The 111,788-nt window shown below is 63.3% G+C and carries 113 protein-coding genes (2 of these 113 running past the window's edge); 72 read left to right on the forward strand and 41 right to left on the reverse strand.

Annotated features, from left to right (window positions below; translation table 11 throughout):
- The 6 genes from B0G81_RS26830 to argS form a co-directional block, all read right to left on the reverse strand.
- Nucleotides 1-592, reverse strand: the 5' end (the start) of a protein-coding gene (locus B0G81_RS26830; protein WP_134139315.1) for an ABC transporter substrate-binding protein. The gene continues 995 nt to the left of window position 1, outside the view; 592 of the gene's 1,587 nt are visible here — the first part of the coding sequence; it begins with the start codon at nt 590-592; its stop codon lies off the left edge, out of view.
- 267 nt (nt 593-859) lie between these two features.
- Nucleotides 860-1,678, reverse strand: coding sequence for a cobalamin-binding protein (locus B0G81_RS26835; protein WP_134139317.1), 819 nt, complete (start codon nt 1,676-1,678; stop codon nt 860-862).
- 3 nt (nt 1,679-1,681) lie between these two features.
- The gene (locus B0G81_RS26840; RefSeq protein WP_134139320.1) at nt 1,682-2,461 is read right to left on the reverse strand and encodes an SDR family oxidoreductase; all 780 of its coding nucleotides are present in this window, start codon (nt 2,459-2,461) and stop codon (nt 1,682-1,684) included.
- A gap of 15 nt (nt 2,462-2,476) precedes the next feature.
- Nucleotides 2,477-3,115, reverse strand: a complete 639-nt coding sequence (locus B0G81_RS26845; RefSeq protein ID WP_134139323.1) for a thiol:disulfide interchange protein DsbA/DsbL — start codon at nt 3,113-3,115, stop codon at nt 2,477-2,479.
- Between the two features lie 169 nt (nt 3,116-3,284).
- Nucleotides 3,285-4,106: an SPOR domain-containing protein gene (locus B0G81_RS26850; protein WP_134139328.1), complete on the reverse strand. Its 822-nt coding sequence runs from the start codon at nt 4,104-4,106 to the stop codon at nt 3,285-3,287.
- A gap of 61 nt (nt 4,107-4,167) precedes the next feature.
- Nucleotides 4,168-5,958 carry an arginine--tRNA ligase gene (gene argS, locus B0G81_RS26855; protein WP_134139332.1) on the reverse strand — a complete coding sequence of 597 codons (1,791 nt, stop codon included), beginning with the start codon at nt 5,956-5,958 and terminating at the stop codon, nt 4,168-4,170.
- A gap of 443 nt (nt 5,959-6,401) precedes the next feature.
- On the opposite strand from argS, the gene B0G81_RS26860 reads away from it, so the two are divergent.
- Nucleotides 6,402-6,728, forward strand: coding sequence for a DUF1840 domain-containing protein (locus B0G81_RS26860; RefSeq protein ID WP_106282286.1), 327 nt, complete (start codon nt 6,402-6,404; stop codon nt 6,726-6,728).
- 143 nt (nt 6,729-6,871) lie between these two features.
- Here the strand turns inward: B0G81_RS26860 and B0G81_RS26865 are convergent, their stop codons facing one another.
- From B0G81_RS26865 to B0G81_RS26895, 7 genes are all read right to left on the reverse strand, one after another.
- Nucleotides 6,872-7,081, reverse strand: a complete 210-nt coding sequence (locus B0G81_RS26865) for a hypothetical protein (RefSeq protein ID WP_012431543.1) — start codon at nt 7,079-7,081, stop codon at nt 6,872-6,874.
- Between the two features lie 159 nt (nt 7,082-7,240).
- Nucleotides 7,241-9,958 carry a methionine synthase gene (gene metH, locus B0G81_RS26870; protein WP_166679063.1) on the reverse strand — a complete coding sequence of 906 codons (2,718 nt, stop codon included), beginning with the start codon at nt 9,956-9,958 and terminating at the stop codon, nt 7,241-7,243.
- A gap of 82 nt (nt 9,959-10,040) precedes the next feature.
- Nucleotides 10,041-11,111 carry a homocysteine S-methyltransferase family protein gene (locus B0G81_RS26875; RefSeq protein WP_116118762.1) on the reverse strand — a complete coding sequence of 357 codons (1,071 nt, stop codon included), beginning with the start codon at nt 11,109-11,111 and terminating at the stop codon, nt 10,041-10,043.
- A gap of 305 nt (nt 11,112-11,416) precedes the next feature.
- Nucleotides 11,417-11,674, reverse strand: a complete 258-nt coding sequence (locus B0G81_RS26880; RefSeq protein ID WP_007179533.1) for a DUF3567 domain-containing protein — start codon at nt 11,672-11,674, stop codon at nt 11,417-11,419.
- A 117-nt stretch (nt 11,675-11,791) separates the two neighbouring features.
- Nucleotides 11,792-12,580, reverse strand: coding sequence for an alpha/beta fold hydrolase (locus B0G81_RS26885; protein ID WP_134139336.1), 789 nt, complete (start codon nt 12,578-12,580; stop codon nt 11,792-11,794).
- A gap of 185 nt (nt 12,581-12,765) precedes the next feature.
- Complete coding sequence (locus B0G81_RS26890) at nt 12,766-14,064, reverse strand: DUF3108 domain-containing protein (RefSeq protein WP_134139342.1); 1,299 nt, start codon at nt 14,062-14,064, stop codon at nt 12,766-12,768.
- A gap of 279 nt (nt 14,065-14,343) precedes the next feature.
- Nucleotides 14,344-15,237, reverse strand: coding sequence for an IclR family transcriptional regulator (locus B0G81_RS26895; RefSeq protein ID WP_134139344.1), 894 nt, complete (start codon nt 15,235-15,237; stop codon nt 14,344-14,346).
- A 128-nt stretch (nt 15,238-15,365) separates the two neighbouring features.
- Here B0G81_RS26895 and B0G81_RS26900 point away from each other — a divergent pair, with 128 nt between their 5' ends.
- The 6 genes from B0G81_RS26900 to rfaE2 all read left to right on the forward strand — a co-directional run bounded on the left by B0G81_RS26900 (nt 15,366) and on the right by rfaE2 (nt 21,759).
- Nucleotides 15,366-16,349 (forward strand): fumarylacetoacetate hydrolase family protein, encoded by a 984-nt coding sequence (locus B0G81_RS26900; protein WP_106282281.1) that lies wholly within the window; start codon nt 15,366-15,368, stop codon nt 16,347-16,349.
- 256 nt (nt 16,350-16,605) lie between these two features.
- A complete protein-coding gene (locus B0G81_RS26905; protein ID WP_134139346.1) occupies nt 16,606-17,841 on the forward strand; it encodes an ABC transporter substrate-binding protein in 1,236 nt (411 codons plus the stop codon).
- Nucleotides 17,842-17,889: 48 nt separating this feature from the next.
- Nucleotides 17,890-18,777: an enoyl-CoA hydratase/isomerase family protein gene (locus tag B0G81_RS26910; RefSeq protein WP_134139348.1), complete on the forward strand. Its 888-nt coding sequence runs from the start codon at nt 17,890-17,892 to the stop codon at nt 18,775-18,777.
- A 96-nt stretch (nt 18,778-18,873) separates the two neighbouring features.
- Nucleotides 18,874-19,689: a PhaM family polyhydroxyalkanoate granule multifunctional regulatory protein gene (locus tag B0G81_RS26915; RefSeq protein ID WP_116119719.1), complete on the forward strand. Its 816-nt coding sequence runs from the start codon at nt 18,874-18,876 to the stop codon at nt 19,687-19,689.
- A gap of 561 nt (nt 19,690-20,250) precedes the next feature.
- Complete coding sequence (locus B0G81_RS26920) at nt 20,251-21,123, forward strand: ferritin (RefSeq protein ID WP_106282278.1); 873 nt, start codon at nt 20,251-20,253, stop codon at nt 21,121-21,123.
- A gap of 153 nt (nt 21,124-21,276) precedes the next feature.
- Nucleotides 21,277-21,759, forward strand: coding sequence for a D-glycero-beta-D-manno-heptose 1-phosphate adenylyltransferase (rfaE2, locus tag B0G81_RS26925; protein WP_106282277.1), 483 nt, complete (start codon nt 21,277-21,279; stop codon nt 21,757-21,759).
- Nucleotides 21,760-21,850: 91 nt separating this feature from the next.
- Here rfaE2 and B0G81_RS26930 read toward each other — a convergent pair whose 3' ends face one another.
- Genes B0G81_RS26930 through B0G81_RS26940 form a run of 3 tightly spaced genes read right to left on the reverse strand, consistent with a single transcriptional unit; the run spans nt 21,851 to nt 23,846 of the window.
- Nucleotides 21,851-22,090, reverse strand: a complete 240-nt coding sequence (locus B0G81_RS26930) for a hypothetical protein (RefSeq protein WP_106282276.1) — start codon at nt 22,088-22,090, stop codon at nt 21,851-21,853.
- Between the two features lie 53 nt (nt 22,091-22,143).
- Complete coding sequence (locus tag B0G81_RS26935) at nt 22,144-22,956, reverse strand: type III pantothenate kinase (RefSeq protein WP_134139354.1); 813 nt, start codon at nt 22,954-22,956, stop codon at nt 22,144-22,146.
- Nucleotides 22,953-23,846 (reverse strand): biotin--[acetyl-CoA-carboxylase] ligase, encoded by an 894-nt coding sequence (locus tag B0G81_RS26940; RefSeq protein ID WP_134139358.1) that lies wholly within the window; start codon nt 23,844-23,846, stop codon nt 22,953-22,955. Before B0G81_RS26940 ends, B0G81_RS26935 begins: the two co-directional genes overlap by 4 nt.
- A 105-nt stretch (nt 23,847-23,951) precedes the next feature.
- On the opposite strand from B0G81_RS26940, the gene B0G81_RS26945 reads away from it, so the two are divergent.
- The 10 genes from B0G81_RS26945 to B0G81_RS26990 all read left to right on the forward strand — a co-directional run bounded on the left by B0G81_RS26945 (nt 23,952) and on the right by B0G81_RS26990 (nt 32,692).
- Nucleotides 23,952-25,085 (forward strand): ABC transporter permease, encoded by a 1,134-nt coding sequence (locus tag B0G81_RS26945; RefSeq protein ID WP_134139363.1) that lies wholly within the window; start codon nt 23,952-23,954, stop codon nt 25,083-25,085.
- A complete protein-coding gene (locus tag B0G81_RS26950; protein WP_106282272.1) occupies nt 25,082-25,960 on the forward strand; it encodes an ATP-binding cassette domain-containing protein in 879 nt (292 codons plus the stop codon). Before B0G81_RS26945 ends, B0G81_RS26950 begins: the two co-directional genes overlap by 4 nt.
- A gap of 16 nt (nt 25,961-25,976) precedes the next feature.
- A complete protein-coding gene (locus B0G81_RS26955) occupies nt 25,977-26,939 on the forward strand; it encodes an MlaD family protein (RefSeq protein ID WP_134139367.1) in 963 nt (320 codons plus the stop codon).
- 58 nt (nt 26,940-26,997) lie between these two features.
- Nucleotides 26,998-27,624, forward strand: coding sequence for an ABC-type transport auxiliary lipoprotein family protein (locus B0G81_RS26960; protein WP_106282270.1), 627 nt, complete (start codon nt 26,998-27,000; stop codon nt 27,622-27,624).
- 31 nt (nt 27,625-27,655) lie between these two features.
- Nucleotides 27,656-28,813 carry a VanZ family protein gene (locus B0G81_RS26965; RefSeq protein ID WP_134139373.1) on the forward strand — a complete coding sequence of 386 codons (1,158 nt, stop codon included), beginning with the start codon at nt 27,656-27,658 and terminating at the stop codon, nt 28,811-28,813.
- Nucleotides 28,814-28,948: 135 nt separating this feature from the next.
- Nucleotides 28,949-29,272 carry a ferredoxin gene (locus tag B0G81_RS26970; protein ID WP_106282268.1) on the forward strand — a complete coding sequence of 108 codons (324 nt, stop codon included), beginning with the start codon at nt 28,949-28,951 and terminating at the stop codon, nt 29,270-29,272.
- A gap of 8 nt (nt 29,273-29,280) precedes the next feature.
- A complete protein-coding gene (locus B0G81_RS26975; RefSeq protein ID WP_134139376.1) occupies nt 29,281-29,925 on the forward strand; it encodes an alpha/beta hydrolase in 645 nt (214 codons plus the stop codon).
- A gap of 317 nt (nt 29,926-30,242) precedes the next feature.
- Nucleotides 30,243-31,472: a D-alanyl-D-alanine carboxypeptidase family protein gene (locus tag B0G81_RS26980; RefSeq protein WP_134139380.1), complete on the forward strand. Its 1,230-nt coding sequence runs from the start codon at nt 30,243-30,245 to the stop codon at nt 31,470-31,472.
- A 13-nt stretch (nt 31,473-31,485) separates the two neighbouring features.
- Entirely contained in the window at nt 31,486-32,451 is a 966-nt protein-coding gene (locus B0G81_RS26985; RefSeq protein WP_134139385.1) for a D-amino acid aminotransferase, read from the forward strand.
- Nucleotides 32,423-32,692: a DUF493 family protein gene (locus B0G81_RS26990; RefSeq protein ID WP_106282264.1), complete on the forward strand. Its 270-nt coding sequence runs from the start codon at nt 32,423-32,425 to the stop codon at nt 32,690-32,692. Before B0G81_RS26985 ends, B0G81_RS26990 begins: the two co-directional genes overlap by 29 nt.
- A 26-nt stretch (nt 32,693-32,718) precedes the next feature.
- Here the strand turns inward: B0G81_RS26990 and B0G81_RS26995 are convergent, their stop codons facing one another.
- Nucleotides 32,719-33,687, reverse strand: coding sequence for a transcriptional regulator GcvA (locus B0G81_RS26995; RefSeq protein ID WP_134139389.1), 969 nt, complete (start codon nt 33,685-33,687; stop codon nt 32,719-32,721).
- Nucleotides 33,688-33,785: 98 nt separating this feature from the next.
- On the opposite strand from B0G81_RS26995, the gene B0G81_RS27000 reads away from it, so the two are divergent.
- The 3 genes from B0G81_RS27000 (at nt 33,786) to lipA (ending at nt 36,065) form a co-directional block, all read left to right on the forward strand.
- Nucleotides 33,786-34,112 carry a DUF2917 domain-containing protein gene (locus B0G81_RS27000; RefSeq protein WP_121306755.1) on the forward strand — a complete coding sequence of 109 codons (327 nt, stop codon included), beginning with the start codon at nt 33,786-33,788 and terminating at the stop codon, nt 34,110-34,112.
- A 206-nt stretch (nt 34,113-34,318) separates the two neighbouring features.
- Nucleotides 34,319-35,044 (forward strand): lipoyl(octanoyl) transferase LipB, encoded by a 726-nt coding sequence (gene lipB, locus B0G81_RS27005; RefSeq protein ID WP_134139392.1) that lies wholly within the window; start codon nt 34,319-34,321, stop codon nt 35,042-35,044.
- Between the two features lie 13 nt (nt 35,045-35,057).
- Complete coding sequence (lipA, locus tag B0G81_RS27010) at nt 35,058-36,065, forward strand: lipoyl synthase (RefSeq protein WP_106282260.1); 1,008 nt, start codon at nt 35,058-35,060, stop codon at nt 36,063-36,065.
- Between the two features lie 119 nt (nt 36,066-36,184).
- Here the strand turns inward: lipA and B0G81_RS45425 are convergent, their stop codons facing one another.
- Together B0G81_RS45425 and B0G81_RS27015 are read right to left on the reverse strand one after the other, a co-directional pair.
- Nucleotides 36,185-36,319 carry a hypothetical protein gene (locus B0G81_RS45425; RefSeq protein WP_258193327.1) on the reverse strand — a complete coding sequence of 45 codons (135 nt, stop codon included), beginning with the start codon at nt 36,317-36,319 and terminating at the stop codon, nt 36,185-36,187.
- A gap of 56 nt (nt 36,320-36,375) precedes the next feature.
- A complete protein-coding gene (locus tag B0G81_RS27015; protein ID WP_106282259.1) occupies nt 36,376-36,822 on the reverse strand; it encodes a hypothetical protein in 447 nt (148 codons plus the stop codon).
- A 275-nt stretch (nt 36,823-37,097) separates the two neighbouring features.
- Between B0G81_RS27015 and tauA the strand changes: the two genes are divergently transcribed.
- From tauA to B0G81_RS27030, 3 genes are read left to right on the forward strand one after another with little or no spacing between them, the layout of a single operon-like run.
- Complete coding sequence (gene tauA / locus B0G81_RS27020) at nt 37,098-38,120, forward strand: taurine ABC transporter substrate-binding protein (protein WP_134139396.1); 1,023 nt, start codon at nt 37,098-37,100, stop codon at nt 38,118-38,120.
- A gap of 41 nt (nt 38,121-38,161) precedes the next feature.
- On the forward strand, nt 38,162-38,959 hold the full coding sequence (locus tag B0G81_RS27025; RefSeq protein ID WP_134139400.1) for an ABC transporter ATP-binding protein: 798 nt from the start codon (nt 38,162-38,164) through the stop codon (nt 38,957-38,959).
- Nucleotides 38,956-39,825, forward strand: a complete 870-nt coding sequence (locus tag B0G81_RS27030; protein WP_134139403.1) for an ABC transporter permease subunit — start codon at nt 38,956-38,958, stop codon at nt 39,823-39,825. The genes B0G81_RS27025 and B0G81_RS27030 overlap by 4 nt, the downstream gene beginning before the upstream one ends.
- 25 nt (nt 39,826-39,850) lie before the next feature.
- Here the strand turns inward: B0G81_RS27030 and B0G81_RS27035 are convergent, their stop codons facing one another.
- On the reverse strand, nt 39,851-40,540 hold the full coding sequence (locus tag B0G81_RS27035; RefSeq protein ID WP_134139407.1) for an HAD family hydrolase: 690 nt from the start codon (nt 40,538-40,540) through the stop codon (nt 39,851-39,853).
- A 218-nt stretch (nt 40,541-40,758) separates the two neighbouring features.
- On the opposite strand from B0G81_RS27035, the gene B0G81_RS27040 reads away from it, so the two are divergent.
- On the forward strand, nt 40,759-42,426 hold the full coding sequence (locus B0G81_RS27040; protein WP_134139412.1) for a Na/Pi cotransporter family protein: 1,668 nt from the start codon (nt 40,759-40,761) through the stop codon (nt 42,424-42,426).
- 24 nt (nt 42,427-42,450) lie between these two features.
- Here B0G81_RS27040 and B0G81_RS27045 read toward each other — a convergent pair whose 3' ends face one another.
- A complete protein-coding gene (locus tag B0G81_RS27045; RefSeq protein ID WP_012431579.1) occupies nt 42,451-43,221 on the reverse strand; it encodes a DeoR/GlpR family DNA-binding transcription regulator in 771 nt (256 codons plus the stop codon).
- Nucleotides 43,222-43,532: 311 nt separating this feature from the next.
- On the opposite strand from B0G81_RS27045, the gene ugpQ reads away from it, so the two are divergent.
- The 8 genes from ugpQ (at nt 43,533) to B0G81_RS27085 (ending at nt 53,625) form a co-directional block, all read left to right on the forward strand.
- Nucleotides 43,533-44,321, forward strand: coding sequence for a glycerophosphodiester phosphodiesterase (gene ugpQ / locus B0G81_RS27050; RefSeq protein WP_134139419.1), 789 nt, complete (start codon nt 43,533-43,535; stop codon nt 44,319-44,321).
- A 108-nt stretch (nt 44,322-44,429) separates the two neighbouring features.
- Nucleotides 44,430-45,545 (forward strand): ABC transporter substrate-binding protein, encoded by a 1,116-nt coding sequence (locus B0G81_RS27055; RefSeq protein ID WP_134139421.1) that lies wholly within the window; start codon nt 44,430-44,432, stop codon nt 45,543-45,545.
- Nucleotides 45,546-45,681: 136 nt separating this feature from the next.
- Complete coding sequence (locus B0G81_RS27060; RefSeq protein WP_116143109.1) at nt 45,682-46,620, forward strand: ABC transporter permease subunit; 939 nt, start codon at nt 45,682-45,684, stop codon at nt 46,618-46,620.
- On the forward strand, nt 46,617-47,408 hold the full coding sequence (locus B0G81_RS27065; protein WP_106282249.1) for an ABC transporter permease: 792 nt from the start codon (nt 46,617-46,619) through the stop codon (nt 47,406-47,408). The genes B0G81_RS27060 and B0G81_RS27065 overlap by 4 nt, the downstream gene beginning before the upstream one ends.
- Nucleotides 47,409-47,441: 33 nt before the next feature.
- Nucleotides 47,442-48,512 carry an ABC transporter ATP-binding protein gene (locus tag B0G81_RS27070; protein ID WP_121306749.1) on the forward strand — a complete coding sequence of 357 codons (1,071 nt, stop codon included), beginning with the start codon at nt 47,442-47,444 and terminating at the stop codon, nt 48,510-48,512.
- A 404-nt stretch (nt 48,513-48,916) separates the two neighbouring features.
- Complete coding sequence (locus B0G81_RS27075) at nt 48,917-50,197, forward strand: dicarboxylate/amino acid:cation symporter (protein ID WP_106282311.1); 1,281 nt, start codon at nt 48,917-48,919, stop codon at nt 50,195-50,197.
- Between the two features lie 57 nt (nt 50,198-50,254).
- Nucleotides 50,255-52,255, forward strand: a complete 2,001-nt coding sequence (locus B0G81_RS27080; protein ID WP_116118785.1) for an ATP-binding protein — start codon at nt 50,255-50,257, stop codon at nt 52,253-52,255.
- A 17-nt stretch (nt 52,256-52,272) separates the two neighbouring features.
- Nucleotides 52,273-53,625, forward strand: coding sequence for a sigma-54 dependent transcriptional regulator (locus B0G81_RS27085; protein ID WP_208328557.1), 1,353 nt, complete (start codon nt 52,273-52,275; stop codon nt 53,623-53,625).
- Between the two features lie 78 nt (nt 53,626-53,703).
- On the opposite strand, the gene B0G81_RS27090 is transcribed toward B0G81_RS27085, so the two are convergent.
- Complete coding sequence (locus B0G81_RS27090; protein WP_106282243.1) at nt 53,704-54,234, reverse strand: TlpA disulfide reductase family protein; 531 nt, start codon at nt 54,232-54,234, stop codon at nt 53,704-53,706.
- Nucleotides 54,235-54,535: 301 nt separating this feature from the next.
- Here B0G81_RS27090 and B0G81_RS27095 point away from each other — a divergent pair, with 301 nt between their 5' ends.
- Nucleotides 54,536-55,102, forward strand: a complete 567-nt coding sequence (locus B0G81_RS27095; protein ID WP_243856592.1) for a hypothetical protein — start codon at nt 54,536-54,538, stop codon at nt 55,100-55,102.
- Between the two features lie 342 nt (nt 55,103-55,444).
- On the opposite strand, the gene B0G81_RS27100 is transcribed toward B0G81_RS27095, so the two are convergent.
- Together B0G81_RS27100 and B0G81_RS27105 are read right to left on the reverse strand one after the other, a co-directional pair.
- Entirely contained in the window at nt 55,445-57,046 is a 1,602-nt protein-coding gene (locus B0G81_RS27100) for a YifB family Mg chelatase-like AAA ATPase (RefSeq protein WP_134139426.1), read from the reverse strand.
- 121 nt (nt 57,047-57,167) lie between these two features.
- The gene (locus tag B0G81_RS27105; protein ID WP_012431591.1) at nt 57,168-57,422 is read right to left on the reverse strand and encodes an accessory factor UbiK family protein; all 255 of its coding nucleotides are present in this window, start codon (nt 57,420-57,422) and stop codon (nt 57,168-57,170) included.
- A gap of 413 nt (nt 57,423-57,835) precedes the next feature.
- On the opposite strand from B0G81_RS27105, the gene B0G81_RS27110 reads away from it, so the two are divergent.
- From B0G81_RS27110 to ptsP (B0G81_RS27140), 7 genes are all read left to right on the forward strand, one after another.
- Nucleotides 57,836-58,174, forward strand: coding sequence for a P-II family nitrogen regulator (locus tag B0G81_RS27110; RefSeq protein WP_006048089.1), 339 nt, complete (start codon nt 57,836-57,838; stop codon nt 58,172-58,174).
- A 44-nt stretch (nt 58,175-58,218) separates the two neighbouring features.
- Entirely contained in the window at nt 58,219-59,727 is a 1,509-nt protein-coding gene (locus B0G81_RS27115) for an ammonium transporter (RefSeq protein WP_106282216.1), read from the forward strand.
- A 237-nt stretch (nt 59,728-59,964) separates the two neighbouring features.
- Entirely contained in the window at nt 59,965-61,254 is a 1,290-nt protein-coding gene (gshA, locus tag B0G81_RS27120; RefSeq protein WP_012431593.1) for a glutamate--cysteine ligase, read from the forward strand.
- 102 nt (nt 61,255-61,356) lie between these two features.
- Nucleotides 61,357-62,313 (forward strand): glutathione synthase, encoded by a 957-nt coding sequence (gene gshB / locus B0G81_RS27125; protein ID WP_134139430.1) that lies wholly within the window; start codon nt 61,357-61,359, stop codon nt 62,311-62,313.
- A 336-nt stretch (nt 62,314-62,649) separates the two neighbouring features.
- The gene (locus tag B0G81_RS27130) at nt 62,650-63,177 is read left to right on the forward strand and encodes a PTS mannose transporter subunit IIA (RefSeq protein WP_116118877.1); all 528 of its coding nucleotides are present in this window, start codon (nt 62,650-62,652) and stop codon (nt 63,175-63,177) included.
- A gap of 96 nt (nt 63,178-63,273) precedes the next feature.
- Complete coding sequence (locus tag B0G81_RS27135) at nt 63,274-63,543, forward strand: HPr family phosphocarrier protein (RefSeq protein WP_012431596.1); 270 nt, start codon at nt 63,274-63,276, stop codon at nt 63,541-63,543.
- 311 nt (nt 63,544-63,854) lie between these two features.
- On the forward strand, nt 63,855-65,603 hold the full coding sequence (gene ptsP / locus B0G81_RS27140) for a phosphoenolpyruvate--protein phosphotransferase (protein ID WP_106282210.1): 1,749 nt from the start codon (nt 63,855-63,857) through the stop codon (nt 65,601-65,603).
- An 89-nt stretch (nt 65,604-65,692) separates the two neighbouring features.
- Here the strand turns inward: ptsP (B0G81_RS27140) and moeB are convergent, their stop codons facing one another.
- The 3 genes from moeB to gpmA all read right to left on the reverse strand — a co-directional run bounded on the left by moeB (nt 65,693) and on the right by gpmA (nt 69,231).
- Nucleotides 65,693-66,451 carry a molybdopterin-synthase adenylyltransferase MoeB gene (gene moeB / locus B0G81_RS27145; RefSeq protein ID WP_134139433.1) on the reverse strand — a complete coding sequence of 253 codons (759 nt, stop codon included), beginning with the start codon at nt 66,449-66,451 and terminating at the stop codon, nt 65,693-65,695.
- A gap of 166 nt (nt 66,452-66,617) precedes the next feature.
- Nucleotides 66,618-68,192, reverse strand: coding sequence for a S41 family peptidase (locus B0G81_RS27150; protein WP_106282207.1), 1,575 nt, complete (start codon nt 68,190-68,192; stop codon nt 66,618-66,620).
- A gap of 292 nt (nt 68,193-68,484) precedes the next feature.
- Complete coding sequence (gene gpmA, locus B0G81_RS27155) at nt 68,485-69,231, reverse strand: 2,3-diphosphoglycerate-dependent phosphoglycerate mutase (RefSeq protein WP_106282205.1); 747 nt, start codon at nt 69,229-69,231, stop codon at nt 68,485-68,487.
- A 138-nt stretch (nt 69,232-69,369) separates the two neighbouring features.
- On the opposite strand from gpmA, the gene B0G81_RS27160 reads away from it, so the two are divergent.
- From B0G81_RS27160 to B0G81_RS27180, 5 genes are all read left to right on the forward strand, one after another.
- Entirely contained in the window at nt 69,370-69,795 is a 426-nt protein-coding gene (locus B0G81_RS27160; protein ID WP_012431601.1) for a rhodanese-like domain-containing protein, read from the forward strand.
- Complete coding sequence (grxC, locus tag B0G81_RS27165; protein ID WP_007179466.1) at nt 69,792-70,055, forward strand: glutaredoxin 3; 264 nt, start codon at nt 69,792-69,794, stop codon at nt 70,053-70,055. Before B0G81_RS27160 ends, grxC begins: the two co-directional genes overlap by 4 nt.
- 151 nt (nt 70,056-70,206) lie before the next feature.
- On the forward strand, nt 70,207-70,677 hold the full coding sequence (secB, locus tag B0G81_RS27170; protein WP_106282308.1) for a protein-export chaperone SecB: 471 nt from the start codon (nt 70,207-70,209) through the stop codon (nt 70,675-70,677).
- A 22-nt stretch (nt 70,678-70,699) separates the two neighbouring features.
- Nucleotides 70,700-71,698: an NAD(P)H-dependent glycerol-3-phosphate dehydrogenase gene (locus B0G81_RS27175; RefSeq protein ID WP_134139435.1), complete on the forward strand. Its 999-nt coding sequence runs from the start codon at nt 70,700-70,702 to the stop codon at nt 71,696-71,698.
- A gap of 96 nt (nt 71,699-71,794) precedes the next feature.
- A complete protein-coding gene (locus tag B0G81_RS27180) occupies nt 71,795-72,343 on the forward strand; it encodes an O-acetyl-ADP-ribose deacetylase (protein ID WP_106282201.1) in 549 nt (182 codons plus the stop codon).
- On the opposite strand, the gene trmL is transcribed toward B0G81_RS27180, so the two are convergent.
- Entirely contained in the window at nt 72,316-72,786 is a 471-nt protein-coding gene (trmL, locus tag B0G81_RS27185) for a tRNA (uridine(34)/cytosine(34)/5-carboxymethylaminomethyluridine(34)-2'-O)-methyltransferase TrmL (protein ID WP_106282199.1), read from the reverse strand. The genes B0G81_RS27180 and trmL overlap by 28 nt on opposite strands.
- An 18-nt stretch (nt 72,787-72,804) precedes the next feature.
- Nucleotides 72,805-73,590, reverse strand: a complete 786-nt coding sequence (locus B0G81_RS27190; RefSeq protein WP_243856593.1) for a ComF family protein — start codon at nt 73,588-73,590, stop codon at nt 72,805-72,807.
- A gap of 84 nt (nt 73,591-73,674) precedes the next feature.
- On the opposite strand from B0G81_RS27190, the gene B0G81_RS27195 reads away from it, so the two are divergent.
- The 8 genes from B0G81_RS27195 (at nt 73,675) to B0G81_RS27225 (ending at nt 80,966) form a co-directional block, all read left to right on the forward strand.
- Nucleotides 73,675-74,640: a methyltransferase domain-containing protein gene (locus B0G81_RS27195; protein WP_134139439.1), complete on the forward strand. Its 966-nt coding sequence runs from the start codon at nt 73,675-73,677 to the stop codon at nt 74,638-74,640.
- A gap of 312 nt (nt 74,641-74,952) precedes the next feature.
- Entirely contained in the window at nt 74,953-75,426 is a 474-nt protein-coding gene (locus B0G81_RS27200; RefSeq protein WP_116143081.1) for a DUF2244 domain-containing protein, read from the forward strand.
- A 65-nt stretch (nt 75,427-75,491) separates the two neighbouring features.
- The gene (gene coxB / locus B0G81_RS27205; protein WP_134139441.1) at nt 75,492-77,144 is read left to right on the forward strand and encodes a cytochrome c oxidase subunit II; all 1,653 of its coding nucleotides are present in this window, start codon (nt 75,492-75,494) and stop codon (nt 77,142-77,144) included.
- Nucleotides 77,145-77,188: 44 nt separating this feature from the next.
- Nucleotides 77,189-78,802, forward strand: coding sequence for a cytochrome c oxidase subunit I (gene ctaD / locus B0G81_RS27210; protein WP_116118885.1), 1,614 nt, complete (start codon nt 77,189-77,191; stop codon nt 78,800-78,802).
- A gap of 114 nt (nt 78,803-78,916) precedes the next feature.
- Nucleotides 78,917-79,051, forward strand: coding sequence for a cytochrome oxidase small assembly protein (locus B0G81_RS44805; RefSeq protein WP_097391202.1), 135 nt, complete (start codon nt 78,917-78,919; stop codon nt 79,049-79,051).
- Nucleotides 79,052-79,093: 42 nt separating this feature from the next.
- The gene (locus B0G81_RS27215) at nt 79,094-79,732 is read left to right on the forward strand and encodes a cytochrome c oxidase assembly protein (RefSeq protein WP_134139443.1); all 639 of its coding nucleotides are present in this window, start codon (nt 79,094-79,096) and stop codon (nt 79,730-79,732) included.
- 35 nt (nt 79,733-79,767) lie between these two features.
- On the forward strand, nt 79,768-79,977 hold the full coding sequence (locus B0G81_RS27220) for a DUF2970 domain-containing protein (RefSeq protein WP_091796857.1): 210 nt from the start codon (nt 79,768-79,770) through the stop codon (nt 79,975-79,977).
- A 131-nt stretch (nt 79,978-80,108) separates the two neighbouring features.
- On the forward strand, nt 80,109-80,966 hold the full coding sequence (locus tag B0G81_RS27225) for a cytochrome c oxidase subunit 3 (RefSeq protein ID WP_106282185.1): 858 nt from the start codon (nt 80,109-80,111) through the stop codon (nt 80,964-80,966).
- Nucleotides 80,967-81,148: 182 nt separating this feature from the next.
- Here B0G81_RS27225 and B0G81_RS27230 read toward each other — a convergent pair whose 3' ends face one another.
- Complete coding sequence (locus B0G81_RS27230; RefSeq protein WP_007179452.1) at nt 81,149-81,358, reverse strand: twin transmembrane helix small protein; 210 nt, start codon at nt 81,356-81,358, stop codon at nt 81,149-81,151.
- Nucleotides 81,359-81,469: 111 nt separating this feature from the next.
- Between B0G81_RS27230 and B0G81_RS27235 the strand changes: the two genes are divergently transcribed.
- The 5 genes from B0G81_RS27235 (at nt 81,470) to B0G81_RS27255 (ending at nt 85,582) form a co-directional block, all read left to right on the forward strand.
- Entirely contained in the window at nt 81,470-82,186 is a 717-nt protein-coding gene (locus B0G81_RS27235) for an SURF1 family protein (protein WP_116118887.1), read from the forward strand.
- A gap of 67 nt (nt 82,187-82,253) precedes the next feature.
- Nucleotides 82,254-82,916, forward strand: a complete 663-nt coding sequence (locus B0G81_RS27240; RefSeq protein WP_134139445.1) for a cytochrome C oxidase subunit I — start codon at nt 82,254-82,256, stop codon at nt 82,914-82,916.
- Nucleotides 82,917-82,938: 22 nt separating this feature from the next.
- Entirely contained in the window at nt 82,939-84,048 is a 1,110-nt protein-coding gene (locus tag B0G81_RS27245) for a COX15/CtaA family protein (RefSeq protein ID WP_134139447.1), read from the forward strand.
- Nucleotides 84,049-84,054: 6 nt separating this feature from the next.
- A complete protein-coding gene (cyoE, locus tag B0G81_RS27250; protein WP_007179448.1) occupies nt 84,055-84,960 on the forward strand; it encodes a heme o synthase in 906 nt (301 codons plus the stop codon).
- Between the two features lie 4 nt (nt 84,961-84,964).
- Nucleotides 84,965-85,582 (forward strand): SCO family protein, encoded by a 618-nt coding sequence (locus tag B0G81_RS27255; RefSeq protein ID WP_116118890.1) that lies wholly within the window; start codon nt 84,965-84,967, stop codon nt 85,580-85,582.
- A 67-nt stretch (nt 85,583-85,649) separates the two neighbouring features.
- On the opposite strand, the gene B0G81_RS27260 is transcribed toward B0G81_RS27255, so the two are convergent.
- The gene (locus B0G81_RS27260) at nt 85,650-85,940 is read right to left on the reverse strand and encodes a YciI family protein (protein ID WP_134139449.1); all 291 of its coding nucleotides are present in this window, start codon (nt 85,938-85,940) and stop codon (nt 85,650-85,652) included.
- Nucleotides 85,941-86,206: 266 nt separating this feature from the next.
- Between B0G81_RS27260 and B0G81_RS27265 the strand changes: the two genes are divergently transcribed.
- Together B0G81_RS27265 and B0G81_RS27270 are read left to right on the forward strand one after the other, a co-directional pair.
- Nucleotides 86,207-88,138, forward strand: coding sequence for a methyl-accepting chemotaxis protein (locus B0G81_RS27265; RefSeq protein ID WP_243856595.1), 1,932 nt, complete (start codon nt 86,207-86,209; stop codon nt 88,136-88,138).
- A gap of 249 nt (nt 88,139-88,387) precedes the next feature.
- Nucleotides 88,388-89,200: a MetQ/NlpA family ABC transporter substrate-binding protein gene (locus B0G81_RS27270; protein ID WP_134139453.1), complete on the forward strand. Its 813-nt coding sequence runs from the start codon at nt 88,388-88,390 to the stop codon at nt 89,198-89,200.
- Nucleotides 89,201-89,213: 13 nt separating this feature from the next.
- Here the strand turns inward: B0G81_RS27270 and B0G81_RS27275 are convergent, their stop codons facing one another.
- Nucleotides 89,214-90,140 (reverse strand): helix-turn-helix domain-containing GNAT family N-acetyltransferase, encoded by a 927-nt coding sequence (locus tag B0G81_RS27275; RefSeq protein ID WP_134139457.1) that lies wholly within the window; start codon nt 90,138-90,140, stop codon nt 89,214-89,216.
- 373 nt (nt 90,141-90,513) lie between these two features.
- Here B0G81_RS27275 and B0G81_RS27280 point away from each other — a divergent pair, with 373 nt between their 5' ends.
- The 5 genes from B0G81_RS27280 to nagE all read left to right on the forward strand — a co-directional run bounded on the left by B0G81_RS27280 (nt 90,514) and on the right by nagE (nt 97,935).
- Nucleotides 90,514-91,248, forward strand: coding sequence for a GntR family transcriptional regulator (locus B0G81_RS27280; protein WP_134139459.1), 735 nt, complete (start codon nt 90,514-90,516; stop codon nt 91,246-91,248).
- Between the two features lie 101 nt (nt 91,249-91,349).
- Nucleotides 91,350-92,453 (forward strand): N-acetylglucosamine-6-phosphate deacetylase, encoded by a 1,104-nt coding sequence (nagA, locus tag B0G81_RS27285; RefSeq protein WP_134139461.1) that lies wholly within the window; start codon nt 91,350-91,352, stop codon nt 92,451-92,453.
- On the forward strand, nt 92,446-93,453 hold the full coding sequence (locus B0G81_RS27290) for an SIS domain-containing protein (RefSeq protein ID WP_134143219.1): 1,008 nt from the start codon (nt 92,446-92,448) through the stop codon (nt 93,451-93,453). The genes nagA and B0G81_RS27290 overlap by 8 nt, the downstream gene beginning before the upstream one ends.
- Before the next feature lie 38 nt (nt 93,454-93,491).
- Nucleotides 93,492-96,056, forward strand: a complete 2,565-nt coding sequence (gene ptsP / locus B0G81_RS27295) for a phosphoenolpyruvate--protein phosphotransferase (RefSeq protein WP_208328558.1) — start codon at nt 93,492-93,494, stop codon at nt 96,054-96,056.
- 109 nt (nt 96,057-96,165) lie between these two features.
- Nucleotides 96,166-97,935, forward strand: a complete 1,770-nt coding sequence (gene nagE / locus B0G81_RS27300) for an N-acetylglucosamine-specific PTS transporter subunit IIBC (RefSeq protein WP_134139469.1) — start codon at nt 96,166-96,168, stop codon at nt 97,933-97,935.
- Nucleotides 97,936-98,067: 132 nt separating this feature from the next.
- Here nagE and cydX read toward each other — a convergent pair whose 3' ends face one another.
- The 5 genes from cydX to rpoH form a co-directional block, all read right to left on the reverse strand.
- Nucleotides 98,068-98,184 carry a cytochrome bd-I oxidase subunit CydX gene (cydX, locus tag B0G81_RS27305; RefSeq protein ID WP_116143053.1) on the reverse strand — a complete coding sequence of 39 codons (117 nt, stop codon included), beginning with the start codon at nt 98,182-98,184 and terminating at the stop codon, nt 98,068-98,070.
- A gap of 28 nt (nt 98,185-98,212) precedes the next feature.
- The gene (gene cydB / locus B0G81_RS27310) at nt 98,213-99,349 is read right to left on the reverse strand and encodes a cytochrome d ubiquinol oxidase subunit II (protein WP_106282155.1); all 1,137 of its coding nucleotides are present in this window, start codon (nt 99,347-99,349) and stop codon (nt 98,213-98,215) included.
- Nucleotides 99,350-99,384: 35 nt separating this feature from the next.
- A complete protein-coding gene (locus tag B0G81_RS27315) occupies nt 99,385-100,977 on the reverse strand; it encodes a cytochrome ubiquinol oxidase subunit I (protein ID WP_116118899.1) in 1,593 nt (530 codons plus the stop codon).
- Entirely contained in the window at nt 100,967-101,227 is a 261-nt protein-coding gene (gene cydP, locus B0G81_RS27320; RefSeq protein ID WP_106282151.1) for a cytochrome oxidase putative small subunit CydP, read from the reverse strand. The genes B0G81_RS27315 and cydP overlap by 11 nt, the downstream gene beginning before the upstream one ends.
- A gap of 341 nt (nt 101,228-101,568) precedes the next feature.
- Nucleotides 101,569-102,504, reverse strand: coding sequence for an RNA polymerase sigma factor RpoH (gene rpoH, locus B0G81_RS27325; protein WP_106282149.1), 936 nt, complete (start codon nt 102,502-102,504; stop codon nt 101,569-101,571).
- 363 nt (nt 102,505-102,867) lie between these two features.
- Here rpoH and B0G81_RS27330 point away from each other — a divergent pair, with 363 nt between their 5' ends.
- Nucleotides 102,868-103,431 carry an acyloxyacyl hydrolase gene (locus B0G81_RS27330; RefSeq protein ID WP_134139473.1) on the forward strand — a complete coding sequence of 188 codons (564 nt, stop codon included), beginning with the start codon at nt 102,868-102,870 and terminating at the stop codon, nt 103,429-103,431.
- A gap of 42 nt (nt 103,432-103,473) precedes the next feature.
- Nucleotides 103,474-103,857: a nuclear transport factor 2 family protein gene (locus B0G81_RS27335; RefSeq protein WP_106282145.1), complete on the forward strand. Its 384-nt coding sequence runs from the start codon at nt 103,474-103,476 to the stop codon at nt 103,855-103,857.
- Nucleotides 103,858-103,983: 126 nt separating this feature from the next.
- Here the strand turns inward: B0G81_RS27335 and B0G81_RS27340 are convergent, their stop codons facing one another.
- Both B0G81_RS27340 and ybiB read right to left on the reverse strand, forming a co-directional pair.
- Nucleotides 103,984-105,093 (reverse strand): 2-isopropylmalate synthase, encoded by a 1,110-nt coding sequence (locus tag B0G81_RS27340; protein ID WP_134139477.1) that lies wholly within the window; start codon nt 105,091-105,093, stop codon nt 103,984-103,986.
- 500 nt (nt 105,094-105,593) lie between these two features.
- On the reverse strand, nt 105,594-106,565 hold the full coding sequence (gene ybiB, locus B0G81_RS27345) for a DNA-binding protein YbiB (protein WP_134139481.1): 972 nt from the start codon (nt 106,563-106,565) through the stop codon (nt 105,594-105,596).
- Nucleotides 106,566-106,792: 227 nt separating this feature from the next.
- On the opposite strand from ybiB, the gene B0G81_RS27350 reads away from it, so the two are divergent.
- Both B0G81_RS27350 and maiA read left to right on the forward strand, forming a co-directional pair.
- Nucleotides 106,793-107,491 (forward strand): fumarylacetoacetate hydrolase family protein, encoded by a 699-nt coding sequence (locus tag B0G81_RS27350; RefSeq protein WP_106282139.1) that lies wholly within the window; start codon nt 106,793-106,795, stop codon nt 107,489-107,491.
- A gap of 25 nt (nt 107,492-107,516) precedes the next feature.
- Entirely contained in the window at nt 107,517-108,161 is a 645-nt protein-coding gene (maiA, locus tag B0G81_RS27355; RefSeq protein WP_116143044.1) for a maleylacetoacetate isomerase, read from the forward strand.
- 92 nt (nt 108,162-108,253) lie between these two features.
- Here the strand turns inward: maiA and ftsY are convergent, their stop codons facing one another.
- Nucleotides 108,254-109,417 (reverse strand): signal recognition particle-docking protein FtsY, encoded by a 1,164-nt coding sequence (gene ftsY, locus B0G81_RS27360; protein WP_106282135.1) that lies wholly within the window; start codon nt 109,415-109,417, stop codon nt 108,254-108,256.
- A gap of 241 nt (nt 109,418-109,658) precedes the next feature.
- Here ftsY and rsmD point away from each other — a divergent pair, with 241 nt between their 5' ends.
- The 3 genes from rsmD (at nt 109,659) to B0G81_RS27375 (ending at nt 111,222) form a co-directional block, all read left to right on the forward strand.
- Nucleotides 109,659-110,273 (forward strand): 16S rRNA (guanine(966)-N(2))-methyltransferase RsmD, encoded by a 615-nt coding sequence (gene rsmD / locus B0G81_RS27365; RefSeq protein ID WP_116118906.1) that lies wholly within the window; start codon nt 109,659-109,661, stop codon nt 110,271-110,273.
- Between the two features lie 112 nt (nt 110,274-110,385).
- Nucleotides 110,386-110,901 carry a pantetheine-phosphate adenylyltransferase gene (gene coaD, locus B0G81_RS27370; protein ID WP_134139486.1) on the forward strand — a complete coding sequence of 172 codons (516 nt, stop codon included), beginning with the start codon at nt 110,386-110,388 and terminating at the stop codon, nt 110,899-110,901.
- Nucleotides 110,902-110,964: 63 nt separating this feature from the next.
- Nucleotides 110,965-111,222: a YfhL family 4Fe-4S dicluster ferredoxin gene (locus B0G81_RS27375; RefSeq protein WP_106282131.1), complete on the forward strand. Its 258-nt coding sequence runs from the start codon at nt 110,965-110,967 to the stop codon at nt 111,220-111,222.
- Between the two features lie 77 nt (nt 111,223-111,299).
- Here B0G81_RS27375 and hisC read toward each other — a convergent pair whose 3' ends face one another.
- A protein-coding gene (gene hisC, locus B0G81_RS27380) for a histidinol-phosphate transaminase (protein WP_134139489.1) crosses the window boundary here: on the reverse strand, nt 111,300-111,788 show its final stretch. 591 nt of this gene lie beyond the right edge of the window; only the last 489 of its 1,080 coding nucleotides appear in the window; the start codon falls outside the window, past its right edge — the gene reads right to left on this strand; the stop codon is at nt 111,300-111,302.

Here is a 111,788-nt window from a genome sequence, read left to right on the forward strand (position 1 = left end):
AATTCAGATCGACCTGCTTGCCGGCCTTGAGCAACTGATCGGCGTATTCAGCCGAATAGATCGAGGCGAAACCCATGGTCAGGATCGAGACGAAGGTCGCGTCGGGCGCGTTCAGTTCGAACTTGACGGTGTTGTCGTCGACCTTGCTGATCGACTTGATGAGCTTCGGCAGACCCATCGACTGCGCATGCGGGAAGCCGCTCGCGCCCGCCACCTTGTGCCACGGATTGCTATCGTTGAGCATGCGGTCGAACGTGAAGACGACGTCGTCTGCATTCAGCGCGCGCGTGGGCTTGAAGTAATCAGTGGTCTGGAATTGCACGTTCGGGCGCAGATGGAACGTGTAGGTGAGGCCGTCGGGGCTCACGTCCCACCTGTCGGCCAGCGCCGGCACCACTTTCTTCGCGGCCTCGTCGTACGAGACCAGCGAGTTGAAGATCACGTCGGCCGACGCGTTGGTCGTGACGAGCGAATTGAACTGCACGACATCGAAGCCGTCGGGGCTCGACTCGGTGCAGACGGTCAGCGGTTTGGCGAGCACGAGCGCGGGCGCCGTGAACAGTACGGCGGCTGCGAGCAGTTTGAAGCGCATAGGATCTCCCATAACAAGCGCAGTCAGGCAGTGCGTCTGGTTGTGTGGTTATGTTCCGTTGACGAAGGACGGGCGGCCTCGCGGCGTAGCCGTCGTCTTTATTGTGATACGTTTCCGGCGCTGGCGCATGAGTTGGCTGTTGCCGCCGACGCGCACGCGGGCCTTCGCGAAAGCTTATCGAAGGGTGGTTGCGGCGACAACAACATAATCCGCATATTCATATGGCGGGGGCGGCCCAGGTTTAAGGCGCGCCGTCCTTGCACGCGCTCAGGCCGCCGCAGCGCGCTGCAGCAGGTAAGCGATGCCTTCGATCGCGCGCACGCCGTACCACGACACCATTTCCCCATCAATTAACTCAATGCGCTTGCCGGCCAGGCGCGCGTCGCGTTTCAGCGCGTCGCAATGGACCTGCGTAAAGCGATACGGCTCGCTGGAGAGCAGGATACGGTCGACCTGGGCGAGCCACGGCGCGGTGTCGAGGTCGAGCGTCGGGTAACGCGCGGCGCCTGCCGCACCGCCTTGCACGTCCGGCAGTGTGTGCCAGTTGACGAGCCGCAGCATCGTCGAGATATAGGTGTCGCGCGCGACGGTCATCCACGGCTCGCGCCAGATCAGATACAGCACGTTTTGCGCAGCGAACGCGTGCGCTGCCGCTTCGCGAAGGCGGGCTTCGAGCGCTTCGCTGAGGCGCTGCGCTTCTTGCGCACGGTCGAAGATCGCGCCCAGCAGCGTATAGAGCGCCAGATTGTCCCGCGGCGTTTGAGGATGCGTCACGACGATATGCGGTACAAACGCCCGCAACTGCTCGACCGTATCGCGTTCGTTTTCGTCGATATTGACGACCAGATGGGTGGGGCGCAACGCACGAATGGCGTCGAGGTTCACGGCCTTGGTGCCGCCGACCTTGCGTACCTGCTGCACCTTGTCGTGTGGATGCACGCAAAAGCCGGTGCGGCCGACAATCCGCTTGTCGAGACCGAGCGCAAAGAGCAGTTCAGTGATGCTCGGCACCAGCGAAACGATGCGCGCCGCGGCGCCCGCTGGATCGTGCGCGACGCCGGCTGCATCGACCGCACGGGGTTGCATGGCTTACTCGGCTTCGGCGGTGGCGCGTGGCTTGCGCGGCGCGCGCTCGAAAGCGCGGTCGTAGAGCCAGCGCGGCAGCACGTGCAGCAGCATGGCCACCACGCGCATCTGCCAGGGAAACACCGCGAACGCCGTTCGACGCTCGATCGCCTGCGCCACCTTGAGCGCGAAACGGTCGGCGTCCATCAGGAACGGCATGGTGTACGGGTTGTGCTCGGTCATGGGCGTGCGGATATAGCCGGGCGCAATCGTCACCACGCCGACATCATGCGGCCGCATTTCGACGCGCAACGCTTCCAGATATTTGAGCGCCGCCGATTTCGACGCGCTGTACGCGCCGGAACCCGGCAAGCCGCGCACACTCGCGACACTGGCGATACCCACCAGCGTGCCGCGTTTGCCGGCGATCATCGCGGCGGCGAACGGCTCGAAAGTCGCGACCATGCCGAAGTAATTGATATCCATCACTTCACGGAAGGCGCGCAGATCGCCATGACCGGTGACCGCGCCGCGGCTGATGCCGGCGTTGGCGATCACCACGTCCGGCAGGCCGTGCCGCGCAATGAACTGCGCGGCCGCATCGGCGAGCGCTTCCGCGTCGCGCACGTCGACGGAATAGATGGAGACTGTGTTTTGCGGATGGGACTTCTGGAAGGCGGCGAGGGCGTCGCCGCGGCGGGCAACCAGGCCGAGAATCGCGCCGCGCCGCGCATATTCGGCGGCGAGCGCGAGGCCTATGCCACTCGAAGCGCCGGTAATGAAAACCTTCAGGGGGGAACTCATTCCGGCGCCTTAGCGTTACATCTTCTTGGCGCGGACCTGGGCGACCAGGTAGTCGAGCACCTGGATCGTGCCCGGCAGGCTGTTGGTCGCGGCCGGGCCGGTTTCATACTTGCCCTGCACGGCCAGCGTCGGCACGCCGTCGATCTTGTAGTCGTCCAGCAGCTTCTTGTCCTTCTGCAGCGCGCTTTGCGTCGAGAACGAGTTGTACGCGTCCATGTACTTCTTCGGATCGACGCCGTTCTTCGAGAGGAATTTCGCCTGATCTTCCGGCGTCAGCAGATAGTCCTTGTTGACGTGGATTTCGTTGAAGACCTTCGGCGTGAGCTGCGTGGCGAGGCCAAGCGCGTCGAGCGCGTGGTACATCTTGGAATGCGGAATGAAGTCGTCGCGGAAGGCGACCGGCACGCGCTTGAACACCACGTCCGGACCTTGCTTCTTCACCCACGCCTCGAGGTACGGGTTGAATTCATTGCAGTGCGGGCAGCCGTACCAGAAGAATTCGGTGACTTCGATCTTGCCGGCCGGCACGTCGGTGGGCTGCGCGCTGGGCAGCACGGTGAAATCCTTGCCCGACACCGGCGCGGTGGGCGATGCCTGTGCCGAGGCGGCAACGAGGCCCAGCGAGAGGAACAGAATGCTCAGCAGTTTCTTCATGTTGTTGACCCAAGTAGGCGTAGAACGGCGGCGCCACGCAAATGCCCGTCACCGTCTTCAAGATTCGGCGTTGAACGGTTTGAACCGTCCGTCGTGCTTGTGACACGCGCCGCACGCCGATAGTTCGGCGGCGGCGCGTTCCGGCAAATCACCGTGTATTTATTGTGGCTTATTGCTTCGTGAAGCGGATCACTGCGGTATCCACGCCCGCGTCCGACAGACGCTGACGGCTCGAATTCATGTCTTCGAACTTCGAGAACGGCCCGATACGCACGCGGTAATACGTGACGCCGCCGGCGTCGCGCTGCGTGACTTTCGATTCGAAGCCCTGGAAGGCGAGGCGCGCGCGCTGCTGTTCGGCGTCCGCCGAGGTCTTGTACGCGCCCACTTGCAGGAAGTAGCCGGTGTTCGCATCGCCCGGCGCGGGCGCCGCGCCCGAACCGGGCTTGGCGTTCGCGGCCGTGGTGGACGAAGTGCTCTTCGGCGCCGAACCTGCCGCGGTGGCGGCCGGTGCGCTGGAGGCTTGCGGCTTCTTCGCCGGCGTGGTGGCCGTGCCGTTGGCGTTATCCTGCGCGGGCTTCGGTGCAACCGCCGTGCCGTTCGCATTGCCGTTGTTGGCGTTAGAAGGCGGCACCTCGACGATCTGCGGTTCTTCCAGCATGCCCGACTGCGTCTGCGAGTTGGTCTGGCCCGGCGCCGTGTTCGGCGGCGCAGGTTGCGCGGCTTGCGGCACAGGCTGACCCGGCGTCTTGCCTTGCAGCGGACGGTTCGGGTCGTATTGCGGCTGGTTCGCGCTGGAGGAATCGGACGCCGCGGGCGGCGCCACCTTCGAGACGAAAGGCGTAGGCGCACGGGTGATATACAGCGCAACCACTACCGCGATCGCAAGGCCGACGATCAGGCCCAGCACGATTCCGAGAAAAGTGCCCCCGGTTTGTTTCGATTGCTTTGTTGTGCGGCGTGGTTTTGCCATCGTATGAATCACCTGCAAAAAGAATCCTGGAACGGCCGTCGATTATAACGACGGCCGCATGCATGTTGCGCCGGAGGACTTACATCTTGGCGGGAGCGGAGACGCCGATCGTCGCGAGACCGTTAGCCAGCACTTGACGCGTGGCCGCGAGCAGCGCCACGCGTGCATTGCGCTCGGCCGCATCGTCGACCAGCACGCGCTCGGCACGGTCATTGTAGAACGAGTGGAATTCCCCGGCGAGGTCGCGCAGATAGAACGCGACCGCGTGCGGCGCGAGTTCGTCGGCGGCGTGTTGCAGCATGTCCGGGAATTCGGCGAGCTTGTTCAGCAGGGCCATCGCGCGTTCGCTGGTGAGCGGCGAGACGTCCACGTCCGCCAGCGTGCTTTCGTCCGTGCTGTAGCGCGCCTTGCATTCGGCGATGACCGAGCAGATCCGCGCGTGCGCGTATTGCACGTAATGCACCGGATTCTCGTCGTTCTGCTTCAGCGCGAGGTCGATGTCGAACACGAATTCCGTATCCGCCTTGCGCGAGATCAGGAAAAAGCGCACGGCGTCGCGGCCGCGTCGAATCGTTTCCTCGTCGATCAGATCGACGGCGGCTTCCGAGCCCGGCGTGGCGCCGCCCGACCATTCGATCAGGTCGCGCACCGTCACGTAACTGCCGGCACGCTTGGAGATCTTCACCTCTTCGCCGTTGCGCATGACCGTGACCATCTTGTGCAGGATGTAGTCGGGGTAGCCCTTCGGAATGCCGACGCCGAGACCTTGCAGGCCGGCGCGCACCCGCGCGATCGTGCCGTGGTGGTCCGAACCCTGAATGTTGATGACCTTGGTGAAGCCGCGTTCCCACTTGGCGACGTGATAGGCGACGTCCGGCACGAAATACGTGTAGGTGCCGTCGCTCTTGCGCATCACGCGGTCTTTGTCGTCGCCGTCGTCGGTGGTGCGCAACCACAGCGCGCCTTCCTGTTCGTAGGTCTTACCGGCGGCGATCAAGGCCTCGACGGTCTTCTCGACCCGGCCTTCCTTGTACAGCGACGATTCCAGATAGTACTGGTCGAACTTCACGCCGAACGCCTGCAAGTCCATGTCCTGCTCGCGCCGCAGGTACGCCACGGCGAAGCGGCGGATCGCTTCGAGGTCTTCGACGTCGCGCGCGCCGGTGACCGGCTCGCCGTCGCTCGCGGCCACGGTGACGCCGTTCAGATAGTCTCGCGCGATCTCGGCGATGTACTCGCCGTTGTATGCCGAAGCCGGCCAGCCTGCGTCGCCGGGAGCGAGGCCGCGCGCGCGTGCCTGGGTCGACAGCGCGAGTGTCTGGATCTGCACGCCGGCGTCGTTGTAGTAGAACTCGCGGTGCACATCATAGCCTTGTGAGGCCAGCACGTTCGAGAGCGCGTCACCGAGCGCGGCCTGACGGCCGTGGCCGACGTGCAGCGGGCCGGTGGGGTTGGCCGAGACGAATTCGATCAGCACATGCTTGCCGGCGTCGCGCTGGGAACGGCCGAAGGCTTCTTTCTCGACGAACACGGCGGCGATCACAGCCTGCTTGGCGGCGGACGCGAGGCGCAGGTTGATAAAGCCGGGGCCGGCTACTTCGGCGGCTTCGACGAGACCTTTGGCCTGCGGTTGCGCGAGCAGCGCGTCGACAATCTGTTGCGCCAGCTGACGCGGATTGGCGCGCAGCGGCTTGGCGAGTTGCATCGCCACGTTGCACGCGACGTCGCCGTGCGCGGCGACTTTGGGACGCTCAAGCGTGATGGTGGGCGACACGAACGCGGCTTCGCTCGCGCCTTGCGAGGCGGTCGCGACCTGCTTCACCGTGTCGGCGAGCAGTGTTTCGAGGGTAAGTTTATGTGCAGGCAGCATGCTTGTTGCGAGTCCAGTGAGGCAATCCGGTGATGCGGGAGAGGCGCCGGCCGCGCGAGGCGCAACCGGTTCGTCAGAAGCGTGCAAAGCGGCATGCACTTGCCGAAGCGCGGCGGGCGCAATGCGCCCGGTATCAGGCACGTTGTCTGCAACGCTTCAAATGCGGTGCAGGCGGCCTGCCGTGGCGTTGACCGCTGGGCGGGCCGCGGCGGTTCGCGGGTTGTGCCCAACCGGTCTGGCCACGTTACACGCACTTCGCCGCGCGGTGCATTGCGGCACGCTTTTCCGTCCAGACGGATTTTAGCAGGTGCTAATATGTTCAATGAGATGCCCAACAAGGGCCGTGGCCGCTGCGCCTGATCGGCGAGCCAACGTAACGCGCGCTGGCAGCCGCCTTTGGGTGGCTTGCGCGCCAATCCAACATAACGAAAAAGGGAACAGTCATGCTGATTACTTTCAAATGCCGCGCCTGTCCGGACGTGATGATGCTGGAAAATCTCGCGCAGTATCTGGTCGGCATCGTCGGCAAGCGGCTGGGTGAGCGCGGCGTGATCACTCACGACGAAGCGGGGCTGGCCATCGAGAAGCTCGAGGCCGCCATTACCTTCGACAAGCAGGAACGTGCCGAGCACGACGGCCATTTTCACGAAGGCGAAGACGGCCACGAGCATCACGAAATTCCGCCGGGACTCGCGCAGCGCGCGTATCCGTTCCTCGACATGCTGCGCGCGGCGCAGAAGGAAAACGCGGATATCGTCTGGGGTCTCTGATCCCACGCTGAACCGCTGTGCGCGGCGTTCGAAAGAGCCGTGGCACCCGGCGGGGCGAAACCTTGCGCATCAATGAAAAGAGCCCGCTTAATGCGGGCTCTTTGTCGTTCAGAGATTCAGACCGACCGGCGCTGCCGTGCCGCTTACTGGCTCGCGGCGTCCGCCGGCGCGGCTGCGGGAGCCGACGCACCCTTCTTCGCTTTCTGTTTCTTCGGTTTCTTGACGTGTTTCACCGTGGGCGGCGAATACGAACTGACCGAGCTGGAACCGCCAGGTGCGGCGGGCTGGGCCAGCGCCGCCGTGGCGCCCAAGGCAAGCGAAACAGCGGTCAACAACAGCGTCAGCTTCTTCATACGATTTTCTCCGTTGACGATTGCAATTATTAAGCCGACGCGTTTTGGTCGCGTCTGGCGGGGTCAAGCCGCCTCAGTCTACAAAGCCGAAAATTACGTTGCCGCAAATATTCAGTCTTTCAAGCCCGATATAGTGGGGTTCCCGCCACGCCCGACGGCTTACAGCAAAGGCGCCAAGGCCCGCTCCGCATCCGTTTTCGACAGCGCCATGCGCTTTGCGTAGTCTTCCAGTTGGTCCTGACCGATCTTGCCGACCGAGAAGTATGTGCTGTCCGGATGCGCCAGATAGAAACCGGAGACGCTCGCCGCCGGCAGCATGGCCAGCGACTCGGTCACACTCATGCCAATTTCCGTGGCGTGCAGCACGTCGAACATGTCGCGCTTCACCAGATGATCCGGGCAGGCCGGATAGCCGGGCGCTGGACGGATGCCGTGGTACTTTTCCGCGATCAGATCTTCGTTGGAGAGCGTTTCGGCGTTTGCGTAGCCCCACAGGTCGCGCCGCACGCGTGCATGCAGTGCTTCGGCGAAGGCTTCGGCGAAACGGTCGGCGAGTGCTTTCAGCATGATCGCGCTGTAGTCGTCGTGATCCTTTTCGAACTGCTTTTCCTTCACGTCGACGCCCAGACCCGCCGTGACCGCGAACATGCCGATGTAGTCGGCCACGCCCGAGTCCTTCGGCGCGATGAAGTCGGCAAGCGAGCGGTTCGGCCGCATCACGCCGTCCACCACAGGACGCACGCTCTGCTGGCGCAGATTGCGCCATGTAAGCGCGACTTCCGAGCGCGATTCGTCCGTGTAGATTTCGATGTCGTCGTCGTTCACCGTGTTGGCCGGCAACAGCGCGATCACGCCGTTCGCTTGCAGCCAGCGGCCCTGGATCAGGCGCGCGAGCATCGACTTGCCGTCCGAGAACACGCGCCGTGCCGATTCGCCGACGATCTCGTCATTGAGAATGGCCGGATACGGGCCGGCCAGGTCCCACGTCTGGAAGAACGGACCCCAGTCGATATAGTTCGCCAGTTCGCTCAGATCGAAATTCTTGAACACGCGGCGACCGATGAACTTCGGCTTGACCGGCTGATAACTCGCCCAGTCGACCTTGGTCTTGTTGGCGCGAGCCTCGGCCAATGTGACCATGGGCTGCGCCTTCTTGTTGGCGTGCTGAACGCGGATCCGGTCGTAATCGGACTTGAGTTCGTCGAGATACTTTGCCGCGCCTTCGTCGGACAGCAGGCTCGACGCCACGGAGACCGAGCGCGACGCGTCCGGCACGTAGACCACGGGCCCTTCGTAGTGCGGGGCGATCTTCACGGCGGTATGCACACGCGAGGTGGTCGCGCCGCCGATCAAAAGCGGAATCTTCTTCACGCGGAAATAGTCGTCTCGCTGCATTTCCGAGGCGACGTAGGCCATTTCTTCCAGGCTCGGCGTGATCAGTCCGGAGAGCCCGATGATGTCCGCGCCTTCGACCTTCGCCTTCGCGAGAATGTCGTTGCAGGAGACCATCACGCCCATGTTGACCACTTCGAAGTTATTGCACTGAAGCACCACCGAGACGATGTTCTTGCCGATATCGTGCACGTCGCCCTTCACCGTGGCGATGACGATCTTGCCCTTCGCGCGCACGTCGGCGCCGGCTTCGGCGAGCTGCTTCTTTTCTTCTTCGATGTACGGAATCAGGTGCGCGACGGCCTGCTTCATCACGCGTGCCGACTTGACCACTTGCGGCAGGAACATCTTGCCCTGACCGAACAGGTCGCCGACGATGTTCATGCCGTCCATCAGCGGGCCTTCGATCACGTTGATCGGGCGGCCGCCATCAGCGGCGATCTTGGCGCGCACTTCTTCGGTGTCTTCGACGATGAAGTTGGTGATGCCGTGCACGAGCGCATGCGACAGACGCTTCTCGACCGGCTGGTTGCGCCACTCGAGGTTCTCTTCTTTCTTCGCGGCGCCGGTCTTGAACTTGTCGGCGATTTCAAGCAACCGGTCTGTACCGTCTTCACGGCGGTTCAACACCACGTCTTCGACACGTTCGCGCAACTCCGGATCGAGATCGGCATACACGCCGAGCTGGCCCGCGTTAACGATGCCCATGTCCATGCCCGCCTGGATCGCGTGGTACAGGAACACGGTGTGAATCGCCTCGCGAACTGGGTCGTTGCCGCGGAACGAGAACGACACGTTCGACACGCCTCCGCTCACCTTCGCGTACGGCAGATTCTCTTTGATCCAGCGCGTGGCGTTAATGAAGTCGACAGCGTAGTTGTTGTGTTCTTCGATGCCGGTTGCGATCGCGAAGATGTTCGGATCGAAGATGATGTCTTCTGGCGGGAAGCCGACTTCGTTCACGAGGAAGTCATACGAGCGCTTGCAAATCTGCGTTTTGCGCTCGAAGGTGTCGGCCTGGCCTTGTTCGTCGAAGGCCATCACCACGGCGGCCGCGCCGTAGCGGCGAATCAGGTTCGCGTGGTGGCGGAACGCATCTTCACCTTCCTTCAGAGAGATCGAGTTGACGATCGCCTTGCCTTGCACGCACTTCAGGCCCGCTTCGATCACTTCCCATTTCGACGAGTCGATCATGATCGGCACGCGCGCGATATCCGGTTCCGACGCGATCAGATTCATGAAGCGCACCATCGCCGCTTTCGAATCCAGCATGGCTTCGTCCATGTTGACGTCGATGACCTGTGCGCCGTTTTCGACCTGCTGACGCGCGACCGCGATCGCATCGTCGAACTGGTCGTTCAGGATCATTCGCGCGAACGCCTTCGAGCCCGTCACGTTGGTGCGTTCACCGACGTTGATGAAAAGCGTCCCGGACGTGACGTTGAACGGCTCGAGGCCGGAAAGGCGCATGGTGTGATCGGTCATGGCGTATGTGCTCGATTGCTGCGATTAAGTGCGTCGTGTTCGATAGCGGAGTATGGCGGCGGCTGACGAGGCGCGGCTGGACTCAGGCCGCGTCGCGGTATTGCGTCGGCCATTGGCGCGGCTTCACCTCAGCCAACGCCTGCGCAATCGCCGCAATATGCTCCGGCGTCGTGCCGCAGCAACCGCCCGCAATATTCACCAACCCAGCCTGCGCGAACTCCTTCAGTAAGCCCGAAGTATCCGCGGGCAGTTCATCAAAGCCCGTATCGCTCATCGGATTCGGCAAGCCCGCGTTCGGATAGCAGGACACATACGTGTCGCAGAGCTTGGCCAGTTCGGCGATATACGGCCGCATCAACGCCGCGCCCAACGCGCAGTTCAAACCGAACGTGAGCGGCTTTGCATGACGCAGCGAGTTCCAGAATGCTTCAACCGTCTGACCCGACAGAATGCGCCCCGATGCGTCGGTGACGGTGCCCGAGATCATGATCGGCAAACGCTCGCCCGTGTCTTCGAACAGTTCGTCGAGCGCGAACAGAGCGGCCTTCGCATTGAGCGTGTCGAAAATGGTCTCGACGAGGAACAGATCGGCGCCGCCGTCGAGCAAGGCCTTGGCCTGCTCATAGTAGGCCGCGCGCAGTTCATCGAACGTCACGTTGCGCGCGCCCGGATCGTTCACGTCGGGCGAAATGCTCGCGGTCTTCGGCGTCGGTCCGATCGCGCCGGCGACGAAGCGCGGCTTGTCGGGCGTCGAATATTTGTCGCAGGCGGCGCGGGCCAGTTTCGCCGACTCGAGATTCATTTCGACGGCAAGGTCTTCCATGCCGTAGTCCGCCTGAGCGACCGTGGTCGCACCGAACGTGTTGGTTTCGATGATGTCCGCGCCCGCCGCCAGATACTGCTCGTGAATCTCGCCGATGATCTGCGGCTGCGTGATCGACAACAACTCGTTGTTGCCCTTGATGTCGCGCCCGTAGTCCTTGAAGCGTTCGCCGCGATAGCGGGCTTCGTCGAGCTTGTAGCGCTGGATCATCGTGCCCATTGCGCCGTCCAGGATCAGGATGCGCGACTTGAGCAGCGCGGGCAGCGCTGTGCCGCGCGTATAGGCGGCGTCGGGGCGGACTGGCGTGGCGGTTCGGGCGGGCTGGTTCATGGCGGACAAGGGCTTGCGCCGGCTTTTTCGGGAAACCTGTCATTGTAGCCGCTGCCGGCCAGATGCGCCCGGCGCGGGCGGAGCATCGGCCTTCCGCTGTCGAAGCATGCTGCTTGGGAAAACGGAAAGCGGCGAGACAAAAAAACATCAGCGGCGCCACAAAGAAAACGGCCCAGCGAGGCAAAAGCCTGCTGGGCCACTTCATATTTGCCGACCGACTTGTAAAAGCCGCCTGCGTGCCCGGTTACGGGGGCGGACGGCGCGGTCGATGTATGTCGCCAAAAACGCTAAGCCGAACCTCGCGGTTAGTGAAGAATCACCGGTTGATGCATCAGGCTGTCGAACTGGCCGAGGAATTCGTCTACTTCATCCAGCGACGGTTCTTCTTCGATCAGCTTCTGCACGTGCTCGCGAAACCGCGCCGCCATTGCTCCGTCGATATAGATCTCACGCTGCATGTTTTTGTCGACGATCTCGTAGCCGCCGGACTTCATGGCCAGCGGGCCTTCCTGCGGCGGAAACTCGACGACACAATAGTTGGGGCTGTTGTAGATCATTTGCATGGCGACACTCCTTATTTCCGTTGGCTCCTGGCCATTCCTGCGCCATAGGTGGAGCGTATGGTTTGGAATTCAAGGGGTGGGTCCGGATTGACGCTTGTAAAGTTCCGAACCTACCGGTTAGACCGGCCTTTCAAGAAACGTTTCAAGCAGTGCAGCAAAACGGTGAGATTGCTCGATGGGCGCGAGGTGAGCGGCATCCAGCAATTCGAAGCGTGCGCCTTCGATGGCGTCTGCTATCGCCTGCGTAGCAGCAGGCGGCGTGCCCGTGTCGTGGCGGCCCGCCACGGTCAATGTTGGGCATCGGATTGTTCCCAGCTTACTGCGTACGTCGAAATCGCGCAGAGCTTCGCACGCCATGGCGTAGCCTTCTGGCAACGTGTTGGCCAACACTTCGCGGATTTGCTCGACTGCTTCGGGGTGCGCGGACTGAAAATCGGGGGTCAGCCAGCGGCTCAACGTCGCGGGAACGAGCGGCGCCATGCCACTGTCTCGGGCCGCCGCGGTGCGCTGATCCCACGTGGCGCGGGCTTCCTGCGGCGTGCCGCCGCTGCTATCGGCGATCGTCAAGGTATTGACGCGCGCGGGATGATCGAGTGTGAATTGCTGCGCGATCATGCCCCCCATCGACATGCCGACCAGATGCGTACTGGGTGCGCCGAGTGCATCGAGCAGCGTGGCGAGATCGTGTGACAGATCAGCGATGCCAAAGGGTGCGCCGGACGCGGCGGTCTTGCCGTGACCACGCACGTCGTAGCGCAGTACGGTGTAGTCGTCGCGGAAATAGCCGGCGAGTTGATCCCACACGGACAAATCGCCGCCGAGCTGATGGATGAACGTCAGCCACGGGCCGCCGCCCTCGTTGCTCAACACATAGCGCGTCTCGATACCGTTGATGTTCACTTGCATGCGAGCTCCTTTGAAAGGGAACGCAGTGGAAGGTCCATTCGCGCGCTGGGTGCCACCTGGTCAATTGCCTGCAGGGCTGATCAATATACGCAGCATATTCGCGAACGGATGCAGCAGCAGGTGCGAGTCAGCTTCATGGCGGAAGTTTCGCCGCTCAGATAGAAACTCTCTTCAAGTTTGCGGGCTCAGGGTTTGATGATGCCGGGCGTATTGCCGGGGTCGGTCGGATCGACCCGCGAGGCGGGCGCAGCTTCAGGCATACCTGCCGATGCGGCCGGAGGCGGAGCCGCAAGTGCAGTTGAATTGTCAGGAGAAGCCGCGGCCGCGTCACCATTGCTGCTGGGAGCGCTGCCACCCATGTCGGCATTGAGCTTGCCGCGCCACACCAGTTCGAATTGCGTGCCGTTCGGCTCCGTCTGAACGATGCGCGCAGGCAGCCAGCCGAGCGACGGCGCGAGCCACACGTCGATGCGCCGCAAATCGCCGTCATGGCGCGGCAGCCGTTTGAAATGACGCGTGTCGAGGAAACCTTCGGCCGTGCGGATGGTTTCGTCGCCGATCGTCTCGACCGGCCAGTTCTCGCCGCTATCGTTGTCGACCACGAAGAACTGGCGCGTCACGCCCGGCTTGTAGGCGCCCGGGTCGCCGCGCACGAGGCTCGCAAGCTGCATCACCATGCTGAAGCGATCCTGCGCGCCGTCGGGCAACGGTAAGGTGGACGGTGTGCGCGTAAATGCGATCTTCTTGTCGGCGCGGTTAAAAATCGCAATGTCTTCCGCCCGGCGGCCGCGTTTTTCGACGTACTGGTCCGGCGCGAGACCGAAAGCGTCGATACGGCCATGGCTCGCGTACACGAAGGTGCCGACAAAAGGCAGCGGCACGGAGACGATCATCTCGTAGCTTTGCGCGTTGCTGGTCCAGTGGATCGTGCCGGGCTGGTTGCGCACGCCGTTGTAGAACGTGTCGTACTGGAGTTCGCCCGATGGCGGGACGGAGAACTTCACGCCTGGCGACGCTTGCGGCGCGCTCGCGGCAGCGGGTGCGCTGGCCGTGCCGGTGACACTGGCGGCGTTGGCTGCCGCGTTGACGCTCGACACAGCGCCCGGAGCGCTTGCAACGGCTTCCGATGCCGCGACAGGTACCGCCGGCGCGGCTGGCTTTGCCGGCCGCAGCGCGGTCAGCACATGTTCGCGCGGCTTGCTCGCGGCGGCGTGGCGAGTGGGCGCCGGTTCAGGCGCGGGCGACGCCACGGTCGCCGGTTTGCGTTCGATACGTTGGGGCGTCAGCAATGCAACCTGCACCGGCACATGCTCATTGTCGGAGGGATTCAGGTTCGCGCGATTTCGCTCGACCCACTGCGCGGCGATCCAGTGCAAAGCGGCCACGATCAACAGCACCACGATCCAGCGCCACGCGCGCAAACCGGTGCGCGGCCCGCTGGGCGGCGTGCGATCGGAACGGTGGGTAGCGGGGGCTGAGGACATCGGTTAGTGCTTGTGTGCGGGCGGGTAGCTTCGGGATCGACTCGCAGCGCGTGCGAGCGGCAGTGAATACGACAACGGCGCCAGGCCTGATGCCTGAAGCGTACAAGGCGGGCAGCGAACCGATTCGACCGCGTTGCCGCGAGCGATGTTCCGCGCGGTTGGAAACACGCGCACGTTCAAGACCCGGAACAGTACGCGCAGCGCGGTGACGCCATGCTTGCCGACTGAGTTCACGTCAAACCCTGTAACGCGCCACGCACCCAACGCGCCGCATCACACCTATTCGTCGCGCGGCGACGCACTATACCCCAGCTCATACGAGAGCTTTTCCGCGCAGTCGCGCAACGCCGTATCGACCTCGCCGCCCCAGCGAATATCGAACGCGCCCTCATGACCGAGTGCGACGAGCCCAAGCGCGAGTTCGCCGGTCGAGTCGAACACCGGCATGCAGAACGCGTGAATGGTCGGCAGCAACATGCCTTCGACACGCGCCGCCTGATGCTCTCGCACCTGCGCGAGGACCTGTTCGACTTCATCGCGCGTACGGGGTGCGCCGATATGCGACGAACGGCGCGAGTCGGCCAGTTCACGTTCGAGCATCGCGGCAGTCTTGCTCGACGGCAGATATGCGGCGAACAACCGGCCGGTGGCGGAGCTGAGCAGCGGCATCACATCGCCGAGTTTGGGCGACGCCTTTGCCGGATAGCTCGATTCCATCCAATGCACCATGGTCGGCCCCTGATTGCCCCATACCGCGATGCCGACCGTCAGATCGAGCCGGTCGCGCAATTCGGAGAGCGCGATGCGCGCGAGCTTGACGCCGTCGACGCGCGCGAGCCGCGCGAGTCCCAGTTGCAGCGCGAATCCGCCCAGCTCGTAACGGCCGGACAGCGGGTCTTGCGACGCCACACCGAGGCGCAGAAAACTCACCAGATAGCGATGCGCTTTCGCCGGGCTCATGCCGGCACGCTGGGCGAGGTCGCGCAGCATCATGGCGCGCGGCTCGCGGGTCAGCACATCGAGCAATTTGAAGCCGACTTCGATCGACTGGATGCCCGAACGCAGCTTTTCCTCGCCGCTCTCGCCGCCTTCGTCGTCGGATTCGGTCGGGTCGAGCGGTTCAGCGGAGTCGGCGTTGGTGCGGATGGCGCCGGAGCGGGCAGTTGGAGGCATGAGCGAGGCGCACGCAGCGCATTCAAAAAGTGACACACGGGTGAGGCGGACCGCCGGCACTTGGGCCGGGCCGATTCACCATCGTAGAATAGATTCCTTCTATCGTCACTAACACGGTTCATTCCTCTATGAAACTCGCCACGCTGAAGGACGGCACGCGCGACGGTCAACTGATCGTCGTGTCCCGCGACCTGCACACCGCGGCTGTCGCCGACGCGATCGCGCCCACGTTGCAGCGCGTGCTCGACGATTGGGCCTTCTACGCGCCGCAACTGCAGGATCTCTACGACGCGCTCAATCAGGGCCGCGCGCGCAACACTTTTCCGTTCGACGCCAAGGAATGCATGGCGCCGCTGCCGCGCGCGTTCCAGTGGGCCGACGGCTCGTCGTATGTGAACCATGTCGAACTGGTGCGGCGCGCGCGCGGCGCGGAAATGCCGCCGGAATTCTGGACCGATCCGCTGATGTATCAGGGCGGCAGCGACGACTTCATCGGACCGAAAGACGACGTACTGTGCGCATCCGAAGCATTCGGCATCGACTTCGAGGCGGAAGTCGCCGTGATCACCTCCGACGTGCCGATGGGCGCCACGCCCGACCAGGCGCTCAGAAGCGTGCGTTTGATCACACTCGTCAACGACGTGTCGCTGCGCAATCTGATTCCCGCCGAACTCGCGAAAGGCTTCGGCTTTTTCCAGAGCAAGCCGGCGACGTCGTTCGCGCCGGTCGCGGTGACGCCCGACGAACTCGGCGAACACTGGCGCGAAGGCCGCGTGCATCGGCCGATGATCGTCCACTGGAACAACAGGAAAGTCGGCCAGCCGGATGCCGGCACGGACATGGTGTTCCACTTCGGCCAGTTGATCGCGCACGCCGCGAAAACGCGCAATCTGCGCGCGGGCGCGATTGTCGGCTCGGGCACGGTGTCGAATAAGGACGCCAAGCGCGGCTATTGCTGTATCGCCGAGAAGCGCTGCCTCGAAACCATCGAGCACGGCGCGCCGCAGACCGAGTTCATGAAGTACGGCGATACGGTGAAAATCGAAATGTTCGACGAAGCGGGCAAGTCGATTTTCGGTTCGATCGACCAGGGCATTGCGCCGCTGGATTGACGCACCGCCGTTGTGCGGAACGCGGCCTGCCGGTCACGTCCGCATTCGCGTGCTTCGTTCCGATTCGAAAGGGTTTCGCCCGATGCCGCGGCGAGTGCGCGCGGCTACACTGACTGGCGCGACGGCATGGCCGGGGTGGCTGACTGCGGGTTAGTCGCAGGACTGTCGCGAAGCCGCGTATGAACGGCACGTGAGCAGGGCATGAGCCGGGACATCGGCAGTACATCAAAACGAAAAACCGACGTGAGGAGACAGCATGCCGCGAATCGATTTCCTTGAACCCGAAACCGGGCGCGCTCGCGCGTCCAGCTACTCGCGCCTGACGCCCTTGCGCGATCACCTGGCGCGCTGCGCCGTCGCGTTATGCGCCGCGCTTGCCAGCGTGTTGCCAGGCATCGCATTGGCGCAAGTGAAAATCGGCCTCGTGCTGTCGCTCACCGGACCGGCCGCGTCGCTCGGCATTCCCGCGCGCGACACGGTCGCGCTGCTGCCCAAACAGATCGGCGGTCAGAGCGTCGAATACATCGTGCTCGACGATGCATCCGATACCACGCAGGCTGTGCAGGACACTAAGAAGCTGATCTCCGAGAATCACGTCGACGCGATCATCGGGTCGTCGATCACGCCGAATTCGCTGGCGATGATCGACGTGGTCGCCGAAGGTCAAACGCCGATGATCTCGCTGGCCTCGTCGGCGAAAATCATCGAGCCGGTGGATGCGAAACGCCACTGGGTCTTCAAGACGCCGCAAACCGACGCGATGATGGCGTCGGCGATTGCCGAACATGCCAGCCTGCACGGCGTCAAAACCATCGCGTTCATCGGCCAGGCCGACGCGCTTGGCGAGACCTTCTATACCGAGGTCGCGAAGTTCGCGCAACTGCATCACATCGACATGGTGGCGAGCGAGCGCTTCAATCGCACCGATCCGAGCGTGACCGGCCAGGTTCTCAAGATTCTCGCGACGCATCCCGACGCGGTGGTGGTGGGCGCGGCCGGCACGCCCGCCGCGTTGCCGCCGAAGACACTGAGGGAGCGCGGCTACAAAGGCCTGATCTATCACAATCACGGAGTCGGGAATAACGACTTCCTGCGCGTGTGCGGAGCCGATTGCAATGGCACCTTCCTGCCCGCGAGTCCAGTGCTGGTCGCCGCGCAATTGCCGGCGGATCATCCGGCCAAGCGGCTCGCGCTCGACTACATCGCGCGCTTCGAAACGGTGCGCGGCGCGGGCAGCGTCTCGGCGTTCGGCTCGTACACGTGGGACGCGGGCATGTTGCTGAACAACGCCGTGCCGATCGCGTTGAAGAGCGGCGCGCCGGGCACGCCGGAATTTCGCCGCGCGCTGCGCGATGCGCTCGAAGCGACCCGCGGTCTCGCGGATACCAATGGCGTCGTCAATATGAGCGCCACGGATCACCTCGGGCTCGATCAGCGGGCGCGTGTGATGGTCGAAATCAAGAATGCGAAGTGGGTTTATCAGCCGCGTTGAATGAACGCTGCACGGTTCAACGAAACACCGATATACGGATTGCTCATCATGTCTCAGGCACCACACCGTAACGACGCGTTCTACGCGCACTACCAGTCGCTTCAGTTGCATCGCCATCCGCATGGCGTGCTCGAAGTCGTGATGAGCGGTGAGGGCGCCAACAAGAGCGCGCTTGCTACCGCCAACGCGCGCATGCATTTCGAACTCGCGGAAATCTGGCGCGACATCGACCGCGATCCCGACACGCGTGTGGCGATCATTCGCGGCGAAGGCAAGGGCTTTTCGGCGGGCGGCGACCTGCAACTCGTCGAAGACATGGCCACTGATTTCGACGTACGCGCAAGGGTATGGCGCGAGGCACGCGATCTGGTCTACAACGTGATCAATTGCAGCAAGCCTGTTGTATCGGCGATGCACGGACCGGCGGTAGGTGCCGGACTCGTGGCGGGGCTGCTCGCCGACATCTCGATCGCGACGAAGACGGCGCGGATCATCGACGGCCATACGCGTCTGGGCGTGGCCGCCGGCGATCACGCGGCGATCGTCTGGCCGCTTTTGTGCGGCATGGCGAAGGCCAAGTATTACCTGATGCTGTGCGAGCCGGTGAGCGGCGAAGAGGCGGAACGCATCGGCCTCGTCTCGCTGGCCGTCGACGAAAACGATCTGCTACCCAAAGCATTCGAAGTCGCGCAGAAGCTGGCCAACGGCTCACAAACGGCGATTCGCTGGACCAAGTACGCGTTGAACAACTGGTTGCGCTCGGCGGGGCCGGCGTTCGATACCTCGCTCGCGCTCGAATTCATGGGTTTTGCCGGGCCGGATGTGCGCGAAGGCGTCAACTCGCTGCGCGAGCGGCGCGCGCCGGATTTCGGCGGCGCCGATCCGTGGCTCGGTCGGCCGTCGAACGGCGGCGCAACGGGCGGCGAGCGCTCCTGAGGCCGCCTCCCGCACGGTATGATCGAAAAAAACGCGCGCGGGACGGCGCCCCTTCTTCACCGCTTCTTCTCCAATTTACGCAGCGAGGCGACAAGCATGACCGATACTCCTGACTCCACGCCGCCCTTTCCCGGCTTTCCCGGTTTCCCGCCCGCTGAAATGCTCGAACGCATGTGGGGCATGATGCGGCTGTCGCCGTTCGGCTCGGCTTTTTCGGGCACGCAGCCGGCCGGCGGCGGCCTCGGGCCTTCGCTCTCGATGATGTCCGACATGATGGCGCCGCTCACCAATGTCGAGGAACTCGACAAGCGCATCACCGACATGCGGGCGGTCGAACAATGGCTCAAGCTGAATCTGAGCATGCTGCAGTCCGCGATTCAGGCGCTCGAAGTGCAGCGCGCGACGCTCGCAACATTGCGCGCGTTCGGCGCGTTCGCGCAGTCGTCGATGTCGCAACCCACGGCGGAGTCGGCCGCGCCGAGTCCCGCGGCCGCGAGAGGTTGGCCGCATCCGGCGGCACCTGCATCGGCGCCGGCGTCGGCTGCCGCGGCGAGCGCCGCTGCGTCGGCTGAGGAGTCGGCGGGTGGGGAAGAGGAGGCGCCGGCCACGCCGCCGTTCGACGCATCCGCCTGGTGGAATCTGCTGCAATCGCAGTTCAACCAGATCGCCCAGTTCGCGATGACGCAACCACCGGCCGCCGGAGCGGGCGCCGAAGCGTCTGATTTTGTCCCGGACGACGATGCGGCCGCTTCGCCAGCGGGCGGGGAGCCAGCGCCCAACGCGCCGCAGGCGCGGGACGCGGAAGCCGCTGAGTCGGAAGCCAAGCGGCCGGCCGCGAAGCGGGCGCCTGCGGCGACAAAGCGCACGAGCGGCGCGAGCGCCAGTCCAAAAACCACGAAAAAGTCTACTTAAGGCAGGAATGAAACGCTGCGGCGTGACGCGGGTATTAAAGACATACAGAAGGCCAGGTTCGCCGTCTGTCACGCTTTTGACCCCGATCGTCCGCCACACTCCGCGAATCGCACGATTTCTTGCGCACGGTCAGCCAGGCACCGGAATTGCGACTGTTACGGCGCGGGTTCGGTCAAGTCAGCGTGCTATCATTGTGTAAGCTTAATTAGGCTTTTGGGCGTGCGCTGAAAACTACCAATCCAGCCGCCCTTGCTCCATTCGCGGCCGGCAACACCGGCGCAGGGCTGGACGGTGCGGTTTTCATCGCAAACTGGCTCGACCTCAGGCACGGGGTATCCCTCACCCACGGTTGGCCGCGCAGCGCGTAACGTAGGACTAGTCGCGCATGCGCAAACGCCTGGACTTCTTTGCCGCCAGTGCATCTAGGCGGCAGATTACCGCGTAAAATTGAATGCTTGGCCGGCAAACGGAGCACATACGGTGCGACCCGTTCGTCGTGAGCAAAAGTACTACAACGTAGTAGTGACAGACACACAGTATGCGCAGAACAGGGGTGGGACTATGAACACCATGCTTTATCCGGAACTTTATAAATCGCTCGAATCCGTTCGATGGGACATGGAGAAAGACATTCCCTGGGACAAGTTCGATGCATCGCTATTGACCGACGAGCAGGCAGCGACGATCAAGATGAACGCGATCACCGAATGGTCGGCGTTGCCCGCCACGGAAATGTTTCTCCGTGACAACCATCACGACAGCGATTTCTCCGCGTTCATGAGCGTGTGGTTCTTCGAGGAACAGAAGCATTCGCTGGTGCTGATGGAATATCTGCGCCGCTTCAAGCCGGAAATGTGCCCGACCGAGGAAGAACTGCACGCCGTGCGCTTCGAATTCGATCCGGCTCCGCCGCTCGAAACGCTAATGCTGCACTTCTGCGGCGAGATCCGCCTGAATCACTGGTATCGCCGTGCCGCCGAATGGCACACCGAGCCGGTCATCAAACACATCTACGAAACCATTTCGCGCGACGAAGCGCGGCATGGCGGCGCCTATCTGCGCTACATGAAGAAGGCCATGGCGCAAACCGGCGACATTGCGCGCGCCGCGTTTGCGAAGATCGGTGTGCTGATGGCCTCGGCTCGCCGCACGGAAAAACCGCTGCACCCCACCAACCTGCACGTGAACCAGGCACTGTTCCCGCGCGACACGATTCAGTCGCGTCTGCCGGATCCGGAGTGGCTGGAACGCTGGCTCGACGAACAGATCCGTTTCGACGACGGTTGGGAAAAGAAGGTAGTCGAGCGCATTCTGCACAACCTGTCCATTCTGTTCGAGCGCACGTTCAACACCGCGCAGGAATTGAACCGCTACCGCAAGGAAGTGGTTCTGCGTCTGCAGGCTGAGCAGAAGTCGGCGGAGCAACCGGCCTGAGGGTCGCGAGCATGTGACTCGGTCTGTGGCGCCGCGCGCCGCGAACCGGTTTAAAAGAAAACGGCCTGACGCATTTATGTGCGCCAGGCCGTTTTGTTTCATGCGACCCATCGTGTATGGTGACGACACCTTCCTGTCCTTTCCGATTTCTCCATGGCTGCCATTTTTGAACGCAAGATTCTCACGCGCGATGCACTGGTGACGCTGCGTCCCTCGCTGAAGGCGCCGGTTGTATTTACCAACGGCGTGTTCGATATCCTGCATCGCGGGCACGTGACTTATCTCGCGGATGCAAAGGCTTTGGGCGCTTGTCTGATCGTCGGTGTGAATAGCGATGCGTCGGTGCGCATGCTCGGCAAAGGCGACGACCGGCCCATCAATAACGAGGCTGACCGCATGGCCTTGCTGGCGGCGCTGGAGAGTGTCGACTACGTGGTGTGCTTCGGCGAGAAGACGCCCGTCGAGCTGATTTCGGCGGTGCGGCCGGACGTGCTTGTGAAGGGCGGCGACTACGACATGGACGTGTTGCCCGAGTCGGCCATCGTGCGAAGCTGGGGCGGTAAGGCGTTGGCGATTCCCTTCGAGCACGACCGCTCGACGACCGCGCTACTGAAGAAAGTTCGCACGCAAGGCTAGTGGCCGGCTGCGGCGGGAGTCTCTCGCCGGCTTAAGGCCTCGCGTCGCGCGCGTCGAAACGCGCTTCGCACGCAGCAAGACTGCGAGCGACTTACTGCGAAAGCGCGGATGCCGCGATCGGCGCCACCGGCGCCGGACCGCCTACAACGGCTTGGTCGGCAGCCTCCGCGGCAGTGACCGGCTGCACCTTCAGCCATTCCTGATGAACCTGGCGATTCAGATGGTTGGGCTCGCGTCCGCCGGCTGTGGGCGTCGGGCCGAACACGCCGCGCACCGCGACGAATGCCAGCATATTGGCAAGAAACAATATGGCGATCAGCCAGCGCAGCATTATTGGTTTTCCCCGTCCAGAAGTTGAGCCACCGTTATGCCGTTGGTCGCGATTCAGTTGCCGCGTTCCAGGGCGCGCTCGGCAGCAATCAGCGCGAGGCCGGACAGCACCAGCGAATCGTGGCGAGTATGCGGCACTTTCAGTGCGCTCGCCACTTCGTCCACGGCGCCGCCGCTGACTACGAGCCGCACCGGCACCTGCCATTCGTCCTGCAAATCGCGCCACACCCGCTCGATCAAGCCCGCTTGCGCCAACGTGCAACCGGCGGATAGCGAGCGCGGCGTGTCCGTCGCGAGGAACGGCCCGCCGCGCGCCGCGTCGGGCATGCCGCCGTCGAGCAGACCGCGTGCGGCGTGGGCGTCGAGCGTCGGCAGTTGCGCCGTATGTTCGCCCAGCGAGCGCATCATCAAGCTCCAACCCGGCGCGATCAGACCGCCGACAAAGCAGCCGTCCGCACGCAATGCTTCCAGCGTGGTCGCCGTGCCGAATGTCGCGATCAGCAGATGTTCGCCGGGAAACGCCGCATGCGCGCCGATCATGCCGGCCCAGCGGTCGCTGCCAAGTGCATGCGGCGTGGTGTAGCTATTGGTTACGCCGCATTGCTGCGCGGAAGCGCGGATCGTGGTGAGTGGCAGCTGCGGCCAGCGTGCGTCGAGCAAGGCGGCAATCCGCGCCGCGACATTTTCACCCGCGACATTGGACAACCACGCGCCGCGCGGCCTCGGCAAGTTTGACCAGTCCGGCTGATCCGCGCCGCCGTGGGCCAGCGCGCCGGCCGCGATCTGCGTACCGTCCGCCTCAACTAGCGCCCACTTGATACGGCTATTGCCCGCGTCGATCAGCAAATCAGGCGCGCCGCTCGTCATGCGGCACCGTCGGCCAGACGCAGCGAAACGTCGCCGGTCGCAACGACCTCGCGGCCGGTGGCGGTGTCGAGCAGCAACTGGCCGCGCTCGTCGACGCCCGCCGCCACCCCGCGCATCTGTTCCTGGCCTTGGTCCAGCAACACCACTTCGCGGCCTGCATAGGCGTGCACCGCGATCCAGCGTGGCTGGAACGGCGCGAAACCTTCAGCGCCGAAGCGCTGCAAGGCGGGTTCGAGCGCGTTCAGCTCGGCGGCGAGCGTGTCGGTGAGGTTGGCGTTGGGCAGCGCGCGCTGCAAGGCGGTCGGTGCGGTGCCGCGCGCCTGCGGCGGCACGCCGGCGTTCAACGCGCCGACTTTGGCCGCGAGTTCGTCCGCGCCCTTCACGTTGGTGCCGATGCCGATCACCACCGCGCTGGCGTCGTCGGTGCTCCACGCGGTTTCGATCAGGATGCCGGCCAGCTTGTCGCCTTCGAGCAGGACGTCGTTCGGCCACTTCAGCGCGATCTGGCCGGGACCGGCAACCGGCAGCGAGCGCAGTCCGTCAACCAGTGCGACGCCCACCGCGAGACTCAGGCCCGCGAGCCCTTCGAGCGGACGCGGCAATACGCACGCCACCGAAAACAGCAGCGCATTGCCCGGCTCCGCATACCACGGACGACCGCGGCGGCCACGCCCGGCGGTTTGCAGATACGCGACCCGCACGATCGGCCGCGGCAGCGCGCCGGCCTTGCGCGGCAGCGCTTTGACGCGCGTCATCAAGTCGGCGTTGGTCGAGCCGGTTTCCTCGACGATTTCGATCGGCCAGTCGTGCGCGTGCGGGCCGAACAGCGCGACGGCGCGCTCGCGGTCGATGCGCCAGTCGCCTTGGGGGGAAGTCTTGGACGTGTTCATGAATCATATTGTAGCGATAGCGAACCCGTTGAGTCCGCGGGCGCAGTTGCGGCGCCGCGCCTTCGTTACAATGGCCGCTAATCCGATAACCAGATTCAACGATCCTTGAACTACGACACTCCGCCCGGCCTCGAAGTCGCGGCAGGCAGCCAAGGCAAGATCGTCCGGCTCTCGGGCCAGTGGACGGCGCTCGCGCTCGCGCGCGACAGAGCCACTGGGCACGTGATCCCTCTGCTGCGGTCGCTGGTCGGCGCCGAAGGCATCGGTCAATGGGACCTGTCGCGTATCGACCGGATGGATCACGTGGGCGGCCAGGCGTTGTGGCGCGTGTGGGGCCACAAGATGCCCCCGGACACCACGCTGACCGACACGCAACGCGACATTTTCGAGCGCATCGCCTTGCTCGACACCGTGCGCGAAACGGCCGAGCCGGTGGTCAAATTCGATCCGCTCACGCGGCTCGGGCTCGCGATCTTCTCGTTCTTCGAGCATTTGTATGGCGGCGTGGCGATGCTCGGGCGCGTCGTGCTCGACCTGTTGGCGATCGCGCGCAAACCGAAAATCACGCCGTGGACCGAGATATCCGCGAACATCTACAACGCCGGCACCAAAGCCATGCCGATCACCGCGCTGGTCGCGTTCCTGATCGGCATCGTGCTCAGTTATCTGTCCGCGCAGCAACTGCGGCTGTTTGGCGCAAACCAGTACATCGTCAATATCCTGGGGCTTTCGGTAATTCGCGAACTCGGGCCGGTGCTTGCCGCGATTCTGGTGGCAGGCCGCTCCGGTTCGGCGATCACCGCGCAGATCGGGGTGATGCGCGTGACCGAGGAACTCGACGCCATGCGCGTGATGGGCATCCCGCATGGCCTGCGGCTGATCCTGCCGCGCGTGGTCGCGCTCGGCGTGGCCATGCCGTTGCTCGTCATGTGGACCAACATCATCGCGCTGACGGGCGGCGCGCTCGCCGCGAAGATCGCGCTCGGCATCGACATGAGCTATTTCGCGCGGGCTTTGCCGGGCGTGGTGCCGGTCGCGAATCTGTGGATCGGCTTGGGTAAGGGCGTCGCGTTCGGCATGCTGATCGCGATTGTCGGCTGTCATTTCGGTTTCCGTATCAAGGCCAATTCGCAGAGTCTGGGCGAAGGCACGACGACCTCGGTGGTGACCTCGATTACCATCGTGATTCTCGCGGACGCCGTGTTCGCGATCCTCTTCCAGAACGTGGGGCTCGGATGATCGCGCCACTCACTCAGGCCGTGCGCGGCCAGCCCGTACCCTCGATCGCCGAGCCGGTGATCGAAGTGATCGACGTGACTAAGCGCTACGGGCGCAACATCGTGCATCAACATCTGAATCTGGACGTGCGGCGCGGCGAGATCGTGTCGATCGTCGGCGGCTCGGGTTCCGGCAAGACCACGCTGGTGCGGCAGATACTCGGGCTGGAGCGGCCTTCGTCGGGCACCATCAAACTGTTCGGCGAGAATCTCGCGACCATCTCGCCGGAAACCGCGCTACTGATGCGCAGCCGCTCCGGCATGTTGTTCCAGCGCGGCGCGCTGTTCTCGTCGCTGTCGGTGTTCGACAACATCGCGCAGCCGGTGCGCGAACTCGGCAAGGTGCCCGAAGATCTGTTGCGCGACATCGTGATGCTCAAGCTGGAGATGGTCGGCCTGCCGTGCAAGCACGCGTCGAAAATGCCGTCGGCGCTGTCGGGCGGCATGATCAAACGCGTGGGCATTGCGCGCGCGATCGCGCTCGAACCGGAACTGCTGTTTCTCGATGAACCGACCGCCGGGCTCGATCCGCAGGCGTCGGACGAATTCGTCGAGCTGATCTCCGCGCTGCATCGCGCGCTCGGCCTGACGGTGGTGATGGTCACGCACGATCTCGACACGATGATCGCGTTGTCCACCCGCGTCGCCGTGCTGGCGGATCGCAAGGTGCTGGTGGCCGCGCCGGTGGAAGAGGCGGCGGGCGTCGATCATCCTTTCATCCGCGAATATTTCCTCGGCCTGCGCGGGCGCCGCGCGTTGCAGGCGCTGCCGCCGGAGCGCCGCGCGAGGCTGCCGCGGGCGGCGCTCGAGCCGGCATCGTCCGAATTGCCGCTGTGAACCAGGGAACCTGACAATGGAAAACAAATCACATGCCTTCTGGGCCGGGCTCTTCACGATCGTTTTGCTGGTGGCTATCGCGGTGGCGGCTTTTTTGTTCAATGTCGACCGTTCCGTGCGAGTGCCGTACGATCTGATCGCGCGCACCAACGTGACGGGCCTGTTTACCGACGCCGCGGTGCGTTATCGAGGGCTCGACGTCGGCAAGGTGCAGTCCATCAAGTTCGATTCGGCTCATCCGGGGCAGATTCTGATTCGTATCCTCGTCGATACGCACGCGCCGATTACCCATTCGACGTTCGGCAGCCTGGGTTTTCAGGGCGTCACGGGTATCGCCTTCATCCAGCTGGATGACAATGGGCGCGATCCGACGCCGCTGGCGTCGTCGTCGAAACAGGTGGCGCAGTTGCCGATGCGCCCCGGCTTGCTCGATCAACTGCAGCAACGCGGCGACGTGCTGCTGCGCAAACTCGAAAAAGTCACGGACGACGTCGACAATCTGCTGTCGCCGGAAATGGCCGCGCAGTTGCTGGGCACGGCTGCAAGCCTGCAGAAAGCCGCCGACGGCGTGGCTACGCTGACGCAGAAAATAACGCCGGCCGCAGGGATGCTGCCCGGCACGATCAACCGGCTGGATCGTACGCTGGCGTCGACCAATCAGCTGATCACCAGCCTGAACCGGCCGAGCGGCCCGTTCGAGACCAACCTGAACAAGGTCGGCACGGCCGCGCAGCAAGCCGGCGACGCGCTGGTGTCGATCAACGGCGCGGTGCAGGAACTGTCGTCGCGGGTCGGCTACGACACCTTGCCGCGCGTCAATTCGCTCGCTGAAGACGTGCGCTCCGCGGCCCGCTCAGTGGATCGCGCCGCCGACACGTTCAGCACCAGCCCGCGCAGCGTGCTGTTCGGCGCGCCGGGTGCGGCACCCGGCCCCGGCGAAGCAGGCTTCAAATGGCCCGCCGCGCGCGCTGCCCAGTGAGGTTGAAGCAATGAAGTTGAAGCAACAATTCTGAAGGTTTGAAGAAAGGAAGATTGTCATGTCACGCTCGATTCACCGATTCCTGTCCTCGAGCGCCGCGCTGGCGGTGCTGCTCGCATTCGGCGTGCTCGCCGCGGGCTGCGCCGGCACGCCGGCGGCGCTTTCGGACATCCGCTACGACTTCGGGCCGCCGAGTCCGGCAGCGTCCGCCGGCGCGTCGCCGGCCGTGAAGGTGCTCGATGTGAGCGCGCCCGACGTGCTCGAGTCGGACAAGCTGATGTACCGCCTGAGCTACGCCGACGCGCAGCAGACCGCTGCATACGCAAACAGCCACTGGACCATGACGCCCTCGCAGTTGCTGACCCAGCGTCTGCGCGGCGCGCTCAGTTCGCGCGGCACGGTGCTGACCGGCGCCGACGGCGTCGCCGCACCGGTGTTGAAGGTCGACCTGAGCGAGTTCGAGCAGGTTTTCGACAGCCAGTCCGAAAGTCACGCCGCGGTCACCGCGCGCGCCACCCTCACGCAAAGCGGCAAGGTGCTCAGTCAGCGCACGTTCATCGCGCGGGCGCCGTCCAGGTCGGCGGATGCCGCCGGCGGCGCGCAGGCGCTCGCCACTGCCAGCGACGATCTCGTCTCGCAGATCGGCGCGTGGCTCGGCGTGCAGGCGCTGGTCGCCGCGCAATGACCGGCTTGCAGCGCACATTGCGGAGCGCTGCATGAGCGTGAAACCCTGGGCGCGCCGTCCGTCGGTGCTCGCCCGGCAGGCGCTGGTGTTGTACACCGCGTTGATCGTCTACGGTTCGTGGTATCCGTTTTCGGGCTGGCGCTCGCTTGGCCTCGGTCCGTTTGCCTATCTGTCCGATCCCATGCCGCAGTACCTGACGGCGTTCGACGTCGTCACCAACGTGCTCGGCTATATGCCGTTCGGCGCGCTGGTGGTGCTCGCCGCCTATCCGCGCTGGCGCGGCACGCTGGCGGTCGCGTTCGCCTTCGTGCTCGGCGGAGTGTTGTCCGGCGTGATGGAAGCCGTGCAGACCTATTTGCCGACGCGTGTCGCCTCCAACCTCGATCTCGCCGCCAACGCGCTCGGTGCGCTGCTCGGCGCGGCGATCATGTCGCCGGCGACGGGCGCGCTGCTCGATCGCGGCTTGCTGCGGCGCGTGCGGCTTCTGTGGTTCGAGCGCGATCGGGCCGCGCTCGCGTGTCTGGTCGCGGCGTGGCCGTTCGCGACGATGTACCCGGCGCCGCGCCTGTTCGGTCTCGGCAACTGGCCGCGCGCCCTCTGGCTGCGTTTCGATTCGACCACGCAAGACGCCTTGCTCGCATGGACGCCGCCGGGCTGGCACGTCGGCGCCTGGCCGGCGCTCGTCGCCGCGTGGCTGCCTGACGACGCGTGGGAAGCCGTGATCACCACGCTCAACCTGTTCGCCGCGCTCGCGCTGGCATCGCTGCCGGTGCGCCGCCCTGCGCCGCGCGTGCGCCTGTTGCTGCTGTTTATCGTGATCACCCTGTGCGTGAAGGCGGGCGCGACCTTTCTGCAATCGCAGTCCGGCCTCGCGTTCGACTGGGCGACGCCTGGCGCGTTGGTGGGTCTTGTGTGCGGGACCGCCGCGGCACTCCTCGCGTTGCGCCTGCAGCGCCGATCGCGCGCCGCGCTTGCGGGTGTCGCGCTGACGATCGCGCTGGTGTTCGTCAATCTGCTGCCCGTGAATCCATACTTCGATGCCGTGCTCGCCGACTGGCGGCAAGGGCGTTACCTGCACTTCAACGGACTGGCGCACTGGCTCGCGTGGATCTGGCCGTATGCGGCGCTCGTGTGGCTGGCGTATGTGGTCGAACTGGCGTGGCTCAAGCGGCGCATGAAACACACGTGAAGGGGCGCGGCGCGTGGCGCAGCGGTGGACCGCGTCAGCGACCGCTAGCCCCGCTCGTTATAATCGATCGCACAACTGGCGCGCCGCGTGCATCCAGCGCCATTCCCCACACCGACCGTCTCGCCTCCGGACATCATGGACTCCTTCTATAAGTACCACGTCTTCTTCTGCCTCAATCAGCGCGAGCCCGGCGCCGAACGCCCAAGCTGCGCGAACTGCAATGCACAGGAGATGCAGGAGTACGCGAAGAAACGCGTGAAAAAACTGGGTCTCGCCGGTCCAGGCCAGGTGCGCATCAACAAGGCCGGCTGCCTCGACCGCTGCGAACTCGGCCCGACGCTCGTCGTGTATCCGGAAGGCATCTGGTACACGTACGTCGACGAGAGCGACATCGACGAAATCGTCGACTCGCACCTCGCGAACGGCAAGATCGTCGAGCGTCTGAAAATCGATCAATAAGCCTCGCCATGAACGTACACACCAAAAAATATCTGATCGACGGCCCGGTCGGCAAGATCGAGGTCGCGCTGGATCTGCCCGACGAAACGCGCGAAAACGGCGCGGCGCCGCGCGGCATCGCGCTGGTCGCGCATCCGCATCCGCTGTTCGGCGGCACGATGGACAACAAGGTCGCGCAGACGCTCGCGCGCACGCTCGTGCAGTTGAACTACGTGACGTATCGCTCGAATTTTCGCGGCGTTGGGCAAACGGAAGGCGAGCATGACGCGGGCATTGGCGAGCGCGACGACTTGCGCGCCGTGCTGGATCACATGCGTGCTGAACCGGGTCAAAGCGATCTGCCCCTCGTGCTGGCCGGTTTTTCGTTCGGCACATTCGTGTTGTCGCACGTGGCCGCGCAGTTGCGCGAAGAAGGCGAGCAGATCGAGCGAATGGTGCTGGTCGGCACGGCCGCGAGCCGCTGGGAGGTCGCCCCGGTACCGGAAAATACACTCGTGATTCACGGCGAAACCGACGAGACAGTTCCCATTCAATCCGTTTACGACTGGGCGCGGCCGCAAGAATTGCCGGTTGTCGTGATTCCGGGGGCGGAGCATTTTCTGCATCGCAAGTTGCACGTTCTGAAGCGGATCATCGTCGACGCCTGGCGGTAAGCGGCGCGATGTGTGTTTTCCGGGGTACAGGTACGCACAAACGCAAATTAATCGCCGACCTTTGCGCAAAGTAACGGGGAGAGCGCGCGTATAATGGCGACTCTTTTTTGGGCGCAGCGCCGCCCATCCGGCAGTTCGCGCGACGCGTAGCGTCTTTTCGCGCGCAGCGGTGCCGGATGCCGGCGTGCTGCGCGAACCGATCGCGTGGCCGGAAGTCCAATGGGCGCCGCGCCGTTTTTACGGCCAGACGCTCGCCGACCGGCTCTTCCAAACTCTGCGCCCTGCGCGCGCTGTATTTTTCTGCACGAATCGACCCTATGCGTTTTTCCACCTCCGGCCGCACGTCATTCCCTTCAGTTGCTTCCTTTGTTCCTTCTACGCTTAGCCGTGCCGTGACCCTCGGCGTCGTGCTGCCGGCCACGCTCGTCGCCAGCACCGCGTTCGCGCAAGTGCCGCCGCCGGCCGTGAACGCGCGCTCGTGGGTGCTCGTCGATGCGACCAGCAACCAGGTGCTCGCCTCCGGCAATCCGGACGAGCGCGTGGAACCGGCGTCGCTGACCAAGCTGATGACGGCGTACCTCGTCTTCGAAGCACTGCAGACGAAGAAGATCAACATGGAACAGACGGTCATGCCGAGCGAAGCGGTGCGCCGCGTGCGCACCGACGAATCGCGCATGTTCATCGAAGCCAACAAGCCGGTGACCGTGCACGATCTGGTGTACGGCATGATCATCCAGTCGGGTAACGACGCGGCGATCGCGCTGGCCGAACTGGTTGGCGGCAGCGAGTCGCAGTTCGTCAACATGATGAACACGGAAGCGCAACGCCTCGGCATGAAGAACACGCATTTCGCCGACGTGAACGGCATGCCCGATCCGCAGCACTACACCACGGCGGGCGACCTCGCGGTGTTGTCGGCGCGTCTGATTCGCGACTTCCCTGACTACTACAACATTTTCTCGGTCAAGGAATTCACGTACAACAAGATCAAGCAGCCGAACCGCAACCGTCTGCTGTGGATCGACCCGACGGTCGACGGTCTGAAGACCGGTCACACGCAAGGCGCCGGTTACTGCCTGATCGCGAGCGCGAAGCGTTCGCTGCCGGGCACGACCGACGCGTCGCGCCGTCTCGTCTCGGTCATGATGGGCGAGACCAAGGAACACGACCGCGTGCAGGACAGCCTGAAGATGCTGAACTACGGCTACAGCGCGTATGACACGGTGCGTCTGTACAAGGCGAATCAGGTGGTGGGCACGCCGCGCGTCTACAAGGGTGCGCAGGACACCGTGCAGATCGGCGTGAAGAGCGACCAGTACATCACCGTGCCGAAGGGCATGGGCGACAAGGTGAAGCCGCAGATCGAGCAGATCGATCCGCTGATCGCACCGATCGCGAACGGTCAGCAGGTCGGTACCGCGAAGCTGGTAGCCGACGGCAGGGTGCTCGCGCAGTTCCCGATCGTGGCCCTGCAGGCTGTGCCGCAAGCGGGCGTGGTCGGCCGCGTGTGGGACTCGCTGATGCTCATGTTCAACAAGAAGAAGTAAGAGCCCGATTGCAATGACCGCTGTTGCCGATGTTTCGCCTGATCCGATTGTCTATTTGAACGGCGAGTTGGTGCCGTTGTCCGAAGCGCGCGTGCCGGTTCTCGACCGCGGCTTTATTTTCGGCGACGGCATTTACGAAGTTGCGCCTTTGTATGCGCCAACCGGGGGCGCGCGCGGCCGCACGCCGTTCCGTTTCCAGCAACACTTGGCGCGCCTCGCGCGCTCGGTGGACAAAATCGGCATCGTCAATCCGTTTGACGACGCCGGCTGGCGCGCGCTGATCGAGCGCGTGGTCGCGGCGAACGAGGTGGACGGCGGTTTGCGCGCCGATCAGGACGCGATTGCCTATATTCAGGTCACGCGCGGTGTGGCCAAACGCGGTCACGCGTTTCCGGCCGGCATCCAGCCGACCGTGTTCGTGATGGTCACGCCGCTGCACCTGCCGGACGCGGCGCAGCGCGCGCAAGGCGTGCGTTGCGTGACGGCGGAAGATCGCCGCTGGCTCAATTGCGACATCAAGTCCGTGTCGCTGCTCGGCAACGTGCTGATGGCGCAATATGCCGCAGAGAACGACGCGTTCGAGACGATCCAGTTTCGCGACGGCATGCTGACCGAAGGGTCGTCGTCGAATGTGTGGATGGTGAAGGACGGCGTGTTGTCCGCGCCGCCGCGCAGCCACAAGATTCTCGAAGGGATCCGCTACGGCCTGATCGAGGAACTGACGGGCGAATGCGGCATCCGTTTCGAAGCGCGTGAGATCACCGAGGCCGAACTGCGCGCGGCGGACGAGATCATCGTCAGCTCGGCAACCAAGGAAGTGCTGCCGGTCACGCAACTCGATGGCCGGCCGATCGGCGAGGGCAAGCCAGGTGCGGTCTATGCGGCGCTGTATGCGGCGTATCAGCGAGCCAAGGCCCAGCAAGCGCGCGAGGCACAGCAAGGAGTAGAGAATGAGTTCCGTGAACGAGTCACTGTTTGAGTTTCCTTGCGATTTCCCGATCAAGATCATGGGCAAATCGCACCCCGAGTTCGCCGAGACGATCGTCACGGTGGTGCGGCAGTTCGACAACGAGGTCGATGCCTCGCGCATCGAAACGCGGCCGTCCAGCGGCGGCAACTACACGGGCCTGACTGTCACGGTGCGCGCCACGAGCCGTGAGCAGCTCGACGATATCTATCGCGCGCTCACCGGCCATCCGATGGTCAAAGTGGTGCTTTAAAGCCCTTCGTTCGGTTCGTATACGTGTTACGGCGTGACGTGCAATGCGTTCGCCGATAGATCGGCGCTTGCGGCAGGTCGTAGCTCGCAAGCCTGGTCGAACAACTGCTTGAAGCGTCCCACCTCCTCGAACACCCAGTCGTGAAACGCTTTCACACGGGCGGTTTCGAGCATCTGCGGCGTGCAGATGAAGTAGTACTGCCACGGGCTCGGCCCATCCACATCGAAAAGCCGCACGAGGCGGCCCGCCGCGATTTCTGGCATGGCCAGCGAGCGGCGCGTGAGCGCGACGCCCTGGCCGTCGATGGCCGCCTGCAGCAGATTCGACGAATCCTGGTACAGCACGCCGCGCTTCGGCTCGGGCCAGTCGGTGAGTCCGGCGGCGTCGAACCAGGGGCGCCAGAGTTCGTCGTCGGAACGCAGCAGCGGGACTTTGGCCAGATCGGCCGGCGTTTGCGGCAGCTTGCCGCCATTGAAATCCGGCGCGCAGGCGGGAAAGAAAATCTCCTCCAGCAGCAACTCCGAATGCAGACCCGAATATTTGCCGAAGCCGAAACGGATCGCCACGTCGACGTCGTCGCGCGCGAAGTCCGTGAGCGCGTTAGTGGACAGCAGTTCGAGGTCCCACTGCGGATGCGCCTCGATAAAGCTGCCGACGCGTGGCGTCACCCAGCGCGCGGCAAACGACGACAGCATGGACACCACCAGCCGCCGTTCGCGATCGCCGGCGCGGATCTCGCGGGTGGCGTCGGCGAGCGCCATCAGCGCCGAGCGCACATGCGTGGCGTAGCGCCGGCCGGTTTCGGTGAGCCGCACGCGCTTGCCGTCGCGCGCGAACAGCGAGATGCCGAGTTCGGCTTCGAGCGCGCGGATCTGGTGGCTCACGGCGCCGTGAGTGACGAAGAGTTCATCGGCGGCGCGCGAGAAGCTTTCGTGGCGGGCGGCCGCTTCGAACGCCTTGATGGCGTTCAGGGCGGGTAATTGCCGAAGGTCCATGGCAATATTTCTCACATAGAGGTGAAAATAGATCGTTTTGCGTAAACCCTTGTTACGCCTAGGATTGTAGTCATGAAACGACTTTTTGCGAGGGCATCATGCGAGAAATTTCCTCTAGCATCGCGTTTGAAATCCGCACTGGCGAGACAGTTCCCCTCAAGGTGGCGCGCAGCACCAGGCTGGTCGTTCGTGGCGGCGCGGTTTGGGTCACGCGCAGCGATGACACGGAAGATTACTGGCTGCAACCTGGTCATACGCTGCGGTTGCGGCGCGGTGAACGGCTGTGGCTGAGCGCGGAGGGCAACGGGCAAGCGAGAGTGGCGTTTTCAGTGCCGACACGCTGCGACGAGCGCGCGTTGAACTGGTTTGCGCGCATCGGCGAGCGGTTGGTGGCGCGTGTAAGAGGAGGCTGGCGTACGGTTTGAAGGTACTGCTGCGGGCGCGATGGTTTAGCCGAATCGCGCGCCGCAGCGGAACGTGGCTGGAGCCACCGGCACAGCTTGGCACCACCGGCGCGGCCGCGCTGAGGTGAATTGGCACTTCCAGGCGCCACCACGCTGCAGAGACCTGGCACTTCCAACTCCGCCGCCTCCCGGCGGGGATTCCCAGATTTCGGTAAACTGCGGGGATCATGTGCGCCACGCCGGTTTCCCCAAGTCCCTCACCCTCCACGACACCGCCCACGCTGTGTTGGCGTGGCCGCGAACCCTACGAAGCCAGTTTCGAAGCCATGCGCACGTTCACCGACGAACGCACGGCCGACACCCCCGACGAAATCTGGCTAGTCGAACATCCACCGGTCTTCACGCTAGGCCAGGCGGGCGATCCCGCCCATCTGCTGGCCGCCGACAGTGGTATTCCTCTGGTGAAAGTCGACCGGGGCGGTCAGATCACCTATCACGGGCCGGGGCAGGTGGTGGCCTACCTGCTGCTCGATTTGCGCCGCCGCAAGTTGATGGTGCGCGAACTGGTCACGCGGATCGAGCAAGCCGTGATCGACACCCTTGCGGCGTATAATCTCGCCGGAGAACGAAAGGCTGGCGCCCCCGGTATCTACGTGGCGCCCGGGCCTGACGTTGGGCTGCACGCCGGCGCCAAGATTGCGGCGCTGGGTCTGAAGATCCGCAACGGCTGCAGTTATCACGGCGTGAGCCTGAATGTGAACATGGACTTGCGGCCGTTTCTGGCCATCAACCCATGTGGCTACGCGGGGCTCGAAACAGTCGATATGGCAACGCTTGGCGTGGCCGCCGGCTGGGACGACGTGGCCCGCACCTTTGCAGAACGCCTCACGGCAAACCTCGACGGCAGTCCCGCGGCCGTCGCCCAACCGCAGGCCGGTGCCCTCACCGCCTGACTGGATCGAACGAATGACTGACGTTACCGCGAACCTCGCAGCTTCCCCCGCTCCTGACGCCGTGCCGGCTTCCGCCGCCGCTTATGACGCGACCGCAAAGCAGAAGGCGCAGGCCAAGACCGCCCGTATTCCGATCAAGATTGTCCCGATCGAAAAGCTCAAGAAGCCCGACTGGATCCGCGTCAAAGCGGCGACCGGCAATTCGCGTTTCTACGAAATCAAGCAGATTCTGCGCGAGCACAACCTGCATACGGTGTGTGAAGAAGCGAGTTGCCCGAACATCGGCGAGTGTTTCGGCAAGGGCACGGCGACCTTCATGATCATGGGCGACAAGTGCACGCGCCGCTGTCCGTTCTGCGACGTCGGCCACGGCCGCCCGGATCCGCTCGATGTGGACGAACCAGGTAATCTCGCGCGCACCATCGCCGCGTTGAAGCTCAAGTACGTGGTGATCACCAGCGTCGACCGTGACGATTTGCGTGACGGCGGCGCCGCCCACTTCGTGGAATGTATCCGTCAGACGCGCGAGCTTTCGCCGGAGACGCGCATCGAAATTCTGACGCCGGACTTCCGTGGCCGTCTGGATCGCGCGATCGGTATTCTGAATGCCGCGCCGCCCGATGTGATGAATCACAACCTCGAAACGGTGCCGCGTCTGTACAAGGAAGCGCGCCCGGGTTCGGACTACGCGCATTCGCTCAAGCTGCTGAAAGACTTCAAGGCGCTGCACCCTGAAGTCGCCACCAAGTCCGGTCTGATGGTCGGCCTCGGTGAAACCGAAGAAGAGATTCTGCAGGTGATGCGCGACCTGCGTGAACACGACGTGGACATGCTGACGATCGGACAGTATCTGCAGCCGTCGGAGCACCATCTGCCGGTGCGTTCTTACGTGCACCCGGACACGTTCAAGATGTACGAGGAAGAAGCGTACAAGATGGGTTTTACGCACGCAGCCGTGGGCGCGATGGTTCGCTCCAGCTACCACGCCGATTTGCAGGCGCATGGGGCTGGTGTGGTCTGAGCGTTTTAGCTAATAGCTGTCAGTATGAGAAAAGCCTGCACGCGTTGCAGGCTTTTTTCTTTTGGACGGGCAGATTCTGAATGCCGATGCAGCGCAGTTTCGCGCTTCTCCGCGAAGAATTACCGGTAGTAACGTGCGAGCAGCATGCAGATCGAGGCGATCGTGCTACCAATGACTGAAAATGGAGCGGCCAGTTCGATCAGGCGATCGCGCACATCGCGATTTTCCATGACATAGTCGATCAGATTGGGCATTTGAGTTCTCCCTGTTGGACGTGCTTAAAAGTATAGCTCAGAGGGTTGTTATTTAGTTAGTTTAACGAATAATGAGATAGGGCGAATGAGGCGGCCACTGCAGCGGTCATGATCGTGGATGTCCACATCAACTTCCGTTCACGTGCCTCGTCGCCGTGACGATAGTCAGGATTTGGCGTTGAGTCAGCAGCGCCGAACGACACGAGGATGGATGCCACGACGAGAAATAGGACATGCCAGAGCAATCCAGCCAACATGAAAGCCAGCCTGCTGTTCGTCGATGCATCGCCCAACGCGCTGCCGATTTCGTAACACGCGCTGGCGCACATTGAGATGACGACCCAGAGAAGTTGACCGTTCTGCACGGAACGTATCGCAATACCGTTGGACGACTGCCGATAGAACCGCGAAAAGCTCAACAGAGGCAGCAGCGCAAAGGGCGCACACACCGGCACGCCGACGTTGAAAAGCAACCAGCTAAGGCGGCCGACGAAATCGATCATAGGAATGCGAAGGTTTAGCGACGCAACGATATTCCCGCCGCGTCAAGCGCGGGTCAATCTGCCGAACGGCGCAGCTTGCGCACACAAGCCACTCTCCGCGATCATTCGCTGGAACCGACCGACTGCCCGTCGCAGCAGTGGCCGCGAACCAACCGAACGTGAAAAGCAATGCTCAAACAGCGTGATTAGCAATCGCGGATTAATTAGAACCGGCCGCGAACAAACTGCCTATAGTCGAAAGCCTCCCGAACAACACCTGCTCAAGGGGCTTTCCGATGAACCGCATTCTCCGTCCACTTGCTGCGTTCGCTACGCTGCTCGCATTGTCCGCGCCGTTTGCCTCCGTGGCGCACGCCGACACCAAAGAGGTCGTGATCGCGTATCAGGACATGGTGGTGCCCTGGCGTTACGCGCAGGCAACCGGTGAAGTGGAGAAAGCGACCGGCTACAAAGTCACCTACCGCAAGCTGGGCAGCGGTGCCGACGTGATCCGCGCGCTGGCCTCCGGTTCGGTGCAACTCGGTGAAGCCGGTTCGAGCCCGATCGCGGCGGGTCTGTCGCAGGGCGTGGATATTTCGTTGTTCTGGATTCTCGACAATATCAACGACGCCGAAGCGCTGGTCGCACGCGACGGCTCCAATGTAACGAGCGTCGCCGGTCTCAAAGGCAAGAAGATCGGCGTGCCGTTCGTATCGACGTCACACTTTCACACGCTGGTTGCGTTGCAGAGCGCCGGCGTGAATCCGTCCGACGTCAAGATCGTCAACCTGCGCCCGCCTGAAGTCGCGGCGGCGTGGGAGCGCGGCGACATCGACGCGACGTATATCTGGGACCCGGTACTGGCCAAGGTCAAGAAAAACGGCAAGGTGCTCATCACGTCGGGACAGGTCGCGCAACAGACCGGCAAGGCGACCTTCGACGGCTTTGTCGTCGATCGCAAGTTCGCCAGTCAGAACGCCGAGTTCGTCGCGCGCTTCGTGAAGGTGCTCGCCGCGACCGACGCAAGTTACCGCGACCACACGTCCGCATGGACGGCAGCGTCGCCGCAGGTCGAGGCGGTCGCCAAAGAGTCCGGCGCGAACGCGCAGGAAGTGCCGGCGAGCCTTGCGCTATACGCGTTCCCAACGCCGTCGCAGCAGGCTTCGAATGCATGGCTCGGCGGCGGCGCGCAATCCGGCGCGGCGAAGTCGTTGGCCGCTACCGCGGCGTTTCTGAAGACGCAAGGCACGATCCAGAACGTGCTGGCCGACTATTCGACCGGCGTCGATCCGCAGTTCGTGCAGCGCGCGGCGCACTGATCGTCGCGCACTGTCTTCCATTGGCATCACGAGGTTCGGCGATGAGCGGTCTTGAAATCCGGCGACTGCATGTCGCCTACGAAGGCGCGCGCGGCGCGGCGCGGCATGTCGCGCTCGCCGACGTCGATCTGCGTATCGAACCCGGCGAGTTCGTGGTCGCGCTGGGCGCGTCGGGCTGCGGCAAGACGACCTTGCTCAATTGCATCGCCGGCTTCATCCCGCCGACTGAAGGTGAAGTGAGATTAAACGGTGAGCCTGTGCTCGGACCGGGCGCGGACCGCGGCGTCGTGTTCCAGAAGTACGCGTTGATGCCGTGGCTTGATGTGCTCGACAACGTCGCACTCGGTTTGCGCTTTCAGCGTGTGCCGAAGGCGGAGCGCGAGCGCATTGCGCTCGACATGCTGAAACTCGTCGGACTTGAGAAGCATGCACGCTCGCGGGTCTATGCGTTGTCGGGCGGCATGCAGCAGCGCGTCGGTATTGCCCGCGCGCTTGCCAGCGATCCGCAAGTGCTGCTGATGGACGAACCGATGGGCGCGCTCGACGCCATGACGCGCGAGTCGATGCAGGAACTCGTGCTCGACGGCTGGGGCCGCACACGCAAGACGGTCTTCTTCATCACGCATAGCGTCGAAGAGGCGCTCTTTCTCGCGACCCGTCTCGTCGTCATGACGCCGGGACCGGGCCGTATCGCGGATAGCTACGACCTGCCGTTCGCACGGCATTTTCTACAGACACGCGATGCACGCGCGGTGAAGTCGTCGGCGGATTTCATCGAATGGCGCGAGCGGCTGGTGCATCGGCTGCATGAGCGCAATCAGGACGAGGTGGTGTCGTGACGGCTTCGCGTCAATCTTTGGGTGGCGCGCCGCTCGCGCAGACTAGCAAGCGGTCGCGGCAAACCGGGCGGCCCGTGCGCGGCTGGCGTCTGCCGGGCGACGGGCCGACCGCCGCGCTCGGCACTTTGTCGGTCGTAACGCTCGCAGCATTGTGGTGGCTTGCCACGCATCTGCATTGGTTGCCGCCGCTATTTCTGCCGACGCCCGAAGCGGTATGGACCGCCTTCCTCGACGCGTGGCACGGCCGCATTCAAGGTGGCTTGCCGCTCTCGGAGCATCTCGTGTGGAGCGCGTTGCGCGTGTTCGGCGCGTTTGCTTTGGCCGCGCTCACGGCTGTGCCGGTCGGTATCCTGATGGGCGTGAGCCGGGTCGCGCGCGGCCTTCTCGATCCGCCGCTCGAGTTCTATCGACCGTTGCCGCCGCTCGCTTATCTGCCGCTCGTGGTGATCTGGTTCGGCATCGACGAAACGGCGAAGGTCGTCGTGATCTATCTTGCCTGCTTCGCGCCGATTGCCATGGCCGCACGCGCCGGCGTGCGCAGCGCCACCATCGAGCAGATTCATGCGGCGTATTCGCTGGGCGGCCGCTTCTCGCAGATCGTGCGGCATGTGGTTTTGCCTGCGGCGTTGCCGGAGATTCTCACCGGTCTGCGCATTGCAATCGGCTTCGGCTGGACGACGCTGGTCGCCGCGGAAATGGTCGCGGCCACTGCGGGCCTGGGGCAGATGGTGCTCAACGCGTCGAGCTTTCTACGTACCGACGTGGTGGTGATGGGCATCGTGCTGATCGGATTGATCGCGTGGCTGTTCGATCTGGGCATGCGCGCGTTGGAGCGGCGGCTCGTGCCTTGGAAAGGGCGCGTATAACGCAGAGGCCGCGCACGGTCAGCGCTCAGGCCCGGTTAAACAGCTCGATCACCGGCCAGCCGCGTTCCGTGGCGATGGCACGCAAACGCGTATCAGGATTGGTCGCGACCGGATTCGTGACGCGCTCCAGCAACGGCACATCGTTGATCGAATCGCTATAGAACCAGCTCTGCGGGAAATCCTGCAGACGGTGCCCGAGCGAGGCCAGCCAGCTCTCGGTGCGCGTGATCTTGCCTTCGCGGAAGGTGGGCGTGCCGACCGCCATCCCTGTATAGCGCGCCAGCGGATCGCCGCCTTCGGTGTCAAGTTCGATTCCCAGCAGATGCTCGAAACCGAGCGCCTTGCCGATCGGCTCCGTGATGAACACATTAGTTGCGGTGACGATGCAGCACAGGTCGCCCGCATCGAGATGGCGTTGCACGAGCACGCGCGCTGCCGGCAGGATGGCTGGCGCAATCACCTGCTGCATAAACTGCTCATGCCACATGTCCAATTGCTCGCGCGAGTGGCGGGCAAGCGGCGCCAACGTGTAGTTCAGGTAAGCGGCCATGTCGAGCGTGCCGGCCACGTACTGCTGGTAGTAGTCGTCGATTTCCTGCGCGTGCCGCGCGGCGCCTTCTATCCCCAATCCGGCAATGAAGTGGGCCCACGCCTGATCGCTATCCAGCGGCAGCAAAGTGTGATCTAGGTCGAACAGCGCAAGGTTGCGGCTCATCCAGCGTTCCCGTGATTAGGTGGTCGAGTGGCAGGAGTCGCCGCATGACTGACCATGAGCCGGCACACAGCAATCCACAGCTTTACCCGAGCCTATATTTAAAAGCACAAAATTACAATAAGGCAAAAATATGCAACACTACTGTCATACGCCCCGGGTGCCGGTTCGCGCGGCATGCGGTTCGGGTCATGGCAGCAGGAATGGATGCGCAGTGCCTTATGTTGATTCTCCTAAACCTTCTGGCTGGTGTGGCGCTCCTCGTGTGGGGTTCGCATATTGTGCGCACCGGCATCCTGCGAGTCCTCGGCGCCGACCTGCGCAGTGTGCTGGGACGCAGCACCAGTAGCCGCGGGCGGGCTTTTCTCTCGGGTGTCGGCGTTACGAGTCTCGTGCAGAGTAGCAATGCCACCGCGGTGATCGTCACATCGTTCGCGGCGCAGGGATTGTTGCCGCTCGCCAGTGGCCTCGCGATCATGCTCGGCGCAGACGTCGGCACCGCATTGATGGCGCGGATTCTCACGCTCGACCTATCCTGGTTGTCGCCGATCCTGATTCTGCTCGGCGTGCCGCTGTTCCTGTCACGCAAGCAAACCCGTCTCGGTCAGGCCGGCCGCACGTTGATCGGCCTCGGTTTAATCCTGCTGGCGCTGCGTCTGATTGTCGAAGCCGCGCAGCCGATGATGCACGGCGCCGGCGTGCGCGTCATGTTCGGTGCGTTGACCGGCGACACCATGCTCGACGCGCTGGTCGGCGCCGGGTTCGCCATGCTGTCCTATTCGAGCCTCGCCGCCGTGTTGCTCACCGCAACGCTCGCCTCGTCCGGCGTGATTTCGCTGAAGGTCGCGCTGTGCCTCGTGATCGGCGCGAATCTCGGCAGCGGCCTGCTCGCGCTGCTCGGCACCGTCGCGCAAAATGCGGCGGCGCGGCGTCTTGCTTTGGGCAGCTTTGCGTTCAAGCTGGCCGGCGCACTGCTGATCCTGCCGTTCACTTCGCTGCTCGCACGGGGTTTGCCGGTACTGATCGCGAATCCGCGTGAAGCCACGGTCGGCTTCCACCTGATCTACAACACGCTGCGTTGCTGCGCGTGCCTGTCGCTGATCGACCCGGTGGCGCGTATCTGCGCGCGCGTGTTGCCCGACCGGCCGGTGCCGGGCGGTGAGCTGCGGCCGCTCCATCTGGATGCCACCGCGCTGTCCACGCCGACGCTCGCGCTCGCGCATGCCTCACGCGAGGTGCTGCGGATCGGCGACATCGTGCGATCCATGCTCGACAATGTCGCGGATCTAATCCATTACAACAATCTCGACAAAGCGCGCGAAACGGTCCGCATGGACGACGACGTGGATGAGCTCTACGCCGCCGTCAAATCCTATCTGACGCTGATCTCGCGCGAGCAACTCGACGAGGCCGACAGCCGCCGCTGGACCGACATCATTTCATTGACGATCAACCTGGAGCATGCGGGCGACATCATCGAGCGGATCGTCGGGGACATCGAGGAAAAGAAGATCGCTCATCGCCTGTCGTTTTCGGAAGAAGGGCTGGGCGAACTGGACGACTTGCAGGCGCGGCTCGTCAGCAATCTGCAGCTTGGCCTGTCGGTGTTTCTGAACAACGATCTGCGTTGCGCCGAGCGCCTGCTCGCGGAGAAGGAGCGCTTTCGCGATCTGGAGCGCGCCTATTCCTACCGGCATCTGGACCGGCTTACCGGACAGACCTTGCGAAGCATCGAGACAAGTGCGCTGCATCTCGATCTGATCAGCGACATGAAGCGGCTCAATTCACTGTTCTGTTCGACCGCCTATCCGGTACTCGACGCAGCCGGCGCGCTGCACGACACGCGCTTGCGCAAGCGTTCGCTCGATACGATGCACGTGAAGGAATAACGCTCGAGTCTCCCGACCCAAACCCTAAGCAAGCACGATCTCTTCGAGCTTCTTTTTCAGCGATGCGAAATCGGCGGCTTCGGCCGCTTTTTTGTTGGTGACGAGCACGTCGATCCGATCGACCGGGCAGTACGAGATACGGCTGCGCTGACCGATCTTGCTGTAGTCGGCGAGGATCACCACGCGGTCCGCGTTGGCGACCATGGCGCGCGCCACTTCGGTTTCGGCGTGATCGTAATTGGTCGCGCCATGCCGGTGGTCGACGCCGACCGGCGACAGCAGCGCGAGGTCCGCGCGATAGCGCTGGATGTCGAGCACGGTGGTCGCGCCGGTGGTTGCCATGGCGCGGTCGCTGATCGAGCCGCCGAGCAGGATGACTTCGTTGGCGGCTTCGGTCTGATCGACCGCGCCGCGCATCTTCAGTGCGACGTCGATCGAATTGGTGACGATGGTGAGGTTGGCGAGCTTCGCCAGTTCTTCGGCCAGCGCGGCGGTGGTGGTGCCGGCGTCGATGAACAGCGTCTGGCCGCTCGCGATCAAACCCGTGGCCGCCTTCGCAATCGCCGTTTTGGATTTGACGCGCATGTGGGCGCGTTCGGCGATCGGCGCTTCGTCGGCAGGCTTGATCGCGCCGCCGTGCACGCGCCGCAATTCACCGAGCGCTTCGAGATCGAGCAGGTCGCGCCGCACGGTTTCGCGCGATACCCCGAGGTCCGCCATGATGCGTTCCGTGGACACGCGTTGCAGCGTGGACAGCAACGCGCGAATTCTCTGATGACGGTCTTCCTGCCACATTCATTTTTCCCTGGATGCGTACGCGCGTTGGTTCAGCCTGTATTTAACTGCGACATCGTGGTCACGAATGTGTGTCCGGACGATGTCAAGCCTACTACTTTAGTCGAATTGTGTTGTATTTTTTTGGCAGCTTGCAAGTTTGTGTATTTCAACTTAGCCTTCGCAGATCGAAGCGTGCAGTCTATTCGAACATCAAATGTTCGGAAAGGAAATGAAGTCCGCGCATGCCATCATGATGGCCGAGGCGGTGGTGACGGCCGGGAACGTGTCGAGAGCATGGTCAACCCGCTCTATCTGAAAGGTAACGAGACGTGGGAAACGGGATTAATCGCACCTTATCCGCAGACTGGCCTTATCCGCGACTGGCCGCCCATCGCTGCGGCGGCACGCTGGCGCCGGAAAACACCCTTGCCGGTTTCGACGCCTGCGTACGTTATGGCTACCGCATGGTCGAATTCGACGCCAAGCTATCCGCCGATAACCATCTCTTCCTGCTGCACGACGACACGCTCGAGCGCACCACCGACGGCCACGGTGCCGCCGCCGAACACACATGGCAGCAACTGGCGGCGCTCGACGCCGGCTCCTGGTACGGACCGCAATTCGCCGGCACGCGGTTGCCGACGCTTGCCGAGGCGGCCGAACGCTGCGCACGCGACGGCATTGCCGCCAACATCGAAATCAAACCCTGTCCGGGCCGCGACGAGATCACTGGCACGCTGGTGGCGCGCGGCGCGCTGACCTTGTGGCAAGGACAGAAGACACTTCCGCTGCTGTCGTCGTTTTCGTTTGACGCGCTCGCCGCAGCGCGCGACTCCGCGCCGTCGGTGCAACGCGGCATGCTGTTCGACGAAATTCCTGACGACTGGCTGCGCATCGTGCGTGAACTGGACTGTGTGTCATTTCACGCGAACCAACGCTATCTCACCGAGCGGCTGGTCGCGGAGGTTCACTGCGCCGGCCTGCGCGTGCTGGCCTACACCGTCAACGAACCGGCGCGCGCGCAACTGCTCGCGCAATGGGGCGTCGACATGATTTGTACAGATCGCATCGATACACTGCGACACGACATGTTCCCGGTGCCGGCCAACCCGGCGTGAGCGACATGGCGCGGGTGCGCAAGTGCGAGCTTGCAGAGGCGCGCCCCCCGAAGTTCGAACCAGAAATTTTCCAAACGTAGCAATTTCGGCAGAGGATGGGGAACGACTATGAACCGCACCGCGTTAGCTCGCATACTTTCGATGTCGGCCGTTGCGGGTGTCGCCGCCGCCGGCGCTAGCAGCAGCGCTTCGGCCGCGCCGCTCGACGCACTGATCGCCGCAGCCAAGCAGGAAGGCCAACTCACCGTGATCGCGCTGCCGCACGACTGGTGCAACTACGGCGAACTGGTCGCAGGCTTTCAGAAGAAGTACGGCATCAAGATCAACGAACTGAATCCGGATGCGGGTTCGGGCGACGAAGTCGAAGCCATCAAGGCGAACAAGGGCAACAAGGGCCCGCAGGCGCCCGACGTGATCGACGTGGGCCTGTCGTTCGGTCCGTCGGCGAAGGCCGAAGGCTTGCTGCAGCCGTACAAGGTCGCCTCGTGGAACTCGATCCCGAAAGAGTCGAAGGATGCCGACGGCTATTGGTATGGCGATTACTACGGTGTGCTCGCTTTCGAAGTCAATGCCGACGTGATCGACAAGGCGCCGTCCGACTGGAGCGATCTGCTCAAGCCGGACTACAAGAACGCTGTCTCGCTGGCGGGCGACCCGCGCTCGGCCAATCAGGCTATCCAGGCCGTGTACGCCGCCGGTCTGTCGCAAAGCAAGGGTGATGCAAGCAAGGCCGGTCAGGCCGGCCTCACCTATTTCGCCAACCTGAACAAGAGCGGCAACTTCGTGCCGGTGATCGGCAAGGCGGCTTCGCTCGCGCAAGGCACCACGCCGATCATCGTGCGTTGGGACTACAACGCGCTGGCTGACCGCGACACGCTCAAGGGCAACCCGAAGGTGAATGTGGTGATTCCGAAAACGGGCGTGGTCGCCGGTGTGTACGTGCAGGCGATCAGCGCTTATGCGCCGCATCCGAACGCAGCCAAGCTGTGGATGGAATACCTGTATTCCGACGAAGGTCAGATCGGCTGGTTGAAGGGCTATTGCCATCCGATGCGCTACAACGAGTTGGTGAGCGGCAAGAAAGTACCGCAAGCGCTGCTCGACAAACTCCCGCCGCCGTCGGCCTACAAGAACGTGGTGTTCCCGACGCTCTCGCAACAGGACGCGTACAAGGACACTATCACGAAGCACTGGGATGAAGCGGTCGGCGCGAACGTCAAGTAAGCGGCGTAGCGTGAGCCGCGGCGGCAGCGAAACGCGCCCGCCGCGGCGCCTGAACGAAGCCTGAAGTTTTGCCGCCGGCGCGCCGCTCTTTTCAGCGGCGCGTTCGGCGTTTGCCAGATTGCCCCAAGGGTGAGCTATGAGCGCTTCATCGGATGCGGGATCGGTGCAGCCGGAACTGCTGGTTCCGCCGGTGCCTACCCCAACGCCTCGCGTCGACGGTCCGGGCCGCGCGTCGCCGTTACTCGCCTGGATCGGCGTGGTGCCGTTCTTTACGTTTGCGCTGCTGTTCCTGATTCTGCCGACCGGCTTCCTGATGGTCGGCGCATTCCAGGACCCGCAAGGCCACTTCACGCTCGCCAATTTCCGTGACCTGCTCCAGCCGACCGTCATGGACGCGTACTGGATCAGCTTCAAGGTGAGCGCGGCGTCTTCGCTCGGCGGCGCAGTGATCGGCTCGCTGCTCGCATGGGCGGCGGTGCAGGGCAAACTGCCAGGCTGGATTCGTCCGACCTTGATGACGTTTTCGGGCGTCGCGTCGAATTTTGCCGGCGTGCCGCTCGCGTTCGCTTTCATCTGCACGTTGGGGCGCGTCGGGCTCGTCACCGTGCTGCTGAAGAAATACCTGGGCTTCAATCTGTACTCGACCGGCTTCAGCGTCCTGAGCTTTTCCGGGCTGACGCTGACCTATCTGTATTTCCAGATTCCCTTGATGGTGCTGATCGTCACGCCCGCGCTCGACGGCCTCAAGCGCGAATGGCGCGAAGCCTGCGATTGTCTGGGCGGCTCCGCTTATCAATACTGGCGCTACGTCGCGCTGCCGGTGCTGTGGCCGAGCGTGCTCGGCGCCGCGCTGCTGCTGTTCGCCAATTCATTCGGCGCGGTCGCCACGGCTTACGCGCTGACCGGCAGTTCGCTGAATATCGTTACGATCCTGTTGTACGCGCAGATTCGCGGCGACGTGATGCACAACCAGAATCTCGGCTATGCACTCGCGCTCGGCATGGTGCTCGTGACCGGCCTCTCGAATGGCGGCTACATCTGGCTGCGTTCGCGCGCTGAAAGGGGGCGTCGATGAAAAGCCAGTCGCGCGTGGGTGCGTGGACCGCGATGATCGTCGGTTCGCTGTACTTCCTCATTCCGTTGATCGCGACGTTCGAGTTCAGCCTGCGCATGAAGCGCGGCGCCTACAGCTTCGAAGCATACAGCGTCGTGCTCGGCGATCCGCGTTTTCAGGCCTCGTTCGGCTACTCGATTCTGATGGCGCTGCTGACGATCGTGGTGGGCGTGCTGCTGGTGGTGCCGACCGCTTACTGGGTGCAATTGCGTTTGCCGAAGCTGCGGCCGGTGGTCGAATTCATCACGCTGCTGCCGCTGGTGGTGCCCGCTATCGTGATCGTGTTCGGCTATCTGCGCATCTATAACAGCAGTTCGATTCTGCCGCTCACCGGCAACGAGCGCGCCACCGATCTGCTGCTGGTGTTCGGCTACGTGACGCTCTCGCTGCCGTACATGTACCGCGCCGTCGATGCCGGTCTGCGCGCGGTCGACGTGCGCTCGCTCACCGAAGCCGCCGAATGTCTCGGCGCGAACTGGCCGACGATTCTCTTCAAGGTGATCTTTCCGAATATCCGCTCGGGCATTCTGTCCGGCGCGTTCCTCACTTTTGCGGTGGTGATCGGCGAGTTCACGCTGGCGAGTCTGCTCGACCGTCCCGCGTTCGGCCCGTATCTGCAATTGATCGGGGCGAACCGCGCGTACGAGCCGTCGGCGCTCGCGATCATCGCGTTCGTGATCACATGGGCGTCGATGGGACTGATTCAGGTATTCGGCTCGGCCCGCTCCATGAGCGGCCAGAAAGTTTGATCCAACAAGTTTGACGGACTAAGGCGGCGCATCATGGCATTCCTTGAGATCGAAAATCTGCATAAGTCCTTCGGGGCGAACATTGCGCTGCATCACTTCGACATGAAAATCGAACGCGGCGAATTCATTACTTTCCTCGGGCCGTCCGGCTGCGGCAAGACGACCGTGCTACGCATGATCGCCGGCTTCGAAACGCCGACGCGCGGCATCATCCGGCTCGACAACAAGGACGTCACCCACCTTCGCACGCGACAGCGCAAGGTCGGCATGGTGTTCCAGTCGTATGCGCTGTTTCCGAACATGACGGTAGCCGAGAACATCGGCTTCGGGCTGAAGATCACGCATCGGCCGCAGGCGGAGATCAATAGCCGCGTTGAAGAGATGCTGCAACTGATCAAGCTGCCCCATCTGGGCGGCCGTTATCCGTGGCAATTGTCCGGCGGCCAGCAGCAGCGCGTGGCGCTTGCACGGGCGCTCGCCGGCAAGCCGCAAGTCTTGCTGCTCGACGAACCGCTCTCGGCGCTCGACGCCAAGATCCGTATCTCATTGCGCCAGGACATTCGCGCGCTGCAGCGCGAACTCGGTATCACGTCGATCTTTGTCACGCACGATCAGGAAGAGGCGCTGTCGATTTCCGACCGCATCGTCGTGATGAACGAGGGCCGCGTCGAACAGATCGGCTCGCCCTCGGAGATCTATAACTTTCCGCGCACACGCTTCGTCGCGTCGTTCGTCGGCACGCTGAATATTCTGGCCGGGCATGTGGTGGATCCGGCCACCGGCAGGATGGTGGTGGACGGCCAGGAGCTGACCACGACACAAGAACTGCCCTCGAACGATGCGGGCAAGAAGCGCCTGCTCGCGCTGCGGCCCGAAGCGATCGTGCTGGAGCCGGCCGCGCCCGGCCGCAACACGCTGAACGCCACCGTCGAAGAAGTGAATTTCCTCGGCGCGGTGGTGCGCATCAGAACCCGCGTGAAAGACGCCGTGATTTCGCTCGACGTATTCAACGATCCGAACCGCGGTTTGCCCGAACGCGGGCAGCCGGTGTCGCTCGGTTTTTCGCACGAGAATCTGCTGGTGCTGGAAGAGGGCAGCGTTTAGAGGCCGCAAGTTGGACGGCGCGCTTGCTGACTCGCCAGGCACGCCGTAGAAAGCCCTACGGGTTATCCCGAGGCCGCGGTCCCAATGGATTCCGGATTCCCCGACAGGCTTTGTCCGGATTTCCAGAATCCCGGACGGCGCGTACACTGGATCGTCAGAAAACCTATAAAAATCAAGGCGTCGATCCAGGCGTAGAGCTGGCATCGACCTTGCAAAATAGAACCCGCGGCCGCAACGGTCCGACAACTAAAGCAAGGAGACAACGATGTCCGATTTCCCTTCCCGGTATTTCTGAATTCGTCCCTTGTCGCGGCCTAATGCCGTGCACAGGCGTGACGACTATTCGTTCGCATGATGCGCAGCGTGGCAGGCCATTTGAGCTCATCCACATCGCAGGAACCATCGTGAAGAAACCTATCCACAAAGTGCTGTACGTCCAGGTGATCGTGGCGATCCTTATAGGTATCGCACTCGGCCATTTCTATCCGGATTTCGCCGTCGACATGAAGCCGCTCGGCGACGGCTTCATCAAGCTGATCAAGATGGTGATCGGGCCGATCATCTTCTGTACGGTGGTGACGGGCATCGCCGGCATGGAGGACATGAAGAAGGTCGGGCGAGTGGGCGGCAAGGCGCTGCTGTACTTCGAGATCGTCTCGACTTTCGCACTGGTGCTCGGCCTGGTGGCCACGCATGTGCTGAAACCGGGCGTCGGCTTCAACATCGATCCGGCCACGCTCGACGGCAAGGCGGTCGCATCGTACGCCGCCAAGGCGCACGGCCAGACCACGGTCGACTTCCTGATGCACATCATTCCGGACACATTCGTGTCGGCGTTCGCGCAGGGTGAAATCCTGCAGATTCTGCTGATCGCGCTGCTGTGCGGCGCGGTGCTCGCGACTGCCGGTGAGAAGGGCAAGGTCGTGACGAGCTTTATCGACGGGTTCTCGCATGTGCTGTTCGGCATTGTGCGCATCATCACGAAGCTGGCGCCGATCGGCGCGTTCGGCGCGATGGCGTTCACGATCGGTAAGTACGGTATCGGCTCGCTGCTGCCGATGCTCAAACTGATCGGCACCTTCTATCTGACCTCGATCGTGTTCGTGGTGGTCGTGCTCGGCATCATCGCGCGTGCGGTGGGCTTCAACATCCTGCGCTTCGTCGCGTACATCAAGGAAGAGATGCTGATCGTGCTCGGCACGAGTTCGTCCGAAGCCGCGCTGCCGCAACTGATGCTGAAGCTCGAAAAGCTCGGCTGCTCGCGCTCGGTGGTGGGCCTCGTGGTGCCGACCGGTTATTCGTTCAACCTCGACGGCACCAACATCTACATGACGATGGCCGTGCTGTTCATCGCGCAAGCCACCAACACCGACCTCACGTGGACGCAACAACTCACGCTGCTGGCGGTGACGATGCTGACCTCCAAGGGCGCGAGCGGTGTGACCGGCGCGGGCTTCATCACGCTGGCCGCGACGCTGGCCGTGGTGCCGACCATTCCGCTGTCGGGCATGGTGCTGATTCTCGGTATCGACCGCTTCATGAGCGAATGCCGCGCGCTGACGAACATCGTCGGCAACGGCGTGGCGACGGTGGTGGTGTCGGCATGGGAAAAGGAACTGGACCGCAACAAGCTGAACGCCGCGTTGCGTGGCGATGTGCCGGTCAAAGAACCGGCCGGCGTTTAAGCTGCCTGATCGGCAACGTCCTTTAACGCGACGCTCACGGCCGCGGACACCAAACGTATGAAACCGGTGTCCGCGCGCCCAATCCTCACGTCGTCGGCCGACGAAGCCTGGCCCGACGACGCTTCGCCTTATGCCACAATAAACGATCCTCACCGATCGGATATTGCCAACGTGACGCGACGCCTGCTGATCCTCTTCGCGCTCGTCGCCGGGCTCGTGGTGGCGTGCGGGCTCACTTACAGCATCGCGTGGCAAAGCGGCATCGACCATTTGCGGCGCAACGCCGCGGTGCGTGTCGACCGTACGACCAGCGCGCTGAAGAGCACGCTGGAGCGCTACGAATCGCTGCCGTATCTGCTGGCGGAACATCCCATCGTGCAGGACGCGCTGGTCAATCCCACGCCGGTCAATGTCGAGCGCGCCAACCTTTATCTCGAGGATCTGAACCGCCACGCGCGCGCCACGGTCACCTACATCATTCCACTCAACGGCTTTTGCGTCGCCGCAAGTAATTGGCGCGGGCCGGGCAGCTTCATCGGCGCGGGCTATCAATTCCGGCCGTATTTTCTCGATGCCGTCAAAGGCGGCGTGGGGCGCTTTTTCGGCATCGGTACGATCTCGCAGGCGCCCGGCTACTACATCTCGCAGCCGGTGCGGCGCGAGGGCAAGATTGTCGGCGTGGCGGTGGTCAAACTCGATCTTGAATGGTTCCAGGGCGCGGATGCGTCCGAACCGCTCGTCGTCACCGACGATCACGGCGTGATCTTTTTGTCGTCGGTGCCGGCGTGGAAGTACCACACCATCCGGCCGCTGTCGGGGCCGGTCGCCGATTCGATCTATCAGGCGCGTCAATACGCGCAGCAGCCGATCGCACCGCTGCCGGTGTCGATCGAACGCACGCTCGAAGGCAACGCGCAGATCGTGCGTATCGGCGGCGGCCGCTATGCGCCACGTTATCTGGCGTCGCGGCGCGGCATGGGCGAGCCGGACTGGCATCTGATCACCATGTCGCCCGTCGATCCGGTCGACGCCGATGCGCGCAAGGCGACCATCGTGACGGGCTTCGGCTATGTGTCGCTCGTGTTGCTCGCGTTTTACTGGAGAATGCGCCGGGCTCGCGTGCGCGAAGTGATGCGCAGCCGCGCGCTGCTGCAAAAAGCCTACGCGGAGCTGAACCGGCGGGTTGCCGAGCGCACCGCGGATCTCTCGCAGGCGAACGAACAGTTGCAGAAGGAGGTGGCCGAGCGCACGCGCGCCGAGCAGGAGTTGCGCGCCGCGCACGACGAACTGATCCAGGCGAGCAAGCTCGCCGCGCTCGGTCAGATGGCCGCCGGCATCACGCATGAATTGAATCAACCGCTCGCTGCGTTGCGCGGTTTCTCGGACAACACGCGCGTGCTGCTCGAGCGCGGCGACCAGGCGTCGGCGCGCGAAAATCTCGAAGCGATCGCCGCGCTCACCGAGCGCATGGGCAAGATCACCAATCAGTTGAAGCTGTTCGTCGGACGCGCGCGGCCACGCAGTGCGCGCGCGCCGATCGTGCGGGCGTTGCGCAACGTCGTCGCGTTGCTGCAAAAGCGCTTGCAGGGCGTCGAAGTCGACTTCGCTTTGCTCGATGCGGACAGCGGCACGCGCACGCCGCTGAGTCTCGCCGACGACCATCCCGAACTGGTCGCGCACTGCGACGATCTGCGGCTCGAACAGGTGTTGATCAACCTGCTCGGCAATGCGCTCGATGCAACCGCCGACGTCCACCCGCCACGCATTTCGATCGAGATCGAAGTCGCCGATGCGAATTTGTCGATCGCCGTGAGCGACAACGGCCCCGGCATTGCCGACGACGTCCTGCCGCGTTTGTTCGAGCCGTTCTTCACCACCAAGGAGATGGGCCAGGGGTTGGGGCTGGGGCTCGCGATATCGTCGTCGATCGCGCGTGATTGCGGCGGCTCGCTGGTGGCGCGCAACGCGCCGCGCGGCGGTGCATTATTCGTGTTGACGCTGCGCCGCGCGCGCGTGCAGACGAGCCACACAACGGACCCGCTGACCACGGGCTCCTGAATCACACGGAAAACGCCATGCTGAACCACGGCCTGCAAGTGCTGTATATCGAAGACGACGAACTGGTGCGACGCGCCAGCGTGCAGAGTCTGCAACTGGCGGGCTTCGACGTGATTGGGCATGCCTCGGTGGAATCCGCGGCGAAGACGATTAGCGCGGACTTCTCCGGCGTGATCGTCAGCGATATTCGTTTGCCGGGCGCGAGCGGCCTCGATCTGCTTGCGCAATGCCACGAGCGTGCGCCCGATGTGCCGGTGATTCTGGTGACGGGCCATGGCGATATTTCGATGGCCGTTCAGGCGATGCGCGACGGCGCGTACGACTTCATCGAAAAGCCTTTCGCCTCCGAACGTCTGATCGAAACCGTGCGACGCGCGTTGGAGCGCCGCAAGCTGGTGCTGGAGAACCTCGCGCTGCGCCGTGAGTTGGCGGAACAGAACTCGGTGGCGCCGCGGATCATCGGCAGAAGTCCGGCCATCGAACAGGTGCGGCGGCTAATCGCCAATGTCGCGCCGACCGACGCCTCCGTGCTGATCAACGGCGACACAGGCGCGGGCAAGGAGTTGATCGCGCGCAGCCTGCATGAGCTGTCGCCGCGGCGTGACAAGCCGTTTATCGCGGTCAACTGCGGTGCGCTGCCGGAGCCAATGTTCGAGTCGGAGATGTTCGGCTACGAGCCGGGCGCATTCACCGGCGCGGCGAAACGCCGCGTCGGCAAGCTCGAACATGCGTCGGGCGGCACGCTGTTTCTGGATGAAATCGAGAGCATGCCGCTCGCGTTGCAGGTCAAGCTGCTGCGAGTGCTGCAGGACGGCGTGCTGGAACGCCTCGGCTCGAATCAGCCGATCCGCGTGAATTGCCGCGTGGTCGCCGCTGCCAAGGGCGACATGGCCGAGCACGTCGCGGACGGTTCGTTCCGGCGCGATCTTCTGTACCGGTTGAACGTGGTGACGATCGCATTGCCGCCGTTGGGCGAGCGTCGGGAGGACATCGTGCCGCTCTTCGAACATTTCCTGCTGGACGCGGCCGTGCGTTACCAGCGCCCCGCGCCGATCCTCACCGACCGTCAACGCGCGGGCCTGATGGAGCGCGACTGGCCGGGTAACGTGCGAGAGCTGCGCAACGCCGCCGACCGGTTCGTGCTCGGCATTGCCGACGACCCGGTCATGTCTTTCGGTGACGACGGCGCGGCCACGCAGCCTTTGAAGGAGCGAGTCGAACAATTCGAACGGGCGGTGATCGCGGAAGCGCTGGAGCAGACCGGCGGCGTTGTGGCGGTCGCGGCGGACAAGCTGCAGCTCGGCAAGGCAACGCTCTACGAGAAGATCAAACGCTACGGGCTCGCCGCGAAGGGAGAAGGGGAGCGGTGAGGAAATGAAAACGCCGGCGTCGCGATGCGAGGCCGGCGTGTTTGATTCAGTTGGATCGGGTCAGACTGCGCTGCTCGTTCAGGCCGGTTTCAGCGCCTTTTCGAGCAACTGGTCGAGTTCCGCGAATTGCGGTTCGCCCACATAGCGCTTGAGAATCTTGCCGTCCTTGTCGACCAGGAACGTGGTCGGCGTGAGCTGGACATTGCCGAACTGCTTGGCGGCCGAGCCGTCGTCCATTGCGACCTTGAACGGCAACTGGCGGGTTTGCGTGTAGTTGGCCACGTACATGGGCGCGTCGTAGTTCATCGCCACGGCGACGAATTCGAGGCCTTGGCCCTTGAAGCGGTTATAGGTCTGGACCATCTGCGGCATTTCTTTCATGCACGTGTCGCAACTCGTCGCCCAGAAGTTGACGAGGTAGACCTTGCCCTTCAGGTCGGCGGTCGAAACTTTCTGACCGGACAGCAACGTGAAGGTCGCATCCGGCACGCGCTGCTGGCCGGCAAACGCAAAATAACCGGCGACGGCAATCGCGACGGCCACGGCGGCAATGATGATGTAGCGAAGCGGATTCGCTCGCCGGGTGGCGGAGGACGGCGTGGAGCTCATGAACGGAACCTCAGGAGTCGCGCGGAACGCGCGGGACAATGCGTCGGTTTGGGTTTTCGGCCCGGTGCTGAACAGCCCCGTTATTGTAGCCCCATTCGGGCGGTGCGGCAGGCTGTGGGCCAGGAGCGGATAATAGGGTTTTACGTCTTCGTCAGTCTGGTTTTCTGTCCCCATGTTCCGAAATGTTTTTTGCGTTAGTCGCTTTCTCGCTCGAATCCCGTTCTGTCTTACTTCCGCCGGCAACTCGGTGGCCCGCTTTTTTGACCGCTCGCCGCGCCCGGTGCGAGTCGGCGCCCGCCCAATGGGCTCCGCGTCCCAATTGCCAAGCGCGCGCTCGGTGTTGAGCACGCTCGCTTGCGGGCTGGTGTTGAGCGCCGCACTGAGCGCCTGTTCGCCTACTTTCGACTGGCGGACCATCATGAACAACGACAACGGCTACACCGTCGACCTGCCGGCCAAGCCGGGCAACGATCAGCGGGCCGTGCAGATCAACGGCACGCCGATGCAGATGGCGATGCAAACAGCCGAAGCCGGCGACGCCGTGTTTGCGGTCGGCACGGTCATGCTGCCCAACGACGACGAAGCCACGCAGCGCGCCGCGCTCGACTTCCTGCGCACTGGCCTCGCCCGCAACGTGGGCGCCGCGCCTGATGCGCGTGCGGTGCAGATTCCGCTTGCTGCCGGCGGCCAGGTGCTCGGTCTGGAAATGAAGCTGAGCGGCGAGGCTGGCTCGCAGCACGAGCCCCGCACCGTCTACGCCCGGCTCGTGGCGCGCGGACGGCATGTGTATCAGGCTGCGATCATCGCGTCGAAGCCGATGCAGCAGGAACAGGTCGACCAATTTTTTTCGTCGTTCCAACTGTACTGAATGCGGTATTTTTGGCCGATTCGCTGCCTGATGGGCGCGGCAGTAGCGCCGCGCACACTGAAAGTTCCTTCGCAGCTTTGCGCGCTAATTCCCGGTTTACGTTGAGGTTTTCCTGTTGCTCACCGTTCCTGTGGATAACTCTGTTGAGAACTCGCGAAAATTGGCTGGAGATGCCCATTCTGTGGGCACTCTGTCAGATTCGGCCCTCTCGGTGTCGCTAAAAAAACTCAATCAAATCAACGTCTTTGGAGAGCAGTCCCCAGCGTACCTTTCAGTTGTTTCAAAATCTATCTGGAACGCGTGCGTGTGCATAAGTCAAGTCTTGACAGCATGTTTTTCGCCTCATAGAGAGCCAAAAGCGCGGCGATACTGGATCGCTTCGCCAATCTGCGCGGCGCTCGGCATCGGCGCGCCGGCGAGATCGGCGATGCTGCGTGCCACCTTCAGAACCCGGTAGTACGCGCGCGCCGACCAGCCAAAGCGTTCCCCGGCTTCGCGCAGCAAGGCCTCGCCGGCAGAGTCGGGACGGCAGACCTCGTCCACTTCCCGTCCTCCCAATTCACGATTGGTTTTGCCCTGACGGCTTAGTTGCCGCTCGCGGGCGCGGCTGACGCGCGCCGCGATGGCGGCGCTTGTTTCGCCGGCCGCCGTCGAGCGGGCCGACAGTTCCGCTGGCGTGAGAGCGGGTATCTCGAGCTGGATGTCGATCCGGTCGAGCAAGGGGCCCGAAAGCTTGCGCAAATAGCGCGCAGCGATCTCCGGCGTGCAACGGCAACGGCCGTTCGGATCGCCGCGCCAGCCGCACGGGCAAGGGTTCATGGCGGCGATCAATTGACACGCAGCCGGAAAATCCGCCTGTAAGGCGGCGCGTGAAATCGTGATGCGGCCGGCTTCGAGCGGTTCCCGCAGCGTTTCCAGGACATGGCGATCGAACTCAGGAAGCTCGTCGAGAAAGAGCACCCCCAGATGCGCCAGCGTAATTTCCCCGGGCTGCGGCGGATTGCGCCCGCCGACCAGCGCGGCGGCGCTCGACGAATGATGCGGAGCGCGAAACGGCCGTCGACGCCATTGCGACGGCGTAAAGCCGGCCCGGCTGGCGGATAGCAAGGCCGCGGAAGCGAGCGCCTCGTCGTCGGTCATTGGTGGCAGCAGGCCCGGCAGGCGGGCGGCGAGCATGGATTTGCCCGCGCCGGGCGGCCCGACCAGCAAGACGTGATGCCCGCCGGCAGCGGCAACTTCGAGTGCCCGGCGCGCGCCGCGTTGACCGATGACGTCGCCCATATCCGGGATAACGGCCGCTGGGCTTTCGGCGAGGTCCGGCGCGGCGACGGGATAGAGGCGGCCGTCCGGCGCCTGCGCGAGGTGAGCGCACAACGAAGGCAGATCGGCGGCGCCGTAGACATCGACGCCGGGTACAAGCGCCGCTTCCGCCGCGCTCGCAGCGGGTAGATAGAGCTGAGGCGTGGAGGGCGCGGTTGCCTCGCCGACAGCAAGCTCGCTCGCCGTCCCGGCGGATTGCGCCAGAGCGCCGCCGCCTTGAGCCGCGCCGCCGCGCGCCGTTCCGCACGCCATGGCGAAAGCGCCGCGCATCGGTCTGAGCGCACCAGTCAGCGACAGTTCACCCGCGAATTCACGATGCAGCAAGGACTCGGCAGGAATCTGGCCGCTCGCCGCGAGAATGCCCAAAGCGATGGGCAGATCGAAGCGGCCGGATTCCTTCGGCAGATCGGCCGGCGCTAGATTGACGGTGATGCGTCGGACGGGGAAGTCGAAGTTGCAGTTCTGCAGCGCCGCGCGCACGCGCTCGCGGCTTTCGCGCACTTCCAGATCAGGCAGGCCGACGATAGAAAAAGAGGGTAATCCGTTCGCGAGATGAACCTCGACGGTTACTTCGGGCGCGCGGCCAGAGGCCGGCGCGCGACTGCGCACCACGGCAAGCGACATGTTTTCTCCCGTCGGACGGCGCGCCGAAGGCGCGCGCAAGTCCCCTAAAACGCTGATGACGTCACGGCTCGCTTGCCTGTGATGTGCAGCACTGCGCGACGATCACGCCGCGAGCAAAGCGTTACGGCGTTTGCGTGACCGGCAGCTTCTGTTCGAGTTCGGCGACGCGGCGCTCCAGTTCTTCAAGGCGAGCGCGCGTGCGCACCAGCACCTGGGTCTGCGTGTCGAATTCCTCGCGCGTCACCAGGTCGAGCTTCGAAAAGCCCTGCGACAGCATGGCCTTGACGTTCCGCTCGACGTCTTTGGCCGGCGAGTTCTTGAAGAGCTCGCTCATGCGGGCCTGAAAGTCGTTAAAAACATCGTTCGGTTGTTTCATGGTGTTCCCCTTGGCGCACAAAAAATGTGCATGTTTCGTTACGCCTGTGCTTTGTAGCGGCAAATGAGCGGTGTTGGTGCATGCCCCATTGCGTGACGTGGCGGTATGAGCCCCTTTGGTGCGCACCCTTGCGTTCCAGACCTGCGAACACTCTAGCAACGATCCATACGCTGCGCCAGCGTGCCCCCGTCAACGTTGGCCGTCCGGCCAGGGCGGCTTGCGCCCCTTTTGCGACGTCCACGGGGCGGAGTCTGACACAACATGGCATGCGAGTTGCTGTTACTGCCCCGCGCGCACTGCCGGCGCCTTTTTACCGGCAGCGGAACGAGACCACGCGAACGGTTTTAGGGATACGCAACGAGAGTTAGCAAACGGGTTACGCAAACGGGTTACGCAACTAAGCGAGGGATGTCATGAAACTCATTACCGCAATCATCAAGCCGTTCAAGCTCGATGAGGCGCGCGAAGCCTTGTCGGCCATCGGCGTCTCGGGCATCACGGTGACGGAAGTCAAAGGTTTCGGTCGCCAGAAAGGTCACACGGAGCTGTATCGCGGCGCCGAATACGTCGTCGATTTCCTGCCGAAGGTGAAGATCGAGGCCGCTGTCTCGGACGACATCGTCGACCAGGCGATCGAGGCGCTCGAGCGTGCGGCTCGCACGGGCAAGATCGGCGACGGCAAGATTTTCGTCACGCCGATCGAACAGGTGATTCGGATCCGCACCGGGGAGACCGGCGCGGACGCTCTGTAATACCAAAAGATAGCGACACAGATAGCGACAAGAGGAAACGAAAGATGCGCAAATTAATGATGTCCTTGCTGATGGCCGGTTCGCTGCTCGCGGGCGGTATCGGCGCCGCCCTCGCGGACGACGCTTCCGCCCCCGCAGCCGCTTCGGCCGCTGCTCCCGATACGACGGCGAGCGCGCCGGCACCGGACGCTTCGGCCGCACCGGCTGCCGCCGCGGCTTCGGCACCGGCCGCTGACGCGTCCGCCGCACCGGCTGCCAGCGCGGCCGCCGCCGCACCCGCAGCATCGGACGCTGCGCCGGCTGCCCCGACCGCGCCGTTCTCGGTCGATTCGTCGAAGATCAATTCGGGCGACACCGCCTGGATGCTGACCTCCACCGCGCTCGTGCTGTTCATGACGATCCCGGGTCTGGCGCTGTTCTACGGCGGCATGGTCCGCAAGAAGAGCGTGCTCGCGATCCTGATGCAAAGCTTCGCGATCACCTGCCTCGTGTCGATCATCTGGGTCGTGGTGGGCTACAGCCTGGCCTTCACGCCGGGTGGATCGTTCATTGGCGGCTTCTCGCGCTTCTTCATGTCGGGCATGAACTACATCAAGGGCGACAAGGCCACGACGCTGACCGTCAGCCACCTCGCGCCGACGATCCCGGAAACGGTCTACGTCGTCTATCAGATGACGTTCGCGATCATTACCCCGGCGCTGATCACGGGTGCGTTTGCCGACCGTATGAAGTTCTCGGCGATGCTGGTGTTCATGACGCTGTGGTCGATCATCGTCTACTCGCCGATCGCGCACATGGTCTGGGAACCGACCGGCTGGCTGGCTAGCGCGGGCATCCTCGACTTCGCGGGCGGCACGGTGGTGCACATCAACGCCGGTATCGCGGCGCTGGTCTGCGCGCTGGTGCTCGGCAAGCGTGTCGGTTACGGCAAGGAAGCGATGGCGCCGCACAACCTGACGCTCACGCTGATCGGTGGGGCCATGCTGTGGGTAGGCTGGTTCGGCTTCAATGCGGGTTCGGCGGTGGCAGCAGACGGCCGTGCCGGTTTCGCGATGTTCGCAACGCAAGTGGCGACCGCAGCGGCAGCACTCGCCTGGATGTTCGCTGAATGGGCGACCAAGGGTAAGCCGTCGGTACTCGGTATCGTGTCGGGCGCCGTGGCGGGTCTGGTGGCGATTACGCCGGCTTCGGGCTTCGTCGGCATGGCGGGTTCGCTGGTGATCGGTATCGCAGCGGGCGTGATCTGCTTCTGGTCGGCTACGTGGCTCAAACACAAGCTCGGTTACGACGACTCGCTCGACGCGTTCGGCGTGCACTGCATCGGCGGTATCGTGGGTGCGCTGCTGACCGGCGTGTTCGCGGTGAAGGACATCGGCGGCGCGGATGGCAGCGTGATCCTGCAAGCCAAGGGCGTGCTGACGACGCTGATCTACAGCGGCGTGGTGAGCTACATCCTGCTGAAGATCATCGACATGGTGATGGGCCTGCGTGTGACGGAAGAACAGGAACGCGAAGGTCTGGACGTGACGCTGCACGGCGAACACGTCGAATAAGCAACACACCGCGAGCCCGCGCTCCCGGGCTCGTGGGGATGACGGATAAGCGCAGCGATTTTGGCCCGCCTTCATGGCGGGCTTTTTTCTTGCGCGCTATCTTGTAAACGGTAGTTTTCCCCGCCTATGATGGCAATAGCGAGAATGCATTCGCGTCCGCTTGCGAATGGAGAAACCGTCCCCAAATGGACAAAGCATTTGCTCTACAATCTTTTTTCTCCAGTCTGCGAGTGATCAATGGTTCCGCACCTAGTTACGGCGTTAAACGGCCCGCTGCTCGATCTTGAGCGGAAGATCCTCGACGCTACTCCCGCCATCGAACGCTGGTTCCGGCTCGAATGGCAGGAGCACACGCCGCCGTTCTACTGTTCCGTCGATCTGCGCAACGCGGGCTTCAAGCTCGCGCCGGTCGACACCAATCTGTTTCCTGGCGCATTCAACAATCTGCCGCAGGAAGTGTTGCCGCTGGCCGTTCAGGCCGCGATGGCGTCGATCGAAAAGATCTGTCCGGACGCAAAGAATCTGCTGGTGATTCCCGAGCGCCACACGCGCAACGCGTTTTATCTCGAGAATGTCGCCCGTCTGGCCGCGATCATGCGCCAGGCCGGCCTGAACGTGCGTTTCGGCACGCTCGACGAAACCATCAACGGGCCGGTCACGATCGCGCTCTCCGACGGCCAGAAACTGGTGCTCGAACCGCTCGAGCGCTCGCAGCGACGCCTCGGCCTGAAGAATTTCGACCCGTGCTCGATTCTGCTGAATAACGACCTGTCGGGCGGCATCCCGCCCGTGCTCGAAAATCTGCACGAGCAGTATTTGCTGCCGCCGCTGCATGCCGGCTGGGCCGTGCGCCGCAAATCCACGCATTTTTCCTGTTACGACGACGTCGCGAAGAAATTCGCGAAGATGGTCGAGATCGACCCGTGGATGATCAACCCGTACTTCGCGCACGTTGAAGGCGTCGACTTCCAGGAACGCACCGGCGAGGAAGCGCTGACGGACGCGATCGACGGCGTGCTGAAGAAGATCGCCAAGAAGTATCGCGAGTACGGCATCTCCGAAAAACCGTATGTCGTCATCAAGTCGGACGCGGGCACGTACGGTATGGGCGTGATGACCGTGCACGACGCGTCGGAAGTCGCCGCGCTCACCAAGCGCGAACGCGCCAAGATGGCCGCGACCAAGGACGGCCTGGAAGTGCATGACGTGATCGTGCAGGAAGGCGTGTATACGTTCGAGCGCATCGGCGAAGAAGTGGCCGAGCCGGTGGTGTACATGATCGACCGCTACGTGGTGGGCGGCTTCTACCGCGTGCATGGCAGCCGCGAGCGCGACCAGAACCTGAACGCGCCCGGCATGCACTTCGTGCCGCTCGGCTTCGAGCATACGGCGCTGCCCGACGCGCACGCCAAACCGGGCGCGGCGCCGCCCAACCGCTTCTATATGTACGGCGTGGTGGCGCGGCTCGGGCTGCTGGCCGCATCGGTGGAACTGGAAAAGACCGATCCGGAAGCGATTCAGGTCTAAGCCACCTCGGGTGGCCGATGGCGGCATGCGTGCCGCCATCGCCATTTTCAACGACTATATTTACGATCAATGCCAAGCCCGTCAGGGCGCACCGGGACCTTCATGGACATTCTTTTCATCGCCGATCCGCTCACGCAATTCAAGATCTACAAAGACTCGACCTACGCGATGATGGCCGAAGCCGCGCGCCGCGGTCACGTGGTGTACACGTGCGAGCCGAAGCATCTGGCGTGGACGGGCGGCGACGTCGAGGCGAACGTGCAGCGCTTTGCGATTGTCGGCGACGTCACCGATCTGCATCGCGAGGTCTGGTACGACGCCGAAGCAGCCGCGCCGCGCTCGCTCAAGAGCTTCAGCGCCGTGGTGATGCGCAAAGACCCGCCGTTCGATATGGAATACGTCACGTCGACGTGGCTGCTCGAAATGGCCGAACGCGGCGGCGCGCGCATCTTCAACAAACCGCAGGCGATTCGCGATCATTCGGAAAAGCTCGCGATCGGCGAGTTCACCCAGTTCGTCGCGCCCACGCTGGTTACGCGCGACGCGACCCGCTTGCGCGCGTTCCATGAGGAGCATGGCGACGTGATCCTGAAGCCGCTCGACGGCATGGGCGGCATGGGCGTGTTCCGCGTGAAGGCCGACGGCATGAACCTCGGTTCGATCATCGAAATGCTGAGCCACGGCGGCGCGCGTTCGGTGATGGCGCAGAAATTCATCCCCGAGATCAAAGAGGGCGACAAGCGTATTTTGCTGATCGGCGGTGAAGCCGTCCCATATTCGCTCGCGCGTATTCCTCAGGGTAATGAAGTGCGCGGCAATCTCGCGGCCGGTGGCCTGGGCGTGGCGCGTCCGTTGACCGACCACGACCGCAAGATCGCCGATACGCTGGCGCCCGTGCTTGCCGCGCGCGGTTTGCTGCTGGTCGGGCTGGATGCGATCGGCGACTGGCTGACCGAAGTGAACGTGACGAGCCCGACGTGTTTCCGCGAGATCATGGATCAAACCGGCTTCGATGTGGCCGCCATGTTCATCGACGCATTGGAGCGGGCGGCGGGGTGATGGCGCGGCCTGCTGCCGGCACTTGAATGCCCGCCATGCCCCCCAAACTGTGTAGTAAGTCCGCCTCACGCAGCACGCCGGAATTGGCGCGAAAATGAGCCTGATACAATGCCCGCTCTTCCGCGCCAAGGTGAATCGGTGGGACCCGGCGGGTGTCACGGGCAGCGGACTGTAAGCGAGCAGTGTTTCGCCGGCGCAGGCACGACGCCATGCGCGGCAAGCCGCTCGTCAATTGATGCGTTCCGGCCCTCATGGCCCACGGCCGGCAGAGGGCGCTGACGAACCGGGCTTCGTCCCGGTTCACGGTTCGGGCCGTTCTTTTGCAGTAAGGCTGACATGGCAGGCATTCTGATCATTGCGCACGCTCCGTTCGCCACCGCGTTGCGCGATTGCATTTCGCACATCTATGGTGGCTTGCCGGCTCGTATCGGCGTGATCGACGTATCGCCGGATTGCGATCCCGTACAGCAGGTTGCGTTTGCGAACTCGGAGATCGAGCGTCTCAAGGAAGAAAACGGCGCGCTCGTCCTCACGGATATGTTCGGCGCCACGCCGGCGAATATCGCCGGACGGCTCGCTTCGTTGCCGGACGTGCGCGTGCTGTGCGGCGTCAATTTGCCGATGCTGGTGCGTGCGGTCTGTTATCGCGCCACGCCGCTCGACACGCTGGTCGACAAGGCACTCGCCGGCGCCACCAAGGGCGTGCATGCGATCGGACCGGCCACCCCGGCGCCCATTGCACCCACGGCGGAATCCGGCGACTGTTTGCCGGCTCTGCCGCCGGAGGCGGCATCGGCTGACTGTATCCCTGCGTTGCCCCCCGAGGCCGACCTGACACAGAAAGCCGATTCGGCCGGCTTATAAGTTATTGCGCCGGCTCGCCTTGGGCGCCAGGCGCATTGCAATCGCTTCGCAGTTTCACCTTTCACAACAACACTTACCCGCGCTTCGGACCATCACATGCTGCAACAGGAAACGACTATTGTGAACAAGCTGGGGCTGCACGCGCGCGCGTCGGCCAAGTTGACCCAACTCGCGGGCAACTATCAGGCGGAAATCTGGATGAGCCGCAATGGCCGCCGTATCAATGCCAAGAGCATCATGGGCGTGATGATGCTGGCTGCGGGCATCGGCAGCACGGTGCTGATCGAAACGGAAGGCTCCGACGAAAAAGAAGCGATGGACGCATTGTTGAAACTGATTGCCGATAAATTCGGCGAGGGGCAGTGAACCGGCGCGTCCACGTTGCGATGAGCAAGAACGCCGCGGTTGTCCGCGGCGTTTTTTTTAGCGCATGACAATGGGCAGACGAGACGCGGGTGAGGGCGCGCGCGTCGACATGCGCTTGCGAGACTTGCATCGAGCGATGCGCGAGGCGCGAGGCCGATGAAGGCGCATTGCTACGGCTGCTTACGGTTTTTCGTGCTGCACTGCACACACCCCCGTCGCATCTACGGAGGGCGTGGAATTTATAATGACGGACAGTGTCTGAGAGCATTGCAGCGGTTTGCCGCGGCATCACACAACTAGAGGAGGTGCGCGTGTCCTTCACGCTGCATGGAATTCCCGTGTCACGCGGTATCGCCATCGGGCGGGCTTATCTGATCGCCCCGGCTGCACTTGACGTAGACCACTATCTGATCGAACCCGCCCAGATCGAGAGCGAGATCGAGCGCTTTCGCACGGCCCAGCAACACGTGCATTACGAGCTCGAAACGCTGCGTGCCGATCTTGCCGCGGACGCACCTAGCGAAATGGGCGCGTTCATCAACGTGCATTCAATGATCCTGAACGATGCGATGCTCGTGCAGGAAACCTTCGACCTGATCCGCACGCGCCGCTACAACGTGGAGTGGGCGCTGACCGAGCAGCTCGAGCGCCTCTCGCGCCATTTCGACGATATCGAAGACGAGTACCTGCGCGAGCGCAAAGCCGATATCGAACAGGTGGTGGAGCGCGTGCTGAAGGCGCTCGCCGGCGCGTCGGTGGCGCTGGGCGACGGCGTGCACGGTGCATGCGACGAAATGATCGTGGTCGCGCACGACATCGCACCGGCCGACATGATGCAGTTCAAGACCCAGACGTTTCAGGGTTTCGTCACGGACCTCGGCGGCCGCACGTCGCACACGGCGATCGTCGCGCGCAGCTTGGGCATTCCGGCGGCGGTCGGCGTGCAGCACGCAAGCGCGCTGATTCGCCAGGACGACCTGATTATCGTCGACGGCGATCATGGCATTGTGATCGTCGATCCCGCGCCGATCGTGCTGGAAGAGTACTCGTATCGGCAGAGCGAGAAGGCGCTCGAGCAGCGCAAGCTGCAGCGGCTGAAGTTTTCGCCCACACAAACGCTGTGCGGCACCCGCATCGAACTGTGCGCGAACATCGAGTTGCCGGACGACGCGCGCGCCGCGGTCGATGCGGGCGCGACCGGCGTCGGCCTGTTCCGCACCGAGTTTCTGTTCATGAATCACAAGGACCGCTTGCCGGAAGAGGAGGAGCAGTTCGGCGCGTATCGTCGTGCGGTCGAGTTGATGAACGGGCTGCCGGTCACGATCCGCACGATCGACGTGGGCGCCGACAAGCCGCTCGATTCGATGAGCGGAGGCGATGCTTACGAAACCGCCGCGAACCCGGCCTTGGGGCTGAGAGCGATCCGCTGGAGTCTTTCCGAGCCGCAGATGTTCCTCACCCAGTTGCGCGCTATTTTGCGCGCGTCGGCGTTCGGCTCGGTGAAGATTCTGATTCCGATGCTCGCGCACGCCCAGGAAATCGACCAGACGCTCGATCTGATTCGCGAAGCCAAGCGTCAGCTCGACGACGCGGGTATGGCCTACGATCCGAACGTGCAGGTCGGCGCGATGATCGAGATTCCGGCCGCCGCCATCGCTTTGCCGCTGTTCCTCAAGCGGCTCGATTTTCTGTCGATCGGCACCAACGATCTGATCCAGTACACGCTCGCAATCGATCGCGCGGACAACTCGGTCGCGCATCTGTATGACCCGCTGCATCCGGCGGTGCTGCATCTGATCGCGTTCACGCTGCGCGAAGCAAAGCGGGCGGGCGTGCCGGTCTCGGTGTGCGGTGAGATGGCGGGGGATCCGACGTTGACGCGCCTGTTGCTCGGCATGGGCCTCACCGAGTTTTCGATGCATCCGAGCCAGTTGCTGGTGGTCAAGCAGGAAGTGCTGCGCTCGCATCTGAAGACGCTGGAAAAGCCGGTGGCCGATGTGCTGGCTTCGTTCGAACCGGAAGAAGTGCAGGCTGCGCTCAAGCGCGTGATGCTGGCTTGATTCGCCTCGGTCGCTTCGTCATCCGGTGAAGACGCCGCCCATTGGGCGGCGTTTCTGTTTCAGCGTGCGGTTGAGGAGGCTAGCTAGCGTCAGGCGAGGTGCGTCTGTCCGCACACCGGGCAATCCGGCTGGCGCGCGATGCGCATTGTGGTCCACTCCATCCGCAGTGAATCGAGCATCATCAGGCGGCCGAGCAAGGGCGTGCCGATTGCGCCGATCACCTTGAGCGCTTCGGCCGCCTGCATCGAACCGACAATGCCGACCGTCGGCGCGAACACGCCCATGGTCGAACACGCTACTTCCTCGAACGGTTGGTCTTCGGGAAACACGCAAGCGTAGCAGGGCGACGCTTCGTCGCGGAAATCGAAGGTGCTGATCTGGCCGTCGAAGCGCAACGCCGCGCCTGACACGAGCGGCACGCCGTGCTTCACGCAGGCGCGGTTGATCGCATGGCGCGTGGCGAAGTTATCGGTGCAGTCGAGCACGACGGTGGCATGCGGCACCTGGGCGTCGAGCCACGCGTCGTCGACGCGCTCGGCCACCGCGTCCACCACGACCTCGGGATTGATCCGCGCGATCGCGTCACGTCCGGACTCGACCTTCTTGCGTCCAACCGATGCGGTCACATGCAGGATTTGCCGCTGCAGATTGGTCAGGTCGACCGTGTCGGCATCGACCAAAGTCAAGCGCCCGACGCCCGCCGCAGCCAGATACATTGCCGCAGGCGAGCCCAGGCCGCCCGCGCCGACGATGATCGCGTGCGCATCGATAAAGCGCTGTTGCGCCTCGATGCCGATTTCATCGACGAGGATGTGGCGGGAATAGCGAAGGAGTTGATCGTCGTTCATGGCGGGGCGCGTGAATGTGTCGCGCGATGAGATGCAGGACCGACGGGCCTGCCGTGCGCGTTGTGGATATTTTAATCGCGCCGGGAGCGGGTGTTCTTGCTGATGCTGGGTATGGCAGCGTGTCTTCGCAGCACTTTTCGCTGCGAAGACACGTCAGACTGGCTGCTTAGTTGCTTTGCGAAGCAGGCGCGGGGGCCGCTGCACCCGGCACCGGTTGCGTCGGCTTCACCGCGACCGGCGCGGACGCCGACGCGGCCGGCTTGTTCTGCGCGAGACGGCGCTCGGTCAGCGACTTCGATTCCTGCACCGGCTTGCCTTCCAGCTTGTTCAGAGCCTGTTGCAGCATGAAGTCGTCGGCCGAACCGAATTCCACGGGCTTGCGCTCACGATCCTTCTGACGCTGTTCCGGCGTCTTCTTGTCGTTCTGCTCTTCAAGCTGGCGCAACTGGTCCATGCGCTCCTGTTCGCGCTGTTCCGCTTCCTTCTTCTCGTTCGGATCTTGCGTGTTCGCAAGGTGGTTCGTGTAGTCGACTTCGCGGGTGACGAGTGCGTCGTCCGGATCGCCTTCCGCGTATTGATCGACCGCGACGTCAGGACGGATGCCCTTGTTCTGGATCGACCGGCCGCTCGGCGTGTAGTAGTACGCCGTGGTCAGACGAAGTGCGGTGTCAGCCGTCATGGGACGCACGGTCTGCACCGAACCCTTGCCGAAGGTCGTCTTGCCGACGATCAGCGCACGATGCTGATCCTGCAGCGCGCCCGCCACGATTTCCGACGCCGACGCGGAGTACGCGTTGGTCAGCACGATCATCGGCACGGTCTTGAAGATCGGCGCTTCGTCCTTCAGCGGATCGCTGTCGAAGGATTGCAGGCGGTAGTTGTCGTAGGTGTCGCGATAGACCTGCTTCGAATCCGGAATCTGGCCGTTGGTGGACACCACAACCGAATTCGGCGGCAGGAACGCGCCGGCCACGCCGACCGCGCTTTGCAGCAGACCGCCGCCGTTATTGCGCAGGTCGAGCACGAGGCCCTTCAGATTCGGCTGCTGACGCGCGATGTCTTGCAGCTTCGCAGCCAGGTCAGGCACGGTGCGTTCCTGGAAGCTCGTGATCCGCACGTAGGCGTAGCCTGGCGCAAGGATCTTCATCTTGACCGACTGGACCTTGATGATCGCGCGCGTGACCGTGAGCGGGAACGTGCGGTCGTCGGTCTTGCGGAAGATGGTGAGCGTAACCTTGGTGCCCGGGTCGCCGCGCATCTGCTTGACCGCCTGGTCGAGCGTCATGCCGCGCACGGGTTTGTCGTTGATACGCGTGATCAGGTCGCCCGGACGAATGCCGGCGCGGAACGCGGGCGTGTCTTCGATCGGCGAAATCACCTTGATCAGGCCGTCTTCCGACGAAATTTCAATGCCGAGGCCGGCGAAGCGACCTTTGGTCTGCTCCTGCAACTCTTCGTAATCGGTCTTGTCGAGGTAGGACGAGTGTGGGTCGAGGCTCGACACCATGCCCTTGATGGCGGCGGTCAGAAGCTTTTTATCGTCGACCGGTTCGACGTATTCGTGCTTGATTTGCCCGAATACTTCGGCAAAGAGCCTGAGCTGGTCCAGTGGCAGCGGAGCAACGGCGTTCGACGCTGCGCCGGCGGGTTGCTGGGCCGAAGCCGAGAGCTGCAGGGTGGCAAATACGCCGGTAGCAAGGCCCGCGGCAATCAGGCCGATATTTTTCAGGTTCTTTCGCATAGAGTCTGTTGCGGTCGGAAGCGCGTGGCAGCGTCGATAGAGATGGGGACGGACAAGTATAACTGCACACCCGCCAAGTCAGGGCGCGGCGCAGGCAATCGTGATTCGACAGCACGCGCCGGGCCTGGTTCGTTGGATTGCGCGCACAACGATGAAGTAATGTGCCGTAACGGATGGATGGCGGCCAGGACGGCGCGCTCGAATCAAGCGAGCCGCGCTGACCGGCTCGTCTTGCCCGTCGGCGCGACCCGTGAGCCGCCATTCACCGCGTTTCTGACGGCAAGATGGCAGATCAGCCCGCCTTGCCTTGCTTGGCAACAGCGGCCTGTGCCTTGGCGATCGCTTCCTGGTCGCCCAGATAGTAGTGCTTGATGGGCTTCAGGTCTTCGTCGAGTTCATAGACGAGCGGCACGCCGTTCGGAATATTCAGGCCGACGATGTCGTCGTCCGAAATGTTGTCGAGGTACTTCACCAGCGCGCGGATCGAGTTGCCGTGGGCGGCGATCACGACCTTGCGGCCCGACTTGATGGCCGGCGCAATCGACTCGTTCCACAGGGGCAGAACGCGCGCGACGGTGTCTTTCAGGCATTCGGTGAGCGGCAGTTGCTCGCGCGGCACTTTGGCGTAGCGCGGATCGTTATAGGGCGCGCGTTCGTCCGTCGGCTCGAGCGCCGGCGGCGGCGTGTCGTAGCTGCGGCGCCAGACCAGCACCTGTTCGTCGCCGAACTTCGCGGCCGTTTCCGCCTTGTTCAGACCTGACAGCGCGCCGTAGTGGCGTTCATTCAGACGCCACGAATGCACCACCGGCAGGTACATCAGATCCATTTTGTCCTGCACGTGCCACAAGGTGCGGATCGCGCGCTTGAGCACCGACGTGTAGGCGATGTCGAACGTGTAGCCCGAGTCCTTCAGCAGCACGCCCGCCTGTTGCGCCTCATTGTTGCCCTGTTCGGTCAGGTCGACGTCGACCCAGCCCGTGAAGCGGTTTTCCTTGTTCCACGTCGATTCGCCGTGGCGGATGAGAACGAGTTTGTACATGAGATTGCCGGTCGGTAGTGAGGAAGCGGGAAAGCGCTGCGCGCGGTCCTCTGAAGGAGCGCCGCCATCGCGTCAGACGGTTATTTTATAATGGCTGGATTGCCTTTTCGATTTCTCTTCTTTTTCGGCGGATTTTCCGTGAAGTTTTTCACTGATTACACAAACCTTGTACTGATCGCGATCGTCCTCATCTCCGGTGGGTTGCTGCTGTGGCCGACGATCAGCCGGCGCGGGCGCGGCGGCCTGTCGGCCGCTGAAGCCACGCAACTGATCAACCGGCGCAATGCGGCGGTCATCGATCTGCGTCCGTCCGCCGACTACGCCAAAGGGCATTTGCCCGCGGCGCGGCACCTTGAATTTGCAGAGTTGCAGGCGAAGGTCGCGCAACTCGTGAAGAACAAGAGCAACCCGGTGCTGCTGGTATGCCAGACCGGCCAGCAGTCGAACAAGGCAGCGCGTATCGTGCAGGATGCAGGTTACGCGGAAGTCCATGTTCTCGAAGGCGGTGTCGACGCCTGGCAGAAAGCCGGTATGCCGGTTGTGAAACAAGGAGCAGCCAAGTGAACAAAGTGATCATGTACAGCACCCAGGTGTGCCCGTATTGCCAGATGGCCGAACGTCTTTTAAAGTCGCGCGGCGTCGAGCACGTTGAAAAGGTACTGATCGACAAAGACCCGGCCCGTCGTGAGGAAATGATGACCCGGACCGGTCGCCGCACGGTGCCGCAAGTGTTCATCGGCGAGACGCATGTGGGCGGGTACGATGACCTCTCCGCGCTCGATCGCGCGGGCGGTCTGATGCCGCTGCTCGAAGCAACCGCCTGACTTCGCGCGCCCGCGGGCGCTTGAGAAGGGCGGGTGAACACCAAGCCGGCGCGGCCTCGCGTCATCAGGGCGGGCGGCGCGCCGCAATGATCTGGCGGCCCATGCCTGCATGGGCCGCCACTATGCATATCTATCAGGGAATCACTTCATCATGTCCGACGAGAATAACCAGCCGTTCTTCAACATCCAGCGTATCTATCTGAAGGACATGTCGCTCGAGCAGCCGAATTCGCCGGGCATCTTCCTCGAACAGGAAATGCCCTCGGTCGAAGTCGAAGTCGACGTGAAGGCTGAGCGCCTCGCCGACACCGTGTTCGAAATCCTCGTCACGGGCACGGTCACGGCCAAGGTTGCGGACAAGGTGGCGTTCCTGATCGAAGCCAAGCAAGCCGGCATTTTCGACATCCGCAACATTCCGGCCGAGCAGATCGATCCGCTGGTCGGCATTGCCTGCCCGACCATCCTGTTCCCGTACCTGCGCTCGAACATCGCCGACGCGATCACCCGCGCCGGTTTCCCGCCGATCCACCTCGCCGAGATCAATTTCCAGGCGCTGTACGAGCAACGCCTCGCGCAGATGGGTGGCCAGGACGGCGCGGCGCAGAACGGCGTCACGCACTAACGTGTCGCAGGCAGTGCCGGCTATGAAGGTTGCTGTCCTCGGCGCCGGCGCATGGGGCACAGCCCTCGCCGGCCATCTGGCCGTCAGGCACGACACGGTGTTGTGGGGGCGCGAGCCCGCGCTCATTGCCGAGCTCTCCGCTTCGCACGAAAACGCCCGCTATCTGGCGGGCGTTGCTTTGCCGCCTTCGCTTCGCTATGAAGCCGATCTGAACGCAGCGCTCGACCATGCGGTCGCCGACGACGCGTTATGCGTCGTGGCGACGCCCGTGGCCGGACTGCGCGGTCTGTTTCAGGCGATGCGCGACGCGGGCAAAGTGCCGGCCCATCTCGTGTGGTTGTGCAAGGGCTTTGAAGCCGATTCGCAGCTGATGCCGCATCAGGTGGTCGCGGCCGAACTGCCGGAACACCAGAGCAACGGTGTGCTCTCGGGTCCGAGTTTCGCGCGCGAAGTAGGGCAGGGCTTGCCGGTCGCGCTGACCATCGCAAGCGCGTCGGCGGCGTGCCGCGAGCGCACGGTCGCCGCGTTTCATCACGGCGCCATGCGCATCTATACCGGCGACGACGTCGTCGGTGTGGAAGTGGGCGGCGCGGTGAAAAACGTGCTGGCCATTGCAACGGGCATCGCCGACGGCCTCGGCCTCGGTCTGAATGCGCGCGCGGCGCTGATCACGCGCGGTCTCGCCGAAATGTCGCGCCTCGGCGTGACACTGGGCGGACGCGCGGAAACGTTCACCGGTTTGACCGGCTTGGGCGATCTGATCCTGACCGCAACCGGCGATCTGTCGCGCAATCGCACCGTTGGCGTGCAACTCGCCGCGGGCCGCACGCTCGAGGATATTCTCGGCGCCCTCGGTCACGTGGCCGAAGGCGTGCGTTGCGCGCAAGCGGTCCTCGCGATTGCCCGCGCGCACAGCATCGAGATGCCGATCACGCAGGCGGTCTGCGCCGTGCTGTTCGACGGCGTGGCGCCGCGCGACGCCGTCAGCGCCCTGCTCCGGCGCGACTCCAAAGCCGAATAAGCGTTGTCTTTCAGCCGTTTAGCGCGCCAAAGCGCTGAACGGCTGCCGGCTCTCGCTGTCCACGTTTTATCGACGCTTCGGATCAGCGAGGTTCCCATGCTCAGATTCAATCGTTGCACGCTGGAAGCACGCGTGGCCGACATCACCACGCTCGCCGTGGATGCGATCGTCAACGCCGCGAATACGTCGTTATTGGGCGGAGGCGGCGTGGATGGCGCGATTCATCGCGCGGCCGGCAAAGAGTTGCTGCGCGAGTGCGAGGCGCTCGGCGGCTGCGCGACCGGCGACGCGAAGCTGACCGCCGGCTACCGCCTTCCGGCCAGACATGTGATTCACGCAGTCGGCCCGGTCTGGCGGGGCGGGACGCATGGCGAGGCCGACCTGCTGGCGTCCTGCTATCAGCGCTCGCTCGAGGTGGCGCGCGAGGCGCAGTGCAAGAGCATTGCGTTTCCCGCGATCAGTTGCGGCATCTACCATTTCCCCGCAGATCAGGCGGTGCGGATCGCGCTCGGCACCGTGCTCGACACGTTGCCGCGCACGCCGCAAATCGAACAGGTGGTGTTCGCCTGTTTCGACGACGCCATGTTCGCGCGCTACGAAGCCGAATTGAAACGCCGTCAGGCGCCGCCTTCGAAGCCGGTCTGACGCCACGCTTCGAACACAACAATCGCAACGGTATTCGACAGATTCAGGCTGCGGTTGCCTGGCCGCATGGGCAGGCGCACGCGTTGCTCATTGGCGAACTGGTCGAGCACCGAGTCGGGCAGGCCGCGCGTTTCGGCGCCGAACACGAACCAGTCGCCGGACTGGAAGGCGTGCTCGTGAAAGCGGCCCGAGCCGCGCGTGGTGAAGGCGAACATGCGCGCCGGGTCCGGCGCTTCCCTGGCGATGAACGCCGCCCAATCCGCATGCACGTTCATTTGCGCGTACTCGTGATAGTCGAGGCCGGCGCGGCGCAACTTGGCGTCGTCGAGCGGAAAGCCGAGCGGCTCGATCAGATGCAGCCGAGCGCCGGTGTTGGCGCACAGGCGGATCACGTTGCCGGTGTTCGGCGGAATTTCCGGTTCTACGAGAACGACATTGAACATGGTGAGCTCAGGTGGAGGCTAGTTTTTCGGTGTGCGCAGCGCGACGAAGTTGGTGACCCGCCGAGCGCCGGCTGCCTTCAGCGTGCGCGCCAGCGCTTCGAGTGTGGCGCCGGTCGTCATCACATCGTCGACGATGCCGACGTGCAGGCCTTGGACAGATCCAGCGACCTTGAAGGCGCGGCCTACATTCAGGCGGCGGGCGTCGAGATCGAGCCTCGACTGCGGTGCGGTGTGAATCACGCGATCCAGCAAGGTGGCGTCGCTGCGTAACTTCAGCGCGCGGGCCAGAGGCCTGGCGATCTGCCAAGCCTGGTTATAGCCGCGTTCAGTGAGACGTTTTTTGGCCAGCGGCACGGGCGCGATCACGTCCGGCCATTCGGCGCGGTCCTGCCAGGAATCCTGCGCAAGACGCGCGAGCCGTTGTGCGAACTCGCCCGCCAGCATCAGCCGCGCGCGGAATTTCAGGCCGACCGCGAGCGTATCCAGCGGCGCCCGATAGTCGGCGAGGGCGAAGGTCGCGTCGAACGGTGGCGCCTCGCCGATGCAATCCGCGCAGCGATATTGCGCGTGCGCCGCCCATGGCGAACGGGATAACGGCACCGCGCAGACGGTGCAGCGCAAGCGGCTTTCGTTCCAGTAGGCGTCGTCGCAACCGGGGCACAGCGTCGTATGCGACAAATTGCCGCATAACGCGCAGAGGTTCGGCAACGCCGCGTGCATCACGCGTGGCCAGGCCGAACGAAAGCCGTTCGCGAAACGCGTGAATCTGCCGCCGGAAAATGATGAGATGGGTCGGAATGACACGGTGGAACCGCCCGCGAAGGCCCTTCACGCTGAATGGAAAGAAGCGAGCGAGTATACTTCGTGCTCCACGCCAGCACGACACCCATGTCCCCAACTTCCGCTCAAACTGGCCGTCCGGCCTACGATTCCCGGCGCCTCCGGCGGATCTTCGACCGTCGCGCAGCGACTTTCAACGAGGTCGCGTTCCTGCCGCGCGAGATCGCGCAACGTATGCGCGAGCGCCTCGACTTCATCAAGGTCATGCCGGCGAGCGTGCTTGACGCCGGCTGCGGCGCGGGCGAAGACATTCCCGCTCTGCGCGAGCGCTTTCCCGAAGCGCCGGTGTTCGGCTCCGACCTCTCGCACGGCATGCTCATGCGCGCGCTCCAGCACGATTCCGGCGACACGAGTTGGCGGCGCTTTTTGCCGGCATCGCTCGGCAAGGCGCTTGGCGCCCGTGGTCCGCGCTTCGCGCAAGCCGACTTTTCGGCGCTGCCGTTCGCGGCCGGCGCCTTCGAATTCATCTGGTCCAATCTGGCGCTCCACTGGCACTCGCGGCCCGATCTCGTGTTTCCCGAGTGGCAGCGCGTGCTGAAAGTCAACGGCCTGCTGATGTTCAGCACGCTCGGTCCGGACTCGCTCAAGGAATTGCGCGGCGCGTATGCCGAAGTCGAGGCCGTGCATGGCGTCGCCTCGCGCAAACATGTGATCGACTTCGTCGACATGCACGATCTCGGCGACATGTTGGTCGAAAGCGGCTTCGAGATCCCCGTCATGGACCAGGAAGTCCTCACCATTACCTATAAGTCGCCGCAGTCGCTGCTCGCCGACGTGCGCCGCTGGGGCGCCTATCCGTTCGAGCGCGAAGCGTCGTCGAGCGCCGCGGCGCGCCGGCTGCACAAGGCTTTGCTCGCGGCCCTCGAAGCCCGCCGGCGCGCCGACGGCACGATCGCGCTGACCTTCGAAGTGATCTACGGGCACGCATGGAAAGCCGTGCCGCGTACCACGGCCGAGGGTCACGGCATCGTGCGAATCGAGGACATTGGACGAGGTTCGTCGAGGAATCGTTGAAGAATTGCCGGGGCGGTAAAGACGACATCTGTTATGTCTGAAATTACCGCTTCAAAAGACGCGCAAAAGGTGCGTCAAAACGGCGCGGAGGCTTGTCGCGCATGGCTTGTGGGCCAATGGGGGCTTGCTTGTGGATGCTATGGATCGCGCCTATAATGCGTCAGTTTGTCGCCCGGAGTTCCCACATTTGGGGCGGCAGGCCCGAGGCACAGGGCAGCAAGATAAGATAGCGCGGCGGTGATCGAACGGCCGGAATAATGGCTGCGAAGATTGGCGCTGGCGGCGATTGGAGACAATCGGCGGGAGGCAGCGATGGAAGCATCAGATCTGCTGGCGGATTCAGAACCGGTTCTGAAAGACTGGACGATGAAACGCAACTGTTCGATATCGCCGCGGCAGTTCGTGTATTTCTACGTGTCGCTAGCGTTGTTCTCGTTGGCAATTGCTTTCATGCTGGTTCTGGTCGGCGCCTGGCTGGTGTTGCCGTTCACCGGTATCGAATTGCTGGCGGTGGGCATCGCGTTTGCCATATATGCGCGTCATGCTGTGGATTACGAGCGCATCCGGTTGTTTCAGAACCGGCTCGTCATCGAGCAGGTCAGCGCCGAGCAACTCACGCAGTTCGAGTTCAATCCGCGCTGGGTGCGGATCGAGGCGGGCGCAACACCGCGTGACCAGATCAAACTGGTCTCGCGCGGGCAGACGATCATGATCGGGCAACATCTCGCGCAGTATCGGCGCGCGCAGTTCGCAGGCGAACTGCGTATGTGGCTCACGCGTTGTTAATGCGATGAGTCGCGCGGCGTTCACGGGGAGCGCGAGGCAACCTGCCAGCGGGGTCGAGGGTTTGAATGGAAAATTTGGGTAAGGAAGCTATGAAAACAATCAAGCGAGCCCTCATGGGCGTGCTGGCGATGAGCGGACTGCTTTTCGCCGGTGCGGCCCTGGCAGTGGGCGATGTTCCGGGCGGCCCCGCCGTCAACGAGATCAATCTCCAGCCGCCTGCGACCAAGATCGCTGAGGAGCTCTTCAGCCTCCACATGTTCATGCTGGTTCTTTGCCTGGTCATCTTCGTCGGCGTGTTCGGCGTGATGTTCTATTCGATCTTTGCTCACCGCAAATCGAAAGGCCACAAAGCTTCCAACTTCCACGAAAGCACTACCGTCGAAATCATCTGGACGATCGTGCCGTTCATCATCGTCGTGCTGATGGCGCTGCCCGCCACCAAGACGGTGGTCGCGATGAAAGACACCACCAACGCCGACGTCACCATCAAGGTCACCGGCTACCAGTGGAAATGGGGCTACGACTACGTGAAGGGCCCGGGCGAAGGCATCAACTTTCTGTCCACGCTGGCCACGCCCCGTGCGCAAACCGATGGCCGCGAGCCGATTTCCACCACGTATCTGCAGGAAGTCGACAATCCGCTGGTCGTCCCGGTCGACAAGAAAATCCGCATCATCACCACCGCGAACGACGTGGTCCACTCCTGGTACGTGCCGGCTTTCGGCGTGAAGCAGGACGCGATCCCGGGCTTCGTGCGCGACACGTGGTTCAAGGCTGACAAGGTCGGCACGTTCCGCGGCTTCTGTACCGAGTTGTGCGGCAAGGAACACGCGTTCATGCCGGTGGTGGTCGAAGTGCTCTCCGCCGACGACTACGCGAAGTGGGTCGACACGCAGAAGAAGAAAATGGCCGCGGGCCAGGACGATCCGAACAAGACCTACACCATGGCCGAGTTGATGGAGCGCGGCGGCAAGGTCTACACAGCGAACTGCGCGGTCTGCCACCAGCCGACCGGCAAGGGTGCAGGCGCGTTCCCGGCGCTCGATGGCAGCAAAATCGCCAACGGCGCGATCGCCGAGCACGTCAGCCTGGTGCTGAAGGGCAAGAATGCGATGCCGTCGTGGGCGCCTACGCTGAACGACGTCGAGATCGCCTCGGTGGTCACGTACGAACGTAACTCGTGGGGCAACCACACCGGCGACATTCTCCAGCCGAAGCAAGTGGCCGACGCCCGTAACGGCAAGCTGCCGGAAGGCGGCAACCATCTGGCCGACGCAGGCGCGGCAGCGAGCGGCGCAGCGGCGGCTTCGGGTGCGGCGGCAGCATCCGGCGCCTCGGGCGCAGAAGCGGCAACAGCGTCGGCACCTGCAGCGGCCGATTCGGACAGCGCGGCATCGCAAGCGGCACTCCCTGCCAGCATCTACTTCGACACCGGCAAGAGCACGCTGCCGGCCGACGCGAAAGCGGCGGTCGACGCAGCCGCAGCCTACGCAAAAGCGCATCCGGACGCGAAATTCACGCTGTCGGGCTTCACCGACGCCACCGGTTCCGCCGACCTCAACGCGAAGCTCGCGAAGAGCCGTGCTGAAGCCGTGCGCGACGCGTTGAAAGCAGCCGGCATTGCCGAAGACCATATTATTTTGAAGAAGCCGGAAACGACCACGGGCGGCAGCGACGCGAAAGAAGCCCGGCGTGTTCAGATCAGCCCGGCTGCCTGACGTGTTCATGGTCAGCACCGCAGTATTCGCTTTAGGAGATTGTCATGTCTAGCATCGGACACGATGTAGTCGCAGGCCACGAACACGTGCACGGCGACCATGCCCACGAAACGCCGCATGGCTGGCGCCGTTGGCTGTTCGCAACCAATCACAAGGACATCGGTACGCTGTACCTGATCTTCTCGTTCACCATGTTCCTCTCCGGGGGCGTGATGGCGCTGATGATCCGTGCCGAACTGTTCGAGCCGGGCTTGCAGATCATGCGTCCCGAGTTCTTCAACCAGTTGACCACCATGCATGGCCTGATCATGGTGTTCGGCGCGATCATGCCGGCCTTCGTCGGCTTCGCGAACTGGATGGTGCCGCTGCAGATCGGCGCATCGGACATGGCTTTCGCCCGCATGAACAACTTCAGCTTCTGGCTTCTGCCGGTGGCGGCTGTTCTGCTGGTCGGTTCGTTCTTCGCGCCCGGCGGCGCGACCGCTGCGGGCTGGACGCTGTACGCGCCGCTCTCCACGCAGATGGGCCCGGGCATGGACTTCGCGATTTTCGCGGTCCACTTGATGGGTGCTTCGTCGATCATGGGCGGGATCAACATCGTCGTGACGATCCTGAACATGCGCGCACCCGGCCTCACGCTGATGAAAATGCCGATGTTCGTCTGGACGTGGCTGATCACCGCGTACCTGCTGATCGCCGTGATGCCGGTGCTGGCGGGCGCGATCACCATGGTGCTGTTCGACCGCCACTTCGGCACGTCGTTCTTCAACGCGGCAGGCGGCGGCGACCCGGTCATGTACCAGCACATCTTCTGGTTCTTCGGGCACCCCGAGGTGTACATCATGATCTTGCCGGCGTTCGGGATCGTCTCGCAGGTGATTCCGGCGTTCTCGCGCAAGCCGCTGTTCGGCTATAGCTCGATGGTGTACGCAACGTCGTCGATCGCGATTCTGTCGTTCATGGTCTGGGCGCACCACATGTTCGCAACCGGCATGCCGGTCACGGGCCAGCTGTTCTTCATGTACGCCACCATGCTGATCGCCGTGCCGACGGGCGTGAAGGTGTTCAACTGGGTCGCGACGATGTGGCGCGGTTCGCTGAGCTTCGAAACGCCTATGCTGTTCGCGGTCGGCTTCCTGATCGTGTTCACGTTCGGCGGTCTGTCGGGTCTCATGCTGGCAATGGCGCCGCTCGACATCCAGTATCACGGCACTTATTTCGTGGTCGCGCACTTCCACTACGTGCTGGTGGCGGGCTCGCTCTTCGCGCTGTTCTCCGGCTGGTACTACTGGGCGCCGAAGTGGACCGGCTGGATGTACAACGAGACGCGCGGCAAGATCCACTTCTGGGCGTCGCTGTTCTTCTTCAACCTCGCGTTCCTGCCGATGCACTTCGTCGGTCTCGCGGGTATGCCGCGTCGTTATGCTGACTACCCGGCACAGTTCACGGACTGGAACCAGGTCATCTCGATCGGCGCGTTCGGCTTTGGTCTGGCGCAGGTCTACTTCCTGTTCGCGGTTGCACTGCCGGCCTACCGTGGCGGCGGCGAACTCGAAAAAGCTGGCGACAAGCCGTGGGACGGCGCAACGGGCCTCGAATGGACCGTGCCGAGCCCGGCCCCGTTCCACACGTTCGAAAACCCGCCGACCGTCGAGTAATCGGCGCACGGTGAGATTGCCGGCTCGGGTGGCGCAGCAGTTCGCTACCGGAGCTGGCGGTCAGGAAAGTCGTGGCGGCATCCGTAGTCACGAAAAGTATTCAAAAAGTCGAGCATGACGCGCAATCCTCAAGAAAGACGTACGCCCGAGCAGATTCGTGCGGGCAACCGGCGGATCGGTTTCGTGATGTTCGTGATCGCCGCGGTCTTTTTCGCGAGCGTCATCATTCATCAGAAGTGGTTCACCTGACCGGGTAGTTCGAGTCAGTTTGCAGGCTTGTTGAGGATTGAGATGTCGACGCAACCGCCGGCTCAGGCCGACCGCTCTTTTAACCGTTCGATGCTGATCAAGCTGTTCGTCGTCGCGTTGATGATGTTCGGTTTCGGTTTCGCGCTGGTGCCGATGTACCGGGCGATCTGCCAGATCACCGGCATCAACAACCTTGTGCAGCGTGATGCCACGGTGCGCGAGGCGAAGAATACGCAGGTCGACACGAGCCGTACGATTTCGATCGAATTCGATGCGAACGCGCGCGGCCCGCTGGGTTTCAAACCGGAGCAGCGCAGTCTCGACGTGCATCCGGGCGAAGTGACGACGGTGATGTACGAGGTGAGCAACGAACAGGCGCGCACGATTCAGGCGCAAGCCATTCCGAGCTACGCGCCGAAGCAGGCCACTGAGTACTTCAAGAAGATCGAGTGTTTTTGCTTTACGCAGCAAACTTTGACGGCGAATCAGACCAGGCGGATGCCGGTGGTATTCGTGGTCGATCCGAAGTTGCCGAAGGACGTGAAAACGATCACGTTGTCGTACACGTTCTTTGAATTGAATACGCCGGTAGCGGCGACGGCCGGAAGTGCGGCGCCCACAGCCAATACGGCAACAGGCGCGGATAAAAGCGCGGCAGCTACGGCAGCCAATCCCGCCTGACGGCTCGCGCCGCCGGCGAAGGAAAGAGAAACGAGATGAGCGATAACGGCGGCAGCCCGCGCAAAAGCAGTTTTGGCCAGTCGATGCGTGCGGTGTTCTGGTCGTTTTTCGGGGTGCGCAAGCGTCGCGATCTGGAGGCGGACGCCACGCAGCTGAACCCGCTGCACGTGATCGCCGCAGCATTGATCTGCGCGGCCATTTTTATCGTGGCGCTGATTCTGATCGTGCGCGCCGTAGTAGGTTGAAGCGCCAGACGCACGCGTAGAATCGGGCAAAGTAGCGCCCAGAAATTAGAGCGAAGCGGTGCGGTATCGACGCGCCGCCGAAGATACAGCCGGAGCTTCCGGAACAACTGGACTGAAGTGGAGAATCAAGAATGAGCGGTCAAAACGAGAGCCCGTACTATTTCGTACCGCATCCGTCGCGGCATCCGATCAGCGCCGCTGCTGGGCTGCTGGTCATGCTCGGATCGCTTGCGGCCTGGATCAACGAACACGACTGGGCGCCGATCGGCGTTGTGGCCGGTTTGTTGTGGCTGCTCTTTACGCTGTGGCACTGGTTCGGCGACGCGATCGCCGAGTCGGAAGGCGGCATGTACGGCAAGAACGTCGACAAGTCGTATCGCTGGAGCATGAGCTGGTTCATTTTCTCCGAAGTGATGTTCTTCGGTGCATTCTTTGGCGCGCTGTTCTATGCGCGTGAAATCGCGCTGCACCAACTGGGCAGCCTCGATTACAAGCTGATCTGGCCGGACTTCTCGGCGGTGTGGCCGAACAACGGCCCGGCAGCGCTGGTCTCGACCTTCAAGTCGATGCAACCGTGGCCGGTGCCGACCATCAACACGGCGTTGCTGCTTTCCTCGGGCGCGACGCTGACGGTCTCGCACCACGCGCTGCGTGAAGATCATCGCAAGAAGGCGATCATCTGGCTGGCCGCAACGCTTGTGCTTGGGGTCTGCTTCCTGTTCCTGCAAGGCTTCGAATATTTCCACGCGTACAACGAACTGAATCTGACGCTGAATTCGGGTGTGTATGGTTCGACGTTCTTCCTGCTGACCGGCTTCCACGGCTTCCACGTGTTTCTCGGCGGTACGATGCTGGCCGTTGTGCTGGCGCGCATGATTCGCGGGCACTTCACGGCGGAGCATCACTTCGCGTTCGAAGGCGCGGCCTGGTATTGGCACTTTGTGGACGTCGTGTGGCTCGGGCTGTACGTCGTCGTGTACTGGCTGTAACGCAGTCTGGCCTGCGCCGGCCGAGAACCTCGGAATGTGCGCAGGCCGTTCGCGCCGGATGCTACGGGGCGCGGCGTACGAGCAACAACGCAAGACAGCAGTACGTAAGACTTGAGCAGCGCCGCCCTCGACCCTGTCAGGGCGGCGTTTTGTTTGGCGGCGTGGAGATTTTTCCGCCGGGCTCAGCGCCCGTAAGGAATACCGGTCGACTGAATCCAGCCCATCCAGTGAGCAAACAGGATGAACAGGAACAGCGAGATCGACAGGCCCACCCGCGTGGCGAGCGACCAGACCATCCGCTTGGTTTTGCCCTTGTCATGCATCATGAAGTACAGCGCCGACACCATGCTGGCGATGATCAGGACGAAGGCGATGGGAACGAGAATGTGCATGGAACCAGCTGAAACCGGAAAGCGCAGAGGCAAGATGTTTATTATCGCACCGTGCGCCTGCGTTTGCCGGTCGTTCCCTGTTGCGCCGCACGCGGCTGACGAGCGTGCGCGATGAAGTTTCGCCTCGTTCCCGTGCTGCTGATTCTGCTGGTGATGGTGGTAACGGTGCGGCTGGGTTTCTGGCAGCGCGACCGCGCGCATCAAAAGGAAGCGCTCGAAGCGCAAATCACGCAGTTCGAGAATGCGCCCGCGCAGCCGGTGAGCGGCGCGCCGGTTCAGTTGAAGGACATCGAGTTTCATCGCGTGAAGGCGCGTGGCAGTTTCGTCGCGGACAAGGTCGTCTACCTCGATAATCGTCCGTATAACGACCAGCCGGGTTTTTACGTCGTGATGCCTTTTAAACTGGCCGGCGGCGGTTACGTGCTGGTCAATCGTGGCTGGTTGCCGCGCAATATGAACAATCGCGAAACCATCGCGCCGTACACGACGCCGCAAGGCGAAATTGAAATCGAAGGCATTGCCCGTGCCGACGCTTCGCGCGCGTACGAGTTGGGCCACGGCGGCTCGGCTGAGCATCAACTGATCCGCCAGAATCTGGATGTCGCCGCGTACGCCGCGGAAACCGGCCTGCCGCTGCAATCGTTCGTGATTCAGCAGTTGAGCGACGACGGCGACAAGCTGGTGCGCGATTGGCCCGCGCCGACTGAAGGCGTCGAGCGCAACTACGGCTATATGTTCCAGTGGTGGGGCATGGCGGCCGCCGCGCTGGTCTTCGGCCTGTATGCCGCGCGCCGCGCCGCGAAGAAAGAGCACGCGCCGGGCGCGTAATGCAGCACATGCGGCTTGTGGCCCAGGTTCGAGCCGCAAGCCGCGCAATCATTGAAAGAGGTCCGTAGTGTCCACGCAATCTCCCCGTTCGCCGCAAGGCGGCAAACCCGCAGCACCCCGCGCCGTACCCGGCCAACCTAACGGCAAAGGCTCGTGGCAGCGTGGCCGCTGGATGCTGCTGCTGGTGGCGATCATCTGCGGCGCGCCGATAGCAGTGTCGTATTTCATGTACTACGTGATCAAGCCGACCGGTGGCACCTCGAGCTACGGCACGCTAGTCGAACCGCAACGCCCGATCCCCGATTCGCTCATGGTCACCGGCGAGGATGGCAAGCCCGTCAAGTTCGCCACGCTGCGCGGCCACTGGCTGATGATTTCCGTCGACAACAGCGCGTGCGACAAAGCGTGCGTCACCAAGCTCTACTTCATGCGACAAATCCGCGCAGCTCAGGGCCCGGAGCGCGAGCGCGTCGTGGAAGTGTGGCTGCGCACCGATGCAGGCAACGTGTCTGACGTGATACAAAAGGCGTATCCCGACACCGACATGATGATTGCCGATTCGGCGCAGGTGTCCGCATGGCTACCTACGGACAACGGCACCAAGGTCACCGAGCACATCTACCTGGTCGATCCGAACGGCAATCTGATGATGCGTTTCCCGAAAGATCCGAATCCCAGCAAGATCAAAGGCGACCTGACCAAGCTGCTCAAATGGTCGCGCATCGGCTGATGCCGCAATATAGGTAAGAGAGATGTTCGTACTGCAACTGGCTCTGATCGGCTTGTGTATCGCGTTGTTGCCGCTGTCCTACGTATGGGTCAAGGCAGACGACAACAAATTCCGCAAACTGGTCTGGCTTACCACCTTTCTCACGCTCGACCTGGTGATGTTCGGCGGCTTCACGCGGCTCACCGATTCCGGCCTCGGCTGTCCGGACTGGCCAGGCTGTTACGGCACCTCGTCGCCGTTTATCGCGCATGCGGCGATCACGGCCGCTCATCAGGCGATGCCCACCGGACCGGTCAGCATGACGAAGGCCTGGATCGAAATGATCCACCGTTACTTCGCAATGGCGATCGGCGTGCTGATCATCGCGCAGACCGTGATCGCGTGGACGGCGCGCGTCAAGCGGCGTCCACTGCATGTGTCACCGTGGTGGCCGACCTCGTTGCTGCTGCTGATTCTGGTGCAAGGCGCGTTCGGCGCCTGGACCGTGACGATGAAGCTGCAACCGATCATCGTGACTACGCACTTGCTGCTCGGCCTCGCGTTGCTGGGCACGCTCGGCTGGCTGGCCGCGCGGCAAACGCCGTTGCCTGCCTACGAGCCTGAAGCAGCGCGCTGGCGTGCGGCGGCGATCGCGGGCCTGGTGCTGCTGATCGCGCAAATCGCGTTGGGCGGCTGGGTCAGCACCAACTACGCGGTGCTCGCGTGCACGGATTTCCCGACCTGCAACGGCCAATGGGTCCCGCCGATGGACTTCACGCACGGCTTCCACCTGTGGCGCGCGCTCGGCATGACCGGCGACGGCGACATGATCACGCAGGATGCGCTGGTGGCGATTCATTGGACCCACCGCACATTCGCCATCGTCGTGGTCGCGTATCTGGTGTGGTTCGCGCTGAAACTGCGCCGCTTCGAGTCGCTGCGGCGCCCCGCCAACGGCGTGCTGCTGGTGGTGTTGATCCAGTTCATCACCGGGCTGTCGAACATCGTTCTGCAATGGCCGTTGCCCATTGCGGTCGCGCATAACGGCGGGGCTGCGATCCTGCTGCTTCTGCTCGTTATGTTAAACTTTCGAATCGCTTATAGCCGTCCCGGCCGCGCCGTGCTCCCTGCGCGCGATGCCGCGCCAGCGTGACTCCACATGGACAGCACAACACTCTCCCAAACGCCCGGTAGCCGGGTCTCCCAGTACATCGCCCTGACGAAGCCGCGCGTCACGCAACTCGCCGTGTTCTGCGCCGTCATCGGCATGTTCCTGTCGACGCCCGGCATGGTGCCTTGGACTCCGCTGATCGGCGGCACCGTCGGCATCTGGTTGCTGGCCGGCGCGGCGTTCGCCATCAATTGCCTCGTCGAGCAGAAGATCGACGCCAAGATGCGCCGCACTTCGTGGCGGCCGTCCGCGCGCGGCGAAATCACCACCGCGCAGATTCTGCTGTTCTCGGCCGTGCTCGGCGGCCTCGGCATGTGGACGCTTTATACATTCGCCAATCCGCTCACCATGTGGCTCACGCTGGCCACGTTCGTGGGCTATGCCGTCATCTATACACTGTTGCTCAAGCCTGCCACGCCGCAGAATATCGTGATCGGCGGTGCCTCGGGCGCCATGCCGCCGGCGCTTGGCTGGGCCGCGGTCACCGGTCATGTGCCGGGCGACGCGTGGATCCTGGTGCTGATCATCTTCGTGTGGACGCCACCGCATTTCTGGGCGCTCGCGCTGTATCGCCGCAAAGACTACGAAAACGCCGGCCTGCCGATGCTGCCGAACACGCATGGCGAGAAGTACACGCGCCTGCATATTCTGCTGTACACGGTGATCCTGTTCGCGGTCACCATGATGCCGTTCATCTCCGGCATGAGCGGCGTGGTGTATCTCGCCGCGGCCGTGCTGCTGGGTGCCGTGTTCCTTGCCTATGCGTGGAAGATCTATCGCGAGTACTCGGACGATCTGGCGCGCAAGACCTTCCGTTACTCGATCGTCTATCTCTCGCTGCTGTTCGCCGCGCTGCTGATCGACCACTATGCGCGCGTCCTGATCGGCGCGTAATACCATGCTCAATATCCGCTTCGCGCGCACGGCGCGTGCTGCTGTGATCGCTTGCGCGTTCGGTGCCGCGTTGCTGATAGCAGGCTGCGGTAAGCAGCCGCCGGCGTTCCAGAATCTCGATATCACCGGTAATACCCAGTTCGGCAGCGACTTCTCGCTACCCGATACGGCCGGCCATGTCCGCACTTTGGCGGACTACAAGGGCAAGGTGGTGGTGCTGTTCTTCGGCTACACGCATTGCCCGGACGTTTGCCCAACCACGATGGCCGAGCTCTCGCAAGCGTTGCAGCAACTCGGCCCGGAAGACGCGAAGCGCGTGCAGGTATTGTTCGTCACCGTCGATCCGGAGCGCGATACACCGGCTCTGCTCGCGCAATACGTGCCGGCGTTCAATCCGACGTTCGTCGGCCTGCGTCCTGCCGATCAGGCGCAACTCACCAAGATTACGAAGGACTTCCGCGTCTACTACGCGAAGGTGCCGGGCAAGACGCCTGACAGCTACACGATGGACCACACGGCCGCGAGCTATGTGTTCGACACAGACGGCAAGCTGCGTCTGTTCGCGCGTGACGGCCAGGGCGCGACGCCGTGGGTGCACGACATCAAGCTGCTGCTCGACTGACGCACGCAGCTGTAAGGGCGCGTGTCGTATCGCGCGCCCGTTTTCACATCTCCTCTCTTTCCAACGCTCAAGCCGGAATCGGCAGATTCAACCCCGGCGCGAGCCGCGTCGCCTTGAATTCCGTCACCTCGTAGCGCGCGAGCTTCTGCTGCGCGAACGGGTCGCTAGCAAGAATCTCGTCCAGCTTCTCGCGCTCGACGCGCACCGCCAGAATGATGCCGCCGTCGCGCGGCACTTTCGGTCCGGCCGCGACGAACACGCCTGCCTCGAACTGTTGCGTCAGAAACGCGCGGTGCGCTTCCAGCGCGTCGTCGACGCGTTCGAGCGGTGCAGTGTAGATAAGGTCGATGACGTACATGGGCGTGGTTCTCTCAGCAAGGGAATGAGCCGCATCGAGCATGCGGCCGCAATCTCCAATTATCGTGCAGAGACCGGTCCGATGCGCGCATTCAATCCGCACGCATGTCGCGCGTCGTGTCCGCCGGCTCCTCGCAGCGTCTCTCAAGTTGCCCGTTTGTCATGCCGTTATATCGACAGCAATCGTTTGCGCGCGATATGCAATCGCACTCTTGCGACTGCGAACGGAACCTGAATCACACGAGAGAGACCACAACAATGAGCAGGATGAGTTTGAATCGCAAACTGTGGCTGTCGCTCGCGCTCGTCTGGCTGGGGCTGCTGGGCGTCGGGCTGTGGAGCGCGGTCGAAACGCGCAGCACGATGCTGGCCGAGCGCAAGGCGGGCATGGTGAACCTGGTCGATGCCGCGCAAGGTATCGTGAACGGTTATTACGCGCTCGCGCAGAACGGCAAGCTGAGCGAGGCCGACGCACGGCGCGAAGCGCTCGCCCGTCTTGCGACCATGCGCTACGGCGAATCCGGCTACCTGTTCGTGATGGATTCGAAGCCCGTCGTGCTGATGCATCCCACGCTGCCGCAGATGACCGGCAAGCCGGTCGGCGACTTCAAGGATCCGGACGGCAAGCTCTTGTACGTGGCAATCGTCGACGCGGCCAAGGCAAGCGGCCGCGGTTTCGCGGAGTATCGCGGACGCTTGCCGCACAGCGAAACGGCGGTGCCGAAAATCAGCTACGTGGTGCGCTTCGCGCCGTGGGACTGGAACATCACGAGCGGCGTGTTCGTCAAGGACATCGATACGGTGTACTACGAGACGCTGCTCGGTCACCTGGCCGTGGTGCTGGTGATCGGCGCGATCATCTCGCTGGCGATGCTGCTGATCATCCGCAATGTGCGCGCGAGCCTCGGCGGCGAACCCGATCAGGCGGCGCGGCTCGCGGCGAGTATCGCGCAAGGCGACCTGACGCAAGTGGTCGCCGTTCGTCCGCAGGACAAGACCAGCATGATGGCGGCCATGCATGACATGCAGAACCGCTTGCAGCAGACCATCGGCGAGATTCGTCGCTCGGCGGAATCCATTGCGTCGGCGACGCAGCAGATCGCCGCCGGCAACGGCGATCTCTCGCAGCGCACCGAGCAGCAGGCGGCTTCGTTGCAGGAGACCGCGGCGAGCATGGAAGAACTCACCGCAACGGTCAAGCAGAACGCCGACAACGCGCGGCAAGCAAGCGGACTCGCGCACAACGCGTCCGAAATCGCGACGCGCGGCAACGACGTGGTAAGCCGCGTGATCGGCACGATGGGCGAGATCAACGACAGCTCGCGGCAGATCGCGGACATCATCGGCGTGATCGAAGGTATCGCGTTTCAGACCAACATCCTTGCGTTGAACGCAGCCGTCGAAGCGGCGCGCGCCGGTGAGCAGGGCCGCGGTTTCGCGGTTGTCGCGGGCGAGGTGCGCAACCTCGCGCAGCGCTCGGGGACGGCGGCCAAGGAGATCAAGCAGTTGATCGGCGCGTCGGTCGAACGTGTGCACAACGGTTCGACACTGGTGCAGCAGGCCGGCACGACGATGGGCGAGATTCTGCAAGCCGTGCGGCGTGTCACGGACATCATGGGCGAGATCGCGGCGGCGTCCGAAGAGCAGAGCAGCGGCATTGCCCAGGTCGGCCGCGCCGTCACGCAAATGGACGAAGTGACGCAGCAGAACGCGGCGCTGGTCGAGCAGGCGGCGGCCGCGGCGGCTTCGTTGCAGGATCAGGCGGGGCGTTTGCGCGAGACAGTGAGCGCGTTTCGCGTGAATGGCGCTGAAGGGAGCGCGCCTGGTTCAGCGGTCGTCGCGGCGCGGAGAGTGACTGCGACGGTGGCGGCGGCAAGGGTCGCGGCGCCGCATGCAGCCGCAACGGCAGCGCGCGAAATCGGCACGGCGTCGCACTCTGCGTCGGCATCGCCGCATGCGGAGCCGAAACTGTCAGCACCCGCCAGGACGTCCGCCACGTCGGCCTCGGCATCGCCGCATGCGGAGCCGAAACTGTCAGCACCCGCCAGGACGTCCGCCACGTCGGCCTCGGCATCGACCCAAGCATCGACTTCGTCCGCGCATGTTACGAGCGCCAAGCCTGTCGCCGTGACCACGCCGCGCGCATCCACCGAGGCAGTAAGAGCCACCGCGCCAGACGACGACTGGACCACCTTCTGATTCCCCGCTGCATCGACCGCGTGCCTCTCACATGCACGCGGTTCCCGCCGCTCAAGGCGCATAACCATATGCGATCGTGATATTTCCCATCTCGCCGGGACTATGAGACCATTTCAGGTCCAGTTGGCGGCGCAGGGCCACACGCCATGTTGCCGCCGGCTTCCACCCGAATCTGACACCGATCAGAAATCGAAGCGCCAGTAATCAAGTCATCGATCAAGCCGTCGATTAGAAACAAGCGAGAATCACATGCAGCGCAGAAACATCCTCAAAGCCCTCTCGGCAGTCGTCGCCACTACGGCAATCTTCACCAGCTTCGGCGCGCACGCCGACGACAAAGTCATCAAGGTGGGCACCATCGGCGGCCCGGACGCGCAGATCTGGGAAGTCGTCACCAAGGTAGCGAAGCGCGAAGGCCTGAACGTCAAGGTCGTCGAATTCAACGACTATGTGCAGCCGAACGCCGCGCTCGACGCAGGCGACCTCGACGCGAACAGCTTCCAGCATCAGCCGTACCTCGATAGCCAGATCAAGCAGCGCGGCTACAAGATCGTCAACGCCGGCCTCACGTACATCTCGCCGCTCGGTATCTATTCGAAGAAGCTGAAGTCGCTGAAGGATCTGCCGCAAGGCGCGAAGGTCGCAGTGCCGAACGATCCGTCGAACGAAAATCGCGCGCTGCTGTTACTGCAAACGCAAGGCGTGATCAAGCTGAAGCCCGGCGCGGGCACGAACGGCAATAACGCGACGCCGCTCGACGTTGCCGACAATCCGAAGAAGATCAAGCTGGTCGAACTCGACGCCGCGCAACTGCCGCGCTCGCTGTCGGACGTCGACGCCGCCGCGATCAACACGAACTTCGCGCTGGCCGCCGGCCTGCAACCGACCAAAGATGCGATCGCGCTCGAAGACGTGCATAGCCCGTACGCGAACCTGATCGCCGTGCGCACGCAGGACAAGGACAAGCCGTGGGTCAAGAAGCTGGTTGCCGCTTACCAGTCGGAAGACGTGCGCCAGTTTATCAAGACGGAGTTCAAAGGTTCGGTGGTGCCGTCGTTCTAAGCAGCGGCGTTTGCTACAGGCCTAATTCCCATCGCTCGACCGTCAGGTCCTTGCCGAAACGGCGCTCAGCCGCCGTGCCGGCAAGCCTGAACCCGGCGCGCTCGCACAGGCGGCGCGGTTGTTCGAGCGAGGCGGCCGTCGTCAGCGTGAGTTTCGTGTAGCCCGCGCGCTTCGCAAAGCGCACGCATTCGCTCAGCAACTGCGTGCCGATCCCCAAACGCTGCACATCCGGCTCGACCCACAGGAGCCGCACGCCCGCCACCGTCGTCGATACGCCGACGATGCACACCGAGCCGACCACCATCCCGTCCTGATCGGCGACCCAGCACATCTCCCGCAGCGGATCATTGCGTTGCGTGTAATCGGCGACGATCCGCGCGAGCAATCCCTCGAACGACGGATTCCAGTCGTATTGCGCGGCGAACCATTGCGCCTGCCGATGCACGAGCCAGCCGCATTCACCCGCACGCGGCTGACGGAGCACCACGAGTTCGTGACTGGGTTTGTCGCCGAGCAGCCGCTCGATGAGCTTCATCGCGGCGATCAACTGATCCTGGGAGAGGGCCGTGAGGCCGGAAAGCAAGGTCGACACTTCTTCGATCGCCGCGCTGTCGAGCGGCGCATACGCGGCATGGCCGCTATCCGTGAGCGCGATCAGCGACTGGCGCGCATCCGTCTCGGACGGTCTGCGCGTGATCAGATCGCGTCGTTCGAAGCTCGTCAGCAGACGGCTGAGGTAACCGCTGTCGAGACCGAGAGAACGCCCGAGCACCGAGGCAGTTTGCGCACATCCGCGGGACAGCTCGTGCAGTACGCGCACTTCGGTCAGTGAGAACGCGCTCTTTGCCAGATGCTCATGCAGCGCGCCAATGTGTCGGGTATAGAAGCGGTTGAAATGGCGGACGGCCTGAGCACGCCGCAGCGTCTCGGAATCTGTCAAATGCGGCTCCCAGGGGATTTTTTATAGCTTGCTACTCAGCACTATATTGGAACGCACCCCTTTACAAAAGCCACGCCGACAAAGGCCTGACCGGCATTGGTATTAAAAAGGTATCGATCGCCTCGCGGATGTCAGCACGCTGAAACCCTGTTTGAGCCGGTTAGCGGGCTTTCTGAAGCCCCATGCGGGTAAATCCTGGGCTCCAAAAAAAACCTCTCTGGCGCCTCCGCACGCCCATCTAAGCCTTATTCAGCAAGGCTTTGCACCGGATCGCACCGGCATGGAACCAGTTGGTTGACTGGTATTATGTTGGTTATATAATGGGCTCTCATTTTTCGTAGGCCTACCTTTTCGCGAAGGCCGCCGGAGCCCCATGGAAACTCGCTGGTCCGCACTGATGCCTGACGCCCGCAACGTCACGCCGCTCTACTTGCAGCTCGCGCGCAATCTTGCGACCGCGATCCACTGCGGCGTGTGGTCGGCGGGTGAGGCGCTGCCCTCGGAGCGCACGCTCTCGGACGCGATCGGCGTGTCGCGCATCACGGCGCGCAAGGCGATTGAGTTGCTGGTCGAACAAGGTTTGATCCGGCGGGCTCGCGGCGCGGGCAGCTTCATCACACCGCGCGTCGAAGATCCGCTTTCGCGGCTCACCGGCTTCACGAAGAAGATGCAGCAACGCGGTTTCCGGCCGGATTCGGTGTGGCTCGAGCGCGATATCCGCGCCGCCAATCGCGACGAACTGGTGCACCTCGGGTTGTCGCCCGGCGCGGCGGTGACGAGTCTGCGGCGCCTGCGGCGCGCGGACGGCATTGTCATGGCGGTCGAGCATTCGGCGCTGCCGTCGGCGATCGTGCCAGATCCGCATACCGTCGGCGATTCGCTTTACAGCTATCTCGAACAACGCGGCGCCGCCGTGGTGCGCGCGTTGCAGCACTTTCGCGCGGTCAACGCGTCGAGCGAGATCGCTTCGCTGATGGACATCGAACCGCGCTCGGCGCTGCTGGTCATTACCCGTATCGGCTATAGCGCCGATCAGCGCGCAATCGAACTGACCGACACCTATTGCCGCGATGACTACTACGACTTCGTCGCTGAGTTGCGCACCTGAGCTGACCGGCTGAGCCCGCGCGCGCAGCCTGCAACTTCAGGTGCGGCGCAGACAAAGCGCCATTCAGTCACACCCCGTATCACGCCTCACCAGAGAGACTCATGCTGACCGGAAACATACTCACCACCGATGGGTGGATTCACGGCACGCTCGAATACGAAAACGGCCGCATCACGGCGCTCACCGGCGAACGCGTCGATCCGTCGACCAACGACGCGCCGTACATCCTGCCCGGCTTCATCGATCTGCACGTGCACGGCGGCGGCGGCTCCGACGTAATGGAAGGCGGCAACGCGGTCGAAACCATCACGCGCACGCATGCGCGTTACGGCACGACGAGCCTGCTCGCCACCACCATGACCGCGCCGCGCGACGAGCTGATGGCCGTCGTCGCGGAACTAGGCAACAACGCGCGGATTCGCACGCCCGGCGGCGCGCGTGTGCTCGGCGTGCATCTGGAAGGGCCGTACATCAATCCCGGCAAGCTCGGCGCGCAACCGGACGCGGCGGTCTCGGCAGTCATGGACGAAGTGCTGAAGTATCTGTCCATCGCGCCGATTCGCGTGGTTACGCTGGCGCCGGAAATTGCCGGCCATATGAAGATCATCTCCGAGATGGCGGCGCGCGGCGTGCGTGTGCAACTGGGCCACTCGCTCGGCACCTACGACGACGCCGTCGCCGCGCTCAAGCATGGCGCCTGCGGCTTCACGCATCTGTTCAACGCCATGTCGCCGCTGCACCATCGCAATCCCGGCCTCGTCGGCGCGGCGCTCGCGCACGCCGAGTTCGCCGAAATCATTCCCGATCTGCTGCACGTCCATCCGGGGGCGATCCGCGCTGCGTTGCGCGCGATTCCGCGTCTCTATGTGGTCACGGACAGCACCTCGGCCACGGGCATGCCCGACGGCGAATACCGTCTCGGCAGCCAGCATGTGACGAAGTGCCTCGGCGGTGTGCGTCTCGCCGATGGCACGCTCGCCGGCAGCACCCTGACCATGGATCAGGCGCTGCGCAATCTTGTGTCGATCGGCTTGCCGATCGCCGATGTATCGAACCGTTTGTCGCGCTACGCCGCCGACTACCTGGGCATTGAAGACCGCGGCCGCATCGCGCGCGGTGCATGGGCCGATGTGGTCGTGTTCGATCGTGAACTGGCGTTGAGCGCGACTTACGTCGAAGGAGAAGCAATTGTCGAATATGCTTAAAGAGGCGCTGGCGTCCGCTGAAACGGTCGCCGCGCAACTCACGGATACCTCGCGCGTCGAGGCATTGGCGGCGAAGCTGGCGCAGCAGCCGCGCCATGTCGCGCTGACAGTCGCGCGCGGCAGCTCGGATCACGCGGCGAGTTATTTCGCGAGCCTGACGATGAGCCGCCTGGGCGTGCCGGTCGCCTCGCTGCCGATGTCGGTCGCCACGCTGCAACAGGCGCCACTGCAGGTGCGCGACCAACTCGCGCTGGCGTTCTCGCAATCGGGCAAGAGCCCGGATCTGGTCGGCACCATGGAAGCGCTGCGCAAAGCCGGCGCGTTGACCGTCGCCGCCGTGAACGTGTCGGGCTCACCCCTGGCCGACGCGTGTGAATTCGAGTTGCCGCTCGTCGCCGGTCCGGAATTGAGCGTCGCGGCTACAAAGAGCTATATCGCGATGCTGTCGATCTCCGCGCAGCTGGTCGCGCATTGGCAGAAGGACGCCGAACTGCTTGCCGCGTTGAAAACGCTGCCCGAAGCGCTGCGTGCCGCGGGTGAACTCGACTGGTCGACGGCCGTGGAGGAATTGCGCGGTATCGAGCGCATGATCGTGATCGGCCGCGGGCTGGGTCTTGCCATCGCGCAGGAAGCCGCATTGAAGCTGAAGGAAACCTCCGGCATCCAGGCCGAGGCGTTTTCGAGCGCGGAAGTGCGTCACGGTCCGATGGAGCTGATCGATCGCGACTATCCGCTGCTGGTCTTCGCGCCGCGCGGACCTGAGCAGGCCGGCTTGCTGCAACTCGCGCGCGACATGAAGGCGCGCGGCGCGCGCGTGCTGCTCGCGGCGTCGGCCGACGTGCCGGAAGCCACCCTGCCGCTCGCCGCCACCGCTCATGCGGCGCTCGATCCGATCGCCGCGATCCTGTCCTTTTATGTGATGGCCGCCGGCCTTGCCGCCGCGCGCGGGCGCAATCCCGATGCGCCGCGCCATCTCAACAAAGTCACCGAAACTCACTGACGAGAAATCAGATGCGACGTGTCGAGGAGTCCCGCTTGATGAGCCATTCTGAAGGCCATATTGTTTTGCTCGCGCCCATGACCGGTCCGGTCGTGCCGCTCGCGAACGTGCCCGACCCTGTGTTTTCGGGCGGCATGTTCGGCGACGGGATCGGCGTCGATCCGCTCGAAGGCCGACTCGTCGCGCCGTGCGACGGTACGGTCACCCATCTGGCGCGCACCGGTCACGCTGTGACGCTGGCTACTGCCGAGGGCGCCGAGATTCTGCTGCATATCGGTATCGATACGGTCGAACTGAACGGCAAGGGTTTCGCACCGATGGTCGCGCAAGGCGCTCAGGTGCGCGCCGGCGACGTGCTGATCGAGTTCGATCAGGATCAGGTCGCGCTGAATGCGCCGAGCCTCGTGTCGGTGATCGCGATTGCCAACTCGGATGCGTTCGAGATCGTCGAACGTGTGCAGGGCGGCTTGCTGAAGGCGGGCGAAACGCCGCTGCTGGTCCTGCGCGCGCGTGGCGGCGCGGCCGCCGAGGCGTCCCGCCAGGCGAGTGCAGCCAACGTGACGGAAGAAGCCCGTCAGCAAGTCACGCTGATTCACGCAGGCGGTCTGCATGCGCGTCCGGCGGCGCGTACGCGTGAAGCGGCACGTGGCTTCGACGCCCGCGTCGAGGTGCGTTACGAAGGGCGTAAAGCGGCGATCGAAAGCGTGGTCGGTTTGCTTGGCCTCGGCGCTGGAGAAGGCGCGACCATCGAGTTGCTCGGCGTCGGTCCGCAAGCTGCTGCCGCTGTGGCTGCGATTGCAAACGAACTGACGCGCGAAGCGCACGGCGAAGTCGAAGAGAAACCGGCGCGCCAAAGCTCGCCTGCGCCGCAAGCTGTTGCTCGTCCTGCGAGCGAGACGCTTGCACCGAATACGCTCGCCGGCGTCTGCGCGGCGCCAGGCGTTGCGGTCGGCAAGCTGGTGCGCTGGGACGACGCGGACATGGATCCGCCCGAAAAGGCGACCGGCACGTCCGCAGCGGAAAGCCGTTTGCTCGACAAGGCGATTGCCACCGTCGATGCGGATCTCGATACGACGGTGCGTGACGCCTCGCAGCGCGGCGCGGTTGGCGAAGCGGGCATTTTCTCCGTGCATCGCGTGCTGCTCGAAGATCCCACGCTGCTCGACGCGGCGCGCGATCTGATCAGCCTCGGCAAAAGCGCCGGCTTTGCGTGGCGCGAAGCGATCCGCGCACAGATAGCGATCCTGACGAATATCGAAGACGCGTTGCTCGCGGAACGTGCCGCCGATCTGCGCGACATCGAGAAGCGCGTGCTGCGCGCGCTGGGTTACACGAACGCCGCGGCGCGCACGCTGCCGGAAGAAGCCGTGCTGGCGGCTGAAGAGTTCACGCCGTCCGATTTGTCGACGCTGGATCGTTCGCGTGTCACCGCGTTGGTGATGGCACGCGGCGGCGCGACCTCGCATGCCGCGATTCTCGCGCGTCAGGCGGGCATTCCCGCGCTGGTGGCGGTCGGCGACGCGCTGCATGCGATTCCCGAAGGCACGCAAGTGGTGGTGAACGCAACGACTGGCCGCCTCGAATTCGCACCGACCGAACTCGATGTGGAACGCGCGCGTCTGGAACGCACGCGTTTGGCCGATGTGCGCGAAGCAAACCGCCGCACGTCGCAGCAAGCGGCAGTCACGGCCGATGGCCGCGCGATCGAAGTCGCCGCGAACATCGCCACGCTCGACGACGCGAAAACCGCGGTCGAAAACGGCGCCGATTCCGTTGGCCTGTTGCGCACCGAACTGCTGTTCATTCACCGCGCGGCCGCGCCGACCACGGACGAACATCGTCAGAGCTACCAGGCAATTGTCGATGCATTGAGCGGCCGCACCGCGATCATCCGCACGCTGGATGTCGGCGCGGACAAGGAAGTGGACTACCTGACGCTGCCGCCCGAACCGAATCCCGCGCTCGGCTTGCGCGGCATTCGCCTCGCGCAAGTGCGCCCGGATCTGCTCGACGATCAGTTGCGCGGCCTGCTGGCGGTGCAGCCGCTCGGCGCCGTGCGCATCCTGCTGCCGATGGTGACCGACGTCGGCGAATTGATCCGCATCCGTAAGCGCATCGACGAATTCGCGCGCGAGTTGGGCCGCACGGAACCGATCGAAGTCGGCGTGATGATCGAAGTGCCGTCGGCGGCATTGCTGGCCGATCAACTGTCGCAACACGCGGATTTCCTCTCGATCGGCACCAACGATCTGACGCAATACACGCTCGCCATGGACCGTTGTCAGGCCGACCTCGCCGCCCAGGCGGACGGCTTGCATCCGGCCGTGCTGCGGTTGATCGCGGCCACGGTGCAGGGCGCGAACAAGCACGGCAAATGGGTCGGCGTGTGCGGCGCATTGGCGGGCGATCCGCTTGCCGCGCCGCTGCTCATCGGCCTCGGCGTGACCGAACTTTCGGTGGATCCGGTCTCGGTGCCGGGCATCAAGGCGCGGGTGCGCAACCTCGATTATCAGCTGTGCCGTCAACGCGCCCAGGATGCCCTGGCGCTCGAATCGGCGCAGGCGGTAAGAGCAGCAAGCCGCGAAACCTGGCCTTTGGACTGAACCCCACACGGTCCGCAGCCAGCTTCGCTCAATCATCACTCATAGCTACAAAACTCAAGACGCCGTTCAAGAACGGCGTTCAACAAAGAGACAAGGATTGGAGGTATCAATGGATGGGAATCCGTTTCTGAAGATTCAGCGCCTGGGACGCGCGCTGATGTTGCCGATTGCGGTGCTGCCGGTTGCCGGCCTGCTGCTGCGCCTCGGCCAGCCCGATGTGTTCAACATCAAGATGATCGCCGACGCCGGCGGCGCGATCTTCGACAACCTGCCGCTGCTGTTCGCCATCGGCGTGGCGGTCGGTTTCGCGAAAGACAATAACGGCGTGGCGGGTCTGGCGGGCGCGATCGGCTATCTTATCGAAGTCGCGGTGATGAAGGACATCAACGACAAGCTCAACATGGGCGTGTTGTCCGGGATCGTGGCGGGTATCGTCGCGGGCTTGTTGTACAACAGGTACAAAGACATCAAGCTGCCCGATTACCTCGCGTTCTTCGGAGGGAAACGCTTTGTGCCGATTGTCACGGGGGTGGTCTGTCTCGTGCTCGGCATAGCGTTCGGCTACGTGTGGCAACCGGTGCAAGCCGTGATCGATACGGCGGGCCACTGGCTGACCACCGCGGGCGCGCTCGGCGCGTTCGTGTTCGGCGTGCTGAACCGCTTGCTGCTGGTCACGGGTTTGCATCACATCCTCAATTCGCTGACGTGGTTCGTGTTCGGCACGTTCACACCGCCGGGCGGCGCCGCGGTGACGGGCGACCTGCATCGCTTCTTCGCGGGCGATCCGACTGCGGGCACCTTCATGACGGGCTTCTTCCCGGTCATGATGTTCGGTCTGCCGGCTGCGTGTCTCGCGATGTTCCATGAAGCACCGAAGGAGCGCCGCGCGGTTGTGGGCGGTTTGCTGTTCTCGATGGCACTGACCTCGTTCCTGACGGGCGTGACCGAGCCGATCGAGTTCAGCTTCATGTTCCTCGCACCGGTGCTGTACGTGATCCACGCGCTGTTGACGGGCCTCTCGCTCGCCATCTGTTCGGCGCTCGGCATTCACCTTGGCTTCACGTTCTCCGCCGGCGCAATCGACTACGTGTTGAACTACGGTCTGTCGACTCGCGGCTGGTGGGCGATTCCGATCGGCCTCGTCTACATGGTGGTGTACTACGGCCTGTTCCGCTTCTTCATCCGCAAATTCAACATGGCGACGCCGGGCCGCGAACCCGCCGCTGCCGACGAACAGGTCGACTCGTTTGCCGCGGGTGGTTTCGTACCGCCGGTCGCCGGTGCGGCTGTGCCGCGTGCGCAGCGTTATATTGCTGCGTTGGGCGGCGCGTCGAATCTGTCGGTGGTGGATGCTTGCACGACGCGTCTGCGTCTGTCGGTGGTCGATTCGAACAAAGTCTCTGAAAGCGAGCTGAAGACGATCGGCGCGCGTGGCGTGCTCAAGCGCGGCTCGACCAACGTGCAGGTGATCATCGGACCGGAAGCGGACATCATCGCGGACGAAATCCGGACGGTGATCGCGCAGGGTGGTGGTGAGGCGGTGAAGCCGGTGGCTGCGGCTCCCGCTGTGGCGGCTGCGCCGGTTGCGGCTTCGGGTGCTCAAGGCAGCGGCCCACTCGATCCCGATCCGCTGCGCTGGCTCGCCGTGTTCGGCGGCGCGGGCAACGTGGTGTCGCTGGATGCGGTCGCGGCGACGCGTTTGCGTATCGTCGTGCGCGATCCGTCGGCGGTCGATCGTCAACGTCTGGCGACGCTCGATACGGCATGGGTTTCCGCGGACACGTTCCATATCGTCGTCGGCGACGCGGCGCAACGCTACGCTGAAAAGCTTTCGGCTCGCACGACGCAAAGCGGCGGTGCAACGCCTCTGCCGGCATGACGCATTGCTAAAAGAAGGAGCGGCTCGCGCCGCTTCGCATTCGCTTATGCTGCGATAAAAAAAGCGGGACCTTGAATCAATCAAGGTCCCGCTTTTCCGTTTACCGGCCCATCTCAGCCGGCATACGCCGCCTTAGCGTCTCTTCTGCGCGCTCGTTGCCGCCGACTGGCGCGACTCCAGCCACATCACGTTGATGATGCCGAACGCCAATGCCACGCCGATTCCGAGAATCCAACTGAAATACCACATCGCAAACTCCTCTTAAGCGTCTTGCCGGTCAATACATCGTATGGTGATTTTCTTCGAGCGCGGCGGCGGTCACCTTGCCGCGCATCACGCGATACACCCAGCTCGTGTAGATCAGGATGATCGGCAGGAAAATGATCACGGCGATCAGCATGATCTGCAGCGTCATGCGGCTCGAAGTCGAATCCCACACGGTGAGGCTGCTGCGGCCGTCGAGCGAGGAGGGCATGATGAACGGAAACATCGAGAAGCCCGCCGTCAGGATTACGCCGATGATCATTAGCGAGGTCGACAGAAAGGCACTTTTCTCGAAGCGCGAGCGAGCGAGCAGCGTGGCCAGCACGCCGCCTGCGAGACCGGCCACCGGCGCGGCCACCATCCACGGATAGTTCGCGTAGTTGGTGAGCCACAGTCCGGGTGCGCCGATCACGTTCTTCGTCAACGGATTGGCGACCGTGTCGAGCGGCGGGGCGTCGATCACCTGGTAACCGCCGATCATCGTGGCGATCAGCGCGCCGGCAATCAGGAACAGCACCACGGTCGCGAATGAGGCAATTCGAAGCGCCAGCGAAGCGCGTTCGGCGACAATGTCGTCCGCTTTCATCTTGACGAAGGCGGCACCGTGCGCGGCCAGCATCGAGACGCTGACGAGCCCGCACAACACCGCGAACGGGTTGAGCAGTTCGAAAAAGCCGCCGTGGTAGGTCACGCGCAAGTCGGTATCGAACGAGAACGGCACGCCTTGCAGCAGGTTGCCGAACGCGACGCCGAACACCAGTGCCGGTACGAAGCCGCCGACGAACAACGCCCAGTCCCACGCCGTGCGCCAGCGCGGGTCTTCACGTTTGCTGCGATAGTCGAAGCCGACCGGCCGGAAGAACAGCGCGAACAGCACCAGCAGCATGGCGAAATAGAAGCCGGAGAACGACGCCGCGTACACCAGCGGCCACGCGGCGAACATCGCGCCGCCCGCCGTGATGAGCCAGACCTGATTGCCTTCCCACGTCGCGCCCACCGTGTTCACGACGATGCGCCGCTCGGCGTCGGTCTTGCCGATGAACGGCAGCAAAATCGCCGCGCCCATGTCGAAGCCGTCGGTGAGCGCGAAGCCGATCAGCAACACGCCGATCAGCACCCACCAGATCAGTTTGAGGGTTGCGTAATCCATGATGATCTTTTCCCTTGAAACTCAGTGGCGGCGAATCAGGCGGCCGTGTTGGTCGGCAGCGGCTGATTCAGCGGCTGTTGTTCGTGGTGATAGCGGCCCGTATGCAGCGACGAAGGACCGAGCCGCGCGTACTTGAACATCAGCATGATTTCGATGATGAACAGCACCGTGTAGAACACCACGAAGCCCGCGATACTCAGATACAGGTCATTCGGCGTCAGGCTCGAGGCCGACAGGTTGGTGGGCAGAATGCCCGCGATGGTCCACGGCTGACGGCCCACTTCAGCGACGATCCAGCCGAACTCCGCCGCGAGCCAGGGCAGCGGAATTGCCCATACGGCCCAGCGCAGGAACCAGCGGCGCTTCTCCAGCAACAGCGAGCGCTGCGCGCAGAACCAGAACGCCAGCACGAAGGTGGCGAGGAACAGAATGCCCAGACCCACCATCAGCCGGAACGAGAAGAACACAGGTGCTACAGGCGGGATCGTTTTCTTCGCGGCCTGGGCGATCTGATCCGGCGTGGCGTCGGTGACGTTCGCGGTGAACTGCTTGAGCATCAGGCCGTAGCCGAGATCCTGCTTGTGCGCGTCGAAGGCGGCTTTGGCTTCGTCGGTAATGTCGCCTTGCTTGAGTTTCTGCAGGGCGGCGTAGGCGAGCATGCCGTTCTTGATGCGCACCTCGTTGCGCGCCATCAAATCCTTCAGACCGACCACGGGTTCATCGAGTGAGCGTGTTGCGATCAGGCCGAGCGCGTACGGAATCCTGATAGCGTAGTCGGTGCGCTCCTCCTTCTGATTCGGAATCCCGATGATCGTGAACGGAGCCGGTGCGGGCGCGGTTTCCCATTCGGATTCGATCGCGGCCAGTTTGACCTGCTGGACTTCGCCGGTGCGATAGCCGGATTCGTCGCCGAGCACGATCACGCATAGCGTGGATGCCAAACCGAAACCGGCAGCAATCGCGAACGAGCGCAACGCAAACTCAGTGTCGCGGCGCTTGAGCAAATACCACGACGACACACCGAGCACGAACATCGAAGCGGTCACATATCCCGCCGACACGGTATGCACGAACTTGACCTGTGCGACCGGGTTGAACAGCACGGAGAAGATGCTATCGAGCTCCATGCGCATGGTCTGGTAGTTGAAGGTCGCGCCGACCGGATTGTTCATCCAGCCATTGGCCACCAGAATCCACAGCGCCGACAGGTTCGAGCCGAGCGCGACGAGAAACGTGACGAACACATGCTGGACCTTCGAGAGCCGTTTCCAGCCAAAGAAGAACAGCCCGACGAAGGTCGACTCGAGAAAGAACGCCATCAGGCCTTCGACCGCGAGCGGCACGCCGAAAATGTCGCCGACATAGTGCGAGTAGTATGACCAGTTGGTGCCGAACTGAAATTCCAGCGTGAGACCGGTGGTCACGCCCATCGCAAAGTTGATGCCGAACAGCTTGCCCCAGAACTGGGTCATGTCTTTGTAGATCTGCTTGCCGGTCATCACATAGACCGACTCCATGATGACAAGCAACCAGGACAAGCCGAGCGTGAGCGGGACGAACAGAAAGTGGTAAAGCGCGGTGATGGCGAACTGGAGGCGCGACAGTTCTACGACTTCGCTAACGGGCATGTGGATCACCTTGGGACGGATGCGAGGCAGGCACGGACAGCAGCGCCTGCGCGACTTGCTCAGGCGGCAGCGACATGTGCTCCGCCTGCGGATGATTGAAGAACGTGTACTTGAGCGCCATCAGCAGTACGAATTTGATGGCGAGGACGATGGCGATATCCCGCGCCAACGTCGGACCGCGCACCCAGCCATGGAACCGTTGGCGCAGGCTCCGGCGGCGGGTGGTGCTGCGATTGAGGGCTGTGGTCATGATCGGTAGAAGGCAACTTCACACCGGCGAATCCGGCTGGCGCCAGACCGCTTCAGCGGTCGGGCGAGTGCATCCCGATTCTAGGAGTAGAACCTCGCGCGCAACAGTTCGGAACTGCGGCATTGGGTCGCGAGACTTGCCCCGTTCAACCAGTATTGCTATCTGGTTTGTGATACGTCAAGAAACGCGTGTCGCTTGTAGATGTTCTTGAGTGAAGGCGGGCGTGCGCGAATAAGCCGCGGCGTGGGCGAAAAAAAGCCCCGCCGTCTTGCGAGGGCGGGGCTTGGCGGCTGTGCTGCCGCGCGCCGGACGAACCGCGGCATGCTGACAATCTTCAAGCGTTAAGCGTATTCGGTGAGCGCGCCGCGCATCTTCTTCATAGCGCTCGCCTCGATCTGGCGAATACGTTCGGCGGACACGCCGAATTCGTCGGCCAGTTCGTGCAGCGTCGAGCCGCCCGAACCGTCGTCTTCCACCTTCAGCCAGCGTGCCTCGATGATGCGGCGGCTGCGGGCGTCAAGTGCGTCCAGCGCGCTCGCAATACCGTCGCTTTGCAGCTTGTCGCGCTGACGCGAAGCCAGCACGGCGGTCGGTTCGCTATGCGAGTCGGCCAGATAGGCGATCGGCGCGTACGCTTCTTCACCGTCTTCGACCTGGCCTTCCAGCGCGATGTCGCCGCCGGACAGACGCGTTTCCATTTCGGAGACTTCTTCGCGCTTCACGTTCAACTCTTTGGCCAGATCGTCGATCTGGTCCGGTGTGAACGCGCCCAGCCCTTGCTTGTGGCTGCGCAGATTGAAGAACAGCTTGCGCTGCGCCTTGGTGGTGGCGACCTTCACCATCCGCCAGTTGCGCAGAATGTATTCGTGGATCTCAGCCTTGATCCAGTGCATGGCGTACGACACAAGGCGCACGTTCTGCTCCGGATCGAAGCGCTTCACGGCCTTCATCAGGCCGATATTGCCTTCCTGGATCAGGTCGGCGTGCGGCAGTCCATAACCCAGATAGTTGCGCGCGATCGACACGACCAGCCGCAAGTGCGACAGGACGAGACGGCGCGCGGACTCGAGGTTGTCCTGCTCGCGAAATTCGGTGGCGAACTGGCGTTCTTCCGCCGGCGTCAGCATCGGAATCCGATTTACGGCCTGGATGTAGGCGTCGATATTGCCCAGTTGACCGGGCAGCAGCGAGGAATGCGAGAGCGCCAGTGCACCTGCCGAAGCGGCCTTAGCCGACGACGGGCTCAAAGTACTCGGAAGGGTCATTGCATGGCTCACGTAGGAAACTCCTTTGGAATCAGACAAAAGCTTATTCAGGTAACGACTCCAGCGTTGGATGTTAGCACTCTGAATTGTCGAGTGCTAATACTTAGAGGGCGTAGGGGCATCCAAGTTCCGCAAATTCCTATTGAAATTCACGAATCAATAGCCATGGTACACCGCTTCGGCCGGCTCCGTGCTAGACGTAGAATTTACCTAACAGATTGCCTTCATCGTTATAAATACCTGATTTTTGCCAAATTTGAAGTGACTAATTGCGGAAAGTCAGCTTTCTTCATACGATCCGCCAAATTGAGATTCACCTTAGAATACGCAAAACAGTTGCAGATTGTTCAGCGTTCCACGGAACCCGGGTGTTAGATGAACAACAAAAAGAATGCTTTGCGTGGTCTGACTCTAAAAATCTTCGCCGGATCGTTGATTTTAGGGGCTTCAGGTTTGGCCTTGGCCGATCAGTGGGGCGTGCAGGTGGCAGGCGGTCTTGGCGACCATCACGTCCGGAAGCTCGACCTTGGGGTGGTGTGGGACCCCAATCTGACCTGGTGGCAAATTGGCGACTGGCACTTCGCGCTGATCGGCGAAGCGCACGTGGCCTGGTGGCATACCGATGAAAGTGACGAGCACCGCGATATCGGTGAATTCGGCGTCACGCCGTTTATCCGCTTCATTCGCGGCACGGGCTCGATCCGTCCCTTCGTGGAAGCGGGTGTCGGCGTGCGACTTCTTACGCATGCCCGCATCTCTTCTGACTACACCTATGCCACGGCGTTCCAATTTGCGCCAACAGCCGGTGCGGGCGTGCAGTTCGGCAGCCACCAGCAGTACCAGGCGGGCTACCGCTTCCAGCATGTTTCCAATGGCGGTATCAAAGAGCCGAATCCTGGTATAAATTTCCACCAGCTATATCTGCAATACAACTTCTGACAACCGTGGCCACGTTGGCTCACCGGTGCAAGGGGCTGAGCGATGGCGGCAAAGATTATCGAAGCGGTTCGCGAGCTCGAGCGAGAGCGCTTTCGGGCGATGGTCGACGGCGACGGGCCCTCGCTCGATGCCCTGCTCGCGGACAACGTGAGCTACGTTCACACGAACGGCAAGCGGGAAACCAAACGGCAGTTCATCGACGGGATTACCACGGGCCGCCGCCGCTATCGGCAGATCGAGATTCAGTCGCAAGAGGTGCTGCCCGTCGGGCGGGAGATCTGCGTGGTAACCGGTCGCGCGCTGATCGAAATGGAGGCGAACAACGGGGCGCTGCTGTTTCCGATCGCCTACACGGCGATTCATACGCAGGAAGACGGCCGTTGGCGCCTGATTGCCTGGCAGGCCACGCGTTGCGCCATCGAGTGAGCCTTGTGAGCTCATTCTGTCGAGCCGGCTGCGCCTTGTGAGCGGGCCGCTCCGGTTGACGCGCGCGCGCGGGTAGCGCGCTCGCGCATCGTGTTTGCGTCGGTTTGCCTCACGTCGGCCTGATTCTCAGGCGGCGACGCTTTCCTGATCCACACCGCTCCATTCGCGACGATCCGGCGCGCCGGTTTCTGCCACTTTCAGCGCTTGCGCCGCGACGCCTTGTCGCTCCGCGTTCTTCGCCCGCATCACCGCTTCGCCTGCATACGGATGGCGTGGATGCACCGGCAACTGATTGCAGCGCTCCGCCACGAGCCGGACCGCCTCCATATCGGAGAAATCGAGCCCCGTATCGACGCCTTGCGCGTCCAGGTTCATCGCCAGCGCGACGAGATCGACGTTGCCGGTGCGCTCGCCGTTGCCGAACAGGCAGCCTTCGACGCGGTCCGCGCCCGCCAACAGGGCCAGTTCCGCAGTGGCCACCGCGGTGCCGCGATCGTTATGCGCATGCACCGACAGCACGATGCTGTCGCGATAGCCGAGATTGCGATGCATCCATTCGATCTGATCGGCGAAAACGTTCGGCGTCGCGGCCTCCACGCTCGCGGGCAGGTTGACGATCATTTTGTGATCGCGCGTGGGGCGCCACGTCTGCGCGACCGCGTCGCACACTTCGCGTGCAAACGGCAATTCGGTCGTATTGAACGTTTCCGGCGAGTACTGGAAGGTCCAGTGCGTGCCGGGACGCGCCTGCGCATGCTCCTTGATGAGTTGCGTGCCCCTCACGGCCAGTGCCTTGATCTCGGCCTTCGACTGATTGAACACGATCCGCCGAAACGACGGGCAAATCGCGTTGTACAAGTGCACGATGGCGCGCGGCGCGCCCTCCAGCGCCTCGAACGTGCGCGCAATCAGTTCCGCTCGCGACGGCATGAAGACCTCGATGGTCACGTCGTCGGGAATGCGCTTTTCCTCGATCAGCCTGCGGACGAAATCGAAGTCCGTTTGCGACGCCGACGGGTAGCCAACCTCGATCTCCTTGAAACCGATCCCGACCAGCATCTCGAAGAACTCGAGCTTTTGCGCGGCGTTCATCGGCTCGATCAGCGCCTGATTGCCGTCGCGCAGATCGGTGCTCATCCAGACCGGCGCCCGGTCGATCGTGCGGCTCGGCCATTTACGGCCGGTCAGACGTACGGGCGGGAAGGGGCGGTATTTTTCAGCGGGGTTTTGCAACATGGTGAGCCTCGTTCGTTGGATCGTTTGCGAAAAGGTGTGGCCGGGAGCGGTTGGCGGACTGCCACGGATGCACGGTCCGCCAGCCGGTGGCTAGCGGCAACAACGAACGGGCGCGAACGAACGGCGTCGTCGTGACGGCGAAAACGGACGTGGATAAAGCCCATGCGGCGTGCATTTGATCCTCGCGCTTCGTCCGCGCGGTAAACGGACGAATGCAAACGACTACAGGTTGTGAAGAACTACGCTTTGGGGGTGCAACAGGAACAACAGAACTGCTGGAGAGCCCGCGCTTTGAGCAACCTGAGCTGCCAACGCGCGGCGCTACGCCTGACTTACGCTAGGCGTAGCGATAGGGGCCGCGCTAGGCGGCCGGAGGTAATTCGGAGGGTGTTCGGAAGGGAACGCATGGGTCTAATGTATGACGCCGCGTTGCGGCGTGTCAACCCGCGCGGGTCGCGGCGGGCGACTGCAAGCGCGCCGCAGCGCTTACGCCGCGGCCATTACACCGGCGTTCTGGCGACGTCCACGATCAGTTCCACTTGCCGTTCGATCGCGCTCGGCACGGGTGCTTCGCCGCGCAAGACGGCGTTGATCCAGGCGGCCGTCGTCGGCGCGTCCTTGGCCTCGGGCAAGTCCACTTCCGGCGCATCGGGCGACGAGCGCTCGTGCGGCACGCGCGTTTCGCAGACACCGTCGTGCAACCAGTCGACCTGCACCTGACGACGCGTATCGGCTACCGCTTCGCCTTCGGTGCCGCGCGCAAGCAGCGCGCCGCCGGCGGCCGCGTCCGGATGTGTGTTGAACAGTTGTGTGAGGCTGTCGCGATACGGCGGGTGCGTGTAGTTCACGAGGCGCAGACCCGCGGGCGCGAACGGCTGGAGGATTTTGACCAACGTGTGCGTCGAGTTGCGCACGCCCATGCGTCGGCGCAGCGCAAGCAGGCGTGCGAGCTTCGGCGCGAGCACGTCGATTGGAGCAAACGCAACTCGGTGCTCGGCGAGACCGTCTTCGATATCGGCGTGCGATCGTGCGTGCTGAATCTGCAGATGCGTGAAGATTTCCGCGCTCGTCACCCGGCCCGGATCTTCGGTGACGCCATGCACCAGCACCGGCACGCCTTCGCGCGCCAGCAGCAGGGCGAGCAGCGGCACCAGATTCGGCTGCTTGCGCGCGCCGTTGTAGCTGGGTATCGACACGGGCCGGAACGTGCCGTGCGGCAAATGAACCGGCTCGAACGACGCATGTGCGCCGGCCAGCATCGCGGCGAGTTCGTCGGCGGTTTCGCCCTTCACGCGGTACGCGAGCAGCACCGCGCCGAGTTCGAGCTCGGCCACGCGGCCGTCGAGCATGGCGGTGTAGAGCGCGCGTGTATCGTCGGCGGTCAGCGCGCGGGCGCCGTTCGGGCCGCGGCCGATTTCCTTGATGAAGCGGGCGCAGGGGAAGGGATTGACGGTGTCGGCGGAGTCGGTCATCGGGCGCAGGGGACATGTTGGCGTACCGCTTCAAAGCGGTTTGCCACGGTATTCAAGGGACGCTGTTGACTGTGAGTATCGCATCTATGGCGATCCGGCGAGGCCCCGCGCCCGTGCCGCCGGCCTTGCCAGTCCATGCCGGACTGGTGCGCGCGGCGCTTTGTCGCGCGTTACACTCGATGTTTTATCGCCGCACAGGCGGCACACATCAAGTAACGGAGAACGGGATGAGTTACGTATTTGCACCCGCACCAGTGGTCGCGGTGCCGGTTGTGGGGTCCAGCGAGCAGTTCGCGGTGCGTCGCATCTACTGTGTGGGCCGCAATTACGAGGCGCACGCGCGCGAGATGGGACATGATCCGGACCGCGAACCGCCGTTCTTCTTCGCCAAGCCGGCCGATGCCGTGCTGTACGTCGCGCCCGGTGCTACCGGCGAGTTTCCGTATCCGTCGCTGTCGAAAAACGTCCACTTCGAGATGGAAATGGTGGCGGCGATCGGCAAGGGCGGCAAGAACATTCCAGTCGAGAGCGCGCTGGATCACGTGTACGGTTACGCGCTCGGTCTCGATATGACGCGCCGCGATCTGCAGGCCGAAGCCAAGAAGCTGGGCCGTCCCTGGGATACCGCGAAGGGCTTCGATCACTCGGCGCCGCTCGGCCCGATTCATCCGGCGGCGACGGTCGGCCATGTCGACAAGGGCGCGATCTGGTTGTCGGTGAACGGCGAAGAAAAGCAGAACTCCGACGTGTCGCAACTGATCTGGTCGGTGGCCGAGACGATCGCTTATCTGTCGACGCTGTTCGAACTGCAACCCGGCGATCTGATCTTCACCGGCACGCCGGAAGGCGTCGGCGCTGTGGTGCAGGGCGATTTGATGAAGGGTGGCGTGGACGGGCTCGGCGAGCTCAGCGTGCGCGTCGTCTGACGGCCGGTTGGGGGAGACAGACAACATGAAGCTCTACAGCTATTTCCGTAGCTCGGCGTCTTATCGCGTGCGCATTGCGCTGAACGTGAAGAATCTGCCGTACGACTACGTGCCGGTGCATCTTGTGCGCGACGGCGGCGAGCAGTTGAAGCCCGAATACCGAAAGGTGAACGCGGACGGGATCGTGCCGACCTTTGTCGACGGCAATGAAGTGATGCCGCAGTCGCTCGCGATCATCGAGTATCTGGAAGAGATGCATCCCGAGCCGCCGCTGTTGCCCAAGGCGCCGGCAGATCGTGCGTATGTGCGCGCGCTGGCGTTGCAGGTGGCGTGCGAGATTCATCCGCTGAACAACCTGCGCGTGCTGAAGTATCTGAAGCACACGTTGGGCGTCGACGATTACGCCAAGGACGCCTGGTACCGGCATTGGGTGGAAGCCGGCTTCGCGACGTTGGAAACACATCTGGCGGCAGATTCCCGTACCGGCAAGCTGTGTTTCGGCGATACACCGACCATTGCCGACACCTGTCTGATTCCGCAGGTGTTCAACGCGCAGCGCTTCAAGGTCGACACAGCGAAGTTTCCGACGATCCAGCGCATCTACGATCACGCGATGCAACTCGACGCGTTTGCCCGCGCGGCGCCCGGCGCGCAGCCGGACGCCGAGTAATTCGTGATGATCTGGCCGGCGGGATGATAAAAGGGCATTCCGAGGAGTGCCCTTTTTGCTGCCTAAGGCTCAAGGCGCGAACGCCATGGCGCTCAGCCGCCCAGCAACGCGTCGGAAAACTCTTCCGCGCTGAACGGCTGCAAATCCTCGACCTTTTCGCCGACGCCGATGAAGTACACCGGAATCGGACGCTGCCGTGCGATCGCGGCCAGAATGCCGCCCTTCGCCGTGCCGTCGAGTTTGGTGACGATCAGGCCGGTGAGGCCGAGCGCGTCGTCGAAAGCCTTCACTTGTGCGAGCGCGTTCTGGCCGGTGTTGGCGTCGATCACCAGCAGCACCTCGTGTGGCGCGCCGTCTTGCGCCTTGCCGATCACGCGCTTCACCTTGCGCAGCTCTTCCATCAGATGCAGTTGGGTCGGCAGGCGGCCGGCCGTGTCCGCCATCATCACGTCGATTTTGCGCGCGCGCGCGGCGCCGACCGCGTCGAAGATCACCGCAGCCGGGTCGCCGCTTTCCTGCGAGACCACGGTTACGTTGTTGCGCTGACCCCAGATGGCCAGTTGCTCGCGCGCGGCGGCGCGGAACGTGTCGCCCGCGGCCAGTAGCACGGATTGATCGAAACTCTGCAGATGCTTGGCGAGCTTGCCGATGCTGGTGGTCTTGCCCGCGCCGTTGACGCCGGCGATCATCATCACGAGCGGCTGCGCGCGGCCGAGCATGAGCGATTTTTCCAGCGGCTTGAGCAGGTCGACTAGCAACGTGCGCAGCGCGATTTTGACCTGCTGGGGATCGGCGAGGCGCTCGGCGCGCACTTTTTCGCGCAGTGCTTCGAGCAGGAATTCGGTGGCGTCGACGCCGGCGTCCGACATCAGCAGCGCGGTTTCGAGCTCTTCGTACAGGTCTTCGTCGATCTTCGTGCCGACGAAAATGCCGGTCAGATTCGAGCTCGTCTTCGACAAGCCGGTCTTCAGACGCGTCAGCCACGAACGCTTGGCGCCCGCGTCCGGCAGTGGCGGCGGGACGACTTCGACAGTTTCTTCGAGCGCGAATGCGTCAGGCTCGGGATCGATTGCGGACGGAGCGGCCACTGGCGGCGTCTCGACGCGAACCGGAGCCGCGGCCGGCTGCGGCGTGGCCGGCGCGACGGGCGCCTCCACGGCGCCTGTGGGCGTCGAGCCTTCTGGCGCGGTTTGCGACTCTTCTGGCGCGTTATCGGACTCTTTCGAACCCTTGAATCGTTTGAAAAAGCTGAACATGATCTGGCGTGGTGAGAGCGCGCGCCGATGCGCGCAGCCGGCACAAGACCGGCGGGAGCGGCAGGCAGCGTTGCGATGCGGGATGCAAGGCGCTGGAAGCCGCACATTTTATCAGGCGCGCCGCCGGCCGTCGTATCGGCCGAACGGCCAGGCTGGACGCGGGGCGTCGCTGTGGTAACGTTGGCGCTCCGGCCCGCATATTTCGTCGTCGCGGGCGCTTCAATAACGTAATCGAAAGCGCATGCCCCGTTCCGCACCTTCACGCGCCCATGGCGCTTCGTCTAAAGGCGGCAAACCGCACGCCATCCGTATCATCGGCGGCGACTGGAAGCGCACGCCTTTGCCCGTGCTCGATCTCGACGGCCTGCGCCCCACGCCCGATCGCGTGCGCGAGACGCTGTTCAACTGGCTCGGGCAGAATCTGGACGGCCAGCGCTGCCTCGATCTGTTCGCCGGCAGCGGCGCGCTGGGCTTCGAGGCGGCGTCGCGCGGCGCGGCACGGGTCTTGATGGTGGAGCGCAATGCGCGCGCTGCCAGCCAGTTGCGCGCGAACCAGGAACGCCTGGCGGCGCGCACAATCGAAATCGCTGAAGCAGACGGTTTGCGGCTCGCCGCGAGCCTCCCGCCCGGTTCGTTCGACGTGGTGTTTCTCGATCCGCCGTTCGGCGGCGACCTGCTCGGCAAAGCGCTCGCGCTGGCGGCGCCGCTCGTGAGCGCAGACGGATTTCTATATGTGGAAGCAGGTGAGGCGCTCGAACTCGACGGGAACGAGACGCTCGCGGGGTGGGACATCGTGCGGCAAGGTAAGGCCGGCGCTGTCCACTTTCATTTGCTGCAGCGCGAAAATAAGGAATAATGCGCGTTCCAAAACAAGCGCCGGACGGTTCGCCGTCACGGGCGCGGTCCGTGCCAAATGCGTCGCGTGGACGCTTTGACGTGCCCCTTTGTCTGAAGAGAGGAGAAGTCTCATGGTAGTCGCCGTGTACCCGGGCACGTTCGACCCGCTGACGCGCGGTCACGAAGACCTCGTTCGGCGCGCGTCGAGCATTTTCGACACGCTGGTGGTCGGCGTTGCCGACAGCCGCAACAAGAAGCCATTTTTCACGCTCGAAGAGCGCCTCGACATCGCTCACGAAGTGCTCGGGCACTACCCGAACGTTCAGGTGATGAGCTTCAAAGGGCTATTGAAGGATTTCGTGCGCACCAATAACGCGCGCGTGATCGTGCGCGGTCTGCGGGCCGTGTCGGACTTCGAATATGAGTTCCAGATGGCCGGCATGAATCGCTATTTGCTGCCCGACGTCGAAACCATGTTCATGACGCCGTCTGATCAGTACCAGTTCATCTCGGGCACGATCGTGCGTGAAATCGCCCAGCTCGGCGGCGACGTCAGCAAGTTCGTGTTCCCGTCGGTCGAGAAATGGCTGACGGAAAAGGTCGCCGCGATGGATCCGGCTAACGGCGCTTCGGCGGGACAACCGTAACCGGCGTAAACTGTCGGTTTGACGGATCAAAGCCGGCTGCGGCCGGCGTGAAGTGAGAGAAGTATGGCCTTGATGATTACCGACGAGTGCATCAATTGCGACGTGTGCGAGCCCGAGTGCCCGAACGACGCAATTTCGATGGGCCCGGAAATCTACGTGATCGACCCGAAGAAATGTACCGAGTGCGTCGGGCATTTTGACGAGCCTCAGTGCATTCAGGTGTGCCCGGTCGAGTGTATTCCGCGCGACCCGGACCATCTGGAGACGCCTGATGGCTTGATGGCCAAGTACCACGCGCTGCAGATCGCGAAGGGCGCCTGAGGTACGAAGTCAAAAGGAAAACGGCGAGGCTTTTCGGCCTCGCCGTTTTCTTTTGGCGGTGATGCTTTTGCGCGGTCCTATCCCACGTACGCGCTGAAGATCTCGCGCAATGCATCCAGCAGAATGTCGCATTCGGCGTCGGTGCCGACCGAGATTCGCAGATGCTGGTCGATGCGCGGCGCCTTGAAATGGCGCACGAATATCTCCCTTTCCCTCAGTCGCAGCACGAGCGTCGCGGCGTCGTAGCCCTCATGGCGAGCGAACAGCAGATTCGCCGCCGACGGCACAACCTCGAAGCCCAATGCCGTCAGCCCCGCAGCCAGTCGCTCGCGGCTTGCCACAACTTTGGCGCAGGTGTCGCGAAACCACGCGTCGTCTTCGTATGCCGCCACGGCGGCGACTTGCGCGAGGCGGTCGAGCGGATACGAGTTGAAGCTGTCCTTCACGCGGTTCAGCGCGCCGATCAACTCCGGGTTGCCGAACGCAAAGCCAACGCGCATTCCCGCCAGCGAACGCGACTTCGACACGGTCTGGACGACCAGCAGATTCGGATAGCGGTCGATCAG

Source organism: Paraburkholderia sp. BL6665CI2N2 (assembly GCF_004366535.1).
GTDB lineage: Bacteria > Pseudomonadota > Gammaproteobacteria > Burkholderiales > Burkholderiaceae > Paraburkholderia.

Excerpts from the sequence above, each read along its gene's own strand:
- B0G81_RS27000 (WP_121306755.1), top strand. The coding sequence starts at position 33,786 with ATGCGAGAAATTTCCTCTAGCATCGCGTTTGAAATCCGCACTGGCGAG.
- rsmD (WP_116118906.1), top strand. The coding sequence starts at position 109,659 with ATGCCCCGTTCCGCACCTTCACGCGCCCATGGCGCTTCGTCTAAAGGC.
- nagA (WP_134139461.1), top strand. The coding sequence starts at position 91,350 with ATGCTGACCGGAAACATACTCACCACCGATGGGTGGATTCACGGCACG.
- B0G81_RS26895 (WP_134139344.1), bottom strand. The coding sequence starts at position 15,237 with ATGCCTCCAACTGCCCGCTCCGGCGCCATCCGCACCAACGCCGACTCC.
- B0G81_RS45425 (WP_258193327.1), bottom strand. The coding sequence starts at position 36,319 with ATGCCCAATCTGATCGACTATGTCATGGAAAATCGCGATGTGCGCGAT.
- B0G81_RS26975 (WP_134139376.1), top strand. The coding sequence starts at position 29,281 with ATGAACGTACACACCAAAAAATATCTGATCGACGGCCCGGTCGGCAAG.
- B0G81_RS26965 (WP_134139373.1), top strand. The coding sequence starts at position 27,656 with ATGAGCGTGAAACCCTGGGCGCGCCGTCCGTCGGTGCTCGCCCGGCAG.
- metH (WP_166679063.1), bottom strand. The coding sequence starts at position 9,958 with ATGACCGATCACACCATGCGCCTTTCCGGCCTCGAGCCGTTCAACGTC.
- cyoE (WP_007179448.1), top strand. The coding sequence starts at position 84,055 with ATGGACAGCACAACACTCTCCCAAACGCCCGGTAGCCGGGTCTCCCAG.
- B0G81_RS26860 (WP_106282286.1), top strand. The coding sequence starts at position 6,402 with ATGCTGATTACTTTCAAATGCCGCGCCTGTCCGGACGTGATGATGCTG.
- B0G81_RS26990 (WP_106282264.1), top strand. The coding sequence starts at position 32,423 with ATGAGTTCCGTGAACGAGTCACTGTTTGAGTTTCCTTGCGATTTCCCG.
- B0G81_RS27080 (WP_116118785.1), top strand. The coding sequence starts at position 50,255 with ATGAAACCGGTGTCCGCGCGCCCAATCCTCACGTCGTCGGCCGACGAA.
- tauA (WP_134139396.1), top strand. The coding sequence starts at position 37,098 with ATGAACCGCATTCTCCGTCCACTTGCTGCGTTCGCTACGCTGCTCGCA.
- gshB (WP_134139430.1), top strand. The coding sequence starts at position 61,357 with ATGGACATTCTTTTCATCGCCGATCCGCTCACGCAATTCAAGATCTAC.
- B0G81_RS26910 (WP_134139348.1), top strand. The coding sequence starts at position 17,890 with ATGTCTCAGGCACCACACCGTAACGACGCGTTCTACGCGCACTACCAG.
- ftsY (WP_106282135.1), bottom strand. The coding sequence starts at position 109,417 with ATGTTCAGCTTTTTCAAACGATTCAAGGGTTCGAAAGAGTCCGATAAC.
- B0G81_RS27060 (WP_116143109.1), top strand. The coding sequence starts at position 45,682 with ATGAGCGCTTCATCGGATGCGGGATCGGTGCAGCCGGAACTGCTGGTT.
- B0G81_RS27150 (WP_106282207.1), bottom strand. The coding sequence starts at position 68,192 with ATGCGAAAGAACCTGAAAAATATCGGCCTGATTGCCGCGGGCCTTGCT.
- cydX (WP_116143053.1), bottom strand. The coding sequence starts at position 98,184 with ATGTGGTATTTCAGTTGGATTCTCGGAATCGGCGTGGCATTGGCGTTC.
- B0G81_RS26960 (WP_106282270.1), top strand. The coding sequence starts at position 26,998 with ATGTCACGCTCGATTCACCGATTCCTGTCCTCGAGCGCCGCGCTGGCG.
- maiA (WP_116143044.1), top strand. The coding sequence starts at position 107,517 with ATGAAGCTCTACAGCTATTTCCGTAGCTCGGCGTCTTATCGCGTGCGC.
- lipB (WP_134139392.1), top strand. The coding sequence starts at position 34,319 with ATGTGCGCCACGCCGGTTTCCCCAAGTCCCTCACCCTCCACGACACCG.
- B0G81_RS27280 (WP_134139459.1), top strand. The coding sequence starts at position 90,514 with ATGGAAACTCGCTGGTCCGCACTGATGCCTGACGCCCGCAACGTCACG.
- B0G81_RS27070 (WP_121306749.1), top strand. The coding sequence starts at position 47,442 with ATGGCATTCCTTGAGATCGAAAATCTGCATAAGTCCTTCGGGGCGAAC.
- coaD (WP_134139486.1), top strand. The coding sequence starts at position 110,386 with ATGGTAGTCGCCGTGTACCCGGGCACGTTCGACCCGCTGACGCGCGGT.
- nagE (WP_134139469.1), top strand. The coding sequence starts at position 96,166 with ATGGATGGGAATCCGTTTCTGAAGATTCAGCGCCTGGGACGCGCGCTG.
- B0G81_RS27335 (WP_106282145.1), top strand. The coding sequence starts at position 103,474 with ATGGCGGCAAAGATTATCGAAGCGGTTCGCGAGCTCGAGCGAGAGCGC.
- B0G81_RS27225 (WP_106282185.1), top strand. The coding sequence starts at position 80,109 with ATGAGCGGTCAAAACGAGAGCCCGTACTATTTCGTACCGCATCCGTCG.
- B0G81_RS26875 (WP_116118762.1), bottom strand. The coding sequence starts at position 11,111 with ATGAACCAGCCCGCCCGAACCGCCACGCCAGTCCGCCCCGACGCCGCC.
- ptsP (WP_208328558.1), top strand. The coding sequence starts at position 93,492 with ATGAGCCATTCTGAAGGCCATATTGTTTTGCTCGCGCCCATGACCGGT.
- moeB (WP_134139433.1), bottom strand. The coding sequence starts at position 66,451 with ATGAACGACGATCAACTCCTTCGCTATTCCCGCCACATCCTCGTCGAT.
- cydP (WP_106282151.1), bottom strand. The coding sequence starts at position 101,227 with ATGACCACAGCCCTCAATCGCAGCACCACCCGCCGCCGGAGCCTGCGC.
- B0G81_RS26890 (WP_134139342.1), bottom strand. The coding sequence starts at position 14,064 with ATGTCCTCAGCCCCCGCTACCCACCGTTCCGATCGCACGCCGCCCAGC.
- B0G81_RS26950 (WP_106282272.1), top strand. The coding sequence starts at position 25,082 with ATGATCGCGCCACTCACTCAGGCCGTGCGCGGCCAGCCCGTACCCTCG.
- B0G81_RS27255 (WP_116118890.1), top strand. The coding sequence starts at position 84,965 with ATGCTCAATATCCGCTTCGCGCGCACGGCGCGTGCTGCTGTGATCGCT.
- B0G81_RS27245 (WP_134139447.1), top strand. The coding sequence starts at position 82,939 with ATGTTCGTACTGCAACTGGCTCTGATCGGCTTGTGTATCGCGTTGTTG.
- B0G81_RS27200 (WP_116143081.1), top strand. The coding sequence starts at position 74,953 with ATGGAAGCATCAGATCTGCTGGCGGATTCAGAACCGGTTCTGAAAGAC.
- B0G81_RS27090 (WP_106282243.1), bottom strand. The coding sequence starts at position 54,234 with ATGAGCTCCACGCCGTCCTCCGCCACCCGGCGAGCGAATCCGCTTCGC.
- B0G81_RS27175 (WP_134139435.1), top strand. The coding sequence starts at position 70,700 with ATGAAGGTTGCTGTCCTCGGCGCCGGCGCATGGGGCACAGCCCTCGCC.
- gshA (WP_012431593.1), top strand. The coding sequence starts at position 59,965 with ATGGTTCCGCACCTAGTTACGGCGTTAAACGGCCCGCTGCTCGATCTT.
- B0G81_RS26880 (WP_007179533.1), bottom strand. The coding sequence starts at position 11,674 with ATGCAAATGATCTACAACAGCCCCAACTATTGTGTCGTCGAGTTTCCG.
- B0G81_RS27135 (WP_012431596.1), top strand. The coding sequence starts at position 63,274 with ATGCTGCAACAGGAAACGACTATTGTGAACAAGCTGGGGCTGCACGCG.
- B0G81_RS26955 (WP_134139367.1), top strand. The coding sequence starts at position 25,977 with ATGGAAAACAAATCACATGCCTTCTGGGCCGGGCTCTTCACGATCGTT.
- B0G81_RS26940 (WP_134139358.1), bottom strand. The coding sequence starts at position 23,846 with ATGAACACGTCCAAGACTTCCCCCCAAGGCGACTGGCGCATCGACCGC.
- B0G81_RS27195 (WP_134139439.1), top strand. The coding sequence starts at position 73,675 with ATGTCCCCAACTTCCGCTCAAACTGGCCGTCCGGCCTACGATTCCCGG.
- B0G81_RS27110 (WP_006048089.1), top strand. The coding sequence starts at position 57,836 with ATGAAACTCATTACCGCAATCATCAAGCCGTTCAAGCTCGATGAGGCG.
- B0G81_RS27025 (WP_134139400.1), top strand. The coding sequence starts at position 38,162 with ATGAGCGGTCTTGAAATCCGGCGACTGCATGTCGCCTACGAAGGCGCG.
- B0G81_RS26995 (WP_134139389.1), bottom strand. The coding sequence starts at position 33,687 with ATGGACCTTCGGCAATTACCCGCCCTGAACGCCATCAAGGCGTTCGAA.
- lipA (WP_106282260.1), top strand. The coding sequence starts at position 35,058 with ATGACTGACGTTACCGCGAACCTCGCAGCTTCCCCCGCTCCTGACGCC.
- B0G81_RS27315 (WP_116118899.1), bottom strand. The coding sequence starts at position 100,977 with ATGCCCGTTAGCGAAGTCGTAGAACTGTCGCGCCTCCAGTTCGCCATC.
- B0G81_RS26915 (WP_116119719.1), top strand. The coding sequence starts at position 18,874 with ATGACCGATACTCCTGACTCCACGCCGCCCTTTCCCGGCTTTCCCGGT.
- B0G81_RS27265 (WP_243856595.1), top strand. The coding sequence starts at position 86,207 with ATGAGTTTGAATCGCAAACTGTGGCTGTCGCTCGCGCTCGTCTGGCTG.
- B0G81_RS27085 (WP_208328557.1), top strand. The coding sequence starts at position 52,273 with ATGCTGAACCACGGCCTGCAAGTGCTGTATATCGAAGACGACGAACTG.
- rfaE2 (WP_106282277.1), top strand. The coding sequence starts at position 21,277 with ATGGCTGCCATTTTTGAACGCAAGATTCTCACGCGCGATGCACTGGTG.
- B0G81_RS27230 (WP_007179452.1), bottom strand. The coding sequence starts at position 81,358 with ATGCACATTCTCGTTCCCATCGCCTTCGTCCTGATCATCGCCAGCATG.
- B0G81_RS26840 (WP_134139320.1), bottom strand. The coding sequence starts at position 2,461 with ATGAGTTCCCCCCTGAAGGTTTTCATTACCGGCGCTTCGAGTGGCATA.
- B0G81_RS27215 (WP_134139443.1), top strand. The coding sequence starts at position 79,094 with ATGTCGACGCAACCGCCGGCTCAGGCCGACCGCTCTTTTAACCGTTCG.
- B0G81_RS26930 (WP_106282276.1), bottom strand. The coding sequence starts at position 22,090 with ATGCTGCGCTGGCTGATCGCCATATTGTTTCTTGCCAATATGCTGGCA.
- B0G81_RS44805 (WP_097391202.1), top strand. The coding sequence starts at position 78,917 with ATGACGCGCAATCCTCAAGAAAGACGTACGCCCGAGCAGATTCGTGCG.
- B0G81_RS26835 (WP_134139317.1), bottom strand. The coding sequence starts at position 1,678 with ATGCAACCCCGTGCGGTCGATGCAGCCGGCGTCGCGCACGATCCAGCG.
- B0G81_RS27015 (WP_106282259.1), bottom strand. The coding sequence starts at position 36,822 with ATGATCGATTTCGTCGGCCGCCTTAGCTGGTTGCTTTTCAACGTCGGC.
- B0G81_RS27260 (WP_134139449.1), bottom strand. The coding sequence starts at position 85,940 with ATGTACGTCATCGACCTTATCTACACTGCACCGCTCGAACGCGTCGAC.
- gpmA (WP_106282205.1), bottom strand. The coding sequence starts at position 69,231 with ATGTACAAACTCGTTCTCATCCGCCACGGCGAATCGACGTGGAACAAG.
- B0G81_RS27270 (WP_134139453.1), top strand. The coding sequence starts at position 88,388 with ATGCAGCGCAGAAACATCCTCAAAGCCCTCTCGGCAGTCGTCGCCACT.
- B0G81_RS27045 (WP_012431579.1), bottom strand. The coding sequence starts at position 43,221 with ATGTGGCAGGAAGACCGTCATCAGAGAATTCGCGCGTTGCTGTCCACG.
- B0G81_RS27350 (WP_106282139.1), top strand. The coding sequence starts at position 106,793 with ATGAGTTACGTATTTGCACCCGCACCAGTGGTCGCGGTGCCGGTTGTG.
- B0G81_RS27375 (WP_106282131.1), top strand. The coding sequence starts at position 110,965 with ATGGCCTTGATGATTACCGACGAGTGCATCAATTGCGACGTGTGCGAG.
- B0G81_RS26970 (WP_106282268.1), top strand. The coding sequence starts at position 28,949 with ATGGACTCCTTCTATAAGTACCACGTCTTCTTCTGCCTCAATCAGCGC.
- B0G81_RS27040 (WP_134139412.1), top strand. The coding sequence starts at position 40,759 with ATGTTGATTCTCCTAAACCTTCTGGCTGGTGTGGCGCTCCTCGTGTGG.
- trmL (WP_106282199.1), bottom strand. The coding sequence starts at position 72,786 with ATGTTCAATGTCGTTCTCGTAGAACCGGAAATTCCGCCGAACACCGGC.
- secB (WP_106282308.1), top strand. The coding sequence starts at position 70,207 with ATGTCCGACGAGAATAACCAGCCGTTCTTCAACATCCAGCGTATCTAT.
- cydB (WP_106282155.1), bottom strand. The coding sequence starts at position 99,349 with ATGGATTACGCAACCCTCAAACTGATCTGGTGGGTGCTGATCGGCGTG.
- B0G81_RS26885 (WP_134139336.1), bottom strand. The coding sequence starts at position 12,580 with ATGCAAGTGAACATCAACGGTATCGAGACGCGCTATGTGTTGAGCAAC.
- B0G81_RS27100 (WP_134139426.1), bottom strand. The coding sequence starts at position 57,046 with ATGTCGCTTGCCGTGGTGCGCAGTCGCGCGCCGGCCTCTGGCCGCGCG.
- B0G81_RS27220 (WP_091796857.1), top strand. The coding sequence starts at position 79,768 with ATGAGCGATAACGGCGGCAGCCCGCGCAAAAGCAGTTTTGGCCAGTCG.
- B0G81_RS27330 (WP_134139473.1), top strand. The coding sequence starts at position 102,868 with ATGAACAACAAAAAGAATGCTTTGCGTGGTCTGACTCTAAAAATCTTC.
- B0G81_RS26900 (WP_106282281.1), top strand. The coding sequence starts at position 15,366 with ATGAAACTCGCCACGCTGAAGGACGGCACGCGCGACGGTCAACTGATC.
- coxB (WP_134139441.1), top strand. The coding sequence starts at position 75,492 with ATGGAAAATTTGGGTAAGGAAGCTATGAAAACAATCAAGCGAGCCCTC.
- B0G81_RS27065 (WP_106282249.1), top strand. The coding sequence starts at position 46,617 with ATGAAAAGCCAGTCGCGCGTGGGTGCGTGGACCGCGATGATCGTCGGT.
- B0G81_RS27055 (WP_134139421.1), top strand. The coding sequence starts at position 44,430 with ATGAACCGCACCGCGTTAGCTCGCATACTTTCGATGTCGGCCGTTGCG.
- B0G81_RS27115 (WP_106282216.1), top strand. The coding sequence starts at position 58,219 with ATGCGCAAATTAATGATGTCCTTGCTGATGGCCGGTTCGCTGCTCGCG.
- B0G81_RS27130 (WP_116118877.1), top strand. The coding sequence starts at position 62,650 with ATGGCAGGCATTCTGATCATTGCGCACGCTCCGTTCGCCACCGCGTTG.
- B0G81_RS26845 (WP_134139323.1), bottom strand. The coding sequence starts at position 3,115 with ATGAAGAAACTGCTGAGCATTCTGTTCCTCTCGCTGGGCCTCGTTGCC.
- B0G81_RS27095 (WP_243856592.1), top strand. The coding sequence starts at position 54,536 with ATGGGCTCCGCGTCCCAATTGCCAAGCGCGCGCTCGGTGTTGAGCACG.
- B0G81_RS26920 (WP_106282278.1), top strand. The coding sequence starts at position 20,251 with ATGAACACCATGCTTTATCCGGAACTTTATAAATCGCTCGAATCCGTT.
- B0G81_RS27035 (WP_134139407.1), bottom strand. The coding sequence starts at position 40,540 with ATGAGCCGCAACCTTGCGCTGTTCGACCTAGATCACACTTTGCTGCCG.
- B0G81_RS26865 (WP_012431543.1), bottom strand. The coding sequence starts at position 7,081 with ATGAAGAAGCTGACGCTGTTGTTGACCGCTGTTTCGCTTGCCTTGGGC.
- ctaD (WP_116118885.1), top strand. The coding sequence starts at position 77,189 with ATGTCTAGCATCGGACACGATGTAGTCGCAGGCCACGAACACGTGCAC.
- B0G81_RS26985 (WP_134139385.1), top strand. The coding sequence starts at position 31,486 with ATGACCGCTGTTGCCGATGTTTCGCCTGATCCGATTGTCTATTTGAAC.
- B0G81_RS27180 (WP_106282201.1), top strand. The coding sequence starts at position 71,795 with ATGCTCAGATTCAATCGTTGCACGCTGGAAGCACGCGTGGCCGACATC.
- B0G81_RS26935 (WP_134139354.1), bottom strand. The coding sequence starts at position 22,956 with ATGACGAGCGGCGCGCCTGATTTGCTGATCGACGCGGGCAATAGCCGT.
- ybiB (WP_134139481.1), bottom strand. The coding sequence starts at position 106,565 with ATGACCGACTCCGCCGACACCGTCAATCCCTTCCCCTGCGCCCGCTTC.
- B0G81_RS27235 (WP_116118887.1), top strand. The coding sequence starts at position 81,470 with ATGAAGTTTCGCCTCGTTCCCGTGCTGCTGATTCTGCTGGTGATGGTG.
- B0G81_RS26905 (WP_134139346.1), top strand. The coding sequence starts at position 16,606 with ATGCCGCGAATCGATTTCCTTGAACCCGAAACCGGGCGCGCTCGCGCG.
- argS (WP_134139332.1), bottom strand. The coding sequence starts at position 5,958 with ATGCTGCCTGCACATAAACTTACCCTCGAAACACTGCTCGCCGACACG.
- B0G81_RS27340 (WP_134139477.1), bottom strand. The coding sequence starts at position 105,093 with ATGTTGCAAAACCCCGCTGAAAAATACCGCCCCTTCCCGCCCGTACGT.
- B0G81_RS26980 (WP_134139380.1), top strand. The coding sequence starts at position 30,243 with ATGCGTTTTTCCACCTCCGGCCGCACGTCATTCCCTTCAGTTGCTTCC.
- B0G81_RS27105 (WP_012431591.1), bottom strand. The coding sequence starts at position 57,422 with ATGAAACAACCGAACGATGTTTTTAACGACTTTCAGGCCCGCATGAGC.
- B0G81_RS27290 (WP_134143219.1), top strand. The coding sequence starts at position 92,446 with ATGCTTAAAGAGGCGCTGGCGTCCGCTGAAACGGTCGCCGCGCAACTC.